86 protein-coding genes, 1 tRNA gene, 2 rRNA genes and 2 pseudogenes (2 of these 91 cut by a window edge) are annotated in these 92,158 nt (G+C 59.4%); 54 read left to right on the top strand and 37 right to left on the bottom strand.

Annotated features, from left to right (window positions below; translation table 11 throughout):
• The 3 genes from ACIGJE_RS33860 to ACIGJE_RS33850 all read left to right on the top strand — a co-directional run.
• Nucleotides 1–2,300, top strand: a 23S ribosomal RNA gene (locus ACIGJE_RS33860) (it extends 511 nt beyond the left edge of the window).
• Between the two features lie 163 nt (nt 2,301–2,463).
• A 5S ribosomal RNA gene (gene rrf, locus ACIGJE_RS33855) occupies nt 2,464–2,578 on the top strand.
• Nucleotides 2,579–2,627: 49 nt separating this feature from the next.
• Nucleotides 2,628–2,704: transfer RNA gene (locus ACIGJE_RS33850), tRNA-Met, on the top strand.
• Here ACIGJE_RS33850 and ACIGJE_RS33845 read toward each other — a convergent pair.
• Nucleotides 2,661–4,316: a recombinase family protein gene (locus ACIGJE_RS33845; protein ID WP_483681798.1), complete on the bottom strand. Its 1,656-nt coding sequence runs from the start codon at nt 4,314–4,316 to the stop codon at nt 2,661–2,663. The genes ACIGJE_RS33850 and ACIGJE_RS33845 overlap by 44 nt on opposite strands.
• Before the next feature lie 709 nt (nt 4,317–5,025).
• Between ACIGJE_RS33845 and ACIGJE_RS33840 the strand changes: the two genes are divergently transcribed.
• The 4 genes from ACIGJE_RS33840 (at nt 5,026) to ACIGJE_RS33825 (ending at nt 9,968) form a co-directional block, all read left to right on the top strand.
• Nucleotides 5,026–6,252 (top strand): ABC-three component system protein, encoded by a 1,227-nt coding sequence (locus ACIGJE_RS33840; protein ID WP_483681707.1) that lies wholly within the window; start codon nt 5,026–5,028, stop codon nt 6,250–6,252.
• A complete protein-coding gene (locus ACIGJE_RS33835) occupies nt 6,249–6,734 on the top strand; it encodes a three component ABC system middle component (protein ID WP_483681705.1) in 486 nt (161 codons plus the stop codon). The genes ACIGJE_RS33840 and ACIGJE_RS33835 overlap by 4 nt, the downstream gene beginning before the upstream one ends.
• Complete coding sequence (locus ACIGJE_RS33830; protein WP_483681703.1) at nt 6,731–8,692, top strand: DUF3732 domain-containing protein; 1,962 nt, start codon at nt 6,731–6,733, stop codon at nt 8,690–8,692. The genes ACIGJE_RS33835 and ACIGJE_RS33830 overlap by 4 nt, the downstream gene beginning before the upstream one ends.
• Nucleotides 8,693–9,104: 412 nt before the next feature.
• Nucleotides 9,105–9,968, top strand: a complete 864-nt coding sequence (locus tag ACIGJE_RS33825; protein WP_483681701.1) for a hypothetical protein — start codon at nt 9,105–9,107, stop codon at nt 9,966–9,968.
• Nucleotides 9,969–10,523: 555 nt separating this feature from the next.
• On the opposite strand, the gene ACIGJE_RS33820 is transcribed toward ACIGJE_RS33825, so the two are convergent.
• The 7 genes from ACIGJE_RS33820 to ACIGJE_RS33790 all read right to left on the bottom strand — a co-directional run bounded on the left by ACIGJE_RS33820 (nt 10,524) and on the right by ACIGJE_RS33790 (nt 19,262).
• A complete protein-coding gene (locus ACIGJE_RS33820; RefSeq protein WP_483681699.1) occupies nt 10,524–11,657 on the bottom strand; it encodes a DUF2235 domain-containing protein in 1,134 nt (377 codons plus the stop codon).
• 104 nt (nt 11,658–11,761) lie between these two features.
• Nucleotides 11,762–13,537 carry an SH3 domain-containing protein gene (locus ACIGJE_RS33815; protein WP_483681697.1) on the bottom strand — a complete coding sequence of 592 codons (1,776 nt, stop codon included), beginning with the start codon at nt 13,535–13,537 and terminating at the stop codon, nt 11,762–11,764.
• 188 nt (nt 13,538–13,725) lie between these two features.
• Nucleotides 13,726–14,883 (bottom strand): His-Xaa-Ser system radical SAM maturase HxsC, encoded by a 1,158-nt coding sequence (gene hxsC, locus ACIGJE_RS33810; RefSeq protein ID WP_483681695.1) that lies wholly within the window; start codon nt 14,881–14,883, stop codon nt 13,726–13,728.
• Nucleotides 14,883–16,319, bottom strand: a complete 1,437-nt coding sequence (gene hxsB / locus ACIGJE_RS33805; protein WP_483681796.1) for a His-Xaa-Ser system radical SAM maturase HxsB — start codon at nt 16,317–16,319, stop codon at nt 14,883–14,885. Before hxsB ends, hxsC begins: the two co-directional genes overlap by 1 nt.
• 10 nt (nt 16,320–16,329) lie before the next feature.
• A complete protein-coding gene (gene hxsD / locus ACIGJE_RS33800) occupies nt 16,330–16,650 on the bottom strand; it encodes a His-Xaa-Ser system protein HxsD (protein WP_483681693.1) in 321 nt (106 codons plus the stop codon).
• 929 nt (nt 16,651–17,579) lie between these two features.
• Nucleotides 17,580–18,071, bottom strand: a complete 492-nt coding sequence (locus ACIGJE_RS33795) for a hypothetical protein (RefSeq protein WP_483681691.1) — start codon at nt 18,069–18,071, stop codon at nt 17,580–17,582.
• A 207-nt stretch (nt 18,072–18,278) separates the two neighbouring features.
• Nucleotides 18,279–19,262 (bottom strand): S1/P1 nuclease, encoded by a 984-nt coding sequence (locus tag ACIGJE_RS33790; RefSeq protein WP_483681689.1) that lies wholly within the window; start codon nt 19,260–19,262, stop codon nt 18,279–18,281.
• A 595-nt stretch (nt 19,263–19,857) separates the two neighbouring features.
• Between ACIGJE_RS33790 and ACIGJE_RS33785 the strand changes: the two genes are divergently transcribed.
• Entirely contained in the window at nt 19,858–20,067 is a 210-nt protein-coding gene (locus ACIGJE_RS33785; protein ID WP_068284988.1) for a cold-shock protein, read from the top strand.
• A 569-nt stretch (nt 20,068–20,636) separates the two neighbouring features.
• A complete protein-coding gene (locus ACIGJE_RS33780) occupies nt 20,637–20,891 on the top strand; it encodes a DUF6719 family protein (RefSeq protein WP_483681687.1) in 255 nt (84 codons plus the stop codon).
• Between the two features lie 3 nt (nt 20,892–20,894).
• On the opposite strand, the gene ACIGJE_RS33775 is transcribed toward ACIGJE_RS33780, so the two are convergent.
• The 3 genes from ACIGJE_RS33775 to ACIGJE_RS33765 are packed head-to-tail and all read right to left on the bottom strand — an operon-like array spanning nt 20,895 to nt 21,939.
• The gene (locus tag ACIGJE_RS33775) at nt 20,895–21,353 is read right to left on the bottom strand and encodes a thermonuclease family protein (protein WP_483681685.1); all 459 of its coding nucleotides are present in this window, start codon (nt 21,351–21,353) and stop codon (nt 20,895–20,897) included.
• A complete protein-coding gene (locus tag ACIGJE_RS33770) occupies nt 21,350–21,691 on the bottom strand; it encodes a hypothetical protein (RefSeq protein WP_483681683.1) in 342 nt (113 codons plus the stop codon). The genes ACIGJE_RS33775 and ACIGJE_RS33770 overlap by 4 nt, the downstream gene beginning before the upstream one ends.
• A 26-nt stretch (nt 21,692–21,717) precedes the next feature.
• Nucleotides 21,718–21,939 carry a hypothetical protein gene (locus ACIGJE_RS33765; RefSeq protein WP_483681681.1) on the bottom strand — a complete coding sequence of 74 codons (222 nt, stop codon included), beginning with the start codon at nt 21,937–21,939 and terminating at the stop codon, nt 21,718–21,720.
• A gap of 29 nt (nt 21,940–21,968) precedes the next feature.
• Between ACIGJE_RS33765 and ACIGJE_RS33760 the strand changes: the two are divergent.
• Nucleotides 21,969–22,819, top strand: a pseudogene (locus ACIGJE_RS33760) (SOS response-associated peptidase).
• A 263-nt stretch (nt 22,820–23,082) separates the two neighbouring features.
• Here the strand turns inward: ACIGJE_RS33760 and ACIGJE_RS33755 are convergent.
• Entirely contained in the window at nt 23,083–24,432 is a 1,350-nt protein-coding gene (locus ACIGJE_RS33755; protein ID WP_483681679.1) for a caspase family protein, read from the bottom strand.
• A gap of 427 nt (nt 24,433–24,859) precedes the next feature.
• On the opposite strand from ACIGJE_RS33755, the gene ACIGJE_RS33750 reads away from it, so the two are divergent.
• From ACIGJE_RS33750 to ACIGJE_RS33725, 6 genes are all read left to right on the top strand, one after another.
• A complete protein-coding gene (locus ACIGJE_RS33750) occupies nt 24,860–25,966 on the top strand; it encodes a nucleotidyltransferase family protein (protein WP_483681677.1) in 1,107 nt (368 codons plus the stop codon).
• 207 nt (nt 25,967–26,173) lie between these two features.
• A complete protein-coding gene (locus tag ACIGJE_RS33745) occupies nt 26,174–27,367 on the top strand; it encodes a DUF932 domain-containing protein (protein ID WP_483681675.1) in 1,194 nt (397 codons plus the stop codon).
• Between the two features lie 172 nt (nt 27,368–27,539).
• Nucleotides 27,540–29,657 carry a ParB/RepB/Spo0J family partition protein gene (locus ACIGJE_RS33740; protein WP_483681673.1) on the top strand — a complete coding sequence of 706 codons (2,118 nt, stop codon included), beginning with the start codon at nt 27,540–27,542 and terminating at the stop codon, nt 29,655–29,657.
• A gap of 72 nt (nt 29,658–29,729) precedes the next feature.
• Nucleotides 29,730–30,764 carry a DUF7146 domain-containing protein gene (locus ACIGJE_RS33735; RefSeq protein ID WP_483681671.1) on the top strand — a complete coding sequence of 345 codons (1,035 nt, stop codon included), beginning with the start codon at nt 29,730–29,732 and terminating at the stop codon, nt 30,762–30,764.
• 320 nt (nt 30,765–31,084) lie between these two features.
• A complete protein-coding gene (locus tag ACIGJE_RS33730) occupies nt 31,085–32,020 on the top strand; it encodes a DUF2493 domain-containing protein (protein WP_483681669.1) in 936 nt (311 codons plus the stop codon).
• A gap of 86 nt (nt 32,021–32,106) precedes the next feature.
• Nucleotides 32,107–32,418 (top strand): hypothetical protein, encoded by a 312-nt coding sequence (locus ACIGJE_RS33725; protein ID WP_483681667.1) that lies wholly within the window; start codon nt 32,107–32,109, stop codon nt 32,416–32,418.
• A 678-nt stretch (nt 32,419–33,096) separates the two neighbouring features.
• Here the strand turns inward: ACIGJE_RS33725 and ACIGJE_RS33720 are convergent.
• A complete protein-coding gene (locus tag ACIGJE_RS33720) occupies nt 33,097–33,291 on the bottom strand; it encodes a hypothetical protein (protein WP_483681665.1) in 195 nt (64 codons plus the stop codon).
• A gap of 442 nt (nt 33,292–33,733) precedes the next feature.
• On the opposite strand from ACIGJE_RS33720, the gene trbB reads away from it, so the two are divergent.
• From trbB to ACIGJE_RS33665, 11 genes and pseudogenes are all read left to right on the top strand, one after another.
• Entirely contained in the window at nt 33,734–34,714 is a 981-nt protein-coding gene (trbB, locus tag ACIGJE_RS33715; RefSeq protein ID WP_483681663.1) for a P-type conjugative transfer ATPase TrbB, read from the top strand.
• The gene (locus ACIGJE_RS33710) at nt 34,711–35,043 is read left to right on the top strand and encodes a TrbC/VirB2 family type IV secretion system protein (RefSeq protein ID WP_483681661.1); all 333 of its coding nucleotides are present in this window, start codon (nt 34,711–34,713) and stop codon (nt 35,041–35,043) included. The genes trbB and ACIGJE_RS33710 overlap by 4 nt, the downstream gene beginning before the upstream one ends.
• Nucleotides 35,043–35,324 (top strand): VirB3 family type IV secretion system protein, encoded by a 282-nt coding sequence (locus ACIGJE_RS33705; protein ID WP_483681659.1) that lies wholly within the window; start codon nt 35,043–35,045, stop codon nt 35,322–35,324. Before ACIGJE_RS33710 ends, ACIGJE_RS33705 begins: the two co-directional genes overlap by 1 nt.
• Nucleotides 35,325–35,335: 11 nt before the next feature.
• Nucleotides 35,336–37,750: pseudogene (gene trbE, locus ACIGJE_RS33700) on the top strand (conjugal transfer protein TrbE); the annotation flags it as partial.
• A gap of 28 nt (nt 37,751–37,778) precedes the next feature.
• Entirely contained in the window at nt 37,779–38,543 is a 765-nt protein-coding gene (gene trbJ, locus ACIGJE_RS33695; protein WP_483681794.1) for a P-type conjugative transfer protein TrbJ, read from the top strand.
• Nucleotides 38,544–38,563: 20 nt separating this feature from the next.
• Nucleotides 38,564–38,851, top strand: coding sequence for a putative entry exclusion protein TrbK-alt (gene trbK-alt, locus ACIGJE_RS33690; RefSeq protein ID WP_483681792.1), 288 nt, complete (start codon nt 38,564–38,566; stop codon nt 38,849–38,851).
• A 3-nt stretch (nt 38,852–38,854) separates the two neighbouring features.
• On the top strand, nt 38,855–40,213 hold the full coding sequence (gene trbL / locus ACIGJE_RS33685; protein WP_483681657.1) for a P-type conjugative transfer protein TrbL: 1,359 nt from the start codon (nt 38,855–38,857) through the stop codon (nt 40,211–40,213).
• Nucleotides 40,210–40,899, top strand: coding sequence for a conjugal transfer protein TrbF (gene trbF, locus ACIGJE_RS33680; RefSeq protein WP_483681655.1), 690 nt, complete (start codon nt 40,210–40,212; stop codon nt 40,897–40,899). Before trbL ends, trbF begins: the two co-directional genes overlap by 4 nt.
• Nucleotides 40,896–41,882, top strand: a complete 987-nt coding sequence (gene trbG, locus ACIGJE_RS33675) for a P-type conjugative transfer protein TrbG (RefSeq protein ID WP_483681653.1) — start codon at nt 40,896–40,898, stop codon at nt 41,880–41,882. Before trbF ends, trbG begins: the two co-directional genes overlap by 4 nt.
• Nucleotides 41,879–43,021: a TraB/TrbI/VirB10 family type IV secretion system protein gene (locus ACIGJE_RS33670; RefSeq protein ID WP_483681651.1), complete on the top strand. Its 1,143-nt coding sequence runs from the start codon at nt 41,879–41,881 to the stop codon at nt 43,019–43,021. Before trbG ends, ACIGJE_RS33670 begins: the two co-directional genes overlap by 4 nt.
• A 2-nt stretch (nt 43,022–43,023) precedes the next feature.
• A complete protein-coding gene (locus ACIGJE_RS33665; RefSeq protein ID WP_483681649.1) occupies nt 43,024–43,257 on the top strand; it encodes a DUF2274 domain-containing protein in 234 nt (77 codons plus the stop codon).
• 20 nt (nt 43,258–43,277) lie between these two features.
• Here ACIGJE_RS33665 and ACIGJE_RS33660 read toward each other — a convergent pair whose 3' ends face one another.
• The 5 genes from ACIGJE_RS33660 to ACIGJE_RS33640 all read right to left on the bottom strand — a co-directional run bounded on the left by ACIGJE_RS33660 (nt 43,278) and on the right by ACIGJE_RS33640 (nt 47,500).
• On the bottom strand, nt 43,278–44,393 hold the full coding sequence (locus ACIGJE_RS33660) for a LysR family transcriptional regulator (protein ID WP_483681647.1): 1,116 nt from the start codon (nt 44,391–44,393) through the stop codon (nt 43,278–43,280).
• 142 nt (nt 44,394–44,535) lie between these two features.
• The gene (locus ACIGJE_RS33655) at nt 44,536–45,717 is read right to left on the bottom strand and encodes an ATP-binding protein (RefSeq protein ID WP_483681645.1); all 1,182 of its coding nucleotides are present in this window, start codon (nt 45,715–45,717) and stop codon (nt 44,536–44,538) included.
• Between the two features lie 81 nt (nt 45,718–45,798).
• On the bottom strand, nt 45,799–46,041 hold the full coding sequence (locus ACIGJE_RS33650; protein ID WP_394314812.1) for a helix-turn-helix domain-containing protein: 243 nt from the start codon (nt 46,039–46,041) through the stop codon (nt 45,799–45,801).
• 92 nt (nt 46,042–46,133) lie between these two features.
• Nucleotides 46,134–46,820 (bottom strand): GntR family transcriptional regulator, encoded by a 687-nt coding sequence (locus ACIGJE_RS33645; RefSeq protein WP_483681643.1) that lies wholly within the window; start codon nt 46,818–46,820, stop codon nt 46,134–46,136.
• Nucleotides 46,821–46,828: 8 nt separating this feature from the next.
• Nucleotides 46,829–47,500, bottom strand: a complete 672-nt coding sequence (locus ACIGJE_RS33640; protein WP_483681790.1) for a maleate cis-trans isomerase family protein — start codon at nt 47,498–47,500, stop codon at nt 46,829–46,831.
• A gap of 193 nt (nt 47,501–47,693) precedes the next feature.
• Here ACIGJE_RS33640 and ACIGJE_RS33635 point away from each other — a divergent pair, with 193 nt between their 5' ends.
• Nucleotides 47,694–48,842: a M24 family metallopeptidase gene (locus ACIGJE_RS33635; RefSeq protein WP_483681641.1), complete on the top strand. Its 1,149-nt coding sequence runs from the start codon at nt 47,694–47,696 to the stop codon at nt 48,840–48,842.
• A 13-nt stretch (nt 48,843–48,855) separates the two neighbouring features.
• Nucleotides 48,856–49,611, top strand: a complete 756-nt coding sequence (locus ACIGJE_RS33630) for a GntR family transcriptional regulator (RefSeq protein WP_311934706.1) — start codon at nt 48,856–48,858, stop codon at nt 49,609–49,611.
• Between the two features lie 15 nt (nt 49,612–49,626).
• Here ACIGJE_RS33630 and ACIGJE_RS33625 read toward each other — a convergent pair whose 3' ends face one another.
• From ACIGJE_RS33625 to ACIGJE_RS33595, 7 genes are read right to left on the bottom strand one after another with little or no spacing between them, the layout of a single operon-like run.
• A complete protein-coding gene (locus ACIGJE_RS33625) occupies nt 49,627–51,030 on the bottom strand; it encodes an amidase (protein ID WP_483681639.1) in 1,404 nt (467 codons plus the stop codon).
• The gene (locus ACIGJE_RS33620; RefSeq protein WP_311934708.1) at nt 51,027–51,260 is read right to left on the bottom strand and encodes a hypothetical protein; all 234 of its coding nucleotides are present in this window, start codon (nt 51,258–51,260) and stop codon (nt 51,027–51,029) included. The genes ACIGJE_RS33625 and ACIGJE_RS33620 overlap by 4 nt, the downstream gene beginning before the upstream one ends.
• A complete protein-coding gene (locus ACIGJE_RS33615) occupies nt 51,257–52,072 on the bottom strand; it encodes an ABC transporter permease (protein WP_483681637.1) in 816 nt (271 codons plus the stop codon). The genes ACIGJE_RS33620 and ACIGJE_RS33615 overlap by 4 nt, the downstream gene beginning before the upstream one ends.
• The gene (locus tag ACIGJE_RS33610; protein ID WP_483681635.1) at nt 52,069–53,244 is read right to left on the bottom strand and encodes an ABC transporter permease; all 1,176 of its coding nucleotides are present in this window, start codon (nt 53,242–53,244) and stop codon (nt 52,069–52,071) included. The genes ACIGJE_RS33615 and ACIGJE_RS33610 overlap by 4 nt, the downstream gene beginning before the upstream one ends.
• Nucleotides 53,241–54,311: an ABC transporter substrate-binding protein gene (locus ACIGJE_RS33605; protein WP_483681633.1), complete on the bottom strand. Its 1,071-nt coding sequence runs from the start codon at nt 54,309–54,311 to the stop codon at nt 53,241–53,243. Before ACIGJE_RS33605 ends, ACIGJE_RS33610 begins: the two co-directional genes overlap by 4 nt.
• Nucleotides 54,312–54,339: 28 nt before the next feature.
• Nucleotides 54,340–55,467 (bottom strand): ABC transporter ATP-binding protein, encoded by a 1,128-nt coding sequence (locus tag ACIGJE_RS33600; RefSeq protein WP_483681631.1) that lies wholly within the window; start codon nt 55,465–55,467, stop codon nt 54,340–54,342.
• A gap of 13 nt (nt 55,468–55,480) precedes the next feature.
• Nucleotides 55,481–56,167: a GntR family transcriptional regulator gene (locus ACIGJE_RS33595; protein WP_311934712.1), complete on the bottom strand. Its 687-nt coding sequence runs from the start codon at nt 56,165–56,167 to the stop codon at nt 55,481–55,483.
• Nucleotides 56,168–56,368: 201 nt separating this feature from the next.
• Between ACIGJE_RS33595 and ACIGJE_RS33590 the strand changes: the two genes are divergently transcribed.
• The 17 genes from ACIGJE_RS33590 to ACIGJE_RS33510 all read left to right on the top strand — a co-directional run bounded on the left by ACIGJE_RS33590 (nt 56,369) and on the right by ACIGJE_RS33510 (nt 70,736).
• The gene (locus tag ACIGJE_RS33590; protein WP_311934713.1) at nt 56,369–57,220 is read left to right on the top strand and encodes a hypothetical protein; all 852 of its coding nucleotides are present in this window, start codon (nt 56,369–56,371) and stop codon (nt 57,218–57,220) included.
• A 207-nt stretch (nt 57,221–57,427) separates the two neighbouring features.
• Nucleotides 57,428–57,649: a helix-turn-helix domain-containing protein gene (locus tag ACIGJE_RS33585; RefSeq protein ID WP_311934714.1), complete on the top strand. Its 222-nt coding sequence runs from the start codon at nt 57,428–57,430 to the stop codon at nt 57,647–57,649.
• A 432-nt stretch (nt 57,650–58,081) separates the two neighbouring features.
• Nucleotides 58,082–58,483, top strand: a complete 402-nt coding sequence (locus tag ACIGJE_RS33580; RefSeq protein ID WP_367627002.1) for a single-stranded DNA-binding protein — start codon at nt 58,082–58,084, stop codon at nt 58,481–58,483.
• A gap of 310 nt (nt 58,484–58,793) precedes the next feature.
• Complete coding sequence (locus tag ACIGJE_RS33575; protein ID WP_483681627.1) at nt 58,794–58,997, top strand: hypothetical protein; 204 nt, start codon at nt 58,794–58,796, stop codon at nt 58,995–58,997.
• A 161-nt stretch (nt 58,998–59,158) separates the two neighbouring features.
• On the top strand, nt 59,159–59,368 hold the full coding sequence (locus tag ACIGJE_RS33570) for a cold-shock protein (protein ID WP_483681625.1): 210 nt from the start codon (nt 59,159–59,161) through the stop codon (nt 59,366–59,368).
• A 270-nt stretch (nt 59,369–59,638) separates the two neighbouring features.
• Nucleotides 59,639–61,291 carry a DUF6138 family protein gene (locus tag ACIGJE_RS33565; RefSeq protein WP_483681623.1) on the top strand — a complete coding sequence of 551 codons (1,653 nt, stop codon included), beginning with the start codon at nt 59,639–59,641 and terminating at the stop codon, nt 61,289–61,291.
• A gap of 264 nt (nt 61,292–61,555) precedes the next feature.
• Nucleotides 61,556–61,771 carry a transcriptional regulator domain-containing protein gene (locus tag ACIGJE_RS33560; RefSeq protein ID WP_483681621.1) on the top strand — a complete coding sequence of 72 codons (216 nt, stop codon included), beginning with the start codon at nt 61,556–61,558 and terminating at the stop codon, nt 61,769–61,771.
• Between the two features lie 226 nt (nt 61,772–61,997).
• Nucleotides 61,998–62,324, top strand: a complete 327-nt coding sequence (locus ACIGJE_RS33555) for a DUF2285 domain-containing protein (RefSeq protein WP_483681619.1) — start codon at nt 61,998–62,000, stop codon at nt 62,322–62,324.
• A gap of 142 nt (nt 62,325–62,466) precedes the next feature.
• On the top strand, nt 62,467–62,742 hold the full coding sequence (locus ACIGJE_RS33550) for a helix-turn-helix transcriptional regulator (protein WP_483681617.1): 276 nt from the start codon (nt 62,467–62,469) through the stop codon (nt 62,740–62,742).
• Between the two features lie 14 nt (nt 62,743–62,756).
• Nucleotides 62,757–63,917, top strand: coding sequence for a replication initiator protein A (locus ACIGJE_RS33545; protein ID WP_483681615.1), 1,161 nt, complete (start codon nt 62,757–62,759; stop codon nt 63,915–63,917).
• Between the two features lie 88 nt (nt 63,918–64,005).
• Nucleotides 64,006–64,524, top strand: coding sequence for a DUF2840 domain-containing protein (locus ACIGJE_RS33540; RefSeq protein ID WP_483681613.1), 519 nt, complete (start codon nt 64,006–64,008; stop codon nt 64,522–64,524).
• The gene (locus ACIGJE_RS33535) at nt 64,521–65,066 is read left to right on the top strand and encodes a S26 family signal peptidase (protein WP_483681611.1); all 546 of its coding nucleotides are present in this window, start codon (nt 64,521–64,523) and stop codon (nt 65,064–65,066) included. Before ACIGJE_RS33540 ends, ACIGJE_RS33535 begins: the two co-directional genes overlap by 4 nt.
• A gap of 70 nt (nt 65,067–65,136) precedes the next feature.
• Nucleotides 65,137–65,472, top strand: a complete 336-nt coding sequence (locus ACIGJE_RS33530; protein ID WP_483681609.1) for a DUF736 domain-containing protein — start codon at nt 65,137–65,139, stop codon at nt 65,470–65,472.
• Between the two features lie 126 nt (nt 65,473–65,598).
• Nucleotides 65,599–66,249 (top strand): lytic transglycosylase domain-containing protein, encoded by a 651-nt coding sequence (locus ACIGJE_RS33525; protein ID WP_483681607.1) that lies wholly within the window; start codon nt 65,599–65,601, stop codon nt 66,247–66,249.
• 247 nt (nt 66,250–66,496) lie between these two features.
• Entirely contained in the window at nt 66,497–68,275 is a 1,779-nt protein-coding gene (locus ACIGJE_RS33520; RefSeq protein ID WP_483681605.1) for a relaxase/mobilization nuclease domain-containing protein, read from the top strand.
• Between the two features lie 43 nt (nt 68,276–68,318).
• The gene (locus ACIGJE_RS33515) at nt 68,319–70,307 is read left to right on the top strand and encodes a conjugal transfer protein TraG (protein WP_483681603.1); all 1,989 of its coding nucleotides are present in this window, start codon (nt 68,319–68,321) and stop codon (nt 70,305–70,307) included.
• A 3-nt stretch (nt 70,308–70,310) separates the two neighbouring features.
• Nucleotides 70,311–70,736, top strand: coding sequence for a ribbon-helix-helix protein, CopG family (locus ACIGJE_RS33510; protein ID WP_483681601.1), 426 nt, complete (start codon nt 70,311–70,313; stop codon nt 70,734–70,736).
• Nucleotides 70,737–70,817: 81 nt separating this feature from the next.
• Here the strand turns inward: ACIGJE_RS33510 and nhaA are convergent, their stop codons facing one another.
• The 3 genes from nhaA to ACIGJE_RS33495 all read right to left on the bottom strand — a co-directional run bounded on the left by nhaA (nt 70,818) and on the right by ACIGJE_RS33495 (nt 72,924).
• Nucleotides 70,818–72,014: a Na+/H+ antiporter NhaA gene (nhaA, locus tag ACIGJE_RS33505; protein WP_483681599.1), complete on the bottom strand. Its 1,197-nt coding sequence runs from the start codon at nt 72,012–72,014 to the stop codon at nt 70,818–70,820.
• A 102-nt stretch (nt 72,015–72,116) separates the two neighbouring features.
• Nucleotides 72,117–72,497, bottom strand: a complete 381-nt coding sequence (locus ACIGJE_RS33500; RefSeq protein ID WP_483681597.1) for a polysaccharide deacetylase family protein — start codon at nt 72,495–72,497, stop codon at nt 72,117–72,119.
• A 7-nt stretch (nt 72,498–72,504) separates the two neighbouring features.
• The gene (locus ACIGJE_RS33495) at nt 72,505–72,924 is read right to left on the bottom strand and encodes a polysaccharide deacetylase family protein (RefSeq protein WP_483681595.1); all 420 of its coding nucleotides are present in this window, start codon (nt 72,922–72,924) and stop codon (nt 72,505–72,507) included.
• A 556-nt stretch (nt 72,925–73,480) separates the two neighbouring features.
• Between ACIGJE_RS33495 and ACIGJE_RS33490 the strand changes: the two genes are divergently transcribed.
• The 3 genes from ACIGJE_RS33490 (at nt 73,481) to ACIGJE_RS33480 (ending at nt 75,981) form a co-directional block, all read left to right on the top strand.
• A complete protein-coding gene (locus tag ACIGJE_RS33490; RefSeq protein WP_367626525.1) occupies nt 73,481–73,837 on the top strand; it encodes an SPW repeat domain-containing protein in 357 nt (118 codons plus the stop codon).
• Between the two features lie 85 nt (nt 73,838–73,922).
• The gene (locus ACIGJE_RS33485; protein WP_483681593.1) at nt 73,923–74,399 is read left to right on the top strand and encodes a Ros/MucR family transcriptional regulator; all 477 of its coding nucleotides are present in this window, start codon (nt 73,923–73,925) and stop codon (nt 74,397–74,399) included.
• Between the two features lie 70 nt (nt 74,400–74,469).
• Nucleotides 74,470–75,981 carry an OpgD/OpgG family glucan biosynthesis protein gene (locus tag ACIGJE_RS33480; protein ID WP_483681591.1) on the top strand — a complete coding sequence of 504 codons (1,512 nt, stop codon included), beginning with the start codon at nt 74,470–74,472 and terminating at the stop codon, nt 75,979–75,981.
• A 159-nt stretch (nt 75,982–76,140) separates the two neighbouring features.
• Here the strand turns inward: ACIGJE_RS33480 and ACIGJE_RS33475 are convergent, their stop codons facing one another.
• The gene (locus tag ACIGJE_RS33475; protein ID WP_483681589.1) at nt 76,141–76,602 is read right to left on the bottom strand and encodes a MarR family winged helix-turn-helix transcriptional regulator; all 462 of its coding nucleotides are present in this window, start codon (nt 76,600–76,602) and stop codon (nt 76,141–76,143) included.
• A gap of 267 nt (nt 76,603–76,869) precedes the next feature.
• Between ACIGJE_RS33475 and ACIGJE_RS33470 the strand changes: the two genes are divergently transcribed.
• Nucleotides 76,870–78,096, top strand: coding sequence for a chloride channel protein (locus ACIGJE_RS33470; RefSeq protein WP_483681587.1), 1,227 nt, complete (start codon nt 76,870–76,872; stop codon nt 78,094–78,096).
• Nucleotides 78,097–78,115: 19 nt separating this feature from the next.
• Here the strand turns inward: ACIGJE_RS33470 and ACIGJE_RS33465 are convergent, their stop codons facing one another.
• From ACIGJE_RS33465 to ACIGJE_RS33435, 7 genes are all read right to left on the bottom strand, one after another.
• Nucleotides 78,116–78,859, bottom strand: a complete 744-nt coding sequence (locus tag ACIGJE_RS33465) for a DUF4336 domain-containing protein (RefSeq protein WP_483681585.1) — start codon at nt 78,857–78,859, stop codon at nt 78,116–78,118.
• 92 nt (nt 78,860–78,951) lie between these two features.
• Nucleotides 78,952–79,542: an invasion associated locus B family protein gene (locus ACIGJE_RS33460; RefSeq protein WP_483681583.1), complete on the bottom strand. Its 591-nt coding sequence runs from the start codon at nt 79,540–79,542 to the stop codon at nt 78,952–78,954.
• Between the two features lie 335 nt (nt 79,543–79,877).
• A complete protein-coding gene (locus ACIGJE_RS33455; RefSeq protein ID WP_483681580.1) occupies nt 79,878–80,255 on the bottom strand; it encodes an SPW repeat protein in 378 nt (125 codons plus the stop codon).
• 144 nt (nt 80,256–80,399) lie between these two features.
• On the bottom strand, nt 80,400–81,353 hold the full coding sequence (locus ACIGJE_RS33450) for an ABC transporter permease (RefSeq protein ID WP_483681578.1): 954 nt from the start codon (nt 81,351–81,353) through the stop codon (nt 80,400–80,402).
• Nucleotides 81,343–82,278 carry an ABC transporter ATP-binding protein gene (locus ACIGJE_RS33445; RefSeq protein ID WP_483681576.1) on the bottom strand — a complete coding sequence of 312 codons (936 nt, stop codon included), beginning with the start codon at nt 82,276–82,278 and terminating at the stop codon, nt 81,343–81,345. Before ACIGJE_RS33445 ends, ACIGJE_RS33450 begins: the two co-directional genes overlap by 11 nt.
• On the bottom strand, nt 82,278–83,456 hold the full coding sequence (locus ACIGJE_RS33440; RefSeq protein WP_483681574.1) for an NEW3 domain-containing protein: 1,179 nt from the start codon (nt 83,454–83,456) through the stop codon (nt 82,278–82,280). The genes ACIGJE_RS33445 and ACIGJE_RS33440 overlap by 1 nt, the downstream gene beginning before the upstream one ends.
• A gap of 174 nt (nt 83,457–83,630) precedes the next feature.
• Nucleotides 83,631–86,048: a penicillin-binding protein 1A gene (locus ACIGJE_RS33435; protein WP_483681572.1), complete on the bottom strand. Its 2,418-nt coding sequence runs from the start codon at nt 86,046–86,048 to the stop codon at nt 83,631–83,633.
• 893 nt (nt 86,049–86,941) lie between these two features.
• Between ACIGJE_RS33435 and ACIGJE_RS33430 the strand changes: the two genes are divergently transcribed.
• The gene (locus tag ACIGJE_RS33430) at nt 86,942–87,610 is read left to right on the top strand and encodes a cytochrome c oxidase assembly protein (RefSeq protein ID WP_483681570.1); all 669 of its coding nucleotides are present in this window, start codon (nt 86,942–86,944) and stop codon (nt 87,608–87,610) included.
• Between the two features lie 273 nt (nt 87,611–87,883).
• Nucleotides 87,884–88,609, top strand: coding sequence for a DUF4336 domain-containing protein (locus ACIGJE_RS33425; RefSeq protein ID WP_483681568.1), 726 nt, complete (start codon nt 87,884–87,886; stop codon nt 88,607–88,609).
• A 467-nt stretch (nt 88,610–89,076) separates the two neighbouring features.
• Here ACIGJE_RS33425 and ACIGJE_RS33420 read toward each other — a convergent pair whose 3' ends face one another.
• On the bottom strand, nt 89,077–89,988 hold the full coding sequence (locus tag ACIGJE_RS33420; RefSeq protein ID WP_483681566.1) for a LysR substrate-binding domain-containing protein: 912 nt from the start codon (nt 89,986–89,988) through the stop codon (nt 89,077–89,079).
• Between the two features lie 114 nt (nt 89,989–90,102).
• Here ACIGJE_RS33420 and ACIGJE_RS33415 point away from each other — a divergent pair, with 114 nt between their 5' ends.
• Nucleotides 90,103–91,206, top strand: a complete 1,104-nt coding sequence (locus ACIGJE_RS33415; protein WP_483681564.1) for a glycine cleavage T C-terminal barrel domain-containing protein — start codon at nt 90,103–90,105, stop codon at nt 91,204–91,206.
• A gap of 29 nt (nt 91,207–91,235) precedes the next feature.
• A protein-coding gene (locus ACIGJE_RS33410) for an AMP-binding protein (protein WP_483681562.1) crosses the window boundary here: on the top strand, nt 91,236–92,158 show its 5' portion. 703 nt of this gene lie beyond the right edge of the window; 923 of the gene's 1,626 nt are visible here — the first part of the coding sequence; it begins with the start codon at nt 91,236–91,238; the stop codon falls past the right edge of the window.

Raw genomic sequence — 92,158 nt, 5'->3', positions numbered from 1 at the left:
CAGTACCGTGAGGGAAAGGTGAAAAGATCCCCGACGAGGGGAGTGAAACAGATCCTGAAACCGGATGCCTACAAACAGGTGGAGCCTGCAATGGTGACACCGTACCTTTTGTATAATGGGCCAGCGACTTAGTGAGACGGGCAAGCTTAAGCCGGTAGGTGTAGGCGTAGCGAAAGCGAGTCTGAACAGGGCGTTCAGTCCGTCTTATTAGACCCGAAACCGATGTGATCTAGCCATGAGCAGGTTGAAGGTGGGGTAACACCCACTGGAGGACCGAACCGGTGTCTGTTGAAAAAGCCTCGGATGACTTGTGGCTAGGGGTGAAAGGCCAATCAAACTCGGAAATAGCTGGTTCTCCGCGAAAACTATTTAGGTAGTGCGTCGCACGAATGTTCCAGGGGGTAGAGCACTGGATGGGCTAGGGGGTCTTACCGATCTACCAAACCTAACCAAACTCCGAATACCTGGAAACACTATGCGGCAGACAGACGGCGGGTGCTAACGTCCGTCGTCGAGAGGGAAAAAACCCTGACCACCAGCTAAGGCCCCTAATTCGTGGCTAAGTGGTAAAGGATGTGAGGATCCCATAACAACCAGGAGGTTGGCTTAGAAGCAGCCATCCTTTAAAGAAAGCGTAACAGCTCACTGGTCTAAACAAGGGTCTTTGCGCCGAAAATGTAACGGGGCTCAAGCCACGAGCCGAAGCTGTGGGTGTGCGCAAGCACGCGGTAGCGGAGCGTTCCATAGGCCTGTGAAGGAGTATGCGTGAGCAGCTCTGGAGGTATTGGAAGTGCGAATGCTGGCATGAGTAACGACAAACAGTGTGAGAGACACTGTCGCCGAAAGTCCAAGGGTTCCTGCGTAAAGCTAATCTGCGCAGGGTTAGTCGGCCCCTAAGGCGAGGCTGAAAAGCGTAGTCGATGGGAATGAGGTGAATATTCCTCAACCAGTGGGTAGTGACGGATCTCTTCCGTGGTGTGTTCTTATTGGATTGAGCATGCCATCACGAGGTTCCAGGAAATAGCTCCCACATCAGACCGTACCCGAAACCGACACAGGTGGACTGGTAGAGTATACCAAGGCGCTTGAGAGAACTATGCTGAAGGAACTCGGCAATTTGCCTCCGTAACTTCGGGATAAGGAGGCCTCGTTCGTGGGCAACCATGGGCGAGGGGCACAAACTAGGGGGTGGCGACTGTTTAACAAAAACACAGGGCTCTGCTAAGCCGCAAGGCGACGTATAGGGTCTGACGCCTGCCCGGTGCCGGAAGGTTAAGAGGAGAGGTGCAAGCTTTGAATCGAAGCCCCGGTAAACGGCGGCCGTAACTATAACGGTCCTAAGGTAGCGAAATTCCTTGTCGGGTAAGTTCCGACCTGCACGAATGGCGTAACGATCTCCCCGCTGTCTCCAGCATAGACTCAGTGAAATTGAATTCCCCGTGAAGATGCGGGGTACCTGCGCTTAGACGGAAAGACCCCGTGCACCTTTACTATAACTTTACACTGGCATTCGTGCTTGCATGTGTAGGATAGGTGGTAGGCTATGAAGCCAGGGCGCCAGCCCCGGTGGAGCCACCCTTGAAATACCACCCTTACGATCATGGATGTCTAACCGCGACCCGTCATCCGGGCCCGGGACAGTGTATGGTGGGTAGTTTGACTGGGGCGGTCGCCTCCCAAAGAGTAACGGAGGCGTGCGACGGTGGGCTCAGAGCGGTCGGAAATCGCTCGTCGAGTGCAATGGCATAAGCCCGCCTGACTGCGAGACTGACAAGTCGAGCAGAGACGAAAGTCGGCCATAGTGATCCGGTGGTCCGTTGTGGAACGGCCATCGCTCAACGAATAAAAGGTACGCCGGGGATAACAGGCTGATGATTCCCAAGAGTCCATATCGACGGAATCGTTTGGCACCTCGATGTCGACTCATCACATCCTGGGGCTGGAGAAGGTCCCAAGGGTTCGGCTGTTCGCCGATTAAAGTGGTACGTGAGTTGGGTTCAAAACGTCGTGAGACAGTTTGGTCCCTATCTGGCGTGGGCGTAGGAGAATTGAGAGGATCTGTCCTTAGTACGAGAGGACCGGGATGGACGTACCTCTGGTGGACCTGTTGTGGCGCCAGCCGCAGTGCAGGGTAGCTATGTACGGTCGGGATAACCGCTGAAGGCATCTAAGCGGGAAACCCACCTCAAGATGAGTTCTCCCTCGAAAGCCGTGGTAGACCACCACGTTGATAGGCCGGGTGTGGAAGCGGAGCGATCCGTGCAGCTTACCGGTACTAATAGCTTGATCGGCTTGATCGCTCTCATTTATCAATACTCACAACGCAGCAAACACGCTGCACAATGTGAAAAATAGAAAACAACCATCTTGTATGCTTCTCGCGACAAACACTTCGTATTTGTCGCTGCGCATACTCTTGACGATTGCTCCGCAATCGCAAGGGCTTCATTTTTGCTTCGCCGGCCTGGTGGCACTAGCGAGGAGCCTCAACCCGATCCCATCCCGAACTCGGCCGTTAAACTCCTCAGCGCCGATGGTACTATGTCTCAAGACCTGGGAGAGTAGGTCGTTGCCAGGCCTGCAAAGCAAAAATCTCAACAAACCATGACAATCAAACAAATTCCTGCCGCGGGGTGGAGCAGCCCGGTAGCTCGTCAGGCTCATAACCTGAAGGCCGCAGGTTCAAATCCTGCCCCCGCAACCATCTTTAATTGCGATTTGCCCGCCCCCAAGGCGGGCTTTTTGCGTTCCAGGGATATCGCAAGGATTCCGGCCAGATCGCCGCGCACGTCGATCTGCAGCGAACCGCCTTCCGGCGTCAGCACGATCTCGTTCATCAATGAACGGATCCGCTCGGCTGCAGCCATGCGCTCTCCGAGGGAATCGTCCTGGAGAGCCGCATGTAGATCCTCGATCTGGGCACGATAGTGCTGCGCCATGTTGGGGTGCAGCAGGGGAGGCGGTTCTTCGGCATCGCCTAGGAACCGCGTCAACTCGGTCTTGCGGGCCTCGAGCTTGTGGCTGCGCTGCTTGACCGTCTCGATCGACATCGCGTCCTTGAGATAGAGATCCATAATCTTGTCGAGCTCGCGCTCGATCCGCTTGAGCTCAGCGTCCACTGCGTCAATGGAAGCTCGGCCTTGCATGCGAAGCCGGTTCAGTTCGCGCGTGAATTCCTCGCAGAACTCCTTGAATAGGCTCGGATCCATCAGGTGATAGCGCAGGGCATCGAGGACGCGCCGTTCCAAATGATCCCGGCGAATGTTGTTGCGGTTGTCGCATGTGCCCTTGTTGCGCGCGGTTGAACAGCCGAGCAGATCTGCCGAGATCATCGAATAGCCGCTGCCGCAGCAGCCGCATTTGATCAGGCCTGAAAACAGATGCCTGGGTCGGCGCCGATAGTTGATGGAACCGATGTCGGCGTAGCCATCGTCACTCCGTTCGATTCTGTTTCCGCTTTGGCGCGCCTTCACGGCTTGCCAGAGTTCGTCGTCGACAATGCGCAGTTCCGGCACGTCCTGGGTGACCCACTCCGATTCGGGATTGGCGCGCGCTTGGCGCTTGCCCGTATCGGGATCCTTGATAAAGCGCTGCCGGTTCCAGACGAGCTTGCCGACATAGAGTTCATTGTTGAGGATGCCATTGCCGCGCTTGGGATTGCCGTTGATGGTGCTGGCACCCCAATCGCCGCCACCAGGGCCGGCAATGCCGTCCCTGTTCAGCTCATGAGCAATGCGCTTAGCCGACTTACCGTCGGCATAGTCGCGGAAGATGCGACGGATAATCCGAGCTTGGTGCTCATTGATGGTACGTTCGCCGCGGGCCAATTCGCCGTCGCCGTCGACCTTCCTGACCACATCGTAGCCATAGGCGTTCCCGCCGCCGACCTTCCCCTGCTCGATCCGACCACGCTGACCGCGTCGGGTCTTATCGGCAAGATCCTTCAGGAACAGCGCATTCATCGTGCCCTTGAGCCCGACATGCAGATGCGAGACCTCTCCCTCGGACAGCGTATGAAGCTTCACCTCCGAATAGGCCATGCGCTTGAAGAAGCCGGCGATGTCTTCCTGATCGCGGGAGAGGCGATCCATTGCTTCGGAGAGGACGAGTTGGAAGCGACCGCGGCTTGCGTCCGAGATCAGGGCCTGAATGCCAGGACGAAGAAGGGAGGCGCCGGACATCGCATGGTCGGTATATTCCTCCACGATCTGCCAGCCTTGCCGTTCGGCATGGAGGCGACAGATGCGAAGCTGGTCGGCAATGGAAGCGTCGCGTTGATTGTCGGATGAGTAGCGGGCGTAGATCGCGACCTTCAAGGATCAATCTCCTTCAGCATCACGAGCGGGTCTTGCATCGCCCCTTTCTCGTCTGAGCTTCATAAACCTGCCGCGCGGCGTGACGAGCGAGCAGGCGGATTAGTTCGACCAGGCGTTGGTCCGGATCGGCGCCGTGATGCCGACGTCTCGACTCTGACTTGATGAGTCGAAGTACATTGCCAGGCTGCGGGCGGATATCGGAGGCCATGGTTGCGCTGTTCCAAGTCGATTGCAAGCTGACAGCAGCAAGATCGTTGGAGATGAAGGCATAAGCAACTGAAATCAAAAGACAAAAAAGGTGTTGCCTGGTGCCTTCTCGAGTGCTCCCGAGTGTAAAAGGAGGCATTCGCGTGCCATAGCGAATGGAAAATACGCGCGAGAATAGCTTAGTCCGTTCCGCCGAGAGTGGCGATTGCCCCAGTCGCGGACATTGCTCGCAGGCCGGAAAGCGGATGTTCGGCTTCGCGCCCCGAAGCCGTCGTTCCTAGCGGGGTCGCCAAATGTCTGCTTCTGACAAATACCACATTCAACTCGCCCTACTGGCCAATACCCAACGCTCGGTCGGCCGCTTGACTATGGCGTTGGTAGACCGCGTTAGCACCCGCGATCGGTTGAGACTTCTTATACCTTTCATGGAAAGTCGGACTGGTAAGGTCATGAAATATCGTCCATTATCTTACGGGGACGCCTTGGGGGATAGCCGCGCATTATGAGTTCGGATGATGCTGCTCCGGCGTTACTACTGCATTCGGCAGCGGACTCGGCGCTCGGTTTCTATTACCAAACCTTTTTCGCGCTGCTGACCTTGCTTGGCCAGACCGCCGACGACGCAGCGGTCGCAGTCGAGCGGCTCGACGATGTCGAGATCAAGGCCGACGGCCATCTGCTTCTCTACCAGCTTAAGCATTCAATCAGTGCCACGCCTCCCGACATCACCCTGAAATCGAAAGCGCTGTGGAAGACACTGAAACTCTGGGTCGACCTTCTCCCGGCTGTGACGCTGGCTGATACGAGCTTCCACCTCGTCGCTGTCGGCGCTATCGCTGCCAGCAGCCCGCTGACCGCGCTACTGGTAGACGGTGAGGATCGCGCTGAGCTTGTCGCAGCACTAGTGGCCGAAGCTCAGCGCGTCGTAGACGCGCGCGCGGCGGCGAAGAAGCTGGGCAAGACGCAGCCGCACGCCGATCGTATCCCGGGCTGCGCCGCCTTTCTCGCGCTCAGCGACATCGATCGGAGCAATCTGATTCGTCGCTGCCGGATCGTGCCTAGCAGTGCGGCGATCGACAAGATCGAGCCGATGATCGCCGACCATCTCGGGCTCCTGCCCGCTGGCCAACGGCCGATGGTCGCGGAGCAACTCGTCCAGTGGTGGGATCGACAGATCGTCCAATCGCTATGCGGGCTGCGCGACCGCGCGGTGTCGCGGCTCGAACTCCAGCACCAGATCATGACAATCGTCGCCGACATTGAGCAGGGCAAATTGTCAGTGGACTTCGAGACGGTCGCCAACCCGCGTGAATATCAACCTGACGGCATGCTTGCGCGCCAGATCGAGCTCGTCGACGGCAAGCTCTCGGACATCGATCGCGCGATCCGCGAGGAATGGCGCGCCCGCGAGCAGCGTGCCAAATGGGTCAGCGACAACCCAGCGATGAAGAGTCGTATCGGCGAATATGACGCCATTCTCAAGGAAGCTTGGTCGGACGAACACCGGCAAATGGCCGAGGACTGTTGCGGCCTCGACGAGGCGGCCAAGCGGTCATCGGGACTGAAGGTTCTTAGGTGGAGCCACGAGGACGCCCACAAGAGCGTACAGCCCATCGCCGTAGGCTGGGCCGCGCCTTACTATGTGCGCGGCACATACCAAGTCCTCGCTATCAACCGTGCGGTTGGTTGGCATCCAGATTATCTCGATCTGCTGAAGGATCCAGAATGATCGTTGCCCACGACATCTATTCCGAGACCAATCCAGCCTATGGCACCTATGTCTTGACGATGTTCGTCCAAGGCTTCATTGCGGCTGACGGTGCGGGTCCGGAGTTGCCGACGGCCTATCTCGCGCTGCCGGTCGCGATGTCGGGTGATCTTGCCACGAGCTTCGACGGCACGAACAGGAACACCGGTCTGCTTGAATGGCTGGATCGCAGTCCGCAGATCCAATTGGGCCTCGCCGATAGGGTCAACCGGTCGATGGAGATCGTAACCGCCGCCGTCCGCCTGGCCTGTTTCACGCAGACCCTCGCGCTGGTCAACGGCACCCGACTGCGGGCGGGGGCACAGAAGCTCAAGAAGAGTCCGATCGCGACCTTGTCAGACGATACGGCTAACGGGATCAAACGGGCAGAGCGCCTAGGATATTGGTTTGCGACAGCCGGCTCGACCCGGTCAATCTTCGACGCGATGGGTTTGACATTGTGAAACGTTGGAACATCAGCAACATCTTCTTCCTGGGCGTGTCGGGACAGCTCCGCGACGTGTGCTTCGAGCGCGACGAGATGAACATCATCACCGGCGCCTCGGGCACCGGCAAGTCGACCCTGATCAAGGCGATCGACTATTGCCTCGGCTCGAAGCGCTGTGAGCTTGCCGCCCATGTCCGCCGGCGCAGCATAGCGGTTGGCGTCAAATGGGTCGCCGGTGATGATGAGATGATCGTAGGGCGCGTCATCCCGCCGGTTGGCCAAGGCACAAGCACCCGAATGTTCACGACGTCGGGGCGCAATCTCGCGCTTCCCAGCACGCTCGGTGAGTTCGACGGGGCGACCACAGTCGACGCTGCCAAGAGCTTCATTGAGCGTGCGTTCGGGATCGGTGACCTGCCCGGCGAAGCCGACGCGTCGGGCAATGTACGCGGGCGAGCCACCGTCCGGCATGTCACGCCCTATCTCTTCCTCACTAAAGACGTGATCTATAGCGAAACCGTGCTCCTCCACGGCCTCGAGATTGCTGACAAGGCCCGCGATATCGTCGCGAGCATTCCCTATTTCCTAGGCGCAATCGACGAAGCGACCGCAATGGATGAACGCCAGCTACGTCAGCTGCAGCGTGGTCTCGATCGCGAAGAGGCCCGGCTGAAGTCGCTGGCCGCCGCCGAAACCGTCCTCAAGACCCGTGCGCTCGCGCTATTGAACGAAGCCCATCGCGTCGGCCTGATTGCTGCGGAGCCCGCGCCCGATGCATCGGAGGACACCCTCCTCGCCCAACTGAAACTCGTGGCCGGTGCAGAGCTCGGTAGCGATCCTTATCCCAATGAGAGTGAGCTCGGTGCCCTCCACCTGCGCCGCCGCAGCTTGCTCGATGCGCTCGATGTGGCCCGGCGTCGCGCGGTTACGAGTCGCAGCGCTATCCGTGAGGCGGCCGGCTTCCAGACCGCGGTCACCCGGCAGCGCGAGAAGCTCATGCTGGCCGATCACTTGCATCTGTCGGACGTCGGCGGCGTCTGCCCGGTGTGCGAGGCGCCGTCCGAGACTGGCCGCGAAGCCGCCCGCGCGCTGCAGGCGACATTGACGAAGGTGCGCGACGAGAGCGCCGCGGTCGATCGGGTACGTCCGAAGCTCATCGAATATGATCGCGGGCTCAACGAGGAGATCGGCCGCCTCAATCGCGATCTCCGCGAAGTCGACGGGCAAATCCACAGTTGGCTCAGCCAGACCGAAGAAACGCGCCGCCTCGCGAATCTAGGCCAGTTTCGCGCTCATATCATCGGACGGATATCGCTGTTCCTCGAAGCCAGCCGCGACGAACCGCGTCAATCCATCCGAGACCTATCAGTGTTGCGGGCACAGATTGCCGAACTTGAGGGCCGGGTCGATCGGGAAGCCAAGGAGATCAAGCTGCGCCGCGCCGAAGCCAAAATCTCTGAATTCGCCTCTGAAGTGTTCAAGGTGCTACCAACCGTCGACCCCTGTGTCGGGTCGGAGCTCGACTTTTCGTCGCGTAAGCCAGAGGTCAGCGTCATCGAAGCCGATGGCGGAGCCATCCTCCGCATGCCCGACGTGGGGTCAGACCAAAACTACTTAGCCATCCACATTGCCCTGTCGTTCGCGCTTCAGCGCCATTTTGAACGGATCGAGGCACCGGTGCCGGGCCTCCTCGTGCTCGACCAAGTGAGCCGTCCCTATTTCCCGACCCGCGGCGAGGACGCCGACGAGCAGGAGATCGAAGGTGGCGAGGAGGACGAGGATATCCAAGCGATGCGCCGCCATATCGATTTCCTATTCGCCGAGACCGCGCGACGTAAGGGCCTCCAAGTGCTGCTGATCGAGCATGCCTATTTCGCCGACGATCCACGCTATGTCGTAGCGACCCGCGAACGGTGGACGAGGGCATCTAAAAAAGCGCTCATTCCGCTCGACTGGCCGGTGCGCGGTGACTGACCCGCCAGCCGCCGCGGACCAGTAAGGTAGATCATGACAACAGAGGGAGTCGCGCGTGCGCGTCGAACGGGCGGAATTCCAAAGTTACGGGGTACATCTGAAGGATAAGTCGCGACCGCCAAGCCGTGGCGGCAACACTCGCGCTTGGCATCAACACATCATCACGATCAGTGGCGAGAGATACTCCTTCCTTGCGACCTGGTCCGGAAAATTTGTCTACAAGGGCGAGACCGTAAGCTTTGACTGGGAGTGGGACGAAAGCGGAAGTACCGCAACGTCGATATGACGACCGTCGTCGCCGTGTCGAAAGCCGGTGAAGAAATAGTTCGCGGCGACCGTGGCACGAAGAAATGGCGTACCGCCGACACTCGGCTACCGGCGCGCCGCACCGAATGGACGGATTGAGGGGGGCATGACGGAAGGTTCGACAGACGATTCGGTACCGGCTGGGGCAGCAGCAGCGCCGCCGCCCGGCAAAGTGCATAGGAAGCCGAAGACGGCGCCCAATCCGAAGCGGCAGAAGAAGGCACGCGAGCGCCTTGACAGTCTCTTCTCTGACCGCTCGAACGTATGGGTCATACATTATTCCTGCGAAAGCTTCTACGATCGCCCGAATGGCGCCTCACCCCGCATCACGTCGCTTGCCGTGCGCAGCCTCGACAGCGCGCAGACCCATTCCTTTTCTATCCATCAGGTCGCCGAGCGGCTGAAGGTGCCCTTCGACGAGATTGAGGCGCGGTACGACGAGCTAGAGCGACAGATGCTGGACGCCTACTACCAACATATCGGTGCCCATCGCGGTATGAAATACCTCCACTGGAACATGCGCGACATCAACTACGGCTTCGCCGCGATCGACCACCGCTACCAGGTGCTTGGGGGAACTCCGGTTCTGGTCGAGGACGCCAAAAAGTTTGATCTCTCCCGCCTCCTCATCGACATCTATGGCGTGGCCTATATCGGTCACTCACGTCTCGAGAAGCTGATCCAGAAGAACGAGATCCAGCCCCGTGACATGATGACTGGCGCCGAGGAGGCCCAAGCGTTCGTTGACGGTAACTATGTCGGACTTCACCAGTCTACCTTGCGCAAGGTAGACGTGCTCGCCAACATCGCCGAGCGGGCTCAGAACCGGCAATTGCTGACTAACACGAGCTGGTGGCAGATGCACGGCGGGCGCGTCAGGACCGCCATCGACTGGCTATCGGGCAACAAGCTCCTGCTTTTCGGACTAACGCTTGCCGGCGTTATCATCGGCATTCTGACACTTCGCTAACCCAGCTACTACGGAATGCAGGGATTATGAAGGTGAACGGCGGCTCTTGCTAGGAGCGGACTCCTTTTGCGTCCCTGCAAATGGCAATGATTGGTCGCTTGCCAAACGGCAGCTATCCGCTGAGTGTGGCGCGAAACCAGACCGTCGGCAGTCGGCCCCAAAGCGGAGAAATCGGCCGAACTCAAGCGAGCGGGCATGACTGCATCGCCTATGCCCTTTGCTGGATTCCTTAGTACAGACGACAGTTGGCAGGCCAACGCCGATCGACGGATTTCGGCTTACTTTTCGCGGAAGAGCTTGTGTTTGGAGGTACTTTACGCGGCAAATACTCTGGATTCACTCGCGGCTCTGCTACTTTAGCGCTTGTCTCTGGCATGGACGAGGAGTCCGTGTGAACCGGTAAGCGGATTTCATGCCGATCGGCGTTCCAACTCCCTGATTACAAATGCATCAGTAGGGGTCCTTGGGCGATGCCGATCCACAAGTTGGACAAGAAATCCGACCAAGACAGTCGAGGAGAGGGCCGCGGTCGCACTCGGCAATGGACGGCCCCTGTTACGCAACGCCAACATTTGGATCGGTGGCTAGGGCCGCACCACTTACTCGAGAGGGGTCGAGCGATTTCAGTTTGGCCCATTCGACCAGGTTAGGTGGACGGTAGGCTTCGTCAACTCGCCACCGATCGAAAACCGATCCATCAATGGTTTCATTAATTCGCCTCGTCGTGGCCTGCGCTCCAACGTCTGGGGGAAGATCTACGGGCCGATAATAAGGGCGCGAAACGAAACGATAGAGGCCGTACGCGAAGTCGCGATAGGAATCGGTAATGGGTGGCGTGATCTGAGAGGTGTCGATTGCGACGTGGTCACGAAAGACGAGCCCCAAGGCGGCGGCCTTGTCCGAGAGCCATTTCAGCGGACGCTGCGCCAACGGGTCGCTCGCGTATCCCCCGCCAACATTCGCGTGGGCGCCGACGAACCAGCGCTGCTCCACCTTGTCGATCGGCCGCTCAGGCGCGCCGGCTTGGCCTGCTCTGACCGTTCTGGTCCAGAACGTCGGCTCGAAGCTTTTGCGATGTTCGTCCAGCGCAAGTGCGTGAAAGGCGTTCTCGTTGTCGAGGCGCAGATGGGTGTCGAGGAAACGATATTTGCGGATCTTGGTTGCCAGGCTCCAGAGCGGAAGCCCAAGGGAGCCGACGGTGTCCCAAACGCCGAGGAATTTGATCTTCGTCGGGCGTGAGTATTTCACCAACCATTGCTCTTCGATGGACGCATCCTTGGGCAGCTCTTTCGTGAGCAGCGTTCTGATTGTCGTGGAGTCGTAGAGGCGGTAGCGTGCATAGAGCTGCTCGATCGAAAGCGGTGCGCCCAGCCTGAGGACGCCGCATTTGCAGATCAACCCCGACAAGCTCCGCGCTGTGTAGGCACCGCGGCTGAAGCCAAAGATGAAGATTTCATCGCCGTCGTCGAAATTCTGAATAAGCCAGGTGTAGGCATCGATTATTTCGGCATCGATGCCATAGCCCATGACGCCACCGCGGACGGATTCTCCGCGCTGCGTGCCGACACCCTGGCTGTAAAAGACGCGTTGATCGGCGGTCTCGGCCGTCAGCGACTTCATGCGCCACACGTTCGTATTGTTGTTCAGCGTGTTCCAGGTGCCATCCAGAAAGATCGCAAGACGTTTCATTAGACTCACTTTCTTCGATTAACCGCGGGTGATGGAGAAATTCACCCCTACAGGCTTCATTGCTGGTGCTGGTGTTGGTACTGGGCTGGGGCGAGCGCTTGACCTCACGGCCGATCTTCTGACCCAGAAGGGCCATCCAGGTGGCCCGTCTGAGGAAAATTAGGATTCACGCCACCAGGCCTGCTTTTGGTCAAAGCCTTGCTGAAAACCCAGCCTGTTGTCCCGCTCTCCAGTCGAATGTGGCTCCAGCCTCGCCCTTCGTCCAACACCGAGACCACAGAATTCTTCTGTAGAGTTGCGATCACCAGGTACTTGGATCCGGGGCCTTCCCGAAGATTGAGCGCCGTATTTGTGTACCGGACAACGGGTGGTGGAGCGGCGACGTCGGAAGCGCTTGATGGTGAGCCCAGTGTGCTGCGCGGTTTCGCGTCGCGCGGTGCCGAACTCGAAGGAGCCAGCGGCACGTCAGAGATGGACGAAGGCTGAGGCTGTGGGGTGGGAGGTTTGTCGACGTTCAAAGAGGACGTTGGCGACGCCACGTTCACTCCGACCTCATCTATCAAAGGGCCGTTCGCGAGCTGATTTGATACCTTCCGCTCAACTTCCTTCCCGGGACGTGTCGTGGCTGCCTCATCCTTGCTTTTGAAGAGGATCGCGGCAAGCGGCAGCAGGAGAGCTGCCGCGATCCCGATAAACACGCCACGTCCCCAAGCGCGCTTCTTTTCGTGGCCAATTGGCGGCTCCAAGGTGTGGGTCGCCGGCTTCGCAGAAGCAGGGGATGGAAGTGATGGATGCCTTTCTCTCGGAATCTGCGCGAGTTTCAAGCACCCGTCCGCGAAGTCGGCAGCCTTTCCAGTCTGCGAGAACTCAACGATCTCGTTTACGCCGCTGTCGCTTTGGAAGTGGACTGTCTCGTAGAGGCAGATGGGTATCTGACGATTGTCCTTGAAACGCCGATCCGGTCCGCCGTTCTTGTTCGGATGCTTCCAGGTATGGTCGACAACCTGTGCGTCGCTCGGTACTCGTTCGGTTTCAATGAAGCGGGAGTTCTGCCATCGGAGACGAAGGTCAGCGTAGCTCACAGCGCCAACCTTGTTGCCGTGTTGAATAAAGACGACGTCCGGCATGAAGAACATGGTCTGCTTCCCGACGCCTATGGCTGGTGCAGAAACGTTGCTCTTGATAACCGATGGAAGCGAATGGCTTAGAGTCGTCGCCTTCCTTTGAACCAGATGTGAGGCCCCAGCATGCCGCTTCCACGCAGAGAGGCTTTGGATGGCGCCGCCTGCTTCGATGTGCCACTTGCCAGCGCATCTACTGAGTCCGTCGAAACCTCCGGCAAGCCGGTTGTAGGCAGCCTCGGCATCACCTTCCAGGTCATAGTAAAGAACGACGCTGCGACGATAGGAATCGAACCATCGCCCAATGGCCCACGCTGGCAGGGCGAGAGCGGCAAGGACAAGGCCGGGTCCTCCAGAAGCAAAACCTGCCAGCAAGCCGATTCCGATCGTAGTCCAACACAAAGCAACCGACAACCTAATCTGGGCGACTTTGGCATTGATTTCGTCCAGAATCTCCCCGAAGGACTCGTCACGCATCTGCATCACATCGCCGGACTCAACCTCGATCATGGCGACGTCGTCGTTCGTTGTAATAACGGGTTGAAGGGGTTGCGCGACCTGCGGCGCTGCGCTGCGACGCCCAGCATTACCCAGCGAAGCGCGATAGTAGAGTCCGCCGCGGCCGGCATGAATGTAGTGCCCACGCGGTCCGGTGCCGATCCGCAGACCCTTCACGCCGACCGAGACGCCGACGCCACCCTTTGAGAAGTTAAAACGAAACGGGCCGGCGGATACAGACTTTCGAATATAGAACGGCACGATCGGCCTCAGTTGGGAACGATGTTTTTGTTACGATGAAAGGTCTGTCGTCCGGACAATTATCCGGCGGCCGGTAAATTGACGCAGCCCACCGCCATGCATCATCGCGGCATCGATAGGGCCTTGTGAAGATCTGCTTTGGGACACATGGCTTTTGAAGGGAGGCGGCAATTTAGATGCTACCCATCTCAAACAAAGGCCTTTACATGCTCGCTCTTCGCAAATCTTTTGGACGAAAAGAAGCCTGCGCAAACGGACTTCTTTGAGCAATTCTCGCATTCATCCTCGTATTCATTCTTCCAGTCGCTGATGGATTGCTTGGCGTATGGATGGATCGAATCGTCAATGAGGCAAAATGGTAAGTTGTAAACGGACACATTCATGCCAGCCGAGGCTAGATACAGAACGGCATCTTTCAGTTCTTGCCTGTAGTCATAGGGGTCGATCCATAGCTTGTCGAGGTTGGCCCTTGTGAAACCCGTGATTTCCAGGCCCATGAAAGTCACGTGGTCAACAAACGTCAGATTGCGGAAGATGAAGTCAGCTAAGGCCGGCAGGCCCTCATAGGTCTGCTGATGCACTACAACGCGGATTTCAACGTGCGCTCCCAGTGCCTTCAATTGCATGATGCCAACAACGGTCTCGTCGAAAGCTCCATGCGACTGGACAACATAGTCATGTCTCTCAGGATCCGAGGAATAAAGCGGAATACCCACAGAGATGCGCCTATTGGCCATTGCTACGTATTTGCGGCTGAACTCAGGGTCAGCGAAAGCTCGGCCGTTTGACAGGATGTGAATGGAGGTAGACGGTAGGATCTGCGTAGCTGTCTGCACGACATCGAGGAACTTCTGACCCAGAAGGGTCGGTTCCCCCCCGCTGATGCCCAGCATCGGCGTGTCCGTGGGGACGAGCTTCATTACGTCGATTATTTCATCACCTAGCCACCCGTCATCGACATTACGAGGGGGCTGAGAACACATAAGGCAGAGGTGATTGCAGCGTTCCGTTGAAAGGAAAAAATTAGCGCTGGCGTTAGTTCGAAATAGGACGCGCACTGTTCCGCGACCTGTGTCGTAACGCAGCACATCACCAGGCTGAAGATAGGTAAAGGTCTCTGGAAGAATGATGCTTGGACGATCAGGATTTTGTCGCAAGACATCAGCATGTGAGGGAAAGCCGACGATCCAAGCGGAAGCATCACCCAATTCCGCTCCACCGTCGTAAAGGACAGCGTCGGTTCCAGCGAGCAAAGAGCTTCCAGGAGAAGCCAAGCGAAGCAGCACCCGTTGCGCCGGGGGAATCGGCCCAAACTCCTCTGCCACGTGACCCGAGAGCGTCAGCATCAGTAGGTCCAACTCAGGAATAGATTGCGATAGTCCGGGCTATCTTCCATCAGGCCAATGAGGCGCTTGAAGACGCTCATATTGCGACCGCAAAACGAGGAATGAGTCTTTAGCCCCACGACATCTGCCTGCGTGGCTTTATGGAACACGGGGTCAGAGCCACAGAATGGTTCGAAGGCACATTCCGAGCACATGGGTACGGACCCTGCGAATGATTGCTCAAGGGTGTCGAGCAACGTGTCGGAAGCTAAAATGTCCTCATAGCTCGACGTGTAGACATTGCCGAGCCGGAATGAACGATCGCCCATCTCTGCCAGCATGCGAGCTTCATCCGAAGCGTATACATCACCGTCATAGTTGTAGACGATCGCCGCTATGCCAGTGCCCGCCGGCGACATCAGATCTACGTATCCCGGCTCAAATGGTGTCAGCATTTTTGTCAAGATCGTCGAGGCGTAGAACTCCTTAAACGGAATTCCTCGACGATTAAGCTCTAGAATGTAGTCTAGACCCCGGTGGTAAAAATTGAGCCAGTCGCTGTAGTCATAAGATTTGTACCACTTAGTCTTCACCGCAAAGCCGTAAGGGGATAAGGGACGAAGAAATATACCCGGAAACCCCAATCGGACGTATTCATCAATGATTTCTTCAACACGCCCTAGGCTGGCCTTCGTGGTTGTCATAAGGGCGCTAACTTGTTCTTTGCCTAACGCTTGCCTTGCGCGTTCAATACCGGAGATGGCTAATTCATAGCTATTTCGTCCTGGCCGAGGTCGGTTGGCATTGTGAAGATCAGCAGGCCCATCCAGCGAGGTCGATATCTGGATTTTATGTCGACGGCAGTAGTCGAGAATTTCATCGGTGATCACGGCTAAGTTGGTGGTGATCACAAATCCGAGGCGACGATCGGCTGATTTGTTGATCTCAAGCGCCCGCTCGACCACATGCTTGATAATTGGGAAATTTAATAGGGGCTCTCCGCCCTGAAATTCAATCTTTATGGCTGGGCTAGGGGATCGAAACACAAGTTCTAAGGCTCGGTTTGCCGTCTCCTCATTCATATCGAATGCCACTCGGTCATCGCTCTGGCGAGACACCTGACAATAGGGACATGAATGCTCGCACCGTAAGGACGCGACAAAAATGTGCAATGCGGTGAAATTGGATAACCGCTCAGTCTTCGTCCGAAGCTTTGTTGCGAGCAGACTCTTCCCAAGGGATGATGAGCCGTCGAAGAGAAAATGCTTACGACGAAGCTCCGAATAGTTCGGGCTTTCGATCGTTAGTCGATGCCTAATCAGGTCAGATATTACGGCCCTTGATAGGACCACGTATTCGCCGACCTGATTGGTGGCAACATATTTGTCTTTATCAAGAGGCGCGAACCGGAAGAAACCAAGTTCGTAACCTTGCGCGTCAGCTTGATATTTGCTCAGAGGAAGAAATCTAACCACTGGACACTATGCTAGTTTTGGAAAAAGCAAGGGCGAGCACCGCGTTCCGAACCGAAGCCGTCTCTTGTGCGATCGTCGCTCGCAGGTCTTGATCCAGCACCTCGGTACGGAAACGCTCGACCATCTCTTTTGCAAGAGACGAAGAAACCACCTTCCGGAACCGAAGGGTGCACGATATCTCCTGCGCCGAGACGCTTATCTCAACCGAACCCACGTCCGTCATGCGATAGGCTGCCCGCTTGACGCAATCTAGCGTAAACACGTTTGCATCGAATATAACGTGAACCAATTCTACCAGATTTTGTTCAGACATTAGCTCAGCAATAAGAGTGACCAGAACAATGAGAGCCGTGGCTTGAGTGCGAGTTGTGGCTATAATGCGTCGCGATCAGAGTCTCTCCGTCATCTGAGCGACGAAGTACCACGCCAGTCGGAATGGTAGACTTGATGTTGGCAATTTCGATACTCGAATCCATTGTCTGAGTGCTGTTAGAAACAGCAGCATCTGCTGATGTATGGGTCATCAAGGCAGTGGCAGACAGAGCCAGCGGTGATAGAAATGCTCTCTTAGACATTAGCGCCCCCTTGCACATTACCCATTTACAAGCGAAACCTAGGAAGCGCAAGATATGATTGCGGTAAATTGTGATTTCAATACAAAAATTTATGCAACATTTTGACGTCCGTGGGAGATGAACTTGGTCCGATTCGATACTCGGCCGGAGGGGCGTCGTTATATTACCAGGGTAATACATCGTATATTACCAGGATAATAAATATTGACTTGGGTCGTGGCGCTGAGGGGGCTCGATCAAGCTTGCTCTAGCGTCCTGTGACCACTGCAAGGTGTGACTTGTGTGTTTCCCATGCCCGGCGTGACACGGCCGTTAAAGGACCAAGCCGCTGTGGCGACGGGCAACGAGCGCTCTCCCACAGCCAAGAGCAAAGCTCCGTCGGTGAAAGCGGAAATGCGAGATACTATCTGCGCGAGCTCTACAGCGCGGCTATGAAATAGAGAGCGAGTACTCATTGCCAAACTGCCGGAGCCGGGTGAACGACGATATCGATCCGGGCCCGGCTCTAATCCGCAGCGGCTACGCTGAAGGTCGAGCTCAAGGTGCCATGAGTCAGCTATGTCCATGGTCTGATCGACCAGCGCCTAGCCAAAATGGGTGCAATCCCATCGCAGGCTCTTGGGCATAAACGTTGCTCGGGCGAGCTCTGTAGTTAATATGTGTATGCTCAGCTCCCGCTAAAAATGATCGTTTCGAGGCATTTCTTCTCCGGCGCTAACGACAGGTTTTTCAGTTCGATGTTGCCGCCAGCCCAGAAATTGAAGTCTGCCTTGTAGGTAACTGGAGAATCCGAAACAGTGTAGGGTTTATCCGAAGGGCCATAGAGCCGAACAAGTCCATTATTTTCTTTCACGAACTCTCCGCTGCAATCCCATGCCGGCTTAAACTGTCGTATCAATCCAATTTGGACTAATCTATTATTTTTGAATGTGAAATTTATATTAAAAGAGTTGCCCGACAGTTGAGCGGAACGACCATGGACGACGACGAAGCCGCCGCTAATCGGATATTGTTTTGGAGCAACGCCAGCCAGCGAGCTGACCCGCTCTATGCTCATGCCAAATTCGAACTTTTGAAAGCCCTTGAGAGCACCGTGCCGCTCCGTTGCTTGCACGAGGGACAGTGCAGAGGTTGCCGCTACTAACGCTACTTGAATCATTCGTCTCCCCTCAGCTGTTTCGTCTGTCTGATATAGGCGTACACGATACTGTCAAAAACAGGAGCGTCGAACGACCTCGATGCCGATTGCGCTGCCGCCGTTCTCAGGGTGTTTGATGCGACCTGGAACGCTTGGCGTGGCATAGGAACGTGGCGGGCCCTTATGAGAGCGCCCTTAGTACGCAACCGCGCGATGATGGTCGTTGTCTTATTTCAGCGCCTCATTGAGGATTTCAGCCAGTCTAGCACCAGCAAGGACAGCACGGGCGCGGGCAATATTTCGGGCACTGGTCTCGTAATCGCGCGTCAGCATGACCGGATTGGGCCCAGCCGAAACCGGCGCTGCGTAGGCGTATTTCTCCGCAATCGCCTTGCTCTCCGCGGCCCACGCCTCGGGATCAAGAATTTTGACGTCCTCACCGCTCACATCGAGCGAAGCAATCCCCTCCTTGCCGCCCGCATCGAACACCGCACCAAAGGCGGACGAATATCCGCCGAACATCCGATCCCAATAGGCGTGCAGCGAGATGACCTCGCCCGTGGCGGGGATCACGCTTTCCTCGTTGCCACCGCGATCGCCGGCCGGAAGCTCGCGCGTATACCGGGCTGTGGCATGCAATGGTTGATGGAGATCGCCGACGAGGTGAAGCATCCAGACAAGATCATAGGACCTGACGTCGTCGGTCGCACCGGCAGAAGCGGGAAGAGCAGCGATCATCTTTTTGAGCTGGGTGACCGCGTCGACCTTGTTCTGCTCGCCCAAGGCGCTGCCGTTGGGCGAAAATGCGATGTCCTTGTAGTGCCAGTAGTCGTGCTGGCTGTGGTCGGCATAGCCGATGTTCTGGCCAGCTATAGGAGTATTTGGATCATCGCGGGTATAGCCCGATCCCTTCAGTTTGATATCATCTGCCCAGGTCGCGGCATGAACGAAGGCATACAGTTTGGCGGTCGCCTCGTCCGTCGCGCCGGCGGTCCATTTCTGATAGCTGGGATTGAGGCGCAGAAGTTGATCGGCCTTGTCCTTCGGGCCGTCTTTCAGTCGCTGATAGGCAACATAGGCCACCTGCATATGGCCTTCATCCCACCAGGCATGAGCTGCCGAGATCGGCGTGGCGAGTAAAAACGCTAAGAGTGCGACAATGGCCGGCCTAGGCATCGCATCGCTCCCACCTGGATGAATGGTTGTCGCCATTGTGGCAGCTTCGATGTGAAGCGGTTGTGACGGGGCACGGATAGGGGACTGTCAGGCTCGATCCAACTAGCCTGACAGATTCAAACAAAATATCTCCAAGTGGCGGAGGCTTCTGATGAGGAGAGGGAGGCCCGGGCGGACGGTTGCTGAGGCTGTCATCCGGGCCTCCGGCCTCCGTCCTCGTCAGGCGGGAAGCCTGCACAGGCTAGGTCGCCGTACCGTCCAAGGGCAATCGCCGATTTGGTACTAGTGCCGTTATAGGCGAAGGCCCGGCAGTTCCACATTTGCCGGGCCTTCTACCCCTGATACGCAACACGGGGCTGAGCAATGGATAGAGCGGAAGGGTTGAGGAAGGATTGAGAGGCTGATGGCATCGATGCTCGCGAGGGCCTGAATCGTTCAATACTGCCCTCCTTCGTGCATCCGAAGACGCTTCGCCTTTAGGGCCCGAGTCCAGCGAGCTCGATTGCCGACCGCGGAGGTTGGCGAGCACGAAACGCCCTTCAGATGAAAGCCTAGGGGCGGTTGTTTGGAAAGCGCAACCAAGGGTATAAGACCCGCTCGCCGAAAGGCTTCTTACTCGGAAAAGGTCGACATGAGCACTGGAACGGTTAAATGGTTCAACGAGCAAAAGGGTTACGGCTTCATTCAGCCTGATGACGGTTCCAAGGATGTGTTCGTTCACATCAGTGCCGTCGAACAAGCTGGTTTCCGTTCCCTGCAGGAAGGCCAGAAGGTCAGTTACGAAATTGTCCAGGATCGTCGTTCCGGCAAGATGTCGGCGGGCAACCTGCGGGCCGAATAAGCGCCCGTAAACGCAAAAAGCGCTCCTGATCACGAGCGGTCAATAGCGGGTAAAGGGCTGTTAGGCGGCCAATATCACGTTCGAATTACGCCGAACGCACAGAGTTCACCTCGCGGCGCAATGAAGCGTCGCAGGCAATCATCTTGGCCCGGCGTCCGACAACGCCGGGTTTTGTTTTGGCGGCTCGGTCGGGAAATGAATGGCGCCGGGTCGGGCCTGCCAGCGCGCCATGGTGAAGCACCGCGCCGACAGGCGCATTTAGCAAAGCAACAGTGACGCTACTTGGGCCAAATTCCCTTGACCCATGTCAAAGCGGGGCTGGGCAGCTCTCGTAGATTTTCCGTGCAGCGCATCCGTCGCGGGTGCCGCTGGTGGACCCCAACTTAGCCCGGCCTGCCCAACACGGCCGGGCTTTTTGGGGACGGGCGCCTTATCCCTCTTCGTCCTTCTTCCAAACCCGATGCAGACGCTTTGCCGGCAGCGCTCACTTCAGGGCCATTCAGCAGAACTGCTCACGAAGATATCACGCAATACATGGTCTTCTCCGGACGCCACGGAGGGGCTCACAAATGAAAACACGAGAATTCATAACAGTGACGTTGATCATGGTGGCTGGCATGGGGACTGCCGATCTGGCATGGGCGAGAAGCAAACTGGTTCAGTCTCAAATCCTGACAGAAGAGCCTCCCAAGGGAACCCTCAGGTCAGGCATGAAGGTGCTTGTCGATGACGGCACCTGTGGTGCAGGCAAAATCAAAAGGATCACGGGTGGCAACGGGTCGGACATTCCCCGCAAGCGAGAGTGTGTCAGCAGACCGAAATAGAGGCTATCGCGCCGGCCCGCACCACCATAGCCGTCGTTCCTCTCGCGCAACTGCTCCGGCCTTCCACGGCCGGGCCAGGTCCTCGCGAACCAACTGCATACCGGCATTGACGCCTGACGGACTACCGATCCGCAGAGCGCCTAGCGTGCGGCCGTATAGGTCCTTATGCCCGTCACGCTCCACATAGACCACCTTGTCCCTGATCAGTTGCGCCAGCCTTGCCTTGGCCTTGAGGCCTTGCTGCAATCCCTCATTGCAATCGGGATGAAAGACCTCGGGCGCATCGATGTCACGCAGCCTGACCTTCTCTGCGCAACCACGGCCAGGATTCTTGCAGGGCAGGGCAACCGTGTCGCCATCGAGAACAATAATACGATTGCCGTCGAGCGGCTCATAGGTGGCTGCCAGTGCGGGGGAGGCGAAGAGGAGGATTGGTAGGGCGATACGCAGAACCGGTTTCATTCGTCCCTCATACCATCATTGGTCGATTTCGATATCGCTACCCAGCGGCCGCGCACCTTGTGCAGGCCTCTGCGTGCCATGCAGCCGGCCCCTTCCTCGTCGTTCCAGGCCTTGCGATTGAACCATTCCCCACCAAAGCGTTCCTTGAAGCCTTCGGCGTGCGCCCGCTCTGTGAAACAGAAAACGTAAAACCATTGAGCGTCACGGCTGACCGAATGCCCGCGGGGGCAAAGGCTCAGCCGCTCATCCCGGCAAAAACCGTGCACGACGTTGTAAGCCTTGCCTGCATAGGCCTCCTCAGGCAACCGGATCTGATGGGGCCAACCCCTGTCGATCATCGGCGGGTAGAGCTCGTTTCGGCGCATCACCAGCGGCCCCGCATGAAGCCCCGGGAAATGCCCTCCGCCAGCCGGCCCACGGCCTCAGTCTGAGTTTCCAGTTCAGCCTGCAGGTGATCGGTCAGAATGATCAGGGCCCGCACGGCCGCCCTGGCGTCGCCGTCACAGGTTGCAATCGCCTTGTTGACCCGGGCGTCCAGGTCCAGCGGCGGCCCTGCCGCCTTGTTGTCGACTGATCGAGCTATCATTCTATCCCCTCCAAGGGCGGCGGAAGGCTATGCCCGCGATCTGGTCGTGTCCAGCGGTTTGTTCTTTCTTTGTTCTGATTGTATGGATTGTCGGCGGCGCCGCGCCAGCGATTGAGACGGAGGGCAATATGTGCGGCAGAGTGCATCAGAACGGCCCGGATTTGCCCGGCATCAGCTCGGAAATGGACGCCTCCGAGGAAGAGCTCGCCCGGGCCTATAAGGAAAACCGGAACGGCGCTCCAGGCGAATGGTTCTGGATCATCCGTCGACACCCGGGCCACGGTCGTACGGTGCATACCCCTATGAAATGGGGGCTGCTGCCGGCCTGGCTGAAAGATCCCTCCGGCTGGAAATACCCCTCGAACGCCAGGAAGGAGACCGTCAAGACCAACGGCGCTTTCAAGCTGCCTATCGGCGCAAGCGCTGCCTCTTGCCCATCCAGCTCTTCTATGAGTGGCAGAAAATCCTCGAGGAAGGCATGCCGCTCAAAAAGGGCCAGAGGAAGCAGCCCTACGCGATCGCCATGAAGGATCGTCAGCCCTTCGGCGTCGCCGGTCTCTACGACACCTGGACAGACCCTGCGACCGGGCAGCAGACCAACACCTTCACCGTGGTTACCTGCGAGGCGAACAGCCTCATGGCGACCACCCACGACCGCATGCCGGTGATCCTGGCGGCAGAGAATTACGAGCGCTGGATTGCCTGCATTGAGCCGGATCCCGATGACCTGATGGTGCCTTACCCGTCGGAGTTCATGGAAATCTGGCCCATCTCCTCGAAGGTCAACAGTCCGTCCTACAAGGCGGCAGACGTCGCCGAACCAGTCGATGTGCCGGCTGCACCGGCTGGCCCGGCGCCGAGCCAATCGGATCTATTCTGATGGGGCGAGCGTGACGAACTGGCCTCTCATCCGGCGCGGCGGGCGCCTCAAGCTGATGCAAATGCCATGGCCCGGTCACCCTGCTACGATCATGCCGGGCGATCCGCCTGAGCTTGTTCCAGGCCAGCGGCCCGGTCTTGGCGCTTTCATTGTCACGGCCACCTTCACGTCGATCAGCATGCGGGTCGACGATAAGACTTTCACGCTGCGACCATCAGACGATAGCGGGCTCGTGTTCTGGGATATTTCCTAAACTAGGCTGCTCAATGGCTGCCAGCGAAATAGAGCCCCTCCGGTGGCAATGCACCATAGGTGAACGGCTCTTGCTTGTTGCCGGTCGCCTTCATGACGTCCTGCCGCACCAGGCGGAAGGTCATGTTGATCTCAACCCCCGGCTCAGTGATGCGCTTGGCAAACGAGGCCGCAAAGGGACTGTTCGTGCCGTCCCCGTCGTCGGCTGTTGTGCCCTCCTTGGCAGCATAGACGACGAGAGTGCCGTTCTCAGGCTCGATACGCGCCAGCCCGCGCGACACTGCGCGGCTGTTCGACGCCATTTTCATTTGGGAGGCGAAAGGATTGTTCCGGCAAGCGTCCAATACCACTAGGCGCAGCTTGCGTGCGCCCTCCGTGGCGCTCAACAAGCGCTGCAGCGTAATGGCCTCGTCTGGGACATCGCGATCATTGCGCAGCTGCGCGTCGACCGGAATGAGATAGTTGATGCCGGCGACCTCGATGCCATGGCCGGCATAATAGATTATCGCCCAATCGGCAGCGTCCGCCTTTTCGGCGAAGGCCTTCAACGCCTGCACCATGCCGGTCCGGTCAAGGTCATAGGCCGTGGTAACGTCTATGCCCGCACGCCGCATGGCGTCGCCGACGAGATCGATATCTTTGGCCGGGTTGGGCAAGGTCGACACCGCCCGATAGGCGGAGTTGCCGATCACCAGGGCGACGCGGCGACCCGTCGTCGGTAGGACAGTGGGCGATGTATCGACCTTGGGCGTGGACGGCGCGGTGCTATCCACGGCAGGCGGTTCTTGAGATGCCGTCTGGAGTTTTTGCCGAAGTTCCTTGGACTTCTTGATACCTAGCGCAAATTCTTTCCCCTGGCGGGCCTTCTCCAGATCGGGCTGCAAACGCAAGGCGGTATCGTAATCTGCAATCGCCTTGTCGGTCTCTCCCATGCTGTCATAGACGTAAGCCCGGCTAACGTATGTTGCCGCTCTCTTCGGCTCCAGTCGAATGACCGTGTTATAATCGCGAAGCGCGGCACCAAATTCTTCACTGTTATAATGAATTGCGCCTCGGAGAAGTATGGCGCTTGTGAATTTTGGATTGAGCTGGAGGGATTTATCAATGTCTGCTTTGGATTTTCGCGTGTTTTTTGCCGTCAAATACGCCAGGCCGCGGGAATAGTAGGCAGCCGACATTGTCGTCTTGTCGTAAGACTTGCTTGCGATAATCACACTGCAAGACGATATTCTTGTCTCCACCGACGTATCATAGCTAAGGCATTGTTTGGCGGCTTCATATTCAGCCGATGTTTCTGCCAGCGTATTTGGGGCGGTTGCCAACAGGAGGCATGCTGCAAGGAACCATGTACTGCGCATCATTTGAGCCCGCCCAAAATACCATTTTCCGATTGAGCCATTGCGTTGAGGAAATGCAAGTGACCCAAGCGAAAACGCGCCATGTTTTTGGGGTCGGAAGGGACTCCCAGGTGAGGGTTGGAATTGCCCAAATGCGGCTTTGTACGATTGCAGAGATCCCCAGTCGAACCGGCTTGGCGCCCACAATCGTTTTGCAGGCTCTTGGGGACAATCTCCAAATTCGCGGCACGATCTGGCGCACTGTGCACGAGTTGAAACAAAGGTCGACTCAACACTATCGCGAGGCGGTAGCGCAACTGCGCTGGCGGCTGTCGACGAAGAGAACATGAGGGGCGATTATATGATTTTGCAAATATCTTATAACTAGCCTTGCTTCACAGCTGAGTGGAAGTTATAAGGTTTTATAAAAATTCTTATAGTTTGAGGTCATATGAAGACCATTGACCTTGCCTACCGCACCATGTTCGCCGAATTGGTGCAGCGCAGCCTTGATGCATCGTTTGAAACCGATTTCTCGATAGCCGGCAACTTCGTGCGCGTACCCGTCAAGGGCAGGAATTATTGGTATTTCGAACAGACGCAGCCAAAGAAGACCCGCAAATATGTGGGCCCCGCGGATGATCCTGATATCGCCAAAAGGGTCGAGGCCTTCCAGGAAATCAAAGGTGATCTGCGCGCCCGCCGCAGGCTTGTTTCCTCCTTGACCCGGGACGCTGGCCTTGCGGCACCCGATCGCTTCACCGGTGACATCGTGGAAGCAATGGGCAATGCCGGCATATTTCGTCTGCGAGGACTGCTTGTCGGCACGGTTGCTTTTCAAACCTATGCCGGCCTGCTTGGCGTCCGATTGCCTGGTGCGTCGTTGCAGACAGGTGATGCCGACTTCGCCCAGCACTATTCGGTGTCGTCGTCGCTCGAGGATACTCTTCCCCCTGTTCTCGATATTCTGAAGGCGATCGATCCCAGCTTTCGGGCGATTCCCCACCGGCTGGATCCGGCGCGTGTGACGCAATTCGAGAATGCCGCTCGTTACAAGGTGGAATTCCTGACACCGAACCGCGGATCTGATGACTACGTCGATCACGCCAGCCCGATGCCGGCTTTGGGAGGTGCGTCAGCCCAACCCTTGCGCTTTCTCGACTTCCTGATCCAGGAGCCGGTGCGGACCGTCATGCTCCACCGATCCGGCGTCCCGGTCGTCGTGCCGTCGCCGCAGCGATATGCGGTGCATAAATTGATTGTCGCCTCACGGCGGCAATCGGATGCCGGCAGTGCTGCAAAGCGTGAAAAAGACATCCAGCAGGCGAGCCTGCTGATCGAGGCCCTCGGCGAAACCCGCCGCGGGGACGATCTTGCCGAAGCCTTCACCGAGGCTTGGAATCGGGGCCCGAATTGGCGCGCAGCCATCCAGCAAGGCTTGAACGCGCTGCCAGAAAGGCAAAGAACGTCAGCCTTGTCGACGATCCAGGTCGGCCTGGCTTCGATCGGCGCAAAACCGGATGGCTTCAACGGGACGGGATCGACCGCAAAGACATGACAATGCCTTCGATAGTCGGGCGTGCGAGGGAAGCTGACGATTTAACTATCGATCGGAAAGCACTCGTCCGTCCTTCAGCCGATACCGGTGTTCTCCTGCATAAGGCGGCGCCGTAGCGCCCGTTAGAGTGAGAGAGTGGATGGGATTTTCGTGACGGGTTGAGGGTCGGGAGAGAGGTTTCCGGCGCCCGTCATGGAGATTGGTTCCATGACCATTGAGGTTCTTGATAGCCGGCGCGACGCAAGCGGTGGATATAAGGTCGATGTCAGCCGCGGTGAACGGATCGGCCGTGTGTCTTCCGAGTGGTTCTCGCGCCCCGTCGACGAGCGATATCTGTCGCTATCGGAACTCGGCCTTGCCGTTCGAGAGAGGACCGAGCGCAGCCGGACGCGGGTGGTAGAGAGCGCGCTGATCCAGGTTGAGGCAAGCCGAGAAGATCCCGAGCGGATGTCTCTCATCCTGCCAGGAGTGGATAGGCCCGTCGCACCCACCCATTGGAGCTTCGGCCAGCTTGCAAGCCAGGTCGGAGCACCGGCCGCCTATCTGCGTCAGCTCCCAGCGGCGCTGGCCGGCATCAATCTGCAGTATGGTCTGGCCTCTCACCGGGCCGAGCAAATCAAGACGCTCGAAACCGACAACGGCCGGCTCGAACTGCGCGCTGTCACTGGCCCGGACTATGGACGCATTTACGACCACGAACTGGTCGAGGCGGTGCGGCGTATTGCCGGCAACGGCACCGGCGACACGCGCTGGAAGGTACCCGGCGTCCTCGACTGGTCGACGGGCATCTACAATCCGCGTGTCGACATTACCAAGGATACCACCACGCTCTATGCTTCGGACCGGGACGTCTTCCTCTTCCTGGTCGATGATCTCAACCCCATCGAGGCCGGCACATTGCCGGATGGATCGCCGGATCTCTATTTTCGTGGGTTCTACTGCTGGAATTCAGAGGTCGGAGCAAAGACGCTCGGGATGGCCAGCTTCTATCTGCGCGCCGTGTGCCAGAACCGCAATTTGTGGGGCGTGGAGGATTTCGAGGAGATCACCATTCGCCATTCCAAATATGCCGCCTCGCGCTTTGCTCACGAAGCCGCACCGGCACTGATGAACTTTGCGAACTCTTCGCCGGCGCCTTTCGTCAACGGCATCAAGGCGGCGCGCGAACGGATCGTCGCAAGATCTGATGAGGACCGCTCGGACTTTCTGCGCAAGCGCGGTTTCTCCAAGGCCGAGACCGGCAGGATCATCGAAACGGTGCTGGCGGAAGAGGGGCGCCCGCCCGAAACGATCTTCGACTTCGTGGCCGGCATTACCGCCGTTGCGCGCGACAGGCCTCACCAGGACGCTCGGCTCGAGCTCGAGGGCAAGGCCAAGAAGCTGCTGGACCGAGCCAGCTGAGAGCTCCGCAAGGCCGGTGTCGCGGTGTTCCGCGCCCGGCTCTGCGCCTGTCGCCCTCTCGTTTCGGTTGTCCCATGGCGCTGCCCTCCAGAGTTCGAGGGCGGTGCCTGTTTTCGTGACGGGTTTGATGCCCGAGAGAAGGTCTCTCGGCGCCCGTCGCGGAGTGAACATCATGGCCAATACCGTTCGCAAGATTACCCTGTCGTCTTCGCGCGACATCCCCTTCAACAAGCTGGTGCTGAGCCAGGCCAATGTCCGGCGCGTCAAGGCTGGCGTCTCGATCGAGGAATTGGCGGAATCTATCGTTCGCCGCGGCCTGATCCAGAGCCTGCATGTGCGGCCGGTACTCGATGCCGAGGGCGTCGAGACCGGCATGTTCGAGGTGCCGGCTGGCGGTCGTCGTTACCGGGCCCTGGAATTGCTGATCAGGCAGAAGCGCCTGGCGAAGACAGCGCCGGTGCCCTGCGTGGTGTCGGAGGCCGATAGCGGCATCCTCATCGACGAGGTCTCGCTGGCCGAGAATATCGAACGGGCTCCGCTGCATCCCCTCGATCAGTTCCGTGCCTTCCTCGCTTTGCGCGACAAGGGCATGAGCGAAGAGGCGATCGCCGCCGCCTTCTTCGTGCCAGTGCAGGTAGTGAAGCAGCGCCTGCGCCTGGCAGCGGTCTCCCCGGTGCTGCTCGAGATCTATGCCGAGGACGGCGTGACGCTGGAGATGCTGATGGCCTTCACGGTCTGCGAGGACCATGAGCGCCAGGAACAGGTCTGGAGTGCCATCCGCAACAGCTGGCAGAAAGATCCCTATCATATCCGGCGCCTCCTAACCGAGACCACGGTACGCGCCTGCGACAAGCGGGCGGTATTCGTCGGCATCGAGCAATATGAAGCTGCCGGCGGCATCGTATTGCGCGATCTCTTCCAGTCCGATGATGGTGGCTGGCTGCAGGATGTCGGCCTGTTGGACCGGCTGGTGACGGAAAAGCTCAAGGCCGCCGCCAACGAGATTGCCAGCGAAGGCTGGAAATGGATCGAGGTGACGGTAAGCCAGCCCTATGGGGCCGCTCATGGCCTGCGCGAGCTTGTCGGCACGATCGTCGAACCAGCCGAGGAGGACCAGGCGGCGCGCGATACCCTGCAGGCGGAATATAACCACCTGTCGGACGAGTATGATGGCATCGAGGAACTGCCGGATGCGGTCGACCGGCGCTTCGCCGAGTTGGAAGCGGCGATGGAAGCCTTCGACTATCGGCCTGCATCGTTTGAGCCTGCCGAGATCGCCATCGCTGGTGCCTTCGTCAGCATCCATGCCGATGGCTCCCTTTTGGTCGATCGCGGTTATGTCCGTCCCGAGGATGAAGAGCCGGTCGCAGGAACAGGGGGAGACGCGAACGAAGCCGACGGCGATTCCGAGGATCCAGCCGCGCGCGCTCTTCAACGTGTGGTCACTACCATCGGAGGCCAGCCGGCCCAAGTCGAAGAGGAGGAAGAGGACGGCATCAAGCCGTTGCCCGAGCGCCTCCTCGTCGAGCTGACGGCCCATCGCACCCTGGCGCTGCGTGATGCGGTTGCACAGCATCCTGAGGTCGCCATGACCATGCTGCTGCACAAGCTCGTCTGCGATATCTACCAGCGCAGGTCCGGCGCAGGGTGCCTGGAGGCCTCTATCCGGCATGTCTTCTTTCCCGGCCAGGCAGACGACCTCAGCGACAGCCCCTCGGCCAAAGCCGTCGCCGAGCGTCACCAAGCATGGATGCTGGAAATCCCTGATGACGATGAGGCGCGATGGCATTGGCTCACGGGGCTCGACGAGGCCAGCCGCATGGCCTTGCTCGCCCATTGCGTCAGCTATGGGGTGAACGCCCTCCATGAGAAGCCGAACCCCTATGGCGGCAGCGGGGTCAGCGAGCATGGCCTCAAGCTCCGTCTTGCCCAGGCCGATCGGCTGGCGCGAGCGACCGGGCTCGACATGGCCGAAGCCGGCTGGCGGCCGACAGCCGGTAACTATCTCGGCCGCATCACCAAGGCCCGCATCCTGCAGGCTGTGGCAGAAGGGAAGGGGCAACCTGCCGCCGACCGGATCGCTCTTCTCAAGAAAGGCGAGATGGCAAGTGAAGCCGAAACGCTGCTCGCCGACAGCGGCTGGCTGCCCGAACCGCTTCGTTTGCCGGTCGTCGAAGCGGCCAGCGAGGAAACGGCGGCAAAGGACGGCATAACGGCCATGGGCATCGAAGGCGCCATCGACGAGAGTGATGAGGCGATCGAAGCCCCTCACACGGTCGCAGCAGCCTAACCCGTACTCCCACGACTTGGCTCACCTGGCCCGCTGGCTCTGCCAGCGGGCCTTTTTCTTGAGGAGGCCACCATGACAGTGAAGGCACAAGATCTGGCGCGCCGACTTGGCGAACGCGCGGAAGCGGTATGCCGCCAGTATCTATCGGCCGGTCGCCGCCAGGGCAATTACTGGCTGGTCGGCGATGTCTGCAATGCGCCGGGTCGCTCGATGTTCGTGCGGCTGACGGACTCGTCCAAAGGTCCGGCCGGCAAGTGGACCGATGCCGCCGTGCCGGGCGAACACGGCGATCTCCTCGATGTCATCCGCCAAAGCTGCGGCCTTGTCGACTTCAAGGACGTGGCGGAGGAGGCTCGCCGGTTCCTGTCGCTTCCGCCTCCGGAGCCGAATGAGGGGTGGCCGGGTGGACATCAGTATCCCGTGCATGCCGGATCACCGGGGGCGTCGCGCCGTCTCTTCGCCATGGCGCGGCCGATCGGCGGCACCTTGGCGGAGGTCTATCTGCGCCACCGCGGCATCACGGCTTTGCAGGGCACCGGAGCCCTGCGTTTCCACCCGCGCTGCTTCTATCGGCCCGACGAGCACTCGGCCACTGAGATCTGGCCGGCTCTGGTCGCTGCCGTCACCGATCTCAAGGGCAGAATCACCGGCGCGCATCGCACCTGGCTTGCGCCCGACGGTATCGGCAAGGCACCGATCGACACGCCGCGCAAGGCCATGGGAGACCTGCTCGGGTATGGCGTCCGCTTTGGCGTTGCCGGCGACGTTCTCGTGGCCGGAGAGGGCATCGAGACGGTGCTGTCCGCCCGTATGACTCTGCCCGATATGCCGATGCTGGCCGCGCTCTCGGCCGGGCATCTGGCGGCCATCCTGTTCCCGCCAATGCTGCGCAGACTCTATGTGCTCAGGGATCGTGATCCGGCTGGGGACAATGCGCACGATTACTTGATCGACAGGGCATCGGATGTCGGCATTGAGGCGATAGGCGTGTCGCCAGCGCGTGGGGACTTCAACGAGGATCTGTGCACAGCCGGTGCCGAGGCTCTTCGGCAGATCTTGCAGGATCAGCTTCGCCCGGAGGATGTTGCACGCTTCATGGCAGGGTGAGGGAACCGGCAGGGGAGGGGACTGCTCGACGCTCTCCACCCGTTGTCTCCGCTTATCGTCGGATGCTTCCGAATGAGAGCCCGCGTCCACGGCCTTCTGGAGAGGGCGATCGGCCCACAGATGGGCCGGCTGGGCAATGGCCGCTCTCCGGTTATTTTCCGCCGGCCGGCATGCCGGCCTTTGCATCGCGAGGCAAAATAGCCGGGTTTGGCCATCGAGGCCCTCGCCTGGGCGCGAGGGCTGCCAACCCGTCCAGTCTGTGGGCTTTCGACGCCTGTGAAGGCCGCGATGGGCGCGGCTTCCGATGAAGGAAGCATCCGATGATGTACGACGACGCCGATGCCGGTTTCGAGCTGACCCACACCGCATCGCCCACCGACCATGTCCTCGCCGACCTCCAACTCTATGGCTGGCATCCGTTTCAGGACGAGCCCGATCCCAGGCCGCTGCCCGAGGGCAATATCATTGCCGGCGCTGTCACTGACATCTTCGACGCCCTGATTGCCACGCTCGGCGACACCCGTCTTGAACCCGACCTCGACGAACTACTCTGGTCAACCGTCAATCTCTTTCATCGCGCTACCAGCCGGGTCGAGCGCGAGCTCGACGACAGTGAGCTGGCGCAGCGCCGCCTGCAGGGCGAACAGGACGGCAGCGAGGTGAAGTCCGTGGAGCTCGAGCGCCTCATCGCCGAGGGCCAGACCCTCATTGAGCGGCGCAACGGCATGGAGCTCTTCCGCGATGTCGCCGCCGAACAGTTCGAGCGCCACACCGGCACGAACTGGCGGCCACGCATAGGCTCTATGGTCAACCATCGCAATTTGACCGCGGCGATGATCGACAGCCGTGATTTCCTCGCTGCCCGCCGCCGCGCGGAGGCCGAGGTGCTGCTGCCCGCCGGCCCCAAGGTGGCCCTGACCGGTGGCCTCGACTTCAACGACTATGATCTGATCTGGGCCAAGCTCGACCAGGTCCGTACCAGGCATCCCGACATGGTGCTGCTGCATGGCGGTTCACCCAGGGGTGCCGAACTGATCGCGGCCAAATGGGCCGATAATCGCAAGGTGACGCAGATTGCCTTCAAGCCGGATTGGGCGAAGCACGGCAAATCCGCGCCCTTCAAGCGCAACGATGCCATGTTGGACACCTTGCCGATTGGTGTCCTCGTTTTCCCCGGCACCGGTATCCAGGAGAATTTTGGCGACAAGGCGCGCAAGCTCGGCATCCCGGTCTATCGCTTCGCAGGCGGCGCGTGAGCGCCGCCCACCGACGCTCTTACAACTGAAGCACCGAGTTGGGCTTACGAGGGGTTCATTTGACAGGGGCTCTGCGGCAGATGAGCATGCCTGCTCATTCCAGGGAGATGTCGCAGATGATGAGTCAGTTGATTGCCGGAATATTTCTGGCGAGTTCGCTCTTTGCGATCAAGCCGATGTGCGATCGGAATCGCGCAAGGTATCTCCGTGGTGAGCGCGTCGAGGGCCTGATCTGGACGGCCCAGCACAGGCCTGCGGAATTTGCACTCTTGCTGGCTTTTGTGGCCTCTGTTGTTGCCTACTTCTACGCCGCTTCATTGGCCTCCGTTGTCGCCCAATCCGCAACGCCAGCCTTGCAACATATCTACTATGGCTTTTCTAAACTATTGACCATCTGAGAGTGTCATCCCTGCACTGGGATCCTGGAGATTTTTGGGCGACAAGGTACGATAGCTCAGCAACCCTGAGATGCAGTTCGCCGGCGGCGCCTAAAGCGCCGCTCCAGGTAAGGGCGATTACTAGAAGGCAGTATCCCGCTGTCTTGACGACCGATGGCCATCCTGTTCGCTCATATCGATGCCGCATGACACTTCGATGCCTGCAAGATCGAGGTAGAGGGAAGCCCGGCCGAGGATGGACGAATGGCCCTCGGCCGGGCCGGTGCCAACGACCGATGGTGATGTGGCACGTCGACAATGCATCATATCAGATGAATCATAGGGAGAACGTGCTTTAAATCACACAGCGGGACTCTCTATGTACAGTTATGGCCGCTGATATTGCGAGCCACATGCTCCACCACTGTCATGGCCAATCTGAAGGTCTTTATCGCGCAGTTTTCGGCTTCAGCCCTTTGGCCCAGTTCAAGAGGCCAGTCGCAGATGGGCGGTTTCCCTCAGGCCAAAAAACGGCTGAACGGTCGCTCGCGCAAAAGCTGGCGATACGCAAAATGCCTTGGTGATCGCGCGCTCGGCTGTCGGCTGGCTAAGAAACCAAAGTTGCGACAAGAGATTGCTGAGGACGTGTCCGGATTGATTACCTGCGAAACGACCAGGTGCTAGCCGCGCGTTGAGGTATTAAGCTTTCCGGAACAGAACACGGAACTGCGGGCCGGACATCGTCGCCATCGTCCTGCTGGGAACGGGCAAGACTGCGATGACCGCAGATGCGTCGATGCTTTGTTGAGCGAGGGCGGCGTTGAGTGCTCGTATCGTCGCTTCCGTATAGATTTCACCAATGGGATTGGTTGTGGCCGATTGGGCGGAATTCATGGCTCGTCTCCATCTTATTCGATGATGAGGCAGCGGGGGCGTGAAGTCCCGCCGCTGCTGATTTAATCCGCTCAATAATTCATCCTATCCATCAGATCTAATCGCATTATCTTCTGTTTATGATCAGGAAAACTTATCGTATCGAGAGTGTTTGGCAGGCAGCTGACGATGATGCTGCGTCCTCCTCGACCCTGCCGCACGCTCCAATCGCACGTTCAGCGGCCATCACTGTCAGCCGCTCGAGGCGTCAACTGCAACTTTCAATCCCACCTGCTCATATGCTTTTCCGTGGACCTCAAAAAACACAAAACCGCCGATCTCCTGTATTTCTACGCCACACTGCGGCGTCCCTGTTTTCGCGTTGAAGCAGCTCAGAATCTGGTTCTTTTAATCATCCCCGTCAGGGGAAGCACCGTGTCTGCCCCGCTGGAACCGGGGGACCATGGTGGCTTCGCACCACAACTCAGAAGGCCTTGCACGCGGGACCCGCATGTTGCGCACCGCGCTCGGTCCGGCCATTGCCCGCTTCCTGGAAGAGCCCGCCGTCGTCGAGGTGATGCTGAACCCCGATGGCCGTATCTGGGTTGATCGTCTTTCTGAAGGATTGGCCGATACGGGCAAGACATTGTCGCCGGCCGATGGCGAGCGCATCGTGCGCCTGGTCGCCCATCACGTCGGTGCCGAAGTTCATGCGCGCGCACCGCGCGTCTCCGCTGAACTCCCCGAGACTGGCGAGCGCTTCGAAGGCCTGCTTCCTCCCGTTGTCGCGGCGCCGACCTTTGCCATTCGCAAGCCTGCGGTCGCCGTCTTCACGCTCGACGACTATGTGACTACCGGCATCATGAGCTCCCGCCAGGCCGCGACCTTGCGTGCAGCCGTCGTCTCGCGTGCCAATATCCTGGTTGCAGGCGGAACCTCGACCGGCAAGACCACGCTCACCAATGCCTTGCTCGCGGAAGTCGCCAACAGCGCCGATCGCGTCGTCATCATCGAGGACACGCGCGAGCTGCAATGCGCGGCGCCCAACCTGGTTGCTATGCGGACCAAGGACGGCGTCGCCACATTGTCCGATCTTGTACGCTCGTCGTTGCGCCTGCGGCCGGACCGCATCCCCATTGGTGAGGTCCGTGGTGCCGAAGCCCTCGATCTCCTGAAAGCCTGGGGTACCGGCCATCCGGGCGGCATCGGCACCATCCATGCCGGAACCGGCATCGGCGCATTGCGCCGGCTCGAACAACTCATTCAGGAAGCGGTCGTCACCGTTCCCCGTGCCCTGATTGCCGAGACCATCGATTTGGTCGCCGTTTTGTCCGGTCGCGGCTCCGCGCGGCGATTGGCCGAACTCGCCCTCGTCGAAGGGCTCGGCCCCGACGGTGACTACCGCATCAAGCAGGACACCTCGAACGCAGGAGATTTCCCATGATCCGCTTCACCACACACGTCCGCCGCACGGCTGCGACGGTTGCTTCCTTTGCCTATGTCAACCTCGTCCTCGTTTCCGCCGCCCATGCTTCCGGCTCGTCGATGCCATGGGAACAGCCGCTTCAAAAAATCCTCCAGTCGATCGAGGGGCCGGTCGCCAAGATCGTTGCCGTCATCATCATCATCGCAACCGGCCTCGCGCTTGCCTTTGGCGATACTTCAGGCGGCTTTCGCCGCCTGATCCAGATCGTGTTCGGTCTCAGCATCGCCTTCGCGGCGTCGAGCTTCTTCCTGTCCTTCTTCTCCTTTGGCGGCGGGGCGCTGGTTTGATGGCGATCGCTTTTGAACAGCTGGACGCCGTGCCGGGGTTCTCGGTTCCGGTTCATCGCGCGCTGACCGAGCATATCTTGCTTGGTGGCGCACCGCGCGCCATCGCCATCGTGAACGGCACATTGGCCGGCGCCGTCGGCCTTGGCCTGCGTCTGTGGCTGGTAGGGCTCATCATCTGGGCCGTCGGGCATTTTGCGGCGGTCTGGGCCGCAAAGCGCGATCCGCTCTTCATCGAGGTGGGACGCCGGCATCTGCGCATTCCCGGCCATCTGTCGGTGTGAGGGACGCCGTCATGATGAACCTTGCCGAATATCGCCGCTCCGCCGCGCGCCTGGCCGACTATCTGCCCTGGGCTGCGCTCGTCGCCGAGGGTATCGTGCTCAACAAGGATGGCTCGTTTCAGCGCAGCGCACGCTTTCGCGGTCCAGATCTGGACTCTGCCGTTGCAGCTGAACTGGTCGGTGTGGCAAGTCGCATCAACAACGCCTTCCGTCGCCTCGGCTCGGGCTGGAGCATCTTCGTCGAAGCGCAGCGGCATGAAGCAGCGACCTATCCCGACAGCGTGTTTCCCGATCCGGCCTCAGGCTTGGTCGATGCCGAGCGCAAGGCTGATTTCGAGGAGCAGGGCGTCCATTTCATCTCGAGTTATTTCCTGACGCTACTCTATCTGCCGCCGGCCGAGGAGGCGGCACGCGCCGAGACATGGCTCTATGAGGGCAGGGAACGCGCCGGCGTGGATCCGTCAGAAATCCTGCGCGGCTTTGCCGATCGCACCGACCGAATTCTGGCCCTGCTCGACGGCTTCATGCCAGAATGCGCTTGGCTCGATGACACTGAGACGCTGACCTATCTGCATTCGTGCGTGTCCACCAAGCGCCATCGCGTCCGTGCCCCCGAAACGCCGATCTATCTCGACGCATTGCTGGCCGATCAGCCGCTGACCGGTGGGCTTGAGCCCTGCCTTGGCGACCAGCATTTGCGCATCCTCACGATCATCGGTTTTCCGACCGCGACCACACCAGGCCTGCTCGATGATCTCAACCGACTGGCTTTTCCCTATCGCTGGTCGACCCGTGCCATCCTGCTCGACAAGACCGATGCCACGAGGTTGCTGACCAGGATCAGGCGGCAATGGTTTGCCAAGCGCAAGTCCATCGCCGCGATCCTCAAGGAGGTCATGACCAACGAGGCATCCGTGCTCGTGGACACGGATGCGGCGAACAAGGCTGGTGATGCTGACCTCGCCTTGCAGGAACTCGGACAAGACCTTGCCGGCATGGCCTATGTCACAGCCACGATCGTGGTCTGGGACGTCGACCCACGCCTGGCCGACGAAAAGCTCCGCCTGGTCGAGAAGGTCATCCAGGGCCGCGATTTCACGGCCATGACCGAGACGGTCAATGCCGTCGATGCCTGGCTCGGTTCCTTGCCCGGACATGCTTACGCCAATGTCCGCCAGCCGCCGATCTCGACGCTCAATCTCGCCCACATGATCCCCCTCAGCGCCGTGTGGGCGGGGCCGGAACGGGACGAGCATTTCGCTGCGCCCCCGCTGCTCTACGGCAGGACGGAAGGTTCGACCCCCTTCCGGCTCTCCCTGCATGTCGGGGATGTCGGCCATACGCTCGTTGTCGGCCCGACCGGTGCCGGCAAATCCGTATTGCTCGCTCTGATGGCCCTGCAGTTTCGCCGCTACGAACGATCCCAGGTCTTCGCCTTCGATTTCGGCGGGTCCATCCGGGCCGCGACGCTCGCCATGGGCGGCGACTGGCACGATCTCGGCGGCGGCCTAACCGAAGGGGCCGATGCCTCCGTCGCGCTTCAGCCGCTGGGTCGCATCCATGATACCTATGAACGCGCCTGGGCGGCTGACTGGCTCGCCGCGATCCTGACGCGCGAGGGTGTCCCCGTAACCCCGGAGGTCAAGGACCATATCTGGACGGCACTGACCTCGCTCGCCACCGCTCCCATCGACGAGCGTACCATCACGGGCCTGGCGGTCCTGCTCCAGTCCAACAGCATCAAGCAGGCGCTCCGACCCTATTACGTCGGCGGCCCCTATGGCCGGCTGCTTGATGCCGAAGCCGAACATCTCGGCATCGCCGATGTGCAAGCCTTCGAGATCGAAGGTCTCGTCGGCACCGGCGCAGCGCCGGCCGTGCTGTCCTATCTGTTTCATCGCATCGGTGATCGTCTCGATGGACGGCCGACCTTGCTCATCATCGACGAGGGCTGGCTGGCGCTGGACGATGAGGGGTTTGCCGGCCAGCTTCGCGAATGGCTGAAGACGCTGCGCAAGAAAAACGCCAGCGTCATCTTCGCCACACAATCGCTGTCCGACATCGACAATTCGGCAATCGCGCCGGCGATCATCGAAAGCTGTCCGACACGCCTTCTTCTGCCGAATGAGCGCGCGATCGAGCCGCAGATCACAGCGATCTATCGCCGGTTCGGGCTGAACGACCGGCAGATTGAAATCCTGGCGCGGGCTACACCCAAGCGCGATTACTACTGCCAGTCGCGGCGCGGCAATCGTCTCTTCGAGCTTGGTCTCTCCGAAGTCGGCCTCGCGCTGTGCGCCGCATCCTCCAAATCCGATCAGACGCTCATTGGCGACCTGCTTACCGAGCATGGCCGCGACGGCTTTCTCAGGGCCTGGCTCGACGCCCGCAATGCCGGTTGGGCGATCGATCTCATTCCCCCCTTTTCCCCCAATCCGAACAGGACGCTCAGTCATGAGAACTCTCCATCTCCGACCGCACGCTGCCGTTCTGGCGGCGACCTTGTTCTCTGCGTCCCTGGTATTGGCGCCGGTCATGGTGCCGCCGGCTTGCGCGGATATTGTGTTCGATCCATCGAACTACACGCAAAACGTCCTGACGGCGGCGCGCTCCCTGCAGCAGATCACCAATCAGATCACCGGCCTGCAGAATCAGGCACAGATGCTGATCAATCAGGCCCGCAATCTTACCAGCCTGCCGTTCTCCTCGCTTCAGCAGATTCAGCAGTCAGTCCAGAGGACCCAGCAACTTCTCGGTCAGGCGCAGAACATCGCCTTCGACGTCCAGAAGGTCGACCAGATATTCCAGCAGAAATATGGGAATGTCTCGCTGTCTGCGAGCGACCGGCAGCTCGTCGCCGACGCCCGCTCGCGCTGGCAGAACACGGTTGGCGGTCTCCAGGACGCCATGCGTGTGCAGGCCGGTGTCGTCGGCAACATCGAGACCAACCGGACCCAGATGTCGGCTTTGGTGGGGCAGAGCCAGGGTGCAACCGGCGCGCTGCAGGCAACCCAAGCCGGCAATCAGATTCTGGCTCTGCAATCCCAGCAGTTGTCGGATCTGCTCGCGCTGCTCGCTGCCAATGGTCGGGCAAGCGCACTGACCGATGCGGAGCGTGCTGCCGCGGCCGAACAGGGGCGCGAGCAGCGTCGTCGCTTCCTCGCGCCAGGCTCGGCCTATCAACCGGGCAATGCCCGGATGTTCAACAGCGGCAACTGAGGTGGGAAGGGGACATCGCCATGGACGGCAAGACGTTTGCGCGCCTGGGCGCGATCGTGTTCGTCGCTGTCGCCCTGACGGTGACGGTGATTGAGTTGACCGATAGGCAGGAAAGGCCGCTGAGTTCGCCTGTGCGCCTGATCCCATCCGACGGCGATCCGCTGCGTGAAGGCCAGCGCCGTTGCCAGCAGCTTGGGCAAAAGGCGGTCGAGGATGCCGAGTGCCTGCGTGTGTGGAGCCAGACCCGCGATCGCTTCCTTGGCCGGGCATCCGAGCCGTTCGCGTCGCCATCCAGCGAAGGACAGTGACGCATGGGTGGCAGCGGCATCATCGATAATTTCCTCGGGGTGTTCACCCGCTATATCGACTCCGGCTTCGGGCTGCTCGGCGGCGAAGTTGGCTTCATCGCATCCACGCTGATCGTCATCGATGTAACGCTGGCCGCGCTGTTCTGGAGCTGGGGTGCGGATGACGACATCATCGCCAGGCTGGTGAAAAAGACGCTGTTCGTCGGCGCCTTTGCCTATCTCATCTCCAATTGGAACAATCTGGCCAAGATCGTCTTCGACAGCTTCGCAGGCCTCGGCCTCAAGGCCAGTGGCACAGGCTTTTCGACGGCCGATTTGATGCGGCCCGGCAAGGTCGCGCAAACCGGCCTCGACGCCGCTCGCCCCCTGCTCGAATCCATCTCCGACCTCATGGGCTGGGTGGCGTTCTTCGAAAACTTCATCCAGATCGCCTGCCTGCTCTTTGCCTGGGCCCTGGTCATCCTCGCCTTCTTCATCCTGGCGATCCAGCTCTTCGTCACATTGATCGAATTCAAGCTCGCCACGCTGGCCGGCTTCGTGCTGATTCCCTTTGGCCTGTTCGGCAAGACCGCCTTCATGGCCGAGCGCGTGCTCGGCAATGTGATCTCCTCTGGCATCAAGGTTCTGGTGCTCGCTGTCGTCATCGGCATCGGTTCGACCTTGTTCGATCAGTTCACCCGCGGCTTTGGCGGGCAGACGCCAACCATTGACGACGCCATGGCTGTCGTCCTCGCCGCGTTGTCGCTCCTCGGCCTTGGCATTTTCGGTCCCGGTATCGCCAATGGCCTGGTCTCCGGTGGACCGCAGCTTGGCGCTGGCGCAGCCGTCGGTACGGGGCTCGTTGCCGGTGGGGCCGCCCTCGCCGTCGGCGGTGGCGCCATGTTGGCCGCAAGGGGAGGGGCTGCGGCGCTGGCTGGCGGTGCCTCTGCTATCCGCGCTGGCGCGACCGCAGCCGGCTCTGCGAGCTCAGCCTATTCTCTGGGCGCCTTGGGAAAATCTGGCGCGGCTGGAATAGCCTCCGGTGTCGGTGGTGTGGCACGCGCAGCGGCGGGGAGTACCGGCAGTGGAGTGGTCTCCCCGCTTCGCAGGGCGGTTGCCAGCAGCAAATCCAGTTATGACGAAGGCTTCAAATCCGGCTTCTCCGCGACTGGCGGTTCCTCGACCAAGGGGACGATTGGCGCGGCGACGGAGCTATCACCCGGACAGGCCCGGCCCGTGGATGTAGCACCAGGCCGGGCGCAGCGTCTTCGCCGATCCATCCACACGGGCCATGCCGTCCAGACGGCAGCCCATGCCATTCGTTCCGGCGACGGCCATGGCACCGGCTCTTCCGTCAATCTCTCCGAAAGTGACCGCTCATGAATCTTTTCCGGCGACATACCGCGCATTACGGCAAAACTCCTGAGCCCGAGACCCCCTACCAGAAGGCTGCGCAGGTCTGGGACGAGCGTATCGGTTCGGCCCGCCTGCAGGCCAGGAACTGGCGCTACATGGCCTTCGGATCGCAGATCCTGTCGACAGGCTTTGCCGTTGCGCTGATCTGGCAGTCGGCGAACGGCACGGTCGTGCCATGGGTGGTTCAGGTCGACAAGCTCGGTGAGGCGCAGGCTGTGGCGCCCGCTGTGGCCGACTATCGCCCGACCGATCCGCAGATTGCCTGGCATCTTGCTCGTTTTATCGAGCAGGTTCGTTCCATTCCCGTCGATCCGGTCATCGTTCGCCAGAACTGGCTGCGGGCCTATGACTGGACGACGGATCGCGGCGCCGGGGCACTCAACGACTATGCCCGCGCCAATGACCCCTTCGCCAAGGTCGGCAAGCAGCAGATCGCCGTCGACGTGTCGTCGGTCATCCGCGCCTCACCGGATTCCTTCCGCGTCGCTTGGATTGAGCGTCGCTATGAGGACGGCAAGCTATCGGCGACCGAGCGCTGGACCGCGATCCTGACCATTGCCATCCAGCTGCTACATGACGCCGACCGCCTCAAGGCCAATCCACTCGGGATCTACGTCAATGCGATTAGCTGGTCGCGGGAGATGAGCCAATGAGCTGGCTAAACACCCATAAAGACGGCAATGCGGTTTTCCGCAAATCCGCAATAGTGGTCGTTCTGTTCTCCGGCGCCATGTTGGCAGGCTGCGCGACGCCGCAAAAGCCCCCTGAGATCCGCTATGACAAGGACGTGCTGCCGCTTCCGACCGTGCCGCCCGCAGCCATCGGCGACCGGGCGCGACCGTTACACACTCCCCCGGCCTGGTCACCGGGGCGCGGCGGGACGGCCGCGACGGCACCCACCGCTCGTGTCGAGAATGCCAATGCCGCCGCTCGCGTCCAGCCGCGCCGCGAAGGCTATTACAATGCCATCCAGGTTTATCCCTGGTCGGAAGGCGCACTCTATCAGGTCTATGCCGCTCCCGGGCAGATCAGCGATATTGCGCTCGAGCCTGGCGAGAGCCTGACCGGCGCGGGACCGATCGCCGCCGGCGACACCGCCCGCTGGATCATCGGTGACACCGAGAGCGGATCGGGCGTGACACGTCGCGTTCATGTCCTGGTGAAGCCCAGCCGCGCGGGTATCGCCACCAACCTCGTCATCACCACCGACCGCCGTACCTATATGCTGGAGCTGCGCTCTGGCGAAAAACCCTACATGCCGGCTGTCTCCTGGGCCTATCCTCGATCGGCCGGTGCACAGCGCCAAGTCGTCCCACCCGTCCCGGCTATTCCCGCGGTTGCGGCGCGCAATTATCGCTACGGTCTCACTGGTGACAATCCGCCCTGGAAACCCCTTGCCGTCTATGATGATGGCCGGCACGTCTATGTCGAATTCCCACGCGGTATCGTGCAAGGAGAAATGCCGCCTCTCTTCGTCATCGGCCCGGACGGCGAAGCCCAGATCGCCAACAGCCGCACCTACCGGCACATTCTGATCGTCGATCGCCTGTTCGGCGCGGCCGAACTGCGTCTTGGCAGCGGCGATCGCCAGCAGACCGTCAGGATCGTGCGGACGGATGCGAGGCCTTCGTCATGACCGAGAACGACAACGCTGCGGCCATGCGCCTGCGGGCTGAACCGCCACGTGTGACCCGGCTATCGCGCAAGGTGCTGATCAGCATGGGTGTCGTCGCCTCGCTCGGCATCGGCGGGGCGCTGATCTATGCTCTTCAAGGCCCCGGCGGCGGATCGGGCGGTGAGGAGCTCTATTCCACCGCCAACCGGCAGCCTGCCGATGGCCTTGTTGGTCTGCCGCGTGACTATACAGGCCCAATCCTGGGGCCGGCGCTACCTGGTGATCTCGGCCGTCCGATCCTGGACGCGCAGAACAAGGGCCAACCTGTCGCGTCGCCGATCGTTCCCACGCCGGGCATCGATGAGGCTGAGCAGCGGCGGCGGGCCGAGGAAGAGGCGGCCCGCACCAGCACCGTCTTCTTCCAAGCACGGGCGGGATCGGCGGCGGCAGGGATGGCAGGCGGGCCGACGCCCGGTCTTGCAGGGCTTGATCTCGCCGGTCAGGGCGGTGCCCCAACCGCGCAGGACAAGCAACTGGCCTTCCTCAATGCGGCCGCTGATCGGCGCACCTTTGCGCCCGATCGCGTCACACCTCCGGCATCGCCCTATGTGCTGCAGGCCGGCGCTGTCATCCCGGCCGCGCTCATCACCGGGATCCGCTCGGATCTGCCTGGTCAGATCACAGCGCAGGTCACGGAAAACATCTATGACAGCCCGACAGGCCGCATCCTGCTCGTGCCGCAGGGAACCCGGATCATCGGCCAATATGACAACAACGTGCAGTTTGGCCAGCGCCGGGTGTTGCTCGTTTGGAACCGGCTCATCCTGCCGAACGGTCGCTCTATCGTTCTGGAACGCCAGCCTGGTGCCGATGCGCAAGGCTATGCCGGCCTCGAGGATGGTGTCGATTACCACTGGTGGGACCTCGCCAAGGCGGCGGGACTATCGACGCTGCTCGCGGTCGGGGCTGAACTGGCCGTCGATGATCAGAACCGGCTTTTGCGCGCGATCCGCAATGGCACGCAGGACACCATCAATGAGGCTGGACAGCAGATCATCCGACGCCAGCTCAACGTTGCGCCGACGCTGACCATTCGCCCGGGGTTCCCGGTGCGCGTCATCGTCACACGCGACCTCGTCTTCGAACCCTACAAAGGATGACCATGACCAAGCTGAAACTCGGACCGATCGCCGACGACAAACCGGTGAAGGTGACGCTGGATCTGCCGGCCGGCCTTCATCGCGATCTTGTTGCCTATGCCGAAATCCTGAGTCGTGAGAGCGCTGGCAAGCCTCCGGATGCAATCAGGCTGATCGTCCCCATGCTGGAACGGTTCATGGCAACCGATCGCGGATTTGCTAAGGCCAGAAGTGCAGGCAAGCCGGGGCCACTTTAGGGCTGGTGCAACCCAGGCGACTATGGTCTGCCACGGATGGCAGCATCAAAACGACGGGGTGGAGCGAGGGGAGGGCGACCATCGCAGTCTTGCCGCAGGAGCCGGAGTGATCGGGCGATCTGGAGAAAGTTGCGTAAGGCCGGCTTGTTGTTGTCTGGCAGAAAAACCGCGCTGAAGGTGAGGGGGCGGAGTTTCGCGATCGGGCGAAACGTCACCCTCGGAAACGACATGAGTGTGGCCGCCTCACCGCATAGACCAAGACGTCGCCCCAGCGCTATCTGGCTCATGAGGGCAAGCCGGCCCAAGTCGCAAACCTCTATCGGCAGAGGCGTGGTGGCCTCCTCATCGTGCCATCTCAGAGCGTCGATGATCTGACTGGCCGGCTCGTCCTTGCTGATTGAAAGGGAGTAACGGAGGAGATCAGAAATGGCGATCGAACCAAGAGCCGCCAAGCCATGGTCAGTAGGCAGGATGACGAAGACGTCCTCATGCCAAAGGGGGATCGTGCGGTAGGCCAAGGGGGCGTTCTTTACCGCGACGATGGCGACGTCCAACCGGTGGTGGCGCACAGACGCCATATGTTCTTCCTCATCGGCTTCGAACAGTGCCTCATGGATTGGCGGGTATCGCGAACCGAGGCGATCCAGCAGGACATGAAGTAGGCGGGGGTCGGTGGTTCGACATATCCCGATACGCAGCGCCTGACAGGCATCTGCCGAGATCGCCATTGTGGCTGCATCCAGCTCCTCCAACACGGGTTGGGCGCGATCGAGAAATTCACGCCCCTTCCTGGTAATCTCGACACCAGAAGGCGACCGTATGAAAAGCGCTGTCCCCAGACGAAATTCAAGGTCCCGGATACGCCGGCTGATCGCGGAAGGCTGAACATTCAACGATGCCGCCGCGCGCCGGAAGCTGCGATGCTCGGCTGCCAGGATGACATAGCGAAGCTGGCGCAGATCGATCGAGTTCTGTCCGGATCTCCATCGCTCGATAAAGGCTGTCGACCGTCGATCGCACATTCGCCACCATGCCTGCCATTGCTCACCTTGGAGGGTTCCAATATCGCGAGGCACTCCTGATCCATCGAAATGCCCGAAATCTTGAAGAGAATAGCGCGGGACCTCCGCATTCATCAGCTCGGATGGAACGTATGATGGCAAGTTATATTGTCGAATAGATTCGATTGGCTTTGGGTACCCTACGGCAGCTATAGACGGTTCCTGCCGCCGCCGGGGCGTCTGAGGGTCTCCTTTGCATGATCGCGATGATTAGTGGTTATCGGCCGAGTGCGGACAACGCTGTGAGAAGCGGCTGCAGTCCTATGGCCTCGATTCCGGACTTGAGCGGAAAGCGTTCATCGCCGGCATAGACTACGAATGATCGGGCGGGTTGAATATCCTGGATCGCCTGATAGAAGCCCTTGCTGATAGTCGGTGCTAGGCTGCGCTTGATTTCGATGGCTGTCAGCCCCTTCGGTCCGTCAAGAACCAGGTCGATCTCGGCGCCCGCCGAGGTGCGGTAGAAGCTGGGCTGCGCGAACGAGGAAGCCACAGCCAGGATGTTCTCGATAGCAAAGCCTTCCCAACTGAGGCCGACGACGGGATGGCCTGCCAACGCATCGGGGTCCTCGATATCGAGCAGGGCATGCACGATGCCGCTATCGCGGACATAGACTTTCGGCGATTTGACCAGACGCTTGCCAATATTGGCATGAAAGGGTTGCAGCCGGCGAACCAATAGAAGGTCAACCAGGAGATCGATATAGGAACTGACGGTCGGAGCGCTGATCGACAAGCCTGCGGCAAGCCGGGATGCATTGAGCAAGCCACCCTGGTTGTGCGCCAGCATCGTCCACAGGCGCTCTAGGGTTACGGCTGGAATTCGGGGGCCGAATTGCGGGACGTCACGCTCCAGATAAGTGCGGATGAAATTGCGCCTGAAGGCAAGGCTGTCAGCATCAGAGCTTGCCAGAAAACTGTCGGGAAAGCCGCCGCGAAGCCATAGCCGCTCGTTCGCGGCCGAAGAGGGTGGCGAACCCGCAACTTCGGAAACGTCGAGCGGCGTCATTTCGATATATTCGATGCGACCGGCCAGGCTTTCGCCAGACTGGCGCAGCAAGTCGATCGATGCCGATCCCAGGAGAAGGAAGCGGCCATTGCGATGTCCGCGGCGACGGCCCTGGTCAATGAGTCCGCGCAGTTCCTGAAAGATCTCGGGGGCACGATGGATTTCATCGAGAATGACCAGCTTGTCCTCATGATCTTTCAGGAACAAGGCAGGGTCGGTTAGTTTGGCGCGGTCGGCGCGCAACTCCAAATCGAGGTAAAGGGCGCCGGTTTCCTCGGCGATCTCAAGCGCCAGTGTCGTTTTACCGACTTGCCGGGGGCCGATGAGGGCAACCGCGGCTTGACGACCAAGGGCCTGGCGAACGACAGGATGGATGCGACGATTCAGCATCCTTGAAAATTAAAATAGGATTTTTTGATTTGCAAGGATCGATGCACCTAACTTTGCCTATCCGCTCTGCAACCGGTGCGATCATTTCGCATCTTGTTTCTTACGCACCTCCATGTCGGGAGGCAGGAAGAGTTCGATGTCGGGGATACCAAAGGCTGCCGCGAGCTTAGCGATCGACTTCAAAGTGACGTTTTGAGAGCCACGCTCGATCTTGCTGACCTGTTGCTGACTGAGCTCGGCTTTCTCGGCGAAGGCGGCCTGATTCAGCCCTAACGCCTTTCTCATCCGCCGTGCATTCTGGCCGATAATCTTGCTCAGTTCCATGAAACCGAGCATCGGCAAAGCACTCGCCGATGAGAAACGCTTATAACATGTAAATACGCTATAACATGTAAATGCGCTTAGTTTCGCAGGTATCAGTTTCCGCGCGCGTGCTCGACGCGCAACAGACCAAAAGCAATGTGATTGCGTTGAATATAGCCGACTGCCCGCACGTCGCCGGTGGCAAGAGCGCGAGCCGTTTCCTCAAGTTCGCTGGCAAAGTCCTCCAACTGCTCACTCAGGAACGAATGAATGACGCTGTACCAGATCCGCGAGGCTTGAAAGTAGTAGCGCTCATGGGTTTCGCGCAGGGCCTTGTTTGAGATCAGGCGGTTGGTCGCATGGTGAAGACCGTGATTGAGGGCCCAGAAGACCTCTAGTTCCTGGTCTTTCTCGAGACATTGCAGTTGTTGGCGCAGGAGGTTCACATCGCTGAGCGCGCCCGGAATCTCATCTTCGTCAGGGAAATCGCCGATCATCTCGCTGAGCCGAAGGCGAAACCGGTAGATCTCCTGGAAAGCAAGATCGTCCAATCCCGTGACGATGGTGCCCACACCGTTGCGGGCGGTGGTCAAGCCGTCATATTCGAGCCGTTGAAGAGCTTGGCGTATCGGCGTGCGACTGACAGTGAATTCAATGGCGAGTTCGTGTTCGCTCAGCCGCATGCCCGGCGGATAGCGCAACAGGCAAATGCGCTCTCGCAAGACGCGGTAGATATCCGGAGCCTGCCCCCGCGGGGCGGGAAGGGCAGGTGTAACTGCGCTCTTGTCTGCAGGCTCCATCGCTCGCCCTAATGATCCTGGAACAGCCTTCCACAATCGGTGCGACGGTCGGTAACGCCGGCCAGCCGAAGGCAATCCCACATCATAGCCTGATTACTGGTTATAACGGGTTTGCCCAACCTTACCTCCAGTTCGGTTATGATGTCGATGGAGCGCAAGGCTCCACAACTAATGAATACAGCCTCTGCTTGTGGATGGTCGACCGATTCGGCGAATTCGAGAATGGTGCGGGGCGCAACCTTGACCATGTCCGCATCATTTTCGATGCTCAGTCCTTGCATGTTGACAATCTCGAAGCCTCGCGCAGCCATGTAGGCTTTTTCGATTGCATTGACCTCCGCCAAATAGGGTGTGGCGATCGCGATGCGGCGCGCTCCGAGTGTCTCCAGGGCGCGCATCACCGATGAGATCAAACATGTTGTCTTGGCCATGGGTTTGCCGCGTTTGAGTTCGGCGAATACGCGCTCCTCGCCGATGACGACACTGCCGGATGTGCAGGCATAGCAAACGACATCGAGATCCTCGTCGGGCAACAGATGGGTGGCTGCATCCCCGATGCCGACTGCCATTGCACCGAGCGTGGCGACGCTGATCCGATTGGTCATGGGCGCTCTCGAAAAGTGGATGCCCACGCCAGGAGGACACAAACGAAACATGTCGTCCTCGATCGTCTGCTCCATGGCCAACAGGACGAATCCGATCTTTGCCCGGTCGTGCCGCCCGCGATCGAATTCGATCTTCACGGGCGCAGGCCACTTTGCTGTATGCAGCAATCCTTTTCCTTCACCATTTTGCGAGCAATTTTCAGGGCTTGACATGGATTTTCCTTCATCCTTAATGATTACATCACCTAAGCTGCATACAGGTTGAAAAATGAGAAGTCCATATGCTCGACGCGTATCCGCCCTTTGCGAGGCGATGGCGGCTGCGAAAATCGACGCCGCGATCCTGACCCATCCCGACGCGATCGCTTACTTTGCTGCCTATTGGAATTATCTCGGCATGGAGTTCGGCCGGCCGACGATTCTGGTCGTGAAACCCGGCTTCACATCGACGATCATCACCCCGCTCATGGAAGCCGAAATGTGCGCTTCAATGAGTTGGATCGAAGACATCCGGCCCTGGACGGATGGTGGCGAGGAATGGCGACGGCCGCTCAGGGATCTGCTCACAAATTCCGACCGAGCGCGTATCGGTGTGGAGGAGCGCTTCATTCCCAATGTCGTGTCTGCTGAGCTGCGGAATTTCCTCGCCCAAAGCCAGTTCGAGGACATCGGTCCGGTCGTCGGCGCCCTGCGCCAGATCAAGTCATCGGAGGAGATCGCGACCATGCGCCAGGCCGGTGAGGTTGCCGTCGCAATGATGGAAGGCGCCCGGCGAGCGATCGGATCTGGAGTACCGGAATATGAAATTGCGCTGGCAGCGATGGCGGCCGGAACGCGCAAGGCAGCCGACCTGCTTCAAGAGACGGGCGATCGGTTCGTGTCCCCACTCATTCACGATCTGCAGATTCTGCAATCAGGCCGCGACACCTGCATGGTCCATCGTCGGGCCTCTACCCGCCGGCTGGAGAGCGGTGATCCGGTCTATCTTTGTTTTTGCGGCATGGTCCGTTTTCGCAATTACAAACTCGGCTTCGATCGCCAATTCTTTGTCGGTCAGGCGAGTGACGAGCAGCTCTATGTACAGGAAGCGGCCGTGAAGGCTCAGAAGGCGGCCCTGGGAACGATCCGCCCAGGTGTGACTTGTGAAGCGGTGAACCAGGCCGCCGAGGAAGCCTATGCTCAAGCAGGCTTTGAACCCGGCTATCGAACCGGCCGCGCCGTCGGCCTTTCGCTTCTGGAGGCTCCAGAGCTCAAACGCGGTGAAAGCGCTTTGATCGAAGCAGGCATGACCTTCGCCGTTGATGGCGGCATCACATTGCCCGGAAAAGGAGGGGGACGGATCGGAGATTCGATCGTCGTCACGCAAGAAGGATACGATTGGCTCACACCCTATCCGCGCGATAATTCCATTGTTTGACGGATTGTAGTGAATGAATAACTGGACTGCCGTGCCCCATGCGCCGATGGCGAATGGGGTCGTCGGGGGCAAACGCCGAACCAGCGTCTACTCGACACTCAGGACCCATGCTCTGCATTATCGCTTCAAGCCAGGTCAGCACCTTCCGATCAGTGTGATTGCCCAACTACTGGGAGTATCAAATACGCCGGTCCGCGAGGCGTTGATGCGGCTCCATGCAGAGGGGCTGGTTGACGCCGTACCCGCCAAAGGGTTCTTTGCCCGAGAAATACGCCTTCAGGACATGGTCGAGTTCAACGGGATGCTCTGTGTGGTCGTTCGGCATTGTCTTGAAGGGGGTGGTCTTGATCTTTGCTTGGCTCCGCAGCGGGAAGCCGATGGAGCCGCGCTGCCGCTTCAGCTCAAGACACGCGGCACGCCCTCGAGCCTGGCCCGCGAGACCGAAATGCTGTTCGAGGCGCTTGGCAGGGCAACGGGCGAGAAGACAATTCCAATATGCATCCATCGTCTTTGCGAGCAGACCCATCATATTCGCCTGCGCGCCTTTGAAAGTCGGCGCATCGGCAGCAGGCTGCGTCATGCTTTGGCGGAGCTGGTCGCGGCATTGCGCAGACGCGATCGCGAGGTGGCTATTGACAGGCTTGTTGCGTTTTCGCAGCTGTTTGCGCAGGCCTTGCCCCACCTTGTAAGCCACGCGTTGGCTGCCGCCTATGCGGCCGAACTGACGGATCTGGCCAATTGGGTCACAAGGCAGGAAGAAGCGGCGTGACGGGCCATCTGGCCGTTATGCCTCATCGCGAGGAGACGGCGACCGCCATCGCACCACCCCGATCCTTTCAAGCATATGGCCAATCGACAGTAGCCTCATATCCTCAAACGGACGCCCAACCATCTGCAGACCGATAGGTAGCCTTGTGGAGTGCCGACCGATAGGGACAGACAAGGCCGGATGGCCGGTCAGGTTGAACAGGCAAGTGAAGCGAGCCAAGGCATTGCCGACAGGCTCTTCGACCTCACCGATGGCCACCGATCGTGCCCCTAACCGTGGGGCCACGATGGGCGTCGTCGGCGTGATCATGATGTCGATGCTGCGAAACAGGCGATCGAGCTCGAGCCTCTTGGCCTCCATGAAACGCAGGGCCTGCACATAGTGCTCGGCGAGCACGAACTGACCCTGCAACAAGCCGTCGCGAACATCCGTGCCATAAAGCGATGTGTGGGTCTTCAAACGAGACTTGTGCCAGGCGAAAGCTTCCACAAGCTGGATGGCGAGCGAAGCGGTGCGGACATGGTCCATGTCGAGCACAGGCAAAGGGACAAGACGCGCGCCCAAATCCTGACAGCGTATCAACACCCGATCGACGGCGGTGATGATCTCGGGATCGGCGTTGTCGAAGAAATAGGGGCGTGGAACGCCAATCCGCAGACCGTTCAGCGCGTTGGCCTCATGGCTACGGCCTGCCGATGGTTCGGCGGGCTGTGGGACGATTCCTTGCCCTCGTGCCAAAACCTCGAGCACGTCCAATGCGTCGATACAGGAGCGGGTGATCAGGCCGACATGATCGAGGGACCAGCAAAAGGGGATGACGCCCTGGGTATCGATCAGGCCCATTGTCGGCTTTAATCCCACCAGGCCGCACAGCGCGGCGGGCACGCGTACCGATCCGCCAGTATCGGTTCCCAGCGCGAAAATGGCGCTCCCTTGGGCAACCGCTACCGCTGACCCGCTGCTCGATCCACCTGCGACGCAGCTTTCGTCATGCGGGTTGGGAGGTGTTCCGAACACGCTATTCTCGCCGGTGATGCCATAGCTGAATTCGTGCAGGTTGGTTTTGCCGATGAGGACAGCTCCCGCTTCGCGCAGACGGCGGATAGCGCTGGCATCATCGCGTGCGTGATAGTCCACCATTGCTCGCGAGCCCGCGGTCGTCGGCAGGTCGATCGTATCGAAGACATCCTTGCAGGCGTAGGGAATACCGGCAAGCGGGCCAGGTTGCTCGCAATGCTCCAGCGCCCTAGCGTGCCTGAGAGCGGTATCGTTCGCGAGAGCGATGTAGGCATGGCTATGTCGGCGCAACCGACGAGCCCGGCGCAAGCAGGTTTCCGCAAGATCGATGGGGCGGACGATGCCGGACATCATGTTCTTGCGCATGGCACGCAGCGAAGAGGGGACAGAACCGTTTGTCATTTGGACTCGCAAACGCAGAAGACGGAACGCCGTGGAATGGCCACAGCGCCAAAGTCGAGGTCGGACAGGGTCTGCAAGGCAAGAAGAAGGTCCTGGGCGGGAGAAACCAGGCCACTGCCGGCCACGGCCGTCAATTGGGCCAGATCCGCTCGTTCCCATGCATAGCCAGCAAATACGAGCGATACCGACTCCAGAAAATCAAGTTGCAGAGGCGAAGGTGAGGTGGTCATCGTGCCCTCAGGGGCGAGAGGGTGCTGCGGACGATGGCAATCGTGGCCATGGCGGTCGCCACCACGACGATCAGCACCGTCGCCGCAGCCAGGACGGCGGGACTGAGCTGGTCGCGCATGCCCGACCACATCTGCAGGGGCACCGTCCTCTGATCATAGCCGGCGAGGAAAAGGGCAACGACCGCCTCGTCGAAGGAGGTGATGAAAGCAAAAAGCGCGCCGGCGATGATGCCCGGAGCCATCAAGGGTGCTGTCACCTTGCAAAATGCCGACAGCGGATGCGAGCCGAGGATTGAAGCTGCACGTAGCAGCCGCTCGTCGAAGGTCGCCAGAGCACCTCCGACGGTGACGACGACATAGGGTGCTGCCAGTGCGGTATGGGCGAGGATGATGCCGGTGAAAGATTGCGTCAGCCCCAGCGGCGCCAGAAACAAATAGCTGCCGGTCGCGAAGATGATGATGGGAACGATCAAGGGGGACGAAAGCACGATGGCCACCATGCTCCGTTGCCGGGCCGGCAGGCGCCGCAGGCCGAAGGCTGCCAGCGTCCCCAGGAGCGTTGCCGTGGGCGTGACGATGGCCGCTATGATCAGGCTGTTGCGGAACGCCAACTGCCATTGCGGATTGAGAGCGATCTCTCGGTACCAGCGCAGCGACCAGCCAGCCGGATCCAATGTGACCATCTGCCTCGTGAACGAGAAATAGGGCTCGGGATTGAAGGACAGGGGAATTACGACCAGCACGGGTCCGATCAGAAAAGCGCAGATGGCACCGCAGAAAGTCCAAAAGACGATAGATCCCAGACGGCTCATGCTCGCAATCCTCCCCGTTGGGTCAAGCGGGGCAGGATCAGCGCGATCGCCACGACGATGGTAAGCAGTATGCTGCCGAGTGCCGCGGCCAAGCCCCAGTTCAAGCTCTTTTGCATGTGGAAGGCGATTTGATTGGAAATGAGCTGGCCCGTCCGCCCGCCCACCAGGGCCGGCGTGACGTAGTAGCCAAGCGACAGGACGAAGACGAGAACCGAGCCCGATGCAATGCCCGGATAAGTCAAGGGCAGGTAGACACGCCAGAACGTATAGAAGGGGCGCGCGCCCAGGCTTGCGGAAGCTCGAACATAGGCGCCCGGCAGTCCCGTCATCACCGAGTATAGGGGCAGGACGAAGAAGGGCAGCAACACATGCACCATAACGATGACGGTGCCGGTCAGGTTATACATTAGCGCCAGCCGCTGATTGTCGCCAAGGAGCCCGCTGGCCACGAGGGCTTCGTTGAGAACACCCCTGCGCTGAAGAAGTACGATCCATGCGGTTGCCCGCACCAGGAGGGAGGTCCAGAACGGCAACATGACTACAAACAGCAGGACCAGGCGCAGGCGTGGTCCGGATCGGGCGATCGCATGGGCGAGAGGATAGCCCAGCAATGCACAGAAAATCGTCACGATTGCCGCGACGCTGAGTGTGCGTACGAACAGCTCCACATAGATCCGCCGGCTTTTGTCCTGAAATTCGATGCCGCCGCCTGCTGCGATCTTGAGATCGAACGCGTTGAGAAAATGCGATGCGGTGAAGGGTTGCGTCCCGCTGGCGAGGATCTGCCAGATCGCCGGCGCCCCCCACCGCGGATCAAGGTCGGCCAGCCGTGAGGTCGGTTGCAGGCTCAAGGCCGTCGTGGTCCGGTCGATCAGCGAACCAAAGCCAGACTGTTCCCGGTTGAGGCGCAGCGCAAGGCGTCCCGCACGGCCCTGTTGGACGGCCGCTCTCAGATCGGCTTGGGTGCTGTCGAAAGCAGAGGCTGGTGGCATGCCATCCCCATTCCAGGTCGACAGGGCTGTCCGTGTTCGCGGCATCAGCTCGGCGAGCTCGGGGTCATAGACGCTGCGGGCGAGCATCAGGGCGATCGGGCCGATGAAGGCAACGATGATGAAGGCGAAGAGGGGCAGGACCAATAGCCAGCCCGTTCGCGTGGTGCGGGCGATCATCATTGCGACAGCCAGGCGGCATAGCGCTCATTGACGGCATCGGCGTGCTCCATCCACCATTTGGCATCGAAGGCGAGTGCGCTTTGAAAATTGCCGGGAGCGGTGGGTAAGCTGGGAGCCAGCGAGGGATCCACCAGAGCCTGTGCCGAACGACGCACAGGGCCGTAGCTCAGATAGCGTGTTTGCATGGCAAGCGGTTGCGTGCCGGTCGCAAACGCAATGAAGGCTTTGGCAATGTCCTGTCTTTTGGTGCCGGCGACGATCGCATAATAGTCGGCGTTCCAGATCTGGCGGTCCCAGATGATGGCAAGGGGTTTCTTGTCGTCTGTGATCGCCCCTTGAATGCGCCCGTTATAGGCCGCAGAAATGGCCACCTCGCCATCGGCCAGAAGCTGGATCATCTGGGCGCCGGTTTCCCAGAACACGGCCTGATCCTTGATGGTGTCGAGTTTGGCGAAGGCGCGATCCAGGCCTTCAGGCGTGCTCAAGATCGCATAGACGTCCTTGGCCGCCACACCATCGGCCATCAATGCCCATTCGAGCAGGGCGTTGGGTCGTTTAGGCAGGCCGCGCTTGCCGGGAAAGGCCTTGAGATCGAAAAAGTCCTCGAGTGTCTTGGGCTTGGCTCCGGGGAAGGCGGTCTGATTGAAGGCGATGACGTTGGACCACACCACTGAACCGACACCGCACGGTTGCAGCGCCCCCGGAAGGAAGTCTGCTTTCGCCGGCGCGCCGTCGCTGCCGGCTGGCAGGCTGGTCGGATCGACTTTGACGAACAGGCCATCCGCGCAACCCCGCTCGAGATCTTGCTGCTCGACGTCGACCACGTCCCAACTGACCGTTCCCGATCGTACCTGCGCGATCAGTTCGGCCAGGCCTCCATTGTAGTCGACCGATTGAATGCCAATCCCGGTTTTCGCCGTGAAGGGCTCGTATTGCGCCTTGGCCTGGCTCGCGGTGTATTGGCCGCCATAGGAGACGACGGTTAGGGCCTCGGCGGCTCGCGCCGGCACAGTCGTGGTAAGGAGCATCAGACAATAGGACGCGCATGCTGTCAGACGACAGTTCATTTCGACCTCCGGATGGATGGAATGAGTGTCAGGAACGAGGGGCTGGGAAGGCCCGGGCATCCTGTGTGTTCCAGCCCAGTCTTATTGTTTCACCCTGTGAGGGCAGGGGCTGGCTGCCGCAATTGGGGAGTTTCCAGATGATCTCAGCGCCATCGCTCGTGCGCAGACGTACCCGGTGCACGTCACCGAGATAGGTTGCATCGATCACTTCAGCCTGGAGAGCGTTGCAGCCACCCTCCTGGACGGTTCTTATGCGCTCCGGTCTGATGGCGACACAAACCGGTTCGCCGTAGTGGGCATTGCCCATGTTGAGTGCGCAAACGACCTCGCCACCGGTGAGCCGTATGTGGCAGCAGTCCCCATCCGATGATAGAAACGTGCCGGCGATGGCGTTGTTTTCTCCAAGAAAGCCCGCGACGAAGGAACTGGCCGGGGCCTCATAGAGGTCGGTAGGCGTGCCGACCTGGGCAATGCGTCCGCCCTCGAAGACGCAGACCCGATCTGACAAGGACAAGGCCTCGCCCTGATCGTGTGTCACATAGATGATGGTCGGCCTCAGGTCACGATGAATGCGGGTGATTTCGTCCTGCATCTGATCGCGCAGCTGCTTGTCGAGCGCGCCCAAGGGTTCGTCCATCAGCACCAGCTGTGGATTGTAGATGAGCGCTCGGGCAAGCGCGATGCGTTGTTGCTGTCCACCCGACAATTGCGCGGGATAGCGCTCCCCCATGTCACCCAGACGAACCAGGGAAAGCGCCCAGCCGACACGCTCGCTGACGTCTACGCGCGGCCATCTGCGGGCTTGCAGGGGATAAGCGAGATTTTGGGCGATGGTCAGGTGCGGAAACAAGGCATAATGCTGAAACACCATGCCGATATTGCGCCGATAGGGCGGCAGGTGCGAAACGTCCCTGTCCCCGATGCGGATCGAACCGGCGCTGGGCTGCTCGAAGCCGGCCAGCATCATCAAGATGCTGGTCTTGCCCGACCCGGATGGTCCCAGGATGGTGAGAAACTCGCCGGCGCCAACTTCGAGATTGAGCCCCTCGACAACATTCGATGAGCCATCATAGCTCTTGTCGACATCATGCAAAAAGACGGCTTCGGCCTGGAGTGGGGTGCGGCTGTGGTTGGAAATGGCGACATTCGCTGTCATCGGTTCTCCTCCATCAATCCCTTTCACCGAGCATGAAGCTGGTGATGCGGTTGAGAGTGCGAGCGATGTGGTTGCGTCGGATGAAGCCGACGGCCTTGACGTCACAGGCCTCCAGCGAGGCGATGATCTCGCCGATCTCCTCGGCTTGGGAGAGGATCTCCGGGGACCAGTTGAGTTCGGGCAGGATCTGTAGATAGGCCCGGATTGTCTTGTAATAGAGAACTTCGGAAATGCTCCGGTATTCGGCATTGCCGGATAATTGCAGGATTTCATCCTGCAGCCTGTGGCTGATCTGAGCCAGTGCCCGGACGTCATGGTCCACCACCAAGGGGGTGCACTCGGCAGCCAGTTCACGCAGCGTTGCAATCGTGCGGGTGAACGCCGTCGCAGGGCTGAGCTCGCCGAGCAACTCAGCAAGCTTGATGCGCAGTGAATAGGCATCGCGCAGCGCTCGCAGGTCGACGGCCGTGACCATGGAGCCGACACTCGGCGTGGTCTCGATCAGCCCTTCGTTCTCCAACGCCTGCATTACTCGCCGCATCGGCGTTCGGCTGACCCCGAATTCGCGCGCCAACTCCGCCTCGCTGAGCGCCGCCCCGGGCGGATAGATCAACAGGCATATCCGATTGCGCAACGTCTGGTGAATGGCGGCAAAACGCTGCCGTGGCGATGGCGCCTGATGTTCGATGCTCAACGGCATGAAACAACCTCCCGATATATCGCTTTTACATATTATAATATGTATTGTCAACGGTGGGATACCGATTACCTAAGCCGGTATACCGGTTGCCGAATTGAGGCTAACCAATTGGTATGTCGAATATATTCTGCAATGTAGTTTGCAAACCCACCTGGCGGCGCACAAGCTGAAGTCGAGAAATGGCACGCAGGGAGATTCCTGATGACCAAGACCGGCCCGAGCTCTCCAGATGGTATCCGGATGGTGAAGCATGATTTTTCGGCCAGCTATAATCGGGACTGGCCGCACAGCTATCTGAAGGCGCATCTGGCGCTGGATTACATCATTCCCGATCGAGCCAAGCCCGTCTTTCTGTCGATCTTCGATCGCTACAGGTCGCTGCGCCAAAAGGATCGGCTCAAGATCATCGATATCGGCTGTTCCTACGGCATCAATGCCGCGCTCCTACGTACCGATATGAGCCTTGATGACCTCTACGCGGCCTATGCCGCCGAGGACGGACCTCTGGCCGGTCGGCGCAGCGTCGACCATCGTGCCTTCTTTGAAAGCCGGAGTGTGGGAGCCGACCTTCATATTGTCGGCGTCGACCCCAGCGAACGGGCTGCCCGCTACGCCCGGTCCGTTGGATTGGTCGATGCCATCGTCACCACCGACCTGGAGCGCACCGAGCCTACCGTCCCCGAAAAACGGGCTCTGGAAGGAGCTGACATCATCATTTCGACGGGAAGTGTCGGCTATGCCACCGAGCGTACCTTCGCGCGTATATACGCGGCAGCCAGGATATCTCGTCCATGGGTGGCAGCCTTCGTCATGCATCCTTATTCCTACACCGACATAGCCACCATGCTGGCATCCCATGGTTTGCAGTCCAGGGAGGTTCTGGCTGCTCGTCAGCGTCGGTTTTCCACGGCCGGCGAGCAACATGGCCTCCTTGAGGTGATGCAGGAGCGGGGCTTTGAAACTCGTCTCGAACGTACGACCGGTTACATCTATGCATCGTTTCATCTTTCGGCCCTGCCAGACGAAATGCCTGATCAGCGGCATCGGCCGTGATCATTGCCGGAACAGGAGCGCGGTGCCTTAAGGTCCGTCTCAGATTTGGACTGCTCAAGATAAATTACCCGCGAAAAGTCTGGGGGCAGAACAGCGATTGACGCCGCTCTCCACCCGGCATCCACGCCTTTAGATTGTTCGGGATGGATCGCATTTACATATTATAGTTGATACACATACGCGCCGCCTTACGCCAACCATTGGCGCATGGATATGCGCAAGCTGGTAGGGCAGAACTTCGCTCGCCTGCGACAGGAAAGAGGCCTGACGCAGGAAGAGGTCGAGGCGCGCTCGGGCTTCAGCCAGCAATATCTCTCCAACCTGGAGCGGGGTAAGCGTAACCCAACCATCATCACGCTCTATGAATTGGCACAGGCCCTTGAGGTCAGTCATGTCGAGCTCCTTCTTCCTCCTGGCGAAGAGGCTTAAGCCCCAGAAGCTGCGGACGTCGGCACGTACCCAAGTATCCCTCCAGTCAGGTGTATGCTTGACTGACTGAGCATGTTGCCGGTCTCGACTTAGGCGCGATGTGGAAGGCGGTCGAGCGCCTCGGCATTGGACGGGGATTTCGGGAACCGGGGGCATCATCACGGCCGGCAAGGACGAAGGTTTTGCTGTGTGCCCCCGAAGTCGCGCTTTCAAAAGCACCAATCCCTCCGACTGACAGACCCCCTAAGTCCGTTCTGTTTCCGACCGCAACCCCCGCGGCTGCGCACCGTGTTGGCGCAAGCGCCTGCCCGCACCACTGCGGACCTTGGGGGTCGAGCTGCCGCTTGAGGCGGCAGTGCAGACGTCTCCCGACGGCCTTGGCCGGGTCTCGTCGGAGGGAATGGTCCCTTCGAGAAGCAACGGAGACCTACAATGCAGAACATCGTCATTCTCGCCGGCAACATCGGCCAGGCCCCGGAAACCCGCACCACCCAGAACGGCACCGCCATCACGCACTTCACCCTCGCCACCTCGCGTCCCCGCTACGCCGAAGGCAAGGTCATCCGCGACAAGGAGGGCTTCCGGGTCCAGGACACCGAATGGCACCGCATCACCGCTTTCAACGGCCTCGGCAAGACCATCCGGCAATATTGCGAGGCGGGCATGAAGGTTCTGGTTCGCGGGCGCATCCACTACACCAAGTGGACCGACCAGGACGGTGTCGAACGCTACGGTTGCGAGATCATCGCCGAGACGGTCGACTTCCTGAGCCGGGCCAAGCAGACCGAAAACGGCGAGGATCGGCAGGACGACGACTCGGAGATCCCATTCTGAGCCGAGTACCAGAAACCCGGCGGCACAAGCCGCCGGGTTCTCATGTGATCTTGGCTTTTAACACTCCGGCCTGCCAGCCGGACCGGAGCGGCCCCGCGCCTGCCGGCGCTGATGGGGCCGCGCTCTCTTTCTCTCTCTGACACCCCAGCCTACGGCTCGCGCAGCCAGCCTCAAGGACGAGCGGTTCCCCCAAAATTCTGGCGAATTTCGGCTCCCCCACTCGCCGACTCCGTCGGTCGCTTCGCGCTCCTTGACCCCGTCTTCGCTGCGACCGTGCCCGCCTCCCGTCATCGAGACCAAGGAGGACGCCATGACCTACGAATTCAGCCTTGAGCAGCACATCGAAGAATTGCGTGCCGAATACAAAACCTGCCTCGATCCCATTGAACGCGAGGCGATCGGGAACGCCCTGCAGGAAGCCCGCAAGGCCCTCGCTGCCGAGGAAGCGCTAAGCTTCTGGGCTACCTTCCTCGCTCCGACCGAACCGGTCCCGGCCGCAGCCATCCCGTTCTGAGGCTTCGAGAGGCAGGTGCGGATGCGCCTGTCTCTCTTCTCCTTGTGCACAGCGCTGCTCGTGGGCATCGAGCCCATTCGCGGCGCACCAAAATCCTTGCTGGCGTACCATGCCCCCTCAGGTTAGCGTTCGCTGCTCTTTTTTTGTGGAGGGATCTTTGGATGGCCACTGGTACCGTCAAATGGTTCAACGCCCAGATGGGATATGGCTTCATTCAGCCCGATGACGGAGAGGGCGATGTTTTCCTCCATATCAGCGAGATTGAGAAGGCAGGCCTTGATGATGTCCACGAGGGACAGAAGGTTGCCTATGAACTTGTGACCGACCGCAAGACGGGCAAGGCCAAGGCCGGGAATCTGAAGGTTGTGTGATCATGGCCCGTCTCACCTACTACGTCGTTCCGGCCCGTCGCACGCGCTCAGGGAAAGCTGCGCGGCAAGCCCCCAAGCTGAAAGACTGCAGACAAAAAATTTATGTCACATGCATAGAGCGGGCGGGTATTCCACAAGCGATATCGCAGATTTCTTTTATATATTACAGAAATATATCTATCTGAGTTTGAATTTCCAAGATCAGGTGGAGTTTATTTCTGAAATAAATTTAGGTCACAACACGAATAAGTTCCGGTAGAGGATTTGCCAATGCTAATTGGTTATGCGTATACCTACGGCAAAACTTCAGCCGGCAATCAGGATCTAAGTCGCCAACGTTCTGCACTGACGGCAGCCGGCTGTACCTCGATTTATGAGGATCGGCTCACAATGGGCAATCCCCGACCGAAACGAAAACGCGTATTTGATGAGCTTCGTGAAGGTGACACTCTTGTTGTCACCCAACTTGATCGGCTGGCGGATCCTCACGGAAAACATGAACTGACAATGATCGCGAGCCTTCTCAGTGAGCGCAAAGTTGGGCTGCGTTCACTTACCGAGGCCTGGGCCGATGCGAATAACATAATCACGAATTACCTTGATTATCAGAAATATCAGAAGAATCCACTTACATTAAAGCCTATATATGAGGAATTTGTTCGTATCGTTCTTGAAAGCGGAGACGATTATAGAATTGATTACCCATGGTGTTTGACATTTGGCTATCAAGGTGGCTCGTCGATCGAGCGTTGGGGGATTGGCAATAATCATCTTTTAGAAATGTTCCTTTATTTTCAGGATAAAGAGGGGTTTAGCTACGAAAAGTCTAAAAACTTTTGTGAAAAGTTGCGTAAAATCGGAAGATGGCATGAGTTAAAGCCAAAATTAGACGAGTGGTTTCAACGCGTTCACGAGAAATTGATCGTAGGAGAAGTTGAATATAATATCGTACATTTCGCGTGCTATATTGCTATTTGTAATATAAAATATGGAGCAAGCTGGGACTACCTCACTGCAGAAGAGATATTCAGAAAGATGACTGCCCTGGGGTCTAAATTGCCATCTCAACTAAAGAAGTACGGAAGTGGCGAGCTGCCAAAAGCTATCACGGACTACAAAGATGAAGATTTAACGTTTAAAGCAAACGACGCCTTCGCTACGATCCGGATGGCCATCAAGATTGAGAGCGAGGAGAATTATCGAAAAATTCTCGACCACCTTGCTGATGTATTAGAAGCAGAGTTTCCCCGAAGCTACGCCATTGAGTTCCGTAGCCCGAACAAAAAGTTCCTACCGATCGGCGGATTGCCAAAAAAGGGTGTCAATCAACTATTTGCTAATGCCGCAATCTACCCCGACCTCTGGCCGCTGATCGAGCGGTATGCTCGTCTGGCCATGCGCGAGTTCGAATGGTATTCGAACTCGCCGGAGGAGAACCCGGTGATGCCGGGCACATTCGCTGTGTTTGCTTTGACTCTGGCTGATAAGTCCTATGGTGGCCTCGCTTTAGACTATCTGCGCATCTGTGATGGAGAACATCAGTCGGCTCATGCCAACCTGGTCCATGCTTATATCGCGAAATACGGTTTCACGCGTGATGCGATCCGCCTGCTGATTGCCTCTGCCGAAAACATTCAGCACATGACCGCTCGCAAGATCTATCCAGCGCTGATCGCGAATAAGAATAGCCTGGCTCTCCTCGTTCAAGCCCGAAAAGGCGAGATGAGCGAAACGCTTGTTGAGGAGCCTAGAAAAAGTACCTTGTGGGCTAGAGACCCGGATCGCGCTTGGCGAAATGTTCTAGCAACTATCTGGGGTGACGCAGCCATAGATCGGCCGGATGAGATCGTGGAAGCGGCGCCGGAGGAATTGCGAAGCCTGTATCGAACAATCTTGGGAATGGATAGAGACATCTCGGCATAAGTCGGACGTATCTAGGCGATCAATCGGAAAGAAATTTTGTTCTTGATAGGTCCAACCATAGGCATGTTGGCGATAAGTTCCCAGGGTAACCTCAAAAATTGGCCGAATGATCACGCTCCGTCCTTGCAAAGGCATAGGGTCAAGCCTGGTTACAGACAACGTGATGCCGACAGGGCAACACCTGTTGCCCTTTCTCTGACTACCCGTGAGCCGTCGATCCCGGAATCCTAGTTCTGCCTCATTGAGGGGCGGATTGGGGGAGCGATGGGACCAGATGCATCCCGGTGGCGCACCGCCGCGCACTACGATCATGTCGATGAGCTGACGGCTTCCGATCTGGCCTGGGAGTGGCTGCGCCGCAACGAGGCGTATCGCCGGGACTATGTCGCATTTGCCACGACCGGCGTCGACCGCCATTCGCTTGGCAACAGGATCCGCGAACGCTGGAGGTTGCAATTTCCCGGCCGATCCTTCGCATGATCGACCCGCTATCTTCTGGTCCCCGCTCGAAGACACGAGCACGGTCCTGCTGGCACCGACCCCCGATGGGCTGATCCATTCCAGTGATTTTCGGGCACAGCTCACGGGACAGGTGATGCGAACCGATGAGCTGGGAACGCACGTCCTTTTTGAGCTCGGCACACAACGGCGCACGCAACTCCTCTGTCACGGGCATAGCGAGCGCGCAGGGGCGCTGGCGGCCCTTGTGCCACTTGGCCTCGAGGGCTTTGATCGTCTCGAAGCGCTCTATCGTTTCCTGGCCGCCTTGCATCGCCGGCGCGTACCGCCCGATAACCGCCTGACACCCCAGAAACGGGCCCGGGCTCGCCGCATGCTGCAGGCCTGGGACGGTTCGCGCCACGGCGCCACCCAGCAGGATATCGCCCAGGTCGTGTTGCGACAGGAGCCACTTGCTCGCGACGACTGGCAGGTCGCCTCGACCCGCTTTGTCGTCATGGCCCTGCTGCGTGAGGCCCGCGCCATGATCGCTGGCGGCTATCGCAAACTGCTTCGTCATCGCCGTAGATCCTAGCCGCATCCGCCGTCGATGCCGGTGTGCGATTTTGGGTACCCCTAAATTCGCACTGCATCTCGACGCTCTCACTTCGCCATCGTGGTCTCGTGTTCGCCGCTGGTCGTCAGTGGTGATCCAAACGCCACGAAAGGCCCATTCCATGCGATCAGATTTAGCCGCCCTGCCGCCGAAGTTCCTGCGTACCAAGGAAGCCGCCCACTTCCTCAGCCTCTCCGCCCGCACGCTGGAAAAGCATCGGACCTACGGAACCGGCCCGGCCTATCGCAAGCTCGGCGGACGCGTCGTCTATGCCATCGACGATCTTCTGGCCTGGACCGATCGGGGCGCTGTCACCTCGACCAGCGATCCGCGCGGATCGGTCCTGCCGGCCAAGCGCCATGCCTCGCCGCTCCACGCCAGTCGTTTTCCCCGCTGAGTGGCAGCTCGTTCATGACGGCGCGGCGTCGACCCTCCTTGGAACGCGGACAGCTCGACCTGTTCCATTCCCGTCCAGGCGACATCGCGCCCCGAGACGCGCAGGATCTCATGGCCTATCCCTTCTTTTCCCTCGCCAAGTCGCACCGCATCACGCCGATCGATTTCCGCGCCGGAGGCATCTCGATCCGGGTCGAAGCCGTGCCCGAGCATGGCATGGCCACGATCTGGGACGCCGATATCCTGATCTGGGCGGCGAGCCAGATCGTCGAGGCCCGTGATGCCGGGCTACGCTCGTCGCGGCTCATGGCCGCCACGCCCTATGAGATCCTCAAATTCATCGGACGCGGCACCAGTCTGCGCGACTATCAGCGTCTAAAGGCCGCGCTCGACCGTCTGCAGTCGACCACGGTGTGCACCTCAATCCGACAACCGGTAGAGGGCCGGCGGCACCGCTTTTCCTGGATCAACGAATGGCAGGAGCGCACCGATCATCGCGGGCGGCCCTTCGGCCTCGAATTGATCCTGCCCGATTGGTTCTACCGCGCTGTACTCGATAAAGCCTTCGTGCTCACTATGGACAGGGCTTATTTTGGGCTGACTGGCGGGCTCGAGCGCTGGCTCTACCGCCTGGTGCGCAAACATGGCGGCCGCCAGCGTGGCGGATGGTGTTTCGAGTTTCGGCACCTGCACATCAAATCCGGCGGACTGTCTTCCTACAAACGCTTTGCCTTCGAGCTGCGTAACATTGTCCGGCGCCAGCCTTTGCCCGGCTACACGCTGTTTCTCAAACAAGACGGTCGCGGCCAGTTCCTGCTCTCCTTCGAGCCGTCCACTCCCTGTGGAAAAGCTGTGGATGGGCACGTGTTTTCGGGAACCCGCACACACGTGCCATCGGGAACCGACCTCACGTGCTATCGGGTACCCAAACAGGATGTAACCCACGGCAGGCACAGAGAAAATCGCGCTCCTAACTTAGAATCTAACGTAGAATCTAACTTCTGTTGCGCACGCGGTGATGTGGAAAAGCCCATCGATGACGGTGGCAAAAGCTTCGATCTGAGTTCGCGCAAGGGCGCAAACGCCCGCACTTGCCGTAGGCGCGGTTCCACCTCGGACGATGCCTTGCAGGCGCGACAATGCCCGCGTCGTGGCCAATCGGGAGCAACGCGATGATCGCCGCTATCCAGCGCGGCGAGATCCTCGTCGACATGCGCTTGGTCGTGCCTGCGCATGCATTCCGATCCCACCCAGGAGAACCAACATGACCGGCGTAGCCTCTCACGGCCTGCGCGGCGACGATCGCTCGACCGCACAGGAAGACGCTCTCACACATGTCGAGCTGACCTGGATCGACAAGCGCATGGAGAACTGGATCCGCTTCGGCCATGCGGTGCAGGGGCAGACGATCGACCGGCAGCGGCGCGTTCTCTCGTTCCGCTCCGGCAGCATCTTTGCCTTCCTGCGCTGGGCCGCCAACGACTATGGGACGATCCTGTCCCGCATCGACATCGTGCGGGCGGTCGCACCAGGCGAGGCCCTTCAGACGCTGCCCTTCGTGCGGCCGGGTGGCGATATCCTGCTCCGGATCGAGGGCTGGCCGAAGGTCGAGCAGGTGCTCCGGCATATCGATGCGATCGAAGCGCTCGATCTCGATCCGGCCGACGTCGCCCCCGATCATTGGCGGCATGTTCATAACCGCACGAATGCCGGGCTGTCGCCACGTCCCTACACGATTGGCCGCCATCAGGCCTGGCTCAAGCGGCGGGAGATCGAACGATGACCTGCCGAGGTTATGTCATCGCGACGATGTTCGCGGTGGTCGTCACCGCCATCCCGACCGTTGTGCCGATGCCTTTACGGCTCGTTTGGAACGCCTCCACCAGCACACCGATTGGTCTGTACTTGATTGAATCGGTGGACCCGCGCGTTGCCGGCGAGCTGGTTGCTGTACGGCCGTCGGAGACAATCGCCCGCTTCATGGTCGAGCGCGGCTATGTCGAGGAAGGCGTGCCGCTCCTCAAGCATGTCACGGCACGGCAAGGGCAGCTGGTTTGCCGTCGCGGGCGTGGCATCCGGGTCGATGGAGCGTTGATTGGCGACGCGCTCGATCGCGACCGGCAAGGCCGTGTCCTGCCGGTCTGGCAGGGCTGTCATCGGCTGTCCGACGGCGAGATCTTCGTCATGAACCGGAACGTCCGCGACAGCTTCGACGGCCGCTATTTCGGTGTGCTGCCGACAAACAGCGTGATCGGCCTGGCCGTCCCCTTGTTCACCGACCAAGCCGGCGATGGCCGGTTTCAATGGCGCGCGTTGACGCGCTGAACGTCGCCGGCGGCCTGCCTGCCTGCCGTCACCTTTCTCATCACTGAACCACCATGAAATGGAGCCAGACATGGCACAGATCGGACAGTTCACGCGCGAGAAGAAGGGGTTCTTCGGACGCATTCATACGCTGTTCCTCAACACGGAGTTGGTCCTTCGTCCGGCCGAACCGAACGAAGCCGAGAATATGCCCGACTACAGGTTGCATGTCGGTGGTGAGGAGGGTCCCGAGATCGGCGCCGGGTGGAAACGCACCAGCGAGAAGGCAGGAGCCTTCATCTCCCTGGTCATCGACGATCCCGTTCTGCCGCAACCGATCCGCGCCAATTTGTTTCAGAACGGCGACGACAAAACCGCCTGGTCGCTGCACTGGAGCCGTCCGCGCGATCGCGCGGAGAAGGACTGAGCAATGGCATCGTACTGTTCTCCGACGAGCAAGCCGGCGGTGCCTTGGCTGCACCGTGCCGCGCGACGCCTGATCCTCCTTCCCCTTACCGGCCTGATTGTTGTGATCGTGCCTCCTGGCGCAGCCATGGCCCAACTGGCCGCAATCGATCGACCCTCGCCAAGGGATCCCTATGCCAGGCACATTGCCGATGCCGCACGGCGCTTCGGTCTGCCGTCGGCCTGGATCCGGGCTGTCATGCGCGCCGAGAGTGACAGCGAGACTGCCGCCGTCTCGCACAGGGGTGCTCGTGGCCTGATGCAGATCATGCCGGCGACCTGGGCTGAACTGCGTCTGCGCCATCGCCTCGGTCCCGATCCCTTCGAACCCCACGACAACATCCTGGCGGGCGCCGCTTATCTGCGCGAGCTCTACGACCGGTACGGCTCGCCCGGCTTCCTGGCCGCCTACAATGCCGGTCCGGCGCGCTATGAGGCCTATCTCGCCGGGCGTCCCTTGCCGGCCGAGACCCGCGCTTATATCGCAATGCTTGCACCGATCATTGGCGTCGACAAACGCTGGCGCCCTTTCGCTCTTGCGGTGGTCGATCCCCGGGCCTGGAAGCGCGCACCGCTCTTCGTTGCACAGCTAGACCGTCAATCGGCGGACGTGGGTCCGCTGATCGATCGCCGCTCAAATGACAGAGCGGTTGCACTCGAAGCGCACGGCATCGCAGCCATCGCACCACGTTCAGAGAGCTTGTTCGCAATGCGCGCAGGTGGGAGGAGGGCGCCATGAGCGTGCCGATAGGGTTTCGCACTGTCTCGGGCTCTGGCGTGGTTTGGAGGGAGCGCAAGGGGAGGTCAGGGGAGGCGACCGAAGGATGGCGAGATAAAAGCGCCTGCCCGGAATGCGCCAAGCCACTGACGTGGCTCGCCTTTTCCGGTGCATGCCGGTCGGTCGCGGGCATGCTGCCCGGTTTATGTGAGCGTTTTCAACGCTCCGGCATGCACAGCCCGCCGGCAATCCCGCCGGGGGCTTGGCCATGAGCGGGCAGGATAGCGATCTTCGCATCCGGCCGGGCCGCATCCGCTCCACCCGTGCCCCCAAGGCCAAGAGCTTCATCAACAGGGTGCTGCGGGCCGCGCAGAGGGCCGGACACATCGCCGGCACCCGATCCGCAAGAACGACGGGCGGCCGGCTCGGCCATTCCACCTTTGGGCGTGGGCGCACCGCCTTCGGCCGATCCCGCCTGTTCGCCCCCACGCGCCGCGTCGTGGTCAAGGCCCGCATTGCCCGCCACAAGGGCCGGGCCTTCCGCTCGGCACCGGTCTCGGCACACCTGTCCTACCTCAAGCGCGAAGGCGTCAGCCGCGAAGGGGGCAGGGGCGTGATGTTCGACGTCGCCACCGATCGCGCCGACGATCTCGCCTTTGCCGAGCGCTGCCGGGACGATCGTCATCACTTCCGCTTCATCGTCTCGCCCGAGGACGCTGCCGAGATGAGTGACCTCAAGGCCTTCACCCGCGATCTCGTCCGGCAGATGGAAGCCGATCTCGGCACACGCCTCGACTGGGTCGCCGCCGATCACTGGAACACCGACAACCAGCATGTGCATCTCATCGTGCGCGGTGTCGACGACACCGGCGCGGATCTGGTGATCGCGCGCGACTATGTCAGCCGGGGCCTGCGATCGCGCGCCGAGGACTTGGTCGCCCTCGAACTCGGCCCCAAGCCCGAGCATGAGATCCGCAATGCGCTCGAAAAGGAGATCACGGCCGAACGCTGGACCCGCCTCGACGCCGAGATCCAGCACACCGCCGACGAAGCAGGCTATGTCGATTTGCGCCCCGGCAATACCGGTCTCGCCGATTCCGAACTGCGGCGCCTGATGATCGGCCGCCTCCAGCACGTCGAGAAGATGGGCCTCGCCGTGCAATCGGCTTCCGGCGAATGGTTGGTTGGCCTCGAAGCCGAGCGCACGCTGCGCGATCTGGGGGAACGTGGCGACATCATCAAGACCATGCATCGGGCCTTTGCCGAGCGAGGAGGGGAGCGTGGAGAGCGCGGCGTCGCCGACTATCTCATCGATGATGTCGGCAATGGCTCGCCGATCATCGGCCGTCTCATCGACAGAGGCTTGCACGACGAGCTGACCGGGCAGGCCTATGCCGTCATCGACGGCACGGATGGCCGGGCGCATCATGTCCGCTTCCAGGGCATCGAAGCCTTCGAGCAGGCGCCGGCTAATGGCGGAATCGTCGAGGTCCGCCGTTTCGGTGGCCCAGAAGATCGGCGGCCGGCTGTGGTCCTCGCTTTGCGCTCCGATCTCGATCTTGCGACGCAGGTTGCGGCACCCGGCGCCACCTGGCTCGATCATCGCCTGGTCGAGCGAGAGCCTATGCCGCTGGCGCAGACCGGCTTCGGCCAGGAAGTGCGGGAGGCCATGCTGGCGCGGGCCGAGCATCTGGCCGATCAAGGGCTGGCGCAGCGGGAGGGCCAGCGCCTGGTGCTGCAGCGCAACCTACTCTCGACCTTGCGGCGCCGTGAGCTCGAGGCGGTCGGTAATCAGCTCTCGGCAGAAACGGGCTTGCCGCGTGTGAAGGCTGAAGCCGGTGGCTCCATTGCCGGGACGCTACGCCAGCGCCTCAGCCTCTCCTCGGGCCGCTTTGCCGTGATCGACAATGGTCTCGGCTTCCAGCTGGTGCCCTGGTCGCGCGAGCTCGACCGCAAGCTGGGCCAGCACGTTGCCGGCATCGCCCGGGACGGGGGCGGCATCGAATGGAGCCTCGTCCGCAAGCGCGACCTCGGGCTCGGCCTCTGACGTGCGCATAGCCCCAACACTCATGAGCAGAAAGGAACTTGCCATGTCTGCGACCCGGATTCTGTGGGGGCCGATCACAGTGGTCTTTCTCATCGTCCTCGCGGCCATCTGGGCGGCCACTCAATATGTCGCCTGGCAACTTGGCTTCCAGGGCCAATTGGGTGCGCCCTGGTTCAGTGTGCTGGGCCTGCCGGTCTATTATCCGCCTGCCTTCTTTTGGTGGTGGTACTTCTACGACGCCTATGCGCCGGGCATCTTCAATGAAGGTGCGTTCATCGCGGCCTCCGGTGGTTTCCTGTCGATTACGGTTGCCATCGCCATGTCGGTGTGGCGGGCACGCGAGGTGAAGAGGGTGGAGACCTACGGCTCGGCACGCTGGGCCGACAGGAAGGAGATGGCCGCTGCCGGCCTGCTTGGAGCCGATGGCGTTGTACTCGGCCGGCATGAGAATATCTATCTGCGTCATGACGGTGCTGAGCATGTCCTGTGTTTCGCCCCGACCCGTTCGGGCAAGGGCGTCGGCCTCGTCGTTCCCACACTGCTGACCTGGCCGGGGGCGGCCATCGTCCACGACATCAAGGGCGAGAATTGGCGGCTCACCGCCGGCTTCCGCGCCCGGCATGGCCGGGTCCTCCTGTTCGATCCCACCAACCCGGACTCGGCCGCCTACAATCCCTTGCTCGAGGTGCGCCAGGGCGATTGGGAGGTGAGGGACGTGCAGAACGTCGCCGATGTGCTGGTTGATCCCGAAGGCTCGCTCGAGAGGCGCAATCATTGGGAGAAGACCAGCCACGCGCTGCTGGTCGGCTCTATCCTCCATGTTCTCTATGCCGAGAAGGACAAGACGCTCGCCGGCGTCGCCGCCTTTCTCTCCGACCCGCAGCGTTCCATAGAGGCAACGCTGCTGGCGATGATGACGACCAGGCATCTGGGCGAGAGGGGACCCCATCCCGTCGTCGCCTCGACCGCGCGCGAACTCCTCAACAAATCAGGCAACGAGCGCTCGGGCGTGCTCTCGACCGCCATGTCCTTCCTCGGCCTCTACCGCGATCCCGTCGTCGCCGCGGTGACCAGCCGCTGCGACTGGCGTATCGCCGATCTCACGGCCGACCGGCGTCCCGCCACGCTCTATCTGGTCGTGCCGCCCTCCGACATCTCGCGCACCAAGCCGCTGATCCGCCTCGTGCTCAACCAGATCGGCCGGCGCCTGACCGAGGACCTTGATGCCACGGGCGAGCGCCATCGCCTGCTGATGATGCTGGACGAGTTCCCGGCACTCGGCCGTCTCGACTTCTTTGAATCAGCGTTGGCCTTCATGGCCGGCTACGGCATCAAGAGCTTCCTGATTGCCCAGAGCCTCAACCAGATCGAGAAGGCTTATGGCGCCAACAATTCGATCCTCGACAACTGTCATGTCCGGGTGAGCTTCGCCACCAATGACGAGCGCACGGCCAAGCGCGTCTCGGACGCGCTTGGCACCGCGACCGAGATGAAGGCGATGAAGAACTATGCCGGCCATCGTCTCTCGCCCTGGCTCGGTCACCTCATGGTCTCCCGCTCGGAAACGGCCCGGCCTTTGCTTACGCCGGGCGAAGTGATGCAACTGCCGCCGGACGAGGAGATCGTCATGCTCGCCGGCACGCCGCCGATCCGGGCGCGGAAAGCACGCTACTACGAGGATGAGCGTTTCCGCGCGCGTCTGCAGGCGGCGCCGGATCCTCGCCAGTGCGAACGAACCGAAGCTGTCGATGCCTGGTCGCAGCGGCAACCGCAGGTGCCTGACCCGACGCTCAAGGCAGCGGTCCTGGCCAATCTTGACGAGGCCAATGCCGGGCTGCGCCGTGAGCCGGAACTTCAAGATCATGTCGCGATCGTTAAGGAAACGCAGGAAGAGAAACCTGCCAAGGAGTTCATTGCCATGCTCGACGACGAACCGGAATCCCTTGTGCGCCGGCGTCAGGTGTTGCGCCGGAAGACGGTGGGACTGGCGCGGCAGGTCTCGCTCGATCCCGATGACGGCATGGAGCTCTGAGTTATGCGCGATCGTCTCAATCTGAGCCTGCCCACCGAGCTGATCGGTCGGATCAACGAACTTGCCCAGCGCAAGCGCTTGACGCGTTCCGCCATCGTGGAGGCCGCCGTGGGCTCCTTCCTCTCGCCCGACAACGCCGATCTGCGGGAAGCGGCGTTCACAAGGCGTCTCGATCGCCTAACGCGTCAGGTGCAGCGCATCGAGCGCGATGTCGGCGTCACCGCCGAGACCTTGGCTCTGTTCGTTCGCTTCTGGCTGGCGATCACGCCGCCGCTGCCGGACGAGGCGCAGGCCGCTGCCCAGGCCAAGGGACGCGAGCGCTTCGAGGGCTTTGTCGAAACGCTCGGGAAGCGACTGCAGAAAGGGCATAGTTTTCTGCGTGAGATTCCAGATGATGTTGATGCTGGCGCCCTCCACGAACTACCTTAGCGCCAAGAGTGGTGAATCCAGGGAGAGCACATTGGCTTCTAATTCGAAATTAACCCTCAAGTTATTCTGGATAAATTCAAATCAGGTGGGCCGATGGCCCTCAATAGCCACCTGCTGTTCGGGCTTGGTGGTTCGCAGCAAGATTGCGCCGAATATGGCCGAAAGGATGGAGCCCAGCAGCACGCCGATCTTGGTCTCGTCGAGCAGGTTCGGGGCATTGGCATAGGCAAGGCCGCCGATGAACAGGCTCATGGTGAAGCCGATGCCGCAGAGCAGCGCCACGCCATAGAGATGGCGCCAGCTGGCATTGGCTGGCAGTTCGGCCCAGTTGGCCCGGATGGCGAGGGCCGCGAAGGCAAAGACGCCGATCTGCTTGCCGACGAACAGGCCGAGCGTCACCCCGAGCGTGACGGGATCGACGAAATTGCCGAGCGACAGGCCACCGAGGGCGACGCCGGCATTGGCGAAACCGAAGATCGGCACGATCAGATAGGTCACGTAAGGGTGCAGCCCGTGCTCGAGCTTATGCAACGGTGTGTGATCATGCTCGTGCCCGCCCTTGCGGCGCAGCGGGATGGTGAAGGCGAGCGCCACGCCGGCCAGCGTGGCATGTACGCCCGACAGATAGGTCAGGACCCACAACACCGCGCCAAGCGCCAGATAGGCCGGCAGGAAGGTGACGCCGCGCCGGTTCATCACGGAAAGCACCACCAGAACGAGGAAGGCGCCGTTGAGCATCCAGATATTCAGCGAGGCGGTATAGAACAGGGCGATGATCACCACCGCGCCGAGATCGTCGATGATGGCGAGCGCCGTGAGGAAGACTTTCAGCGAGGCCGGTACGCGCGGGCCGAGCAAAGCGAGCACGCCGAGGGCGAAGGCGATGTCGGTGGCCGAGGGAATGGCCCAGCCCTGCAGGGTGCCCTCGGCCCGCCAGTTGACCGCCACGAAGATCAGGGCCGGCACCACCATGCCGCCGACTGCGGCGATGCCAGGCAGGGCCCGGCGCGGCCAGCTCGACAATTGCCCGTCCAGCACCTCGCGCTTGATCTCCAGGCCCACCAGCAGGAAGAACAGCGCCATCAGCCCGTCATTGATCCAGTGCAGCAGGCTGAGGCCGCCGACATAGAGGTGGAGCGTATGGAAATAGGCTTCGCCGAGCGGGGAATTGGCCACGATCAGGGCGAGCGCTGCCACCGCCATCAGGATGATGCCGCCGGCCGCCTCGGTGGCGAGGAAGCTCCTGAGAAAGGAGGGACGACGGGAAAGGAAAATCATAGGTACCTGATTCGAATTTCGCCTAGTAATCAACTTTCGCCAAGCTTACCGGGTGCTTGTCAAGAAGTCGGCGAGCGAGAAGCTTGAAACAGCCGATACGGTTCAAGAGCCGAAACGATGCGCCAGGTATAATTCTAACTGGTGAATGGAATCCCAGGGGCGAACGATATCGAAAGATACCGAAGGATCGCTCACCGCGAGCGATCTACTTGCCCTGGTCTTGGCTGTAAGGTCTGTTGGAAGCCCATGCGTGCATGAGGACAGATTTGCCAGCGTCGCAAATCGAAATCCTCTGCGTTTGAGCGTGCGAATAATAGTGGGTATCGCTGCAACGGTACTTGCATGAATATCGTGCATCAGGATGATCGCGCCAGGCGGAGCGCCCGACGCAATAAGGCTGGTGATATAACGTTCATCGTCAAGCCAGTCGAATGAGTCGAAGTTCCAAAAAGCCAGTCGTCGCCAGAGACCCGCCTTGCGCAAGACCCTTTCAACCCGGGCATCGACGAGCCCCCAATGGCGGGCGGATGACATCTGGACGATGGCCGGTCTCTGCCATGACGGCCTCGTCCGTCAGCTCGATTTCGGCAACGATGTCGCCGTCCGTGAGGCTCGTAAGTGCCCGGTGATCAAAGGTATGATTGCCGATCTCATGCCCCTCTTGGAACGCTCGCCTCACCAGACCAGGTGAAAAGGCGAGCCGCTTGCCGACAACAAAGAAGGTGGCATGCACATGCTCGCCGGCGAGGATATCCAATAGCCGTGGAGTCAACGTGGGTTCCGGCCCATCGTCAAAAGTAAGAGCCACACAGGCTTGCAATGTAGGAAGCGCCTGCTCGCTGCGGCCGGCATGCGCTGAGGTGCCGAACAGAGGCAACAGCATAGCTAATACGCAAGATAAACGTCGCATCCAGCGATCCCACACAGCTTGACGAATTCGACAGTGAGCTTTCTTGGGGCTCTTCGCGGATCAATACGCAATTTGTAACTGGTTTGGAATATCGATCTTCGATATAAATGCCGGGCAGTTGAGGTCGACCGCCTTCACGAGCTGGCCCGGGCAGGGGAGACAGGGCCATGCATTGTACCGAGTAGGTCGTAGGGATCTCGACTGCCGAGTGGGAGGACGGGACGGAGCGGCAATCTGGCCGCTCCGTTCTGCCTGCGAACGGTTCTCGACCTCGATGACGAGCCCCTTTGTATTCATGCCTGCAGATCTGACCAAGAGTGGCCGTGTCGTTGGGGGTAGTGCGGATTGTCAGGCTCTGTCCGATTGACGAGAGATTCCCTTCCTAATCCGTAGGAGCCCGAGGGCTGGCCTCTGCCCCCTTTGCGGCTACGTTTTCACGGGTACTAGTTAGCCCGGATAAGGGCGACTTCAATTAACGAAATTTAACTCGGCCGTTATATCGACCTTCGATACAGTTTTGACGTGTGCAGTTTTCCCATGGCTATGTGGAGGGGGCGTGTGGCGGTCGATAATATTCAATAGGAAGGCACAGGATTGGGCGCTGGTCGGACTGGCAACCGCCTTGTTCTTGTCGCCCTGGTTCTTTGGGTTTGCTGCTAAACCGTCGGCCTGGATCGCCTGGTTCAGTTCTTTGTTCATTGCCTATCTGGGGTTTGCAGCGACATTCTCTCGCGGCGAAGATTGGGAGGAGTGGCTTTGCGCCGCATTGGGAGCGGGGCTCTTGTTCGGGCCGGAAGCCGTCGGGCAGCCCTTTGGCATCGCAGCCACGACCACGTTCTGGGGAATCGGAGCAATGACAATGGCGATCTCGCTTTGGGCGGTCTGGCTAAACCGCCGGCCTGCCGATGAATGACGCGCATCCGACTGTCCAATGCCAAAAACAACCATCGAAATCATGACTTGCGGTAGCGAACGATACGAATAAAGGGGAGGGGACCATGGATCGCAGCGACCAAGACATGCTCGAGCCTGGCGTCGAGAATACCGCCGAAAAATCTCTGCAGATCGCGCGTAGGGTGACGCAAATCACCAAAAGCTACATCTTATCCAATTCGATAGAGGCTGGTTCACTACCCACGCTCATATGCGATCTCGCGGCCACTTTTGATAAGATCGCGATGAATGGCGCGGTGATCGAGAAGCCTTCAAAGCCAATTCCCGCAGTTCCGATTAAGAAATCGGTAACAAATGACTACATTGTTTGTCTGGAAGACGGCCTAAAGTTCAAGACTCTAAAGAGGCATCTGCAATCTCATTACAATATGACGATTGATGAATACAAGAAGAAATGGAACCTGCCCGCGAACTATCCCACTGTTGCTTTCAACTACGCGAGGCGGCGCACCGAACTTGCCAAGGCAAACGGCTTAGGCGGTCGCATCACTCGGAGCAGAGCCGTCAAGGCGAAAGCATAGCGCAATGGGATTTCGGATAATGAGCTCGGAAAACCGACCCGAGCCCATGAGCAGGCGAGGCGCTCTCCAATTGGCAGGCGCCTCCCTGGTTGCCGTCACAGGCATTGGCGCTGTGGATGTTCGCCGGAACGCAAATGATTTCAGCATCGATATGGTCAAGGCCAAGGCCAGGGCACTCAGCCGCGAAAAACAAGTGCCAGCTTCATTCGACCTGCCATCCTGGCTTGATCACCTGAACTACGACGAATACCGAAGCATCCGATATGTCACGGATCAGTCGCTCCTCGCGGATGGCCCATCACGCTTTCGGCTTCAAATGTTTCACCGGGGCAGCATTTTCAAACGTCGAGTCGATGTGAATGTCGTGAAAGGGGGCATCGTCCAGCCGGTCGCCTACTCACCGACATATTTCAAGTCAACGCAAGTCGACAAGCTTGCTTCCTTGCCCAACTCATTGGGATTTGCTGGTATCCGCATTCTTTGGCCGCTCAACAGTGACACGAAGTTCGACGAAGTCATATCCTTCCTTGGAGCAAGCTACTTTCGATTTCTAAGCAGAGGACAGCAATATGGGTTGTCGGCCAGAGGGCTGTCGATCGGATCGGGCTCGCCTGGTGAAGAGTTTCCCTATTTCAGAGAGTTTTGGATCCGAGAGCCGGCCTTTGATGCTGATGTCATAGCGATCTACGCTCTGCTTGATAGCCCCTCCATAACGGGATGTTTTGAATTCGAGCTGGCTCCTGGAACCTCAACGCAACTGCATGTGCGAGCGACGCTGTATCCCCGCCGAAATCTCTCAGGCATGGGCGTCGCGCCGCTGACGTCGATGTTCTTCTTTGGCGAAAACACGTTTCAGAAACCGCATGATTTCCGGTCGGAGGTCCATGACTCCGATGGTTTGGCGATCCACTCCGGATCTGGAGAATGGATCTGGCGCCCGCTTCGAAATCCTCCTGCATCGTCGATGTCTTCTTATATCGATAGTGGGACACAGGGCTTCGGATTGCTCCAGCGCGATCGTGTTTTTCGCAGCTATGAGGACCTGGAGGCTCGCTACCACGCGCGGCCAAGCTATTGGGTGGATTTTGGACACGCTCCCGGCAGCGGCAGGGTGGTGTTGACCGAGCTTCACGCCCGCAAGGAGAGCGAAGACAATATCGTGGCGTGCTGGGTTCCCGACGAGCAACCGGTCGCGGGCGGAGAGAGCCAGTTCAGCTATTCACTTGTCTCTGCCGCGGGGCCACTACACGGCGGGGGGCGGTCGGTCAGCACATTCGAATCCAAGGCCGGCGTCGCAACGTCGAAGGGACGGGAGCAGACGATTCGCTTCATCCTTGATTTTCGAGGCGGCGCCTTGGGCTCAAAAAATCTAGATGTTGCCAATGTTAAACTGGTTGCATGGGCATCGGACGGTCAGGTCATTCGAAGCAGCGTGCAAAAAAATCCGGAGATTGCCGGCATTCGGGCCACCTTCGACGTTGAGCTGCCCGTCGTTGGCGGTACTGAATTGCGGGCATTTCTAAGATCCGGAAAGGACGTGCTTACAGAAACCTGGTCATATCGACATGATGGTATCGATTAATGATTTTCTGGGGGTGAAGTGACTCGCTGGCCAGCTGGCTCTCCAATCGCAATACGTCATTGCCCGTTGTGCGTGACAGATATTTCCGTCGATCGAGGGCCAAAAGAAGAGCGCATCCATCCGGCGCGCAACGCATTGAGTTTGCCACATCGACTCGACCTATTGCGGCGGCTGCATCAGATCCTGAAGAGTCCCAACGAAATTCGCTCCGGCACGCCGCAGTTCCTCGACGTGGACAGAGGCGAGCGAGCGAAGATGTTCTTCTCCGACATCCGTCAGTGAAATGAACACCCGTCGCTTGTCGTGGGAATCGGGGACGCGCGTGAGCAGGCCGAGCTTGGCCATTCGATTGACAAGCGAAACGGCCGTGTGATGGCGAATGAACATCAACTCGGCAAGATCGCCCACTGATAGAGGCTCGTGGCGTGAAAAGCCCTTGATTGCAACCAAGGCTTGGTACTGATGAGGTGTAACCCCGGCCTTCGCTGCGGCGTCCTCCGAAAAGGCGAGATATTTTCTGATTTCGTAACGAAACCGGGCCAGAGCATCGTAGTTCACCTCGCTCTCTTTCCCCGTCGAACGCTTGGTGGCGGGACGCGAAGGGCGTTTGTCCTCGGTCATGACTTACTCCCAGACACAACTGGCATCGCTGCTTGAGGTGCCCCTCTCGGCGGCGTATATCGAACTTCGATGCATTATCGGCGGCTATAGGACTCTGGTCGCTCTTGCTTTGGAGAAGGTCAAGTCGTGCCAGCCAAATTACAAGGGGAGCACCCACCATATCGTTCTGACGAGCCTTTGCGAGGGGGCAAAGGCGGCCTTCGGGTGAAAGCAAGGGGCCTGCCCCTGCTTTTGCGTCGGCGAACGGCAACCACGGTCGGAGCCGTCGTGCTCGGGCTCGTCGCACTTGCGTTTGCCTGGCTTGCAGACGAGGCTTCGCGCTTGTTCCTGTTACTCGTTGATCGGGCCCCCTATTCACCGTTGATCATCACACCACTCGGGCTGGCGGCACTCGTGGCGCTCACACAACGCCTCGCGCCTGCCGCGCGTGGCTCTGGTATCCCTCAGGTCATCGCCGGGGCGGCGGATCCGCGGCGAGCGATTGGCGCGGGCCTCATTTCCATGAAAACCGCTATTTTGAAATGTGCAGGAACTGTTGCTGCCCTGCTGGTCGGCGCTTCCGTAGGGCGCGAGGGACCGACCGTTCAGGTCAGCGCTGCGATCATGGCTTATGTTCACCGCACACTCAGGATCGACCTTTCATCGGCTGTGGTAATCGCGGGGGGAGCTGCCGGCGTGTCGGCCGCCTTCAATACACCGCTTGCCGGTGTGGCCTTTGCCATCGAGGAACTGGCCGCGTCCTATCAGCAACGACTGGCACTCCTTGCCATGGCAGCCGTCATGATCTCCGGGCTGGTCAGCCAGGGCATCGCCGGTGACTATGTTTACTTCGGCGCCGTGCATCAGATGATCGCGTTCCGTCTGGCTTTGGTCGTCTCGTTGGCGGCCGGCGTCATTGGTGGGCTATGCGGAGGCCTCTTCTCGCAGGCGGTGATCGCCTTTGGCAGTACCTCTTGGCGACCGGTTGCCTTCATGCGCTCCCGGCCGATCGCGTTGGCTGCTGGGTGCGGTGTTGCAATCGCTATGCTTGGCATCGTGACAGGTGGCGAGACCTGGGGGGCGGGCTATGATTCTGCCAAAATGTTGGTCGAGTCCCAGTCCCAACCCTTGTGGTTTGGTCCTGCTAAATTTCTGTCGACTTTGATAACCATGCTCAGTGGTGTTCCTGGAGGCATCTTTGCCCCCTCCTTGGCTACCGGAGCGGGCGTCGGGAATCTGTTGTCGCTGTTTTTCCCCGGCGAACCGCTCGGAGCGGTCGTTATTTTGGGCATGACAGGCTACTTCGTCGGCGTCGTGAGGGCACCGCTCACTGCGGTGCTGATCATTGCGGAAATGACGGACAGTCGCGCGATGATCCTGCCACTGCTGGCGACCGCGATTATCGCGGATGGCGTGTCGGCCTTCGTCTGCCCGCAGCGGCTCTATCACGCCTTGTCCAAGGCCTTTACCCTTCGTCCGGCGCCTCAAAAACCGGAATCAACAGGGCAGGGATAGATATTCGATCGACAAGTCGTCAGAGTACCCAGCGAAAAGCTCGTTTGAGTTCGCTGAGGCCATCGCGGTCGTAGCAGCGCCCATGTGAGAGTATAATTCGCTCGGGGTTCCACTCGATCATTCGTCGAACCGCCGAACGCACCTGGTCCCGATGTCCCAGGAAGCTCAACTGCATGTCGTAGGGCGCCTTCCCGTCTGGATCGGATGCGCCTGCGAGCCGAATGACCCAGCGCAACCATCGAGCGTGGATTCGACATGGCTCGAAATTCTCAATGAGGTCAGTGAGTATCAAGGTCCGGCTGGAGCGATGGAAGAAATCGACCTCTGTCAATGAGGTCCCGCACACAAGACATTGCGCGATTGAGTCTGCCCATGCTCGAGGCGCTGTCTCACCGAGCTCTTCGTCGATTCTTGTCGGGCGACGTGTTTTGGCGACGAGGCCTGGAGGGCCATAGCTGCGGGCGGCCGGGAAGCCCTTTTGCCAATCCGGCAGATACCAATAATGCAATGTGTTGGGAGCAATGAGGCAGGATACGTGGCCCAGTTGCGCCACTGCGGCCGCGAGACAATCGTGCCAGGCGATGGGAGAATGAACCCAGATCTCACCAGATGGCAGGCGTATCACCGTCATGCGTGTGGGAAAAGGTATCGTCAGTCCAAGACTGCGCATCTGTATTTCCGGACCGTCGGCGATCCATACGTTTTCAGCAAGTTGCTTCAGGCTGTTGAGAGGCAAATACGGTGAATGGGCTTGCATGGGCATGCTCCACCTTCAACGGTGATGATTGCCAATCGAAAGGGCGCTGTTGCCCGCGATCTTGCTTTCGGTCCCGATCGACTCGGGACCGAAAGCGCCTAGCGGCAATTGCGCGATGCCAGATCCCAGGCTTTGGTGAAACCAGTGAGCGAGAAAGTATCGATGTTGCGATGTCCACGGCCAGTCAACGCCACAATGGTCAGTTGTTGGCCTGCTTTCATCAACTCGACAATCCTGCCCTGATCCCCATCGTTTTGTGGCCAGCCATTCTCGCCTTTCCCATAGACCATGAAACTGCGTCCTCCGATCTGGAGGCTATGCGAGCTTCCCGTCCGGAGGGGAAATCCCAGGGAGACAGCAATTTCCGGCATTGCAGCCCTTCCCGCATGATGGGTGACGAACATGCTGCCGGGATCTCGGCGCAGGCCATCGGGGCTTCTTACCTTCGGAACGGTTTGCACGTAGCAATCCCGAGTGTTCGAACCCTCCACCGTGTAGACCTTCCAGTCCCCGAATGTGCCCATGAGTTGAGGCGATGCCGCCATTGCGGGCGCCAAACTTCCTCCAACTAGGACAGCGATGGCTGCAAAGAGCCGAGGCCACATCAAATAACGGCGCCATCGGATCTTGGCAGGCATAAAGGCCGTGATCTTCGTTGGGCAACGGGGCACACGTTTGGCGGCCGGCATTCCATGGATTCCTTGCAAGAAAGGGGGCATTGACCACTTGAGAGCATCGGCGCGGGTGCGCGGCTCGGCGCAGGGCCTGCGTTGCCTAAGGAGGTCGTCTGCCCATGTAAGAAGCGTGCCAATCTATATCGAAATTCGATATAGATTGGCAATCGGGGCGAAGCCAGAGTTGCTGCCAAGGTAAATGATCGGTTGAACGAGGATGGTAAGTTCTAAGCTGTGAAAGCTGCGCGTAAGATGCGCTCGCTACCACCACCTTTCAGCAGGCCGGACCTCAAGGCGGCTGTCTCGATGTCGGATTTCCAGCTATGGCGCACCGGATATGAAGTCCGCTGTCATTGCTTGGTGGCAACAGGGGAATGCCTGAATGACCACTCGGCCCAGAGTGACACCGCGATCGTCAGAAGACCGATGACGCGGTGAGCCCAGGCGATGAGAAAATCCGCCCCAAAGCCGAGGAGATGCGGGGCGAAAACGAGCCAGAGCCCAAGTGCGGTCGTGACCCATTCTTCCCATTGGGAAATCTGGAACAACGACGCTTCGAAAAGAGACGCCGCGGCGAGATAGGCAAGCAGGATGGCCCCCAGCCAGGCACTCCAACTCGCTGCGTGATCGCCGGTGCCGGCGATCCACGGCATGACAAAAAGGGTGAGCGCAAGGATGCCGAGAAGCCAATCCTGGGCGCTTTTATTCTGCCAGATCGTACCGGGCATTTCGTCCTCCAACACTGACGCCAGACAAGTTCGAATAAGGAAGTCAAATATATCGAATATCGATATATTTGACTTGTTAAATTGCCGTAATGGGGCGGCGCCTGCCTTGGTCGAGGCGTAGCCCATCGGGGACGTTCCTCTTGATCAGGCTCGAACTTCCTGGCGCTGGAAGGCGATGTAGGCGATGGTGTAGACCAGCACCATCGCCGCAATCATTCCGGACAACTGCGGCCAGATCAAAAGAATGCTTTGCCCGAACGGAAGCGGCGAGCCGATTACCGCGCCCTCGAGTTGACTCATGAACACGAGCCCGAGGGAACGGGTTGCCGGATTGAGGAGAGCGCTGATCGTCTCGCCATAGAGCGTATTTGGCGAGAGACGCGCAATCATGTGCGAGACCTCCATCTGATGGACCGCCGTCATCGGATCATAGGGATTGACCGGAGCGATGAAACTGGCCGCCAGTGGTGCGATCATGCCCCAGAACAGGGTGAACACCAGCCACAAGGTCAGCGTCGCGAGCGCTGATGTGGCGGGAGAGCGGAAGATCGTCGAGAACAACAGCGCCACCGCCAGCCACACGCCTGCATAGGCCAGTGAAGCCAGGAGAAACGCGATGCCGCGCAGGATTTCCTCGCCCGACGGAGGCAGACCCAAAGTGAGAATGCCCATGCCTGTTATCAGCAGCCATAGAACGAGGAGGCAAATGCCGATGACCGTCAGCCCGCCCAGGAATTTTCCCGCCAAGAGCGCGTCACGATAGATGGGTTGAGACAGGATGCGGCTCATTGTCCGACGGCTATACTCGCCATTCACCGCGTCAAATCCCAAGGCGATGCCGACCAATGGCAACAGGAACCCGAGGAAGGCGACGAAGGAAGGTAACGGCTCGCGGGCGGTCGTCAGCAAGCGCAGGAAGAGAAATGGATCTTCCCCGACATTGGCCTTGATCTGACCGATCGCGCCGTAGATCGCGCCGGTCGCGGTGAGAATCACGAGTAGAGTCACCAGATGCATTCTGGCGCTCGTCATATGATCGGCGGCCTCTTTGAGGGCCACCGTCGACGTCCCGGTAAAAGGCGAGCCTTCACGCTGCATGGGTCACCTGTTCAAAATAGCGGACATAGACCTCGTCGAGGCTGGATCGTTCGGAGGAAAGACGGCTTAGCGTACCTCCCGCCTGTATGATCGTTTTGGCGATATCATTGCGTAGGTCTCGGTCCGCCTCGACGCGCAACACGCCGGATGCCGACGAGGATATCCGGGTGACGCCGGCGATGCGACCCAGCAGGGCTTCTGCCTGGCATCCCTGCGCTTCGACTTCCGTCACACGGAAGCCGCCAAGCACCTGCCGTGCAAGGTCGGGAACACGCCCTACCAATCCCGCCTTGCCGCGATGAAACAGGGCAACGCGTGAGCAGACCGCCTCGACCATGTTGAGCAGATGCGAAGAAAGGATCACCGTCATTCCCTCTCGCGACAGCCGGCCGATCAATTCGAGCAGGTCCTGGGTCGACTGCGGATCGAGACCGGCAGTCGGCTCGTCCAGGATCGCCACCTCGCATGCCTTGACCAGCAGCTCGGCTATTCCCAAGCGTTGCCGCATGCCGCGGGAAAAGGTTGCGACGCGCCGGTCGGCCACATCGCGCAGGCGTACCCGCGACAGGGCCGCATCGATACGAGGCTGCAGTTCGGATGTCGCAATCCCGCCCAGTCTTGCGGTGTAGGTGAGGTTTTCTCTTGCGGTGAGGTGGTCGTAAAACCCCACCGCATCGGGCAGATATCCCACTTTCCGCTTGACCTTGAACGGTTCGCGCAAGGGATCGAAGCCCAGTACGCGCACGTGCCCGGCACTGGGTTCGGTCAAGCCCAGGAACAAGAGGATGCTCGTCGTCTTTCCCGCGCCGTTGGGACCGAGCAGGCCGAAAACCTCGCCCGCTTCGATGGTGAGATCAAGCGCATCGACCGCAATCGCCTGGCCATAGCGCTTGGTGAGGCCTTTGGCCTCGATCACCGGGGTCATCAGCGCCGACCGTAGCGCGTCACGGCAAAGCCGAGCACGAGGACAGCAGCCGCAATGACGCCGAGGCCCGCTGCTCCCCAGACAGTCGAGGTCACTACCGTGACTCGGAAATCAGCGTTGTCGTAGACGCCGTCCCCCGATGCACTGACGTTCACCATGTAGTCGCCCGCTATTGCCTGTCCCGAGGGCGTCAAATGAAGGGAGACTTCCTGGCTGGCGTTCGGAGCGAGTGCATCGAGGGACTTGGGTTCGAACTCGGCTTTCCAGCCCGTTGGTGCTCGCGCGGTCAGCGCCACATTCTTTGCCGGCGCACTGCCCGAATTGGCCAGGGTGAAATTCACATCCGTTTCCTTGCCGGCCACTGCTCGTCCGGACAAGCGCCCGTCGGGGCCGGAGACATTGATCTGTGGCTGCCCGGTGATGTCGAGGCCAAGTTGTGTCTCGCCTTTCGCCTTTGCACTGGTCGCTGCGACCCCCACGGCATATTGACCGGCAGGTATGGTCTTGGGCGGGGCGATGGAAACCTTGAGTGTCTTGCTCTCCCCCGCCTTCAACGGCAGGCTGGTCAATTCCTGGCTGCCATATTGCTCCTTGAAGGTTGCGACGAAGCCCGGGGGTGTCGTGGCAATCAGGTTGAACGTCCCGGCATCAGGGCTGTCATTCTTGACCGCTACATTGAAGTCGAAGCTAGACTTCGACGTGCCGCGAAGCGCGGGAAGATCGGGCTGCAGTGTCACCTTGGCTGGAGACTGGCTTGCTAGCGTCATGGCGATGGGCAGATTGAGGGCCTGCCCATCATTCGTCCTTCCTTGTACGATGAAGTCGTAGGTTCCCGGTTTCGCATCCTTGGGGGGCGTGAGCTTCAGGGTGAGGCGTTGGTTTTGGTCGGGGGTCACCATCGCCGACGAAATGGGCCTGCCGCCGCCGGAGAGCTCCCATTGCCAATCCTTTGGCAGGCCGGTCAGGGAAAAAGACACGGTGGTGAGGGGGCGATTGACGTTGGATAAGGTGATGTCGAGCCTGGCGTCGTCGCCAATACGCTCGGTTAGGGCAGGAAAATCCGTAGCCAGCCAAAGGCCGGATGGCTTTCCTGTTTGGTCCTGGGCCAAGGCTGGCATTCCAGCCGACAACAGTGCTCCCCACAAGACGAGCGAGGAAGCCAGAAGGCGGATTCGCATGGTGGGTTTCTCCCTATGTTTTACTCCATGCCTCCCAGCTTCAATCATGTATAAATTCAAAATTGGCGAGATTTTGTCACGTAATTTCTAAAATTAATTAAATAAATTTAAAGTTAACTCTCGATAATTTCTTAAATTATTTAATTGATTAATTTCAAATTTTGCTCATTTCGTTCAGTACAGATCGCCGGTCCCCAGGGAAACGCTGCGGCCACCTTGTTGCAACGAGGCATTGATGGGGCCATTGTCTGGTGGCGCCGTGCCGATCTTGAAGGCCTCCAGCAATGAGCCTTGTTCATTGCCGGCTCGCTGCCCCGTGCGTGGATTGACGGTGATCAGTTTTATTCCGACCGGAGGTTGGAACGGCTCGGCAGGTGTCCCCGCGAGAGCGGCCTGCATGAACTCTCCGAAGATGGGGGCGGCCAATCGCCCACCTGTCGCGATGCGGCCCAGGGGGCGCGGTACGTCATAGCCAAGATAGACGCCGGCGACCAAATGCGGGGAGTATCCGACGAACCACACGTCTTTGGAATCGTTGGTGGTGCCCGTCTTGCCGGCGATCGGCCGGCCGAGTGATTTCAAGACCCTTGCCGTCCCCCGCTCCACGACGCCCTGCAGCATGGACGTGATCTGATAGGCCGTCGTGGAGGGCAGCACTTGCTCTGTGATGTCGACCAATCGGGGCTCATCCTGCCCAGTCCAGGAGGGGGAATTGCAGCCCGGGCATTGGCGCTGGTCGTGCCTAAAAATGATGCTCCCATTGCGATCCTGGATTTCATCCACCAACGAAGGCGTTATACGCTTCCCACCATTGGCGAGCATGGCATAGGCCGTCACCATGCGCGTGAGCGTTGTCGCGCCCGAACCCAGCGACATGGCGATATAGGGCGGCAGGTCGTCGTAAATTCCAAATCGGCGGGCGTAGCTGGCAATCAGGGGCATGCCGATCTCCTGCGCAACCCGGACTGTCATCACATTTCGGGACCATTCCAGGCCAAAGCGCAGTGGGCGTGGACCGTAATATTTTCCGCCATCGTTGGCTGGGCTCCACAAAGGCTGTCCGCCACCTGGATCGATGCTGATCGGGTCGTCCGAAACGATGGTGGAGGGCGTGTAGCCGTCATCGAGCGCTGCCGCATAGATGAAGGGCTTGAAGGAGGAACCCGGCTGACGCCACGCCTGTGTGGCACGGTTGAAGTTGCTGTATTGGAACGAAAAGCCGCCATCCATCGCAAGGATGCGGCCGGTCACGGGGTCCATCACGACGATCGCTCCCGATATCTCCGGTATCTGCCGAAGTTCGAAGGAGCCGCTGTCTTTGGCGGGGGCGACGTACACGACGTCCCCAGCTTTGAGGACATCGTCCACGCTCGCCACGGAATGGCCGCCGAACGAATGCACCCAGCGCACACCGTTCGAGTTGATCGTACCGGTGCTGAGACGACTGGCGTCCCGCGGCTTGCCTTCGGGAGTGTGACGCAGGCCTATCAGTGCCGTGTCGTGATCGACCTTGAGCACGACCGCCAGTTGCCAGGGCGCGATATCGTCGGGCTGGCCCAATCCTGTAAGTGCCTTGTGCCAATCGTGGCTTGGATCGAGATGAGCCACCGGACCACGATAGCCCTGCCGCTGGTCCCAGCGCACCAGGCCATCAAGCAGCGCTTTGTGAGACAGAGCCTGCAGGCGCCGGTCCAGGGAGGAACGGATCACCAGGCCGCCCTCATTGAGCTCGTTGGCGCCATAGCGATCGTTCACCTGTTTACGGATATCCTCGGCGAAATATGAAACACCGTTGGAATGGTCCAAAGGGACATGGCGGCTCGATGCCACCAATGAAGCCTGAGTAGCTTGAGCGGCTTGGTCGAAAGTGATGAAACCTTCATGTGCCATACGGCCGATCACCCAATTGCGGCGGGCAATGGCAGCTTCACGATTTCGGACCGGATCATAATTGCTCGGAGCCTTGGGCAGGCTCGCGAGATAGGCCATCTGCGCGACGGACAGGTTCTTCAGCGATCGGCCGAAATAGTTCAGGGCCGCCGCAGCCACACCGTAATTTCCTGAACCAAGATAGATCTGGTTCAAATAAAGTTCCAGAATTCTGTCTTTGGAATAGGTTTGGCTGATACGAAGTGCCAGGATTGCTTCTTCCAGCTTGCGTCGATACGAAACTTCGTTGTTCAAGAAAAAGTTCTTCACAACCTGTTGCGTGATCGTCGATGCGCCCATTGGTCGCCGATTGGAGCCATGTTGCTTCAGATTGTTCACGATCGCGCGGACAACGCCAAGCGGGTCGATGCCGGGATTGGAATAGAAGCCTTTATCCTCGGCGGCCAGGAAAGCATCGATGAGTGTCTGGGGGATCAACTGGATCGGCACGAAGATTCGTCGCTGCCTGGCATATTCTGCAAGGATTGAGCCGTCAGCGGCGTAAACCCGCGTCATGATCGGCGGTTCATAGCTTTCCAGCTGCCGATAGTCGGGAAGATCCTTGTTGATGCTGGCAATCACGCCGCCCATCAGGGCTGCCGAAGCCAAAAGCGTAAGCGAGAGGCTGGAAAAAACGAAGCCCAGAAACCGGATCCAGATCATCTTGTGGGCCCCGTCCGGCGCATGGAAGCGACGTCTTCCCGCGACATAAACGACGGGGATTTCGTATCGAATTTCGACATAACTGCCGAATTAATTTTCAGTAATACGGTTGGTGGGGCGGCTTGCCCTAGCTCAGGCGGGAGAGTTCCCTATCATACTGGTCACCAATCGATGACTCAGGTGGGCGCTGAGACAGAAGTCGGTTCTCCTTCTCGGTGACCGGCAAGCACCCTTAGTCCGAACGCTCTTCGGGAGCCATTTGCGTCTTCGCGATCCCCACCGTCAGGATTAGAACGGCTCACGCTACCGGCCCTTGCTATGCAGACATACTGCGATCACCGACATCGGTGGATGTTGTTTGATTGAGATACCGATGTCCTGCGGAGCCGAGTGAAAGCGGTTGCGCTGCTTATGATCTCGCGGCCACTTGAGCTTTGTCCACGTATGCGGGGACGCCCGCGATCAATTCCCTTTCGCTCGTAAGACCGAGGACAACCCATAAGCACGCCCCGATCAGAACGATCGCAACAATGAAGACTGCGATTGCGGAACAGTCACTCCGATCCATGACACTCAGCCACCATTCTTCGGGGTCCTCATGAGCATGTCTGAAACCCCGCCGTTTCATCTCCGTTCGAACGCAAGCTTGGGAAGACCTTGAAAGAAGTGCCACGCAATGAGGGACAAAGCATGGCAGACAGGGCCAGGAGGGCTTGACCGTCGTCTCGAGTGGAGCCTACTATATCGAGACTCGATATAAATGCCGAGCAACATGACGTCCCTGCGACCTCATTCCTTACTATAAAGCAGTTTCCTGTCTCTTCTGTTTAGGAGTAGATTATTTCGTTAAATTATCGCAAAGATTATCTGTATTTTTATTCTATAACGAGTGTATGATGATCCCTATAAATAAGGGCGTTCGCCTGACTGTATTGCTCTCTTGCGCATTTGTTGGCAGCATGCTTGTCACAGTGTCTTATGCGCCGGCGCTTTATCGGGCGTTTTGTGGGGCTACTGGCTTCGGTGGGACGACAAGAAGAGCGTCCGGTCCAGTCGCCAATCATGGTGCCCCCAGCCCTCATGCCCCGCTAAAAGTGACGTTTGACACCAATCTGGCACCTGGCCTCGACTGGAGTTTCAAACCCGAGCAGCGATCGGTCACTGTTGATGTCGATTCACCAACCACGGTCTATTTCGATGCCACGAATAATTCCGAAAAAACCGTCGTTGCCCGCGCAGTCTACAATGTCACTCCGTCGGCAATTGCGCCGTATTTCTACAAGATTCAATGCTTCTGTTTCACTCAAGAGCGGCTCGCGCCAAAACAATCTGCCAGAATGCCGGTTGTGTTCTACATTGATGACAACATGATCGCCGATGCAAGCGCAAGAGGGGTGCAGGAACTTACTCTTTCCTACACATTCTATGGTCAAAAAGACCTGCCGCCAGACAAGATTGTTGCGGTTAGAGATCTCAAAGCAGGGTCTGATCGAGAGATTAGACAAGGGTTCAGTCCTAAAACCCAATATGAGAACATAAGCAAGCGGCAGCAGTGGCCATAGTATAGCTTATTGAAGATAAAGTTTCATAATTATTGTTTCGGAAGATATAAAATATTTATTGTGAATTAAACAAAAATAATATTTGAGCTTATATGGAAGTGGCTGTTCTGTTCATTTCTGAATTTTGCGCGGAAACGGGACGGAGATCATTCCAGCTGATCCGCACTCATCGTCCGCCTCCTCTCAACGCCGCTTGCCCCCACTTAGAACAAACCAACCATCAGCGGTATAGCTGACACAGCACCCCTTTGTGGGTGCCAGCGAGGAAACGAGATGGCCCTCACCAGCTACATCTCCGACCAAATATGGCTTTGCACCTATCCTATTCGACTGGCGGGGACGAAGTTCGAAGCACGCATGACGACGATCCGGCTCGCCTCTGGCCTGGTCATGCTGCATTCGCCTTGCCATATCACTGCATCCATAGCCGAGGAAATCTCGGCAATCGGCTCGGTGGGCCACATTGTCGTCCCTGGAAATTTTCACCATTTGCACGCATCCTCGGCGCAGATCGCATTTCCTAGTGCAAGCACGTGGATCTGTCCGGGTATTGAAATAAAACGGCCCGACCTGAAGTACGATGGCATTCTCGGTGACGTAGCGCCTGCGGGCTGGGCGGGAGAAATTGACCAGGTGCTGGTGCAAGGGACGCGCATCATGCGTGAAGTTGCAATGTATCACCGCGCCAGCCAAACGCTGATCCTTGTTGACCTCATCGAGAACTTCACGGATGCGACACCCAACACAGGGGGAGCATTGAAGTTGTGGTTAAAATATGTGTTGCGGATATGGGGGAAGCCTGGACCAGCGCCCGAGTACAGGATGGGGCGGAACGATCGGAATTCACTGGCGATATCGCTGAGACGCATACTGGCCTGGGACTTTCGGCGGATTGTGTTGTCGCACGGCGATCTGATCGATCAAGACGCACATGAAGTTGCGGCTGCCGCCTGGTCGAAAGTCCTCGGCCTCGATGATTTATCTCTGCGGGGGGCCTAATACCACCGAGCAAGAGCCGATCAACGGCTGGCCCTTACCAGGACAAGAGTACCGCTTCAACGGAAGATGAGACTTCCAAATCAGCGTCGGGCTCAGTCGGTGTCGTATCGATTCAAGAAATTCTGTCTGGGCCAAGCGTTTGATTATTCGCCTGGATTCAGCGATTTCTCGGTGACGATGGCACCGGTTCCGGCAGATCGGTCGCTAGGGAGTTCTTGTTATGAGTCGAATGTTCGCCGCAAGAACCGTAGTTTATGTCGCTTTCTCCCAAAATACGTGTGAATCGGCACGTGGATTCCATGCCGATCAGCATCGCAACTCCCCGAATATAAACGCGTCAATAGGGTCCCTGGGCGATGCCGATCCATAATGGCGTCGGATCGCTCGCGCCCTTCGCGGTGGGAATTACGATCTGATGCGGCTGACGAAGCTGATCGTCATCGACGCGAGCGCTGCCTCATGGACATTTACCTTGCGTGATTGTGGGTGCTTTCCGACTTCTGTACGGCGGACAGCAGCCATTCGACAAACAATGGGGCATCTGGATGGCGGCTGCTGCCTGCTGGTTGGATCAGGTGAAACGCTTCATCGATAGGCACCGCGAGAGGAAACGGCGCTATCAATCGGCCGGAGGCCAGGGCATGTCCAGCAAGGGAACTGCGGCCCAATGCTACGCCTGCACAGTCCGCCGCCAATTCAAATGCCGTCAAGGACGTGTCGAGATGTAACCCTGAACCGGCATCGACGTGCTGGGCTCCGGCTGCCTGTAGCCAGATGCCCCAGCCTTCATGATAACCCAGCACGTGAAGCAGACGATGATGACGCAAGTCCTGCGGACTGTTCAGAGGATAGCGGCCAGGCAAGTCGGGCGAGCAAAGGGGCGTGATGGTTTCCCAAGTCAGGCGATGGCTGTTGAACCCAGGCCAGTGCCCGGTGCCATATTGTATATCGAGATCGAAGTCCGGCGCGTCAGAAGCGTCGTTCCAGACGCTCGACAGCAAGCGGATGTTCTTGCCCGGATAACGCTCGAGATATTCGGGCAAGCGCTGAGCCAGCCAATTGACGGCGAAGGAAATGGCGCATCGCACTGTCAGCGAACTAGTCCGACGCTGGCCAAACACTTCACGCGTGCCGATAGCCAGCCGTTCCATCGCATCCTGCACCTTGGGCAAATAGGCGGCGCCCGATTTGGTGAGCTCCAGGCCGCGCGGGCGGCGGATGAACAGCACATGGTGCAGATGGTGCTCCAACGATTTTACATGTTTGGAGACGGCGGCTTGCGTGATGTGCAATTCGGAGGCGGCATGGGTGAAACTGAGCGTCCGGGCCGAGGCTTCGAATGCGCGTAGCCATGTCAGAGGCGGGAGGTAAGGGTTCATAACGCGCTCCAAAACACAGTCATAACTTTTTGTATAGGCATGCCCCCCTAATACGTCCTTTGACGAAACCCCGCCAGCCGGATCATTAGTTGTCGACCATAGGGGGAGGGGCCGATGTTTTCAGTTTTCCCAACGGCGCGATTGCGGCCGTCACCGTTTTACGCCTCGGCCGTCGCCGAAGGTATGACCGCGGCCAGCATCTATAACCGGATGATCATGCCCACGTCATATGGTGATCCCGAGGCGGAATACTGGCGACTGATCAACGGCGTCTCTCAATGGGATGTCGGCGTGGAGCGCCAGGTGCAACTGAAAGGGCCGGATGCGGGCCGCCTGGCGCAGATCCTGTCACCGCGCGATCTGTCCAGCTGCAAAGTCGGTCAGGGCAAATATGTGCCGCTATGCAATCACAGAGGCACGGTCATCAATGATCCGATCCTGCTGAAGTTGGCGGATGACCTTTATTGGCTATCGATTGCCGACAGCGACATCTGGTTCTGGGCTGGCGCCATTGCTGCCGAACGTGGCCTAACCATTGAGGTCAGCGAGCCTGACGTCTCCCCCATGGCGCTGCAAGGTCCGAAAGCCGAGGATGTCGTGGCGCATGTATTAGGCGATTGGATTCGACAGCTGAAGTATTTCTGGTTCAAGGAGACCGAAATTGAAGGTATTCCGGTGGCCGTTCAGCGATCTGGCTGGTCCAAGCAAGGCGGGTTCGAGATTTATCTGAAAGACGGGTGTCGGGGCACTCAGCTTTGGAATATCTTCAAAGAGGCGGGCCAGCCATGGGGCATCGGCCCAGGCGCTCCCGCCACGGCGGAGCGCACCGAAAGCGGGCTTGTGTCGGTCGGTGGTGATACCGACGATGCGACCAATCCGTTTGAGGTGCGTCTGGGCAAGTACGTTGATCTTGATGTCGCCGATGACGTCGTGGGTATCCAGGCCCTGCGCCGGATCAAGATGGAGGGTGTGAAACGCCATCAACTCGGGTTGGTGCTTGAAGGCGATGCCCCTGCTCCCCTGGGCTTCCGCCGCCAAGACGTCATCCGCAATGGCCAGCGCATCGGCATGATGACCAATTGCGTCTGGTCGCCGCGTCTGAAAGCGAACATCGGCTATGCGCTGATCGACGTAAGCGTGCCCGCGGGCGAAACGGTGCAAGTGATGCGCGATCAGGGGCCGGTTTCTGCCATGCTCGTAGAGTTGCCTTTTCTGTAACGTCGAGGCCCGGGCCATAGGATCAGAGCATGAAACAACACTACGACGCAGCCCGCCGCCATGACGCCAACTACGTGGCCCTGTCTCCGCTGTCGTTCCTGAAAAGGGCCGAGCTGGTCTACTCCGACCACACTGCGGTGACCTATGGCTATATAAGGCGCACATGGGCGCAAACTGGCACTCGCTGCCGCTCGGTCGCTGCGGGGCTGGCGGCTTTGGGTGTGGGGCCCGGGGACACGATTTCGGTATTGTCGCCAAACATTCCTGAACTCTTCGAACTACACTATGCGGTACCCTTGCTAGGGGCCGTGTTGAATACGATTAACACCCGCCTGGAGCCGGAAACCGTCGCCTATATCCTGGCGCATTCGGACTCGACGCTGGTGATTGCCGATACAGCCTTCGTACCCCTGCTGCGTGAAGCCTTTCGATTGAATGGCAACACCCTCCCCGTGGTTGATATTGTCGATGCTCAGGCCCCACCTTCTGCCGGGTTCGGCGAACGCAGCTACGAGGATCTGGCGGCTCATCCTCCCATGGGATGGGAGCTACCCAAGGACGAGTGGCAGGCGCTGGCGCTCAACTATACTTCGGGCACTTCGGGGCGGCCGAAGGGAGTGATCTATCACCACCGCGGCGCCTATCTGATGGCGATGGGGACGATTGCAGCATGGGCCTTGCCGCAGCACCCGACCTACCTATCAGTCGTGCCCATGTTTCACTGCAACGGCTGGACTCATCCGTGGTCGATGGCGATCGTTGGAGCCAACTTGGTTTTTACCCGCGATGCCTCGCCTGGCAAATTGCTGGAAGCCATGGCGGCGCACCGAGTTACCCATATGGGAGCTGCCCCCATCGTGCTGCAAATGCTGTGCGAGGGCCGAGATGCTTCCGCGCAACCCTTCAATCCCCAGATAAGGGTCATGACCGCAGGTGCACCGCCTCCGCCTGC

This window comes from Labrys sp. E2SS-1L, from assembly GCF_057073705.1.
The sequence above is the reverse complement of the archived record's forward strand: the minus strand, read 5'-3'. Positions and strand labels throughout refer to the sequence as shown.

Bases quoted from the DNA above. Each gene is read 5' to 3' on its own strand.
- trbF (WP_483681655.1), top strand. From the start codon at position 40,210: ATGAATCTTTTCCGGCGACATACCGCGCATTACGGCAAAACTCCTGAG.
- nhaA (WP_483681599.1), bottom strand. From the start codon at position 72,014: ATGATTTTCCTTTCCCGTCGTCCCTCCTTTCTCAGGAGCTTCCTCGCC.
- ACIGJE_RS33660 (WP_483681647.1), bottom strand. From the start codon at position 44,393: ATGAATGCGGAGGTCCCGCGCTATTCTCTTCAAGATTTCGGGCATTTC.
- ACIGJE_RS33595 (WP_311934712.1), bottom strand. From the start codon at position 56,167: ATGCCGTTGAGCATCGAACATCAGGCGCCATCGCCACGGCAGCGTTTT.
- ACIGJE_RS33515 (WP_483681603.1), top strand. From the start codon at position 68,319: ATGTCTGCGACCCGGATTCTGTGGGGGCCGATCACAGTGGTCTTTCTC.
- ACIGJE_RS33835 (WP_483681705.1), top strand. From the start codon at position 6,249: ATGATCGTTGCCCACGACATCTATTCCGAGACCAATCCAGCCTATGGC.
- ACIGJE_RS33475 (WP_483681589.1), bottom strand. From the start codon at position 76,602: ATGACCGAGGACAAACGCCCTTCGCGTCCCGCCACCAAGCGTTCGACG.
- ACIGJE_RS33450 (WP_483681578.1), bottom strand. From the start codon at position 81,353: ATGCAGCGTGAAGGCTCGCCTTTTACCGGGACGTCGACGGTGGCCCTC.
- ACIGJE_RS33440 (WP_483681574.1), bottom strand. From the start codon at position 83,456: ATGCGAATCCGCCTTCTGGCTTCCTCGCTCGTCTTGTGGGGAGCACTG.
- ACIGJE_RS33525 (WP_483681607.1), top strand. From the start codon at position 65,599: ATGGCCCAACTGGCCGCAATCGATCGACCCTCGCCAAGGGATCCCTAT.
- ACIGJE_RS33430 (WP_483681570.1), top strand. From the start codon at position 86,942: ATGATGATCCCTATAAATAAGGGCGTTCGCCTGACTGTATTGCTCTCT.
- ACIGJE_RS33465 (WP_483681585.1), bottom strand. From the start codon at position 78,859: ATGCCCATGCAAGCCCATTCACCGTATTTGCCTCTCAACAGCCTGAAG.
- ACIGJE_RS33780 (WP_483681687.1), top strand. From the start codon at position 20,637: ATGAAAACACGAGAATTCATAACAGTGACGTTGATCATGGTGGCTGGC.
- ACIGJE_RS33665 (WP_483681649.1), top strand. From the start codon at position 43,024: ATGACCAAGCTGAAACTCGGACCGATCGCCGACGACAAACCGGTGAAG.
- ACIGJE_RS33750 (WP_483681677.1), top strand. From the start codon at position 24,860: ATGAAGACCATTGACCTTGCCTACCGCACCATGTTCGCCGAATTGGTG.
- ACIGJE_RS33600 (WP_483681631.1), bottom strand. From the start codon at position 55,467: ATGACAGCGAATGTCGCCATTTCCAACCACAGCCGCACCCCACTCCAG.
- ACIGJE_RS33840 (WP_483681707.1), top strand. From the start codon at position 5,026: ATGAGTTCGGATGATGCTGCTCCGGCGTTACTACTGCATTCGGCAGCG.
- ACIGJE_RS33425 (WP_483681568.1), top strand. From the start codon at position 87,884: ATGGCCCTCACCAGCTACATCTCCGACCAAATATGGCTTTGCACCTAT.
- ACIGJE_RS33650 (WP_394314812.1), bottom strand. From the start codon at position 46,041: ATGGAACTGAGCAAGATTATCGGCCAGAATGCACGGCGGATGAGAAAG.
- ACIGJE_RS33725 (WP_483681667.1), top strand. From the start codon at position 32,107: ATGCCTGCTCATTCCAGGGAGATGTCGCAGATGATGAGTCAGTTGATT.
- trbK-alt (WP_483681792.1), top strand. From the start codon at position 38,564: ATGGACGGCAAGACGTTTGCGCGCCTGGGCGCGATCGTGTTCGTCGCT.
- ACIGJE_RS33705 (WP_483681659.1), top strand. From the start codon at position 35,043: ATGGCGATCGCTTTTGAACAGCTGGACGCCGTGCCGGGGTTCTCGGTT.
- trbG (WP_483681653.1), top strand. From the start codon at position 40,896: ATGAGCTGGCTAAACACCCATAAAGACGGCAATGCGGTTTTCCGCAAA.
- ACIGJE_RS33710 (WP_483681661.1), top strand. From the start codon at position 34,711: ATGATCCGCTTCACCACACACGTCCGCCGCACGGCTGCGACGGTTGCT.
- trbL (WP_483681657.1), top strand. From the start codon at position 38,855: ATGGGTGGCAGCGGCATCATCGATAATTTCCTCGGGGTGTTCACCCGC.
- ACIGJE_RS33585 (WP_311934714.1), top strand. From the start codon at position 57,428: ATGGATATGCGCAAGCTGGTAGGGCAGAACTTCGCTCGCCTGCGACAG.
- ACIGJE_RS33630 (WP_311934706.1), top strand. From the start codon at position 48,856: ATGAATAACTGGACTGCCGTGCCCCATGCGCCGATGGCGAATGGGGTC.
- ACIGJE_RS33765 (WP_483681681.1), bottom strand. From the start codon at position 21,939: ATGATAGCTCGATCAGTCGACAACAAGGCGGCAGGGCCGCCGCTGGAC.
- ACIGJE_RS33795 (WP_483681691.1), bottom strand. From the start codon at position 18,071: ATGATTCAAGTAGCGTTAGTAGCGGCAACCTCTGCACTGTCCCTCGTG.
- ACIGJE_RS33460 (WP_483681583.1), bottom strand. From the start codon at position 79,542: ATGCCGGCCGCCAAACGTGTGCCCCGTTGCCCAACGAAGATCACGGCC.
- ACIGJE_RS33590 (WP_311934713.1), top strand. From the start codon at position 56,369: ATGACCAAGACCGGCCCGAGCTCTCCAGATGGTATCCGGATGGTGAAG.
- ACIGJE_RS33740 (WP_483681673.1), top strand. From the start codon at position 27,540: ATGGCCAATACCGTTCGCAAGATTACCCTGTCGTCTTCGCGCGACATC.
- ACIGJE_RS33545 (WP_483681615.1), top strand. From the start codon at position 62,757: ATGACGGCGCGGCGTCGACCCTCCTTGGAACGCGGACAGCTCGACCTG.
- trbJ (WP_483681794.1), top strand. From the start codon at position 37,779: ATGAGAACTCTCCATCTCCGACCGCACGCTGCCGTTCTGGCGGCGACC.
- ACIGJE_RS33495 (WP_483681595.1), bottom strand. From the start codon at position 72,924: ATGCGACGTTTATCTTGCGTATTAGCTATGCTGTTGCCTCTGTTCGGC.
- ACIGJE_RS33445 (WP_483681576.1), bottom strand. From the start codon at position 82,278: ATGACCCCGGTGATCGAGGCCAAAGGCCTCACCAAGCGCTATGGCCAG.
- ACIGJE_RS33825 (WP_483681701.1), top strand. From the start codon at position 9,105: ATGACGGAAGGTTCGACAGACGATTCGGTACCGGCTGGGGCAGCAGCA.
- ACIGJE_RS33415 (WP_483681564.1), top strand. From the start codon at position 90,103: ATGTTTTCAGTTTTCCCAACGGCGCGATTGCGGCCGTCACCGTTTTAC.
- ACIGJE_RS33455 (WP_483681580.1), bottom strand. From the start codon at position 80,255: ATGCCCGGTACGATCTGGCAGAATAAAAGCGCCCAGGATTGGCTTCTC.
- ACIGJE_RS33540 (WP_483681613.1), top strand. From the start codon at position 64,006: ATGACCGGCGTAGCCTCTCACGGCCTGCGCGGCGACGATCGCTCGACC.
- ACIGJE_RS33535 (WP_483681611.1), top strand. From the start codon at position 64,521: ATGACCTGCCGAGGTTATGTCATCGCGACGATGTTCGCGGTGGTCGTC.
- ACIGJE_RS33605 (WP_483681633.1), bottom strand. From the start codon at position 54,311: ATGAACTGTCGTCTGACAGCATGCGCGTCCTATTGTCTGATGCTCCTT.
- ACIGJE_RS33720 (WP_483681665.1), bottom strand. From the start codon at position 33,291: ATGAATTCCGCCCAATCGGCCACAACCAATCCCATTGGTGAAATCTAT.
- hxsC (WP_483681695.1), bottom strand. From the start codon at position 14,883: ATGCTGACGCTCTCGGGTCACGTGGCAGAGGAGTTTGGGCCGATTCCC.
- ACIGJE_RS33635 (WP_483681641.1), top strand. From the start codon at position 47,694: ATGAGAAGTCCATATGCTCGACGCGTATCCGCCCTTTGCGAGGCGATG.
- ACIGJE_RS33565 (WP_483681623.1), top strand. From the start codon at position 59,639: ATGCTAATTGGTTATGCGTATACCTACGGCAAAACTTCAGCCGGCAAT.
- ACIGJE_RS33575 (WP_483681627.1), top strand. From the start codon at position 58,794: ATGACCTACGAATTCAGCCTTGAGCAGCACATCGAAGAATTGCGTGCC.
- ACIGJE_RS33655 (WP_483681645.1), bottom strand. From the start codon at position 45,717: ATGCTGAATCGTCGCATCCATCCTGTCGTTCGCCAGGCCCTTGGTCGT.
- ACIGJE_RS33510 (WP_483681601.1), top strand. From the start codon at position 70,311: ATGCGCGATCGTCTCAATCTGAGCCTGCCCACCGAGCTGATCGGTCGG.
- ACIGJE_RS33625 (WP_483681639.1), bottom strand. From the start codon at position 51,030: ATGACAAACGGTTCTGTCCCCTCTTCGCTGCGTGCCATGCGCAAGAAC.
- ACIGJE_RS33420 (WP_483681566.1), bottom strand. From the start codon at position 89,988: ATGAACCCTTACCTCCCGCCTCTGACATGGCTACGCGCATTCGAAGCC.
- ACIGJE_RS33560 (WP_483681621.1), top strand. From the start codon at position 61,556: ATGGGACCAGATGCATCCCGGTGGCGCACCGCCGCGCACTACGATCAT.
- ACIGJE_RS33735 (WP_483681671.1), top strand. From the start codon at position 29,730: ATGACAGTGAAGGCACAAGATCTGGCGCGCCGACTTGGCGAACGCGCG.
- ACIGJE_RS33755 (WP_483681679.1), bottom strand. From the start codon at position 24,432: ATGATGCGCAGTACATGGTTCCTTGCAGCATGCCTCCTGTTGGCAACC.
- ACIGJE_RS33820 (WP_483681699.1), bottom strand. From the start codon at position 11,657: ATGAAACGTCTTGCGATCTTTCTGGATGGCACCTGGAACACGCTGAAC.
- ACIGJE_RS33435 (WP_483681572.1), bottom strand. From the start codon at position 86,048: ATGATCTGGATCCGGTTTCTGGGCTTCGTTTTTTCCAGCCTCTCGCTT.
- ACIGJE_RS33790 (WP_483681689.1), bottom strand. From the start codon at position 19,262: ATGGCGACAACCATTCATCCAGGTGGGAGCGATGCGATGCCTAGGCCG.
- ACIGJE_RS33570 (WP_483681625.1), top strand. From the start codon at position 59,159: ATGGCCACTGGTACCGTCAAATGGTTCAACGCCCAGATGGGATATGGC.
- ACIGJE_RS33745 (WP_483681675.1), top strand. From the start codon at position 26,174: ATGACCATTGAGGTTCTTGATAGCCGGCGCGACGCAAGCGGTGGATAT.
- ACIGJE_RS33485 (WP_483681593.1), top strand. From the start codon at position 73,923: ATGGATCGCAGCGACCAAGACATGCTCGAGCCTGGCGTCGAGAATACC.
- ACIGJE_RS33770 (WP_483681683.1), bottom strand. From the start codon at position 21,691: ATGATCGACAGGGGTTGGCCCCATCAGATCCGGTTGCCTGAGGAGGCC.
- ACIGJE_RS33550 (WP_483681617.1), top strand. From the start codon at position 62,467: ATGCGATCAGATTTAGCCGCCCTGCCGCCGAAGTTCCTGCGTACCAAG.
- ACIGJE_RS33775 (WP_483681685.1), bottom strand. From the start codon at position 21,353: ATGAAACCGGTTCTGCGTATCGCCCTACCAATCCTCCTCTTCGCCTCC.
- ACIGJE_RS33645 (WP_483681643.1), bottom strand. From the start codon at position 46,820: ATGGAGCCTGCAGACAAGAGCGCAGTTACACCTGCCCTTCCCGCCCCG.
- ACIGJE_RS33620 (WP_311934708.1), bottom strand. From the start codon at position 51,260: ATGACCACCTCACCTTCGCCTCTGCAACTTGATTTTCTGGAGTCGGTA.
- hxsD (WP_483681693.1), bottom strand. From the start codon at position 16,650: ATGTCTGAACAAAATCTGGTAGAATTGGTTCACGTTATATTCGATGCA.
- ACIGJE_RS33730 (WP_483681669.1), top strand. From the start codon at position 31,085: ATGATGTACGACGACGCCGATGCCGGTTTCGAGCTGACCCACACCGCA.
- ACIGJE_RS33670 (WP_483681651.1), top strand. From the start codon at position 41,879: ATGACCGAGAACGACAACGCTGCGGCCATGCGCCTGCGGGCTGAACCG.
- ACIGJE_RS33520 (WP_483681605.1), top strand. From the start codon at position 66,497: ATGAGCGGGCAGGATAGCGATCTTCGCATCCGGCCGGGCCGCATCCGC.
- ACIGJE_RS33785 (WP_068284988.1), top strand. From the start codon at position 19,858: ATGAGCACTGGAACGGTTAAATGGTTCAACGAGCAAAAGGGTTACGGC.
- ACIGJE_RS33615 (WP_483681637.1), bottom strand. From the start codon at position 52,072: ATGAGCCGTCTGGGATCTATCGTCTTTTGGACTTTCTGCGGTGCCATC.
- ACIGJE_RS33640 (WP_483681790.1), bottom strand. From the start codon at position 47,500: ATGGAGCAGACGATCGAGGACGACATGTTTCGTTTGTGTCCTCCTGGC.
- ACIGJE_RS33610 (WP_483681635.1), bottom strand. From the start codon at position 53,244: ATGATGATCGCCCGCACCACGCGAACGGGCTGGCTATTGGTCCTGCCC.
- ACIGJE_RS33530 (WP_483681609.1), top strand. From the start codon at position 65,137: ATGGCACAGATCGGACAGTTCACGCGCGAGAAGAAGGGGTTCTTCGGA.
- ACIGJE_RS33580 (WP_367627002.1), top strand. From the start codon at position 58,082: ATGCAGAACATCGTCATTCTCGCCGGCAACATCGGCCAGGCCCCGGAA.
- trbB (WP_483681663.1), top strand. From the start codon at position 33,734: ATGGTGGCTTCGCACCACAACTCAGAAGGCCTTGCACGCGGGACCCGC.